At 53.2% G+C, this 115,343-nt stretch carries 104 protein-coding genes, 1 tRNA gene, 1 pseudogene and 1 riboswitch (1 of these 107 running past the window's edge); of the genes and pseudogenes, 52 read left to right on the top strand and 54 right to left on the bottom strand.

The window, feature by feature from the left end; translation table 11 throughout:
* The 4 genes from ACTJI9_RS00530 to ACTJI9_RS00515 form a co-directional block, all read right to left on the bottom strand.
* Window positions 1–380, bottom strand: partial view of an aromatic ring-hydroxylating oxygenase subunit alpha gene (locus tag ACTJI9_RS00530; RefSeq protein WP_115052310.1) — the beginning only. The gene continues 862 nt to the left of window position 1, outside the view; only the first 380 of its 1,242 coding nucleotides appear in the window; its start codon is at window positions 378–380; its stop codon lies off the left edge, out of view.
* 111 nt (window positions 381–491) lie between these two features.
* Window positions 492–690, bottom strand: a riboswitch (cobalamin riboswitch).
* A 181-nt stretch (window positions 691–871) separates the two neighbouring features.
* The gene (locus ACTJI9_RS00525; protein WP_115052309.1) at window positions 872–2,149 is read right to left on the bottom strand and encodes an L-fuconate dehydratase; all 1,278 of its coding nucleotides are present in this window, start codon (window positions 2,147–2,149) and stop codon (window positions 872–874) included.
* 8 nt (window positions 2,150–2,157) lie between these two features.
* Window positions 2,158–2,892 (bottom strand): SDR family oxidoreductase, encoded by a 735-nt coding sequence (locus tag ACTJI9_RS00520; protein ID WP_115052308.1) that lies wholly within the window; start codon window positions 2,890–2,892, stop codon window positions 2,158–2,160.
* Window positions 2,893–2,975: 83 nt separating this feature from the next.
* Entirely contained in the window at window positions 2,976–4,088 is a 1,113-nt protein-coding gene (locus ACTJI9_RS00515) for a mandelate racemase/muconate lactonizing enzyme family protein (protein ID WP_115052307.1), read from the bottom strand.
* 261 nt (window positions 4,089–4,349) lie between these two features.
* Between ACTJI9_RS00515 and ACTJI9_RS00510 the strand changes: the two genes are divergently transcribed.
* The 5 genes from ACTJI9_RS00510 (at window position 4,350) to ACTJI9_RS00490 (ending at window position 10,428) form a co-directional block, all read left to right on the top strand.
* Window positions 4,350–5,135, top strand: coding sequence for an IclR family transcriptional regulator (locus ACTJI9_RS00510; RefSeq protein WP_115052306.1), 786 nt, complete (start codon window positions 4,350–4,352; stop codon window positions 5,133–5,135).
* Between the two features lie 16 nt (window positions 5,136–5,151).
* On the top strand, window positions 5,152–5,997 hold the full coding sequence (locus ACTJI9_RS00505) for an amidohydrolase family protein (protein WP_440805334.1): 846 nt from the start codon (window positions 5,152–5,154) through the stop codon (window positions 5,995–5,997).
* 104 nt (window positions 5,998–6,101) lie between these two features.
* A complete protein-coding gene (locus tag ACTJI9_RS00500) occupies window positions 6,102–7,937 on the top strand; it encodes a monovalent cation:proton antiporter-2 (CPA2) family protein (protein WP_115052304.1) in 1,836 nt (611 codons plus the stop codon).
* Between the two features lie 30 nt (window positions 7,938–7,967).
* Window positions 7,968–8,519, top strand: a complete 552-nt coding sequence (locus ACTJI9_RS00495; protein WP_115052303.1) for a DUF924 family protein — start codon at window positions 7,968–7,970, stop codon at window positions 8,517–8,519.
* Window positions 8,520–8,850: 331 nt separating this feature from the next.
* Window positions 8,851–10,428, top strand: a complete 1,578-nt coding sequence (locus tag ACTJI9_RS00490) for a TerC family protein (RefSeq protein ID WP_115052301.1) — start codon at window positions 8,851–8,853, stop codon at window positions 10,426–10,428.
* Between the two features lie 290 nt (window positions 10,429–10,718).
* Here the strand turns inward: ACTJI9_RS00490 and zigA are convergent, their stop codons facing one another.
* From zigA to aztA, 5 genes are all read right to left on the bottom strand, one after another.
* On the bottom strand, window positions 10,719–11,939 hold the full coding sequence (gene zigA / locus ACTJI9_RS00485; protein WP_115052300.1) for a zinc metallochaperone GTPase ZigA: 1,221 nt from the start codon (window positions 11,937–11,939) through the stop codon (window positions 10,719–10,721).
* Between the two features lie 56 nt (window positions 11,940–11,995).
* The gene (gene aztD / locus ACTJI9_RS00480; protein ID WP_336439645.1) at window positions 11,996–13,201 is read right to left on the bottom strand and encodes a zinc metallochaperone AztD; all 1,206 of its coding nucleotides are present in this window, start codon (window positions 13,199–13,201) and stop codon (window positions 11,996–11,998) included.
* Between the two features lie 80 nt (window positions 13,202–13,281).
* Window positions 13,282–14,268 carry a zinc ABC transporter substrate-binding protein AztC gene (gene aztC, locus ACTJI9_RS00475; RefSeq protein WP_440805331.1) on the bottom strand — a complete coding sequence of 329 codons (987 nt, stop codon included), beginning with the start codon at window positions 14,266–14,268 and terminating at the stop codon, window positions 13,282–13,284.
* Between the two features lie 17 nt (window positions 14,269–14,285).
* Complete coding sequence (aztB, locus tag ACTJI9_RS00470) at window positions 14,286–15,152, bottom strand: zinc ABC transporter permease AztB (RefSeq protein WP_440805329.1); 867 nt, start codon at window positions 15,150–15,152, stop codon at window positions 14,286–14,288.
* Window position 15,153: 1 nt separating this feature from the next.
* Window positions 15,154–15,963: a zinc ABC transporter ATP-binding protein AztA gene (aztA, locus tag ACTJI9_RS00465; RefSeq protein WP_440805326.1), complete on the bottom strand. Its 810-nt coding sequence runs from the start codon at window positions 15,961–15,963 to the stop codon at window positions 15,154–15,156.
* Between the two features lie 187 nt (window positions 15,964–16,150).
* Here aztA and ACTJI9_RS00460 point away from each other — a divergent pair, with 187 nt between their 5' ends.
* Window positions 16,151–16,555, top strand: a complete 405-nt coding sequence (locus ACTJI9_RS00460; protein WP_307279831.1) for a Fur family transcriptional regulator — start codon at window positions 16,151–16,153, stop codon at window positions 16,553–16,555.
* Window positions 16,556–16,559: 4 nt separating this feature from the next.
* Here ACTJI9_RS00460 and ACTJI9_RS00455 read toward each other — a convergent pair whose 3' ends face one another.
* Window positions 16,560–17,258 carry a TetR/AcrR family transcriptional regulator gene (locus ACTJI9_RS00455; RefSeq protein WP_307279834.1) on the bottom strand — a complete coding sequence of 233 codons (699 nt, stop codon included), beginning with the start codon at window positions 17,256–17,258 and terminating at the stop codon, window positions 16,560–16,562.
* Window positions 17,259–17,405: 147 nt separating this feature from the next.
* Here ACTJI9_RS00455 and ACTJI9_RS00450 point away from each other — a divergent pair, with 147 nt between their 5' ends.
* The 6 genes from ACTJI9_RS00450 (at window position 17,406) to ACTJI9_RS00425 (ending at window position 24,651) form a co-directional block, all read left to right on the top strand.
* Window positions 17,406–18,584, top strand: coding sequence for an HlyD family secretion protein (locus tag ACTJI9_RS00450; protein WP_115052293.1), 1,179 nt, complete (start codon window positions 17,406–17,408; stop codon window positions 18,582–18,584).
* Window positions 18,585–18,616: 32 nt separating this feature from the next.
* Entirely contained in the window at window positions 18,617–20,206 is a 1,590-nt protein-coding gene (locus tag ACTJI9_RS00445; protein ID WP_115052292.1) for a DHA2 family efflux MFS transporter permease subunit, read from the top strand.
* A 398-nt stretch (window positions 20,207–20,604) separates the two neighbouring features.
* Window positions 20,605–21,708: an ABC transporter substrate-binding protein gene (locus ACTJI9_RS00440; protein ID WP_115052291.1), complete on the top strand. Its 1,104-nt coding sequence runs from the start codon at window positions 20,605–20,607 to the stop codon at window positions 21,706–21,708.
* Window positions 21,709–21,868: 160 nt separating this feature from the next.
* Complete coding sequence (locus tag ACTJI9_RS00435) at window positions 21,869–22,783, top strand: ABC transporter permease (protein WP_115052290.1); 915 nt, start codon at window positions 21,869–21,871, stop codon at window positions 22,781–22,783.
* A complete protein-coding gene (locus ACTJI9_RS00430) occupies window positions 22,780–23,571 on the top strand; it encodes an ABC transporter permease (RefSeq protein WP_115052289.1) in 792 nt (263 codons plus the stop codon). The genes ACTJI9_RS00435 and ACTJI9_RS00430 overlap by 4 nt, the downstream gene beginning before the upstream one ends.
* Window positions 23,572–23,586: 15 nt before the next feature.
* The gene (locus tag ACTJI9_RS00425; protein ID WP_115052288.1) at window positions 23,587–24,651 is read left to right on the top strand and encodes a polyamine ABC transporter ATP-binding protein; all 1,065 of its coding nucleotides are present in this window, start codon (window positions 23,587–23,589) and stop codon (window positions 24,649–24,651) included.
* Between the two features lie 552 nt (window positions 24,652–25,203).
* Here ACTJI9_RS00425 and ACTJI9_RS00420 read toward each other — a convergent pair.
* The 5 genes from ACTJI9_RS00420 to ACTJI9_RS00400 form a co-directional block, all read right to left on the bottom strand.
* Complete coding sequence (locus tag ACTJI9_RS00420) at window positions 25,204–26,370, bottom strand: iron-containing alcohol dehydrogenase (protein ID WP_336439642.1); 1,167 nt, start codon at window positions 26,368–26,370, stop codon at window positions 25,204–25,206.
* Between the two features lie 162 nt (window positions 26,371–26,532).
* Window positions 26,533–27,918 carry an aldehyde dehydrogenase family protein gene (locus tag ACTJI9_RS00415; RefSeq protein ID WP_440805319.1) on the bottom strand — a complete coding sequence of 462 codons (1,386 nt, stop codon included), beginning with the start codon at window positions 27,916–27,918 and terminating at the stop codon, window positions 26,533–26,535.
* Window positions 27,919–28,009: 91 nt separating this feature from the next.
* Complete coding sequence (locus tag ACTJI9_RS00410; protein ID WP_115052284.1) at window positions 28,010–29,380, bottom strand: glutamine synthetase family protein; 1,371 nt, start codon at window positions 29,378–29,380, stop codon at window positions 28,010–28,012.
* Window positions 29,381–29,454: 74 nt separating this feature from the next.
* A complete protein-coding gene (locus ACTJI9_RS00405) occupies window positions 29,455–31,008 on the bottom strand; it encodes an amino acid permease (protein WP_115052283.1) in 1,554 nt (517 codons plus the stop codon).
* 89 nt (window positions 31,009–31,097) lie between these two features.
* Window positions 31,098–31,847, bottom strand: coding sequence for an N-formylglutamate amidohydrolase (locus tag ACTJI9_RS00400; RefSeq protein ID WP_440806181.1), 750 nt, complete (start codon window positions 31,845–31,847; stop codon window positions 31,098–31,100).
* Between the two features lie 175 nt (window positions 31,848–32,022).
* On the opposite strand from ACTJI9_RS00400, the gene ACTJI9_RS00395 reads away from it, so the two are divergent.
* Together ACTJI9_RS00395 and gndA are read left to right on the top strand one after the other, a co-directional pair.
* On the top strand, window positions 32,023–32,856 hold the full coding sequence (locus ACTJI9_RS00395; protein WP_115052282.1) for a MurR/RpiR family transcriptional regulator: 834 nt from the start codon (window positions 32,023–32,025) through the stop codon (window positions 32,854–32,856).
* A 138-nt stretch (window positions 32,857–32,994) separates the two neighbouring features.
* Window positions 32,995–34,410: an NADP-dependent phosphogluconate dehydrogenase gene (gene gndA / locus ACTJI9_RS00390; RefSeq protein ID WP_440805315.1), complete on the top strand. Its 1,416-nt coding sequence runs from the start codon at window positions 32,995–32,997 to the stop codon at window positions 34,408–34,410.
* 227 nt (window positions 34,411–34,637) lie between these two features.
* Here gndA and ACTJI9_RS00385 read toward each other — a convergent pair whose 3' ends face one another.
* The gene (locus tag ACTJI9_RS00385) at window positions 34,638–35,633 is read right to left on the bottom strand and encodes a GlxA family transcriptional regulator (protein ID WP_440805312.1); all 996 of its coding nucleotides are present in this window, start codon (window positions 35,631–35,633) and stop codon (window positions 34,638–34,640) included.
* A complete protein-coding gene (locus tag ACTJI9_RS00380) occupies window positions 35,630–36,193 on the bottom strand; it encodes an isochorismatase family protein (protein ID WP_115052279.1) in 564 nt (187 codons plus the stop codon). Before ACTJI9_RS00380 ends, ACTJI9_RS00385 begins: the two co-directional genes overlap by 4 nt.
* Before the next feature lie 243 nt (window positions 36,194–36,436).
* On the opposite strand from ACTJI9_RS00380, the gene ACTJI9_RS00375 reads away from it, so the two are divergent.
* Window positions 36,437–37,045, top strand: a complete 609-nt coding sequence (locus tag ACTJI9_RS00375) for an alpha/beta hydrolase (protein WP_440805310.1) — start codon at window positions 36,437–36,439, stop codon at window positions 37,043–37,045.
* 130 nt (window positions 37,046–37,175) lie between these two features.
* On the opposite strand, the gene ACTJI9_RS00370 is transcribed toward ACTJI9_RS00375, so the two are convergent.
* Together ACTJI9_RS00370 and odc2 are read right to left on the bottom strand one after the other, a co-directional pair.
* Complete coding sequence (locus ACTJI9_RS00370) at window positions 37,176–37,787, bottom strand: GNAT family N-acetyltransferase (protein ID WP_307279879.1); 612 nt, start codon at window positions 37,785–37,787, stop codon at window positions 37,176–37,178.
* 83 nt (window positions 37,788–37,870) lie between these two features.
* Complete coding sequence (gene odc2, locus ACTJI9_RS00365) at window positions 37,871–39,004, bottom strand: ornithine/lysine decarboxylase (RefSeq protein WP_115052276.1); 1,134 nt, start codon at window positions 39,002–39,004, stop codon at window positions 37,871–37,873.
* A gap of 539 nt (window positions 39,005–39,543) precedes the next feature.
* On the opposite strand from odc2, the gene ACTJI9_RS00360 reads away from it, so the two are divergent.
* From ACTJI9_RS00360 to ACTJI9_RS00345, 4 genes are all read left to right on the top strand, one after another.
* Window positions 39,544–40,731, top strand: coding sequence for an amidase (locus ACTJI9_RS00360; protein WP_115052275.1), 1,188 nt, complete (start codon window positions 39,544–39,546; stop codon window positions 40,729–40,731).
* Window positions 40,731–41,639 carry a LysR substrate-binding domain-containing protein gene (locus tag ACTJI9_RS00355; RefSeq protein WP_115052274.1) on the top strand — a complete coding sequence of 303 codons (909 nt, stop codon included), beginning with the start codon at window positions 40,731–40,733 and terminating at the stop codon, window positions 41,637–41,639. The genes ACTJI9_RS00360 and ACTJI9_RS00355 overlap by 1 nt, the downstream gene beginning before the upstream one ends.
* 80 nt (window positions 41,640–41,719) lie before the next feature.
* Entirely contained in the window at window positions 41,720–42,379 is a 660-nt protein-coding gene (locus tag ACTJI9_RS00350; RefSeq protein WP_115052273.1) for a DUF1007 family protein, read from the top strand.
* Between the two features lie 11 nt (window positions 42,380–42,390).
* Complete coding sequence (locus ACTJI9_RS00345) at window positions 42,391–43,440, top strand: nickel/cobalt transporter (protein ID WP_337354773.1); 1,050 nt, start codon at window positions 42,391–42,393, stop codon at window positions 43,438–43,440.
* Here ACTJI9_RS00345 and ACTJI9_RS00340 read toward each other — a convergent pair.
* Window positions 43,434–43,643, bottom strand: a complete 210-nt coding sequence (locus tag ACTJI9_RS00340) for a hypothetical protein (RefSeq protein WP_115052271.1) — start codon at window positions 43,641–43,643, stop codon at window positions 43,434–43,436. The genes ACTJI9_RS00345 and ACTJI9_RS00340 overlap by 7 nt on opposite strands.
* A 101-nt stretch (window positions 43,644–43,744) precedes the next feature.
* The gene (locus tag ACTJI9_RS00335) at window positions 43,745–44,425 is read right to left on the bottom strand and encodes a GNAT family N-acetyltransferase (RefSeq protein ID WP_115052270.1); all 681 of its coding nucleotides are present in this window, start codon (window positions 44,423–44,425) and stop codon (window positions 43,745–43,747) included.
* Window positions 44,426–44,517: 92 nt separating this feature from the next.
* On the opposite strand from ACTJI9_RS00335, the gene ACTJI9_RS00330 reads away from it, so the two are divergent.
* On the top strand, window positions 44,518–45,687 hold the full coding sequence (locus tag ACTJI9_RS00330) for a pyridoxal phosphate-dependent aminotransferase (RefSeq protein ID WP_336439635.1): 1,170 nt from the start codon (window positions 44,518–44,520) through the stop codon (window positions 45,685–45,687).
* Window positions 45,688–45,761: 74 nt separating this feature from the next.
* On the opposite strand, the gene ACTJI9_RS00325 is transcribed toward ACTJI9_RS00330, so the two are convergent.
* Together ACTJI9_RS00325 and trhO are read right to left on the bottom strand one after the other, a co-directional pair.
* A complete protein-coding gene (locus ACTJI9_RS00325) occupies window positions 45,762–46,478 on the bottom strand; it encodes a tellurite resistance TerB family protein (RefSeq protein WP_115052268.1) in 717 nt (238 codons plus the stop codon).
* 125 nt (window positions 46,479–46,603) lie between these two features.
* On the bottom strand, window positions 46,604–47,533 hold the full coding sequence (gene trhO, locus ACTJI9_RS00320) for an oxygen-dependent tRNA uridine(34) hydroxylase TrhO (protein ID WP_440805301.1): 930 nt from the start codon (window positions 47,531–47,533) through the stop codon (window positions 46,604–46,606).
* 156 nt (window positions 47,534–47,689) lie between these two features.
* Between trhO and ACTJI9_RS00315 the strand changes: the two genes are divergently transcribed.
* A complete protein-coding gene (locus ACTJI9_RS00315; protein WP_115052267.1) occupies window positions 47,690–48,328 on the top strand; it encodes a 2-dehydro-3-deoxy-phosphogluconate aldolase in 639 nt (212 codons plus the stop codon).
* On the opposite strand, the gene ACTJI9_RS00310 is transcribed toward ACTJI9_RS00315, so the two are convergent.
* Together ACTJI9_RS00310 and ACTJI9_RS00305 are read right to left on the bottom strand one after the other, a co-directional pair.
* Window positions 48,312–48,644 carry an endonuclease domain-containing protein gene (locus ACTJI9_RS00310; RefSeq protein ID WP_435530156.1) on the bottom strand — a complete coding sequence of 111 codons (333 nt, stop codon included), beginning with the start codon at window positions 48,642–48,644 and terminating at the stop codon, window positions 48,312–48,314. The genes ACTJI9_RS00315 and ACTJI9_RS00310 overlap by 17 nt on opposite strands.
* 244 nt (window positions 48,645–48,888) lie before the next feature.
* A complete protein-coding gene (locus ACTJI9_RS00305) occupies window positions 48,889–50,703 on the bottom strand; it encodes a DUF882 domain-containing protein (protein ID WP_440806178.1) in 1,815 nt (604 codons plus the stop codon).
* A 489-nt stretch (window positions 50,704–51,192) separates the two neighbouring features.
* On the opposite strand from ACTJI9_RS00305, the gene ACTJI9_RS00300 reads away from it, so the two are divergent.
* From ACTJI9_RS00300 to ACTJI9_RS00290, 3 genes are all read left to right on the top strand, one after another.
* On the top strand, window positions 51,193–53,055 hold the full coding sequence (locus ACTJI9_RS00300) for a M3 family oligoendopeptidase (protein WP_440805296.1): 1,863 nt from the start codon (window positions 51,193–51,195) through the stop codon (window positions 53,053–53,055).
* Between the two features lie 18 nt (window positions 53,056–53,073).
* Entirely contained in the window at window positions 53,074–53,973 is a 900-nt protein-coding gene (locus tag ACTJI9_RS00295; RefSeq protein WP_440805294.1) for a heme-dependent oxidative N-demethylase family protein, read from the top strand.
* Between the two features lie 153 nt (window positions 53,974–54,126).
* A complete protein-coding gene (locus ACTJI9_RS00290) occupies window positions 54,127–55,572 on the top strand; it encodes a homospermidine synthase (protein ID WP_115053209.1) in 1,446 nt (481 codons plus the stop codon).
* Window positions 55,573–55,611: 39 nt separating this feature from the next.
* Here ACTJI9_RS00290 and ACTJI9_RS00285 read toward each other — a convergent pair whose 3' ends face one another.
* Both ACTJI9_RS00285 and ACTJI9_RS00280 read right to left on the bottom strand, forming a co-directional pair.
* Window positions 55,612–56,076: a GNAT family N-acetyltransferase gene (locus tag ACTJI9_RS00285; RefSeq protein WP_440805292.1), complete on the bottom strand. Its 465-nt coding sequence runs from the start codon at window positions 56,074–56,076 to the stop codon at window positions 55,612–55,614.
* Window positions 56,073–56,480 (bottom strand): VOC family protein, encoded by a 408-nt coding sequence (locus tag ACTJI9_RS00280; protein WP_115052263.1) that lies wholly within the window; start codon window positions 56,478–56,480, stop codon window positions 56,073–56,075. The genes ACTJI9_RS00285 and ACTJI9_RS00280 overlap by 4 nt, the downstream gene beginning before the upstream one ends.
* Before the next feature lie 116 nt (window positions 56,481–56,596).
* Between ACTJI9_RS00280 and ACTJI9_RS00275 the strand changes: the two genes are divergently transcribed.
* The gene (locus tag ACTJI9_RS00275; protein WP_115052262.1) at window positions 56,597–56,977 is read left to right on the top strand and encodes a hypothetical protein; all 381 of its coding nucleotides are present in this window, start codon (window positions 56,597–56,599) and stop codon (window positions 56,975–56,977) included.
* Window positions 56,978–57,055: 78 nt separating this feature from the next.
* Here ACTJI9_RS00275 and ACTJI9_RS00270 read toward each other — a convergent pair whose 3' ends face one another.
* Complete coding sequence (locus ACTJI9_RS00270; protein WP_440805290.1) at window positions 57,056–57,754, bottom strand: alpha/beta hydrolase; 699 nt, start codon at window positions 57,752–57,754, stop codon at window positions 57,056–57,058.
* A gap of 177 nt (window positions 57,755–57,931) precedes the next feature.
* On the opposite strand from ACTJI9_RS00270, the gene ACTJI9_RS00265 reads away from it, so the two are divergent.
* A complete protein-coding gene (locus tag ACTJI9_RS00265) occupies window positions 57,932–59,815 on the top strand; it encodes a 5'-nucleotidase C-terminal domain-containing protein (RefSeq protein ID WP_440805288.1) in 1,884 nt (627 codons plus the stop codon).
* A 176-nt stretch (window positions 59,816–59,991) separates the two neighbouring features.
* Here ACTJI9_RS00265 and ACTJI9_RS00260 read toward each other — a convergent pair whose 3' ends face one another.
* Window positions 59,992–61,470: an NCS1 family nucleobase:cation symporter-1 gene (locus ACTJI9_RS00260; RefSeq protein WP_354344435.1), complete on the bottom strand. Its 1,479-nt coding sequence runs from the start codon at window positions 61,468–61,470 to the stop codon at window positions 59,992–59,994.
* A gap of 265 nt (window positions 61,471–61,735) precedes the next feature.
* Here ACTJI9_RS00260 and hemH point away from each other — a divergent pair, with 265 nt between their 5' ends.
* The 3 genes from hemH (at window position 61,736) to ACTJI9_RS00245 (ending at window position 64,331) form a co-directional block, all read left to right on the top strand.
* Window positions 61,736–62,764, top strand: a complete 1,029-nt coding sequence (gene hemH / locus ACTJI9_RS00255; protein ID WP_307286215.1) for a ferrochelatase — start codon at window positions 61,736–61,738, stop codon at window positions 62,762–62,764.
* Between the two features lie 103 nt (window positions 62,765–62,867).
* The gene (locus ACTJI9_RS00250; RefSeq protein ID WP_440805284.1) at window positions 62,868–63,854 is read left to right on the top strand and encodes an SPFH domain-containing protein; all 987 of its coding nucleotides are present in this window, start codon (window positions 62,868–62,870) and stop codon (window positions 63,852–63,854) included.
* A gap of 18 nt (window positions 63,855–63,872) precedes the next feature.
* A complete protein-coding gene (locus ACTJI9_RS00245) occupies window positions 63,873–64,331 on the top strand; it encodes an NfeD family protein (protein ID WP_115052256.1) in 459 nt (152 codons plus the stop codon).
* A gap of 177 nt (window positions 64,332–64,508) precedes the next feature.
* Here the strand turns inward: ACTJI9_RS00245 and ACTJI9_RS00240 are convergent, their stop codons facing one another.
* Entirely contained in the window at window positions 64,509–65,504 is a 996-nt protein-coding gene (locus ACTJI9_RS00240) for a KpsF/GutQ family sugar-phosphate isomerase (RefSeq protein WP_307279922.1), read from the bottom strand.
* Between the two features lie 156 nt (window positions 65,505–65,660).
* On the opposite strand from ACTJI9_RS00240, the gene ACTJI9_RS00235 reads away from it, so the two are divergent.
* Window positions 65,661–67,421, top strand: a complete 1,761-nt coding sequence (locus ACTJI9_RS00235; RefSeq protein ID WP_440805281.1) for an outer membrane beta-barrel protein — start codon at window positions 65,661–65,663, stop codon at window positions 67,419–67,421.
* A gap of 221 nt (window positions 67,422–67,642) precedes the next feature.
* Here the strand turns inward: ACTJI9_RS00235 and galU are convergent, their stop codons facing one another.
* Complete coding sequence (galU, locus tag ACTJI9_RS00230) at window positions 67,643–68,545, bottom strand: UTP--glucose-1-phosphate uridylyltransferase GalU (protein WP_162802453.1); 903 nt, start codon at window positions 68,543–68,545, stop codon at window positions 67,643–67,645.
* A gap of 296 nt (window positions 68,546–68,841) precedes the next feature.
* Between galU and ACTJI9_RS00225 the strand changes: the two genes are divergently transcribed.
* Window positions 68,842–70,068, top strand: a complete 1,227-nt coding sequence (locus tag ACTJI9_RS00225; RefSeq protein WP_440805278.1) for a lytic murein transglycosylase — start codon at window positions 68,842–68,844, stop codon at window positions 70,066–70,068.
* Window positions 70,069–70,135: 67 nt separating this feature from the next.
* Complete coding sequence (locus ACTJI9_RS00220; protein ID WP_440805275.1) at window positions 70,136–71,440, top strand: SGNH/GDSL hydrolase family protein; 1,305 nt, start codon at window positions 70,136–70,138, stop codon at window positions 71,438–71,440.
* A gap of 207 nt (window positions 71,441–71,647) precedes the next feature.
* Here ACTJI9_RS00220 and ACTJI9_RS00215 read toward each other — a convergent pair whose 3' ends face one another.
* Both ACTJI9_RS00215 and gltB read right to left on the bottom strand, forming a co-directional pair.
* A complete protein-coding gene (locus tag ACTJI9_RS00215) occupies window positions 71,648–73,102 on the bottom strand; it encodes a glutamate synthase subunit beta (RefSeq protein ID WP_115052251.1) in 1,455 nt (484 codons plus the stop codon).
* A gap of 113 nt (window positions 73,103–73,215) precedes the next feature.
* On the bottom strand, window positions 73,216–77,934 hold the full coding sequence (gene gltB, locus ACTJI9_RS00210; RefSeq protein ID WP_440805272.1) for a glutamate synthase large subunit: 4,719 nt from the start codon (window positions 77,932–77,934) through the stop codon (window positions 73,216–73,218).
* A 429-nt stretch (window positions 77,935–78,363) separates the two neighbouring features.
* On the opposite strand from gltB, the gene ACTJI9_RS00205 reads away from it, so the two are divergent.
* Window positions 78,364–79,413, top strand: a complete 1,050-nt coding sequence (locus ACTJI9_RS00205) for a threonine aldolase family protein (RefSeq protein WP_440805269.1) — start codon at window positions 78,364–78,366, stop codon at window positions 79,411–79,413.
* A 46-nt stretch (window positions 79,414–79,459) separates the two neighbouring features.
* On the opposite strand, the gene ACTJI9_RS00200 is transcribed toward ACTJI9_RS00205, so the two are convergent.
* A complete protein-coding gene (locus ACTJI9_RS00200) occupies window positions 79,460–79,927 on the bottom strand; it encodes an Hsp20 family protein (RefSeq protein ID WP_115052249.1) in 468 nt (155 codons plus the stop codon).
* A gap of 268 nt (window positions 79,928–80,195) precedes the next feature.
* Here ACTJI9_RS00200 and ACTJI9_RS00195 point away from each other — a divergent pair, with 268 nt between their 5' ends.
* Window positions 80,196–80,618 (top strand): hypothetical protein, encoded by a 423-nt coding sequence (locus ACTJI9_RS00195; RefSeq protein ID WP_115052248.1) that lies wholly within the window; start codon window positions 80,196–80,198, stop codon window positions 80,616–80,618.
* Window positions 80,619–80,802: 184 nt separating this feature from the next.
* Window positions 80,803–81,786 (top strand): alpha/beta fold hydrolase, encoded by a 984-nt coding sequence (locus ACTJI9_RS00190; protein ID WP_440805264.1) that lies wholly within the window; start codon window positions 80,803–80,805, stop codon window positions 81,784–81,786.
* Here the strand turns inward: ACTJI9_RS00190 and hisN are convergent.
* Complete coding sequence (gene hisN / locus ACTJI9_RS00185) at window positions 81,776–82,549, bottom strand: histidinol-phosphatase (RefSeq protein WP_115052246.1); 774 nt, start codon at window positions 82,547–82,549, stop codon at window positions 81,776–81,778. The two genes, ACTJI9_RS00190 and hisN, sit on opposite strands and share 11 nt — an antisense overlap.
* Window positions 82,550–82,786: 237 nt before the next feature.
* The gene (locus ACTJI9_RS00180; RefSeq protein WP_115052245.1) at window positions 82,787–83,677 is read right to left on the bottom strand and encodes an N-formylglutamate amidohydrolase; all 891 of its coding nucleotides are present in this window, start codon (window positions 83,675–83,677) and stop codon (window positions 82,787–82,789) included.
* 264 nt (window positions 83,678–83,941) lie between these two features.
* Here ACTJI9_RS00180 and cpdR point away from each other — a divergent pair, with 264 nt between their 5' ends.
* From cpdR to gnd, 5 genes are all read left to right on the top strand, one after another.
* Window positions 83,942–84,304 carry a cell cycle two-component system response regulator CpdR gene (gene cpdR / locus ACTJI9_RS00175; protein WP_115052244.1) on the top strand — a complete coding sequence of 121 codons (363 nt, stop codon included), beginning with the start codon at window positions 83,942–83,944 and terminating at the stop codon, window positions 84,302–84,304.
* Window positions 84,305–84,404: 100 nt separating this feature from the next.
* A tRNA-Val gene (locus tag ACTJI9_RS00170) sits at window positions 84,405–84,479 on the top strand.
* A 365-nt stretch (window positions 84,480–84,844) separates the two neighbouring features.
* A complete protein-coding gene (locus ACTJI9_RS00165) occupies window positions 84,845–85,720 on the top strand; it encodes an FkbM family methyltransferase (protein WP_440805260.1) in 876 nt (291 codons plus the stop codon).
* A 114-nt stretch (window positions 85,721–85,834) separates the two neighbouring features.
* Entirely contained in the window at window positions 85,835–86,452 is a 618-nt protein-coding gene (locus ACTJI9_RS00160) for a DsbA family protein (RefSeq protein ID WP_440805257.1), read from the top strand.
* 68 nt (window positions 86,453–86,520) lie between these two features.
* The gene (gene gnd, locus ACTJI9_RS00155; protein ID WP_440805254.1) at window positions 86,521–87,552 is read left to right on the top strand and encodes a phosphogluconate dehydrogenase (NAD(+)-dependent, decarboxylating); all 1,032 of its coding nucleotides are present in this window, start codon (window positions 86,521–86,523) and stop codon (window positions 87,550–87,552) included.
* 43 nt (window positions 87,553–87,595) lie between these two features.
* Here gnd and ACTJI9_RS00150 read toward each other — a convergent pair whose 3' ends face one another.
* On the bottom strand, window positions 87,596–88,600 hold the full coding sequence (locus ACTJI9_RS00150) for an aldo/keto reductase (RefSeq protein ID WP_440805251.1): 1,005 nt from the start codon (window positions 88,598–88,600) through the stop codon (window positions 87,596–87,598).
* Between the two features lie 110 nt (window positions 88,601–88,710).
* On the opposite strand from ACTJI9_RS00150, the gene ACTJI9_RS00145 reads away from it, so the two are divergent.
* The 3 genes from ACTJI9_RS00145 (at window position 88,711) to ACTJI9_RS00135 (ending at window position 91,554) form a co-directional block, all read left to right on the top strand.
* A complete protein-coding gene (locus ACTJI9_RS00145) occupies window positions 88,711–89,619 on the top strand; it encodes a LysR family transcriptional regulator (protein WP_440805249.1) in 909 nt (302 codons plus the stop codon).
* A gap of 92 nt (window positions 89,620–89,711) precedes the next feature.
* Window positions 89,712–91,007, top strand: coding sequence for an Hsp70 family protein (locus ACTJI9_RS00140; RefSeq protein WP_440805246.1), 1,296 nt, complete (start codon window positions 89,712–89,714; stop codon window positions 91,005–91,007).
* Between the two features lie 64 nt (window positions 91,008–91,071).
* Window positions 91,072–91,554: a MaoC family dehydratase gene (locus ACTJI9_RS00135; RefSeq protein ID WP_115052237.1), complete on the top strand. Its 483-nt coding sequence runs from the start codon at window positions 91,072–91,074 to the stop codon at window positions 91,552–91,554.
* A 5-nt stretch (window positions 91,555–91,559) separates the two neighbouring features.
* On the opposite strand, the gene ACTJI9_RS00130 is transcribed toward ACTJI9_RS00135, so the two are convergent.
* From ACTJI9_RS00130 to ACTJI9_RS00105, 6 genes are all read right to left on the bottom strand, one after another.
* On the bottom strand, window positions 91,560–92,735 hold the full coding sequence (locus ACTJI9_RS00130; RefSeq protein WP_440805244.1) for an alpha/beta hydrolase: 1,176 nt from the start codon (window positions 92,733–92,735) through the stop codon (window positions 91,560–91,562).
* Window positions 92,736–92,998: 263 nt separating this feature from the next.
* Complete coding sequence (locus tag ACTJI9_RS00125; protein WP_307279966.1) at window positions 92,999–93,553, bottom strand: sarcosine oxidase subunit gamma; 555 nt, start codon at window positions 93,551–93,553, stop codon at window positions 92,999–93,001.
* On the bottom strand, window positions 93,546–96,524 hold the full coding sequence (locus ACTJI9_RS00120; protein ID WP_307279969.1) for a sarcosine oxidase subunit alpha: 2,979 nt from the start codon (window positions 96,522–96,524) through the stop codon (window positions 93,546–93,548). The genes ACTJI9_RS00125 and ACTJI9_RS00120 overlap by 8 nt, the downstream gene beginning before the upstream one ends.
* Window positions 96,525–96,527: 3 nt before the next feature.
* On the bottom strand, window positions 96,528–96,887 hold the full coding sequence (locus ACTJI9_RS00115; protein WP_115052233.1) for a sarcosine oxidase subunit delta: 360 nt from the start codon (window positions 96,885–96,887) through the stop codon (window positions 96,528–96,530).
* 21 nt (window positions 96,888–96,908) lie between these two features.
* On the bottom strand, window positions 96,909–98,162 hold the full coding sequence (locus ACTJI9_RS00110; RefSeq protein WP_115052232.1) for a sarcosine oxidase subunit beta family protein: 1,254 nt from the start codon (window positions 98,160–98,162) through the stop codon (window positions 96,909–96,911).
* A 79-nt stretch (window positions 98,163–98,241) separates the two neighbouring features.
* A complete protein-coding gene (locus ACTJI9_RS00105) occupies window positions 98,242–98,532 on the bottom strand; it encodes a hypothetical protein (protein WP_162802448.1) in 291 nt (96 codons plus the stop codon).
* A 28-nt stretch (window positions 98,533–98,560) separates the two neighbouring features.
* On the opposite strand from ACTJI9_RS00105, the gene rpsU reads away from it, so the two are divergent.
* Together rpsU and ACTJI9_RS00095 are read left to right on the top strand one after the other, a co-directional pair.
* Complete coding sequence (gene rpsU, locus ACTJI9_RS00100) at window positions 98,561–98,812, top strand: 30S ribosomal protein S21 (protein WP_008124734.1); 252 nt, start codon at window positions 98,561–98,563, stop codon at window positions 98,810–98,812.
* A gap of 127 nt (window positions 98,813–98,939) precedes the next feature.
* Window positions 98,940–99,806, top strand: coding sequence for a tetratricopeptide repeat protein (locus ACTJI9_RS00095; RefSeq protein ID WP_115053206.1), 867 nt, complete (start codon window positions 98,940–98,942; stop codon window positions 99,804–99,806).
* A 77-nt stretch (window positions 99,807–99,883) separates the two neighbouring features.
* On the opposite strand, the gene ACTJI9_RS00090 is transcribed toward ACTJI9_RS00095, so the two are convergent.
* From ACTJI9_RS00090 to ACTJI9_RS00060, 7 genes are all read right to left on the bottom strand, one after another.
* Window positions 99,884–101,284 carry an NAD(P)(+) transhydrogenase (Re/Si-specific) subunit beta gene (locus ACTJI9_RS00090; protein WP_115052231.1) on the bottom strand — a complete coding sequence of 467 codons (1,401 nt, stop codon included), beginning with the start codon at window positions 101,282–101,284 and terminating at the stop codon, window positions 99,884–99,886.
* A 10-nt stretch (window positions 101,285–101,294) separates the two neighbouring features.
* Window positions 101,295–101,705, bottom strand: coding sequence for an NAD(P) transhydrogenase subunit alpha (locus ACTJI9_RS00085; RefSeq protein WP_115052230.1), 411 nt, complete (start codon window positions 101,703–101,705; stop codon window positions 101,295–101,297).
* A complete protein-coding gene (locus ACTJI9_RS00080; RefSeq protein ID WP_440805236.1) occupies window positions 101,705–103,015 on the bottom strand; it encodes a Re/Si-specific NAD(P)(+) transhydrogenase subunit alpha in 1,311 nt (436 codons plus the stop codon). The genes ACTJI9_RS00085 and ACTJI9_RS00080 overlap by 1 nt, the downstream gene beginning before the upstream one ends.
* A gap of 155 nt (window positions 103,016–103,170) precedes the next feature.
* Window positions 103,171–103,392, bottom strand: coding sequence for an aa3-type cytochrome c oxidase subunit IV (locus ACTJI9_RS00075; RefSeq protein WP_115052228.1), 222 nt, complete (start codon window positions 103,390–103,392; stop codon window positions 103,171–103,173).
* 121 nt (window positions 103,393–103,513) lie between these two features.
* Entirely contained in the window at window positions 103,514–103,660 is a 147-nt protein-coding gene (locus ACTJI9_RS00070; protein ID WP_008124743.1) for a DUF3096 domain-containing protein, read from the bottom strand.
* A 112-nt stretch (window positions 103,661–103,772) separates the two neighbouring features.
* The gene (locus ACTJI9_RS00065) at window positions 103,773–104,270 is read right to left on the bottom strand and encodes a hypothetical protein (protein WP_440805233.1); all 498 of its coding nucleotides are present in this window, start codon (window positions 104,268–104,270) and stop codon (window positions 103,773–103,775) included.
* Entirely contained in the window at window positions 104,260–104,856 is a 597-nt protein-coding gene (locus ACTJI9_RS00060; protein ID WP_440805230.1) for a CGNR zinc finger domain-containing protein, read from the bottom strand. Before ACTJI9_RS00060 ends, ACTJI9_RS00065 begins: the two co-directional genes overlap by 11 nt.
* 65 nt (window positions 104,857–104,921) lie before the next feature.
* On the opposite strand from ACTJI9_RS00060, the gene ACTJI9_RS00055 reads away from it, so the two are divergent.
* On the top strand, window positions 104,922–105,821 hold the full coding sequence (locus tag ACTJI9_RS00055) for a branched-chain amino acid ABC transporter permease (protein ID WP_440805229.1): 900 nt from the start codon (window positions 104,922–104,924) through the stop codon (window positions 105,819–105,821).
* A 6-nt stretch (window positions 105,822–105,827) separates the two neighbouring features.
* On the opposite strand, the gene ACTJI9_RS00050 is transcribed toward ACTJI9_RS00055, so the two are convergent.
* Together ACTJI9_RS00050 and ACTJI9_RS00045 are read right to left on the bottom strand one after the other, a co-directional pair.
* Entirely contained in the window at window positions 105,828–106,577 is a 750-nt protein-coding gene (locus ACTJI9_RS00050) for an SDR family NAD(P)-dependent oxidoreductase (RefSeq protein WP_115052224.1), read from the bottom strand.
* A gap of 133 nt (window positions 106,578–106,710) precedes the next feature.
* Window positions 106,711–107,820, bottom strand: coding sequence for a TRAP transporter substrate-binding protein (locus ACTJI9_RS00045; RefSeq protein WP_115052223.1), 1,110 nt, complete (start codon window positions 107,818–107,820; stop codon window positions 106,711–106,713).
* A 244-nt stretch (window positions 107,821–108,064) separates the two neighbouring features.
* Between ACTJI9_RS00045 and ACTJI9_RS00040 the strand changes: the two genes are divergently transcribed.
* Window positions 108,065–108,835 (top strand): gamma-glutamyl-gamma-aminobutyrate hydrolase family protein, encoded by a 771-nt coding sequence (locus ACTJI9_RS00040; RefSeq protein ID WP_354344469.1) that lies wholly within the window; start codon window positions 108,065–108,067, stop codon window positions 108,833–108,835.
* 38 nt (window positions 108,836–108,873) lie between these two features.
* On the opposite strand, the gene ACTJI9_RS00035 is transcribed toward ACTJI9_RS00040, so the two are convergent.
* Both ACTJI9_RS00035 and ACTJI9_RS00030 read right to left on the bottom strand, forming a co-directional pair.
* Window positions 108,874–109,893, bottom strand: coding sequence for a substrate-binding domain-containing protein (locus ACTJI9_RS00035; protein ID WP_115052222.1), 1,020 nt, complete (start codon window positions 109,891–109,893; stop codon window positions 108,874–108,876).
* 247 nt (window positions 109,894–110,140) lie between these two features.
* Entirely contained in the window at window positions 110,141–110,629 is a 489-nt protein-coding gene (locus ACTJI9_RS00030; protein WP_115052221.1) for a MarR family winged helix-turn-helix transcriptional regulator, read from the bottom strand.
* Window positions 110,630–110,926: 297 nt separating this feature from the next.
* On the opposite strand from ACTJI9_RS00030, the gene ACTJI9_RS00025 reads away from it, so the two are divergent.
* The 5 genes and pseudogenes from ACTJI9_RS00025 to ACTJI9_RS00005 all read left to right on the top strand — a co-directional run.
* Window positions 110,927–111,694 carry a creatininase family protein gene (locus ACTJI9_RS00025; RefSeq protein WP_435530172.1) on the top strand — a complete coding sequence of 256 codons (768 nt, stop codon included), beginning with the start codon at window positions 110,927–110,929 and terminating at the stop codon, window positions 111,692–111,694.
* Window positions 111,695–111,798: 104 nt separating this feature from the next.
* Window positions 111,799–112,908: a CobW family GTP-binding protein gene (locus ACTJI9_RS00020; RefSeq protein WP_440805224.1), complete on the top strand. Its 1,110-nt coding sequence runs from the start codon at window positions 111,799–111,801 to the stop codon at window positions 112,906–112,908.
* Window positions 112,908–113,882, top strand: a complete 975-nt coding sequence (locus ACTJI9_RS00015; RefSeq protein WP_440805221.1) for a WD40 repeat domain-containing protein — start codon at window positions 112,908–112,910, stop codon at window positions 113,880–113,882. The genes ACTJI9_RS00020 and ACTJI9_RS00015 overlap by 1 nt, the downstream gene beginning before the upstream one ends.
* A gap of 186 nt (window positions 113,883–114,068) precedes the next feature.
* Window positions 114,069–114,644 (top strand): endonuclease III domain-containing protein, encoded by a 576-nt coding sequence (locus ACTJI9_RS00010; RefSeq protein WP_440805218.1) that lies wholly within the window; start codon window positions 114,069–114,071, stop codon window positions 114,642–114,644.
* Between the two features lie 241 nt (window positions 114,645–114,885).
* A pseudogene (locus ACTJI9_RS00005) lies at window positions 114,886–115,053 on the top strand (gluconokinase); the annotation flags it as partial.
* Window positions 115,054–115,343: the final 290 nt, after the last annotated feature.

Genomic DNA, 115,343 nt, shown 5'->3' with positions numbered 1-115,343 from the left:
TCGTCGCCCATCTGGCGCGCGAATAATAGACGGCCATCCAGTTCATAAGTCCACTGATGATAGGGGCAAACAAGCTTCGCCGAGGTGCCCCGTTCAGAAGCACAAACGCGCGACCCGCGATGGCGGCATGAATTATGAAACGCGCGTATTTTCTTCTCGCGGTCCCGGACGATAACGACCGGATAATCGCCAATCTGCACGGTAAAATAATTGCCCGGTCGCGCCACTTCGCAATCATGACCGATAAACAGCCAGTCGCGGTAGAAGATATTTTCCATATCCAACCGGAAATACTCCGGATCATTGTAGAAAGCCTGCTCAAGGCCATAACCAGGTTTCCGGTGTTTCAGGTTCCGGAGTAGTTCACTATGTGCGTCCATGTCGTGTCCTCGCCATCTCATTTGCGAAAGAACTGACTGGTGGTGACGGAGAAGACCGTCCGTATGGCTGCCCATACAAAACAATGCTCCTTGATCGCCCACCGCGATCAGTCGGTGTTATCGCTTGCGGCTGGTTTCCGGGCTCTGGAGTTGCTCTTGCGAGCCTCACGGCGCCTTCCCGGAACCATGCTCCAGTGGCTATTTTGCCGCGTTTCACTCCACTACCGTTGCGGGGGCAGCGCCGGGATTAAACCGGCTTCCCAATTCTCCACCTTCCCTAGAAAGCGGCACCTCAAGTAGCCTGATAAAAGCATCCGGATGATAAAAAGAATAGGTGCGGAAACGACATCGCATTTACACAAGACGACACGACCGAAAAAACAGAAAATGCCGCCACTCCGGCACGTCAGAATGGCGGCACAATACCCTTTCCATGTCAGCAATGAATATCACCAGAGACGGCGATGGTTCATTTACCGGGCGGAAAGGCTTTAAAGACCGTGATGCAAATACTGCTTGATCGATTCCGGTTTCATCTCAATTGAAAAGCCCGGCAGCGAGGGTGGCATATAGGCCGCATCCTGAATGTTGCAGGGATCAACAAAATGCTCGTGCAGATGATCGACATACTCGATAACCCTGCCCTCTTTCGTCCCTGAAACGGCGATATAATCAATCATTGACAGATGCTGGACATATTCACACAGACCAACACCGCCCGCATGCGGCCAGACTGGTAGCTCATACTTTGCGGCGATAAGCAGCACCGCCAGCACTTCGTTCAGTCCACCCATGCGGCAACTATCGATCTGCACGACATCGATAGCGCCTTCGGCGATGAACTGTTTGAACATGATGCGGTTCTGACACATCTCACCGGTCGCGACTTTCACCGGATGGATAGCCTGCCGAATTTTGCGATGGCCCGCAACGTCGTCGGGGCTCGTTGGCTCTTCAATGAAGAACGGCTTGACGAAGGCAAGCTTGTTCACCCAATCAATGGCTTCATTCACTTCCCAGACCTGATTGGCATCGATCATGAGAATGCGGTCAGGGCCGATCACTTCGCGCGCGATGGTAAGACGTCGGATATCATCTTCGAGATCGCGGCCGACTTTCATCTTAATGTGGTTGAAGCCCGCATCCACGGCCTCCTGACAAAGGCGACGGAGCTTTTCATCGGAATAGCCCAGCCAGCCTGCCGATGTCGTATAGCAGGGATACCCATCTGCTTTTAGCGTTTCAATACGTTCTTTCTTACCGACCTCTGCTCTACGCAGAATTTCCAGCGCCTCTTCAGGCGTCAGCACGTCCGTAAGATAGCGGAAGTCCACGATTTTGACGATCTCTTCCGGCGTCATTTCACCGACCAGTTGCCAGACAGGCTTCTTCGCTTCCTTGGCCAGCAAATCCCAAACGGCGTTCACTACCGCGCCTGTGGCCAGATGCATTGCACCCTTATCAGGGCCGATCCAGCGTAACTGGCTGTCACCGGTGATAAAATGCCAGAACCTGCCCGGGTTTTCCTTTATCCAATCAAGTTCAAGGCCGATAACAAGGTGTTTCATGGCCTCAATGGCAAGGCAGCAGATCTCATTGCCGCGCCCGATGGTAAAGGTAAGGCCGTGGCCGGAAAGCCCTGCATCCGTATCCAGCACCACATAGGCAGCCGAATAGTCCGGGTCAGGATTCATGGCATCCGATCCGTCCAGACTTTGCGAGGTCGGGAAACGGATATCGAAAACGCGAAGATCAGTGATGAGGGTCATGGTCTTTCCTAAACTGTCCAGCCGCCATCAATATTGTAGGCCTGTCCCGTGGTGTAGGTAGCACCAGCAAGATAGACGGCAAGGTCAGCGATTTCTTCCGGGAGGCCCAGACGCCCCATGGGCTGGCGCGCGATAAATGCCGCCCGCGTGGCGTCATAGTCGCCACCAGCGCGCATGCGTTGCTCAAGCGAAGGACTTTCCACCGTGCCGGGGCAGATCGCATTGCAGCGAATACCCTGCGTAATATAATCCGCGGCTACCGATTTGGTTATTCCCAATACGGCAGCCTTGGTCACGCCATAGGCAAAACGGTTCGGGACACCTTTCACGCTGCTGGCGACTGAAGACATATTGACGATAGCACCGTCCTTACGTTCGATCATACCCGGTAGTACCGCCCTGATCGTGCGGATCATGGCGCGGACATTGAGATCAAGTGCAAAATCCAGATCGGCGTCCGGCATATCGAGAATTGAACCGCCATGGACAAAACCAGCGCAATTAAACAGCACATCGATAGCGCCGATTTCGCCAATGATCTGCGTCACTTCTTCTGCCTTGAGCACGTCGAGCTTGCGCGGCTTGATATTGGCTTCCTTCGGCAAAGCATCGAGCAGTTGCTGATTGATATCGGTTGCATGCACGATTGCACCTTCGCGTGCGAAAGCCAGCACCGAAGCCCGACCAATGCCTTGTCCAGCTGCCGTGATAAGAACGCGTTTGCCTTCAAGCTTGCCTGTCATCTCATATCTCCATTGGGCATCTTATGATGCCAGTCATGCACTTCAGCCCTGAACAGGGCAATCATTTCTCGTTAAGTCAGCCATCAAACGCGAATTTCAGTGGTGAACTCTTCCACGCTGCGGGCTTTAACGGCATCCCAGTCCCAGTCGATTCCGATACCTGGTTCCATCGGTGCCAAAGCATAGCCATTCTCGATCCGCATTTGAGTCTTGGTCAGATCATCAAGCTGGGGAATATACTCAACATATTTGCCGTTCTGAACCGCGCATGTCAGACTGACATGGAGTTCCATCAGGAAGTGTGGACATACGGGAATATTGAAGGCTTCTGCTGCGTGAGCCACTTTCAGCCAGGGAGTGATCCCGCCAATACGGCCAACATCGACCTGAACGATGGAGCAGGCTCCCTTTTGCATATATTCGCGGAAATGCCGGATCGAATAGAGCGATTCTCCAACCGCCACGGGCGTTTGTGTAGAAGCTGACAGGCGCACATGCCCATCAATATCATCCGCTGGCAGCGGCTCTTCCAGCCACGCCAGATCAATATCCCGCAACACGTGCGAGCGCCGAATGGCTTCATCAAGTGAAAAACCCTGATTTGCATCCGTCATGATCTCAAATCCGGAACCGACGGCAGCGCGAACGGCCGACAGGCGATCAAGATCTTCCGATCCATGCGGACGGCCGATCTTGACCTTGGCACCTTTAAAACCCTTTGCCTTGGCTTGCAGCGCGTCATCGACCAGAGCCTGCTTTTCAATATGCAGCCAGCCACCTTCAGTTGTATAAAGCGGGCAGCGATCCTTTGCGCCGCCAGCAAGTTTCCATAAAGGCAGATTCTGCTTCTTGGCCCGTAAATCCCACAGAGCGATGTCAATGGCTGCAAGCGCAATCGCAGTAATTGCGCCGATGGTGGTTGCATGTGTAGCAAATTCAAGATCATGCCAGATGGCTTCGATCTGGTCTGCATCCTTGCCAAGCAGTCTGGGTGCCAGATGATCGGAAAGAAGTCGCATTACCGACGATCCGCCCGTTCCGATCGTATAACTATAACCCGTGCCCACAGCGCCATCGCTATCGGTAATTGTAACGATTGGCGTTTCCTGGCTGACAAAACTCTGAATTGCATCCGTCCGCAGCACCTTTGGCGGCAGGTCAACCATCCGCAGTTCCACGCGCTGGATCTTAGCCAAATTATCCTCCCGTCGGGCTTTGTATATTGCCCTTATATATTATATACCCATATATGGGAACTTCATTCATATACAAACATTTGCGCCACATATCGTCAAGCGATGAAACCGCTTCCATCTGCTCATGTTCTTCGTATAAGCCTAGATGAGAGGAATTCCAGGAAAATGGGAACCGGTTTTCTATTCGGAATTGCGCTAAAATAAACAGTCAGGGCGCAGGCGATTCAAAGATTGCAGAAGCGCTCCAGGGGGTATTCGCATATGACTGATGAAGACGACAGTGACCGCTATCGCGCGCCCGCACTCGACAAAGGTCTTGATATATTGGAGCTGCTTGCCGGCATTGATGGCGGCGTAACACAGGCGGAGATAGCCAAGCGCCTTGGCCGCAGCCCCAACGAGTTTTATCGGATGCTGGATCGCTTGGTGCGCCGAGGCTATGTAACCAGGCTCGAAGGTGATCGCTATTCATTGACGCTCAAGCTTTTCGGCCTTGCACAGCTCCACGCCCCTGTTCGGCGGTTGGCGGCTTACGCAACGCCCTTGATGCGCGATCTTGCGGTTCAATCGAAGCAGGCAAATCATTTATGCGTGTTTGATCGCGGGGCGGTCGTGGTCGTTGCCCAGCAGGAAGCGCCTGAATATTGGGGAATCTCAATTCGGGTCGGCTCGCATATGAGTTTGCTCAATACCGGCTCCGGTCATGTATTGATGGCATTCCGTTCGCCTGAAGAGCGTAGCCTGATGATCGCCGAGTATGAACGCCACGTTGATGATAATTCACAACCGGACGACTATCGTGATCGGCTGAATATGATACGCGAACGCGGCTACGAGGTCATGCCCAGTGCCCAGACGGGAGGGGTTTTCAACGTTTCTGCTCCAGTACTCGGGCCGGATGGGCGCGCGATTGCTGCAATCACCTGCCCCTATATTCAGGTCCTTAATGTTCCTGAAGCGCCCGGCGTTGATCAGGTCTGCCAGATGATCGTTGCTACGGCAAAAAAACTGTCAGAACTATCCGGTGCCGACGTAGGTAAGGCCTGATTGGAGAAGTCAAATAATGGCCAGTGAATTGATTGATACGCACCTGCACCTCATTGACCAATCCGTCTTGTCCTATCCTTGGCTATCTAGCGTGGAAGCGCTGAACCGTGATTTCCTCTACGAAGAATATGCCCAGCAAGCACTTCGCGTCGGCATTACCCGCGCATTGCATATGGAAGTTGACGTCGCAGCCTCTGATATTGAGAGCGAAACGACCAACGTCGCCAAATTATCCGCACGCGAAGGAAACTTGATTGCGGGGGCGATCTCTTCCTGCCGCCCGGAAGATGAGGCTTTTTCTGCCTTTCTTGAGCGGCAAATCGCAAATCCACTGGTCAAGGGCTTTCGGCGCGTTCTCCACGTCATGCCCGACGAGCTTTCTGCGCAGCCATTATTTCGCGAGAATTTAAAGAAGCTTGGAGGCACGGGGCTATCTTTTGACCTGTGCGTTCTGCCCAAACAGATCGAAAAAGCGATCACCCTTGCCGACCTTGCCCCCGACGTTCAGTTCATTCTTGATCATTGCGGCGTACCCGATATCAAGGGCGGGGCATTCAAGCCATGGCAGGCAGGCATCACCGAAATCGCAAAGCGCGCCAATGTTACGGCGAAGATATCCGGCGTGGTTGCCTATGCCGATGCGCAGACCTGGAACGTTGAGACTTTGGCCCCTTATGTGAACCACGTCATTGCCAGTTTTGGTTTTGATCGCCTGGTTTGGGGAAGCGACTGGCCAGTATGTACGTTGGGTGGAGGCCTCGCCACATGGGTTGCTGCCACGCATGCGCTTGTTGCCGGCTGTAGCGAGGATGAGAAGGCAAAACTTTTCTCGCAAAACGCCAAGCGGATCTGGAAGCTGTAATCTTCAAATTATTGTAGAGGACATCTCGTCCATTTTAGCTTGCCTGCTGGGCACCACCGCTTTACCTGTGAAAATCAGAGCAATTGCGCATCGCAGGAGAGACAATGGCAGCGGAAGCAAGTGGCCCCGATCTATTAAGTGTTGTCGTCCTGCTGGGTGCAGGCGTGGTCGCTGTCCCCCTGTTCAAGAGGCTCGGGCTAGGATCGGTGCTTGGCTATCTTGCCGCCGGACTGGTCATCGGTCCCTTTGGTCTTGGCTTCTTTTCTGACCCTGAAACCATTTTGCATGTGGCTGAACTTGGCGTTGTCATGTTTCTGTTCATTATTGGACTGGAAATGCAGCCGACGAAACTTTGGGGCATGCGCAATGAGATTTTCGGTCTCGGTGCATTACAGGTCATCGTCTGTGCTCTGCTGCTGACTGGCGTTGGCATCGCAACCGGCTTTCCCGTTGCTGTGTCTTTCGTGTCAGGCGCAGGCTTTGTTCTGACCTCGACGGCCATCGTCATGCAATTGCTGGAAGAGCGCGGCGAAATTGCCTCGGCCAAAGGCCAGCGCATGGTATCGATCCTGCTTTTCGAAGATCTGGCAATCGTACCGCTGCTGGCGCTGGTCGCTTTTCTTGCACCCATCAGCACCACCGAGGCGGGCGGGTTGCGTTGGCTTGATATTGGCATCGGGATTGGCGCTGTCGCGGGCCTTATCATTGCGGGGCGCTACCTGCTCAATCCCCTGTTCAGCCTGCTCGCCATGACGAGAGCCCGGGAGGTTATGACTGCTGCCGCTTTGCTGGTTGTGCTCGGGGCCGCGCTTGTCATGCAGGTCAGCGGCCTTTCCATGGCCATGGGCGCTTTCCTTGCAGGCGTACTCCTGTCTGAATCCACCTTCCGCCATCAGTTGGAGGCGGATGTCGAACCATTCCGCGGCATATTGCTTGGGCTTTTCTTCCTCGCAGTCGGCATGTCCCTTAATCTGGCTGTCGTTGCCGCCAACTGGCAAATGGTGGTCTTCTACGTTGCCGCCTTCATGATCGTCAAAGCAATCGCGATCTACATTGTGGCTCGCATGCTGAAATCATCCCATCGCGAATCGCTGGAACGCGCCATTGTAATGGCTCAGGGCGGCGAATTTGCCTTTGTGCTTTATTCCACGGCGACGGCAGTGGGCATTCTGGATGGCGAATCCAATGCGATCCTGACGGCAATCATCATTATCTCCATGGTTCTTACGCCTCTCGCCATTATCGGCATGCGATATATCTTGCCAGCCGAGACGCAGGCGCTGAAGGATGTTGATATAGCGGAAGGATTGACCGGCAGGGTATTGGTTATCGGTTTTGGCCGTTTCGGCCAGATTTCCAGCCAACCGCTGCTGCTTCGCGATGTCGACGTATCGATCATTGATAATGATATAGAAATGATCCAGGCAGCCGCGCAGTTCGGCTTCAAGGTCTATTATGGCGATGGTACGCGTCTGGATATTCTGCACGCAGCCGGTGCTGGTCGCGCCCAGGCAGTGTTGATCTGCGTCGATAAGGCAGAAACAATTCTTTCAATCGCCCATCTCATCAAGGCCGAATTTCCGCTGGTGCAGATTTATGCGCGGTCATTTGATCGTGGCAATACGATTGAACTGATCAAGATCGGCGTCGAGTACCAACTCCGCGAAACCTTTGAATCCGCGCTCATGTTCGGGCAAACAACCTTGATCGGACTTGGCGTTGATCCCGAAGAAGCAGCCGAGATCATCCGCGACATCCGCCAGCGCGATGACGAGCGTCTCGATCTTCAACTGGCTGGCGGCATACATGCAGGCAATGATCTCATGAAGGGCAATATGCCGGTTCCCGGACCTTTGATCAAACCACGCCAGCCCGGACGCCCCTTGAGCGAAGAAACTGCAAGTGTCTTGCCCATTGCCGCATCTGCGGACGCAAACTGAGTGGGCCGGTCAGACTAAAGAGGATAGAATATGTCAAAGGAACAATCGTCGGTAATCAAGGAAGTCACTGACTTCTGGCGTGAGGCCGGACCGGAAAAATGGTTCAAGAAGGACGAAGCCTTCGACACTGTTTTTCACAAGACATTTCTTGACGAACATTTCGCCGCCGCAAGACGGGAATATGAAGCTTGGGTCGACACGGCTGAGGGTGCGCTGGCACTCATGATCCTGCTCGATCAGTTTCCCCGCAATTGTTTCCGCAATACCGGTCATATGTACGCGACCGATGAACTGGCGCGCTATTACGCAAATCGGGCGCTGGAACAAGGCCATGACATTTCTGTCGCGCCGGAACTGCGCGCATTCTTCTATCTGCCATTCATGCATTCGGAAGATGTGGACGACCAGCGCCGTTGTGTAGAGCTTTGCAGTCACGGTTCTCCAGCAAATGTCGAATATGCCAATGACCACTATGACATTATTCAACGTTTCGGACGTTTTCCCCATCGCAACATAATATTGGGCCGCGATACCACCGAGGAAGAACGCGCATTCCTTGATGCAGGCGGGTTTGCCGGCTGAAATATCTATCGCGGTATCGGCTTTGTTATTGTCCGCCACTTGAACCAAAGCGGCGGGACTGCCATTATATGCGCATCTGGCACCGATACATTTCACAATTTCAGCCAGTGACACAGGGACTGACCGCGCGCATCAATGCCGGACGATCAATCTGAAGAGCCGGACTTGCGAAGCATGCTGACTCTGCACTCGCAGCGTCAGCACCGAAAACCCGCCATTCTCCCTTATCCTGAATTTGCCCGCTATGCTGGTGGATTTGTGCTGTTTTTGACAGCCGGTCCGCCCGCAAAGTCATGCTCTCATTTTATCCGCTAACAGGACCCGACTTCCAATGGATCTGACATTTCAATGGATTGCCGACCCCAATGCCTGGATCGGCCTTGCGACGCTCGTCGTTCTGGAGATCGTGCTTGGTATCGACAATCTTGTTTTCATTGCCATTCTTGCCGACAAACTTCCGCCGCACCAGCGTAACCGGGCACGACTTGTCGGCCTGTCGCTGGCATTGGTCATGCGGCTTGCCTTGCTCGCCTCTATCTCCTGGGTCGTTACCCTCACGGAACCGCTTTTCAGTGTTGCAGGATTTGCTTTCTCCGGCCGCGATCTCATTTTGATCGTGGGCGGCGTTTTCCTTCTGTTCAAGGGGACGATGGAGTTACATGAGCGGCTGGAGGGAAGTCTTGCAGCCAAGGAAAGCAATGCTGTCCACGCCGTATTTTGGCAGGTCATCGCGCAGATTGTCGTTCTGGATGCCGTGTTCTCATTGGATAGCGTGATCACCGCCGTTGGCATGGTCAAGCACCTTGAAGTGATGATGATTGCGGTCATTGTCGCCGTCGGCGTGATGATGCTCGCCGCAAAGCCATTGATGAGCTTCGTTAATCGTCATCCGACAGTGGTTATCCTCTGCCTCGGATTTCTGATGATGATAGGTTTCAGTCTCATTATCGAAGGTTTCGGCTTTCATATCCCGAAGGGCTATCTCTACGCGGCCATTGGCTTTTCGGTTCTCGTGGAAGCTGCAAATCAGTTTGGTCGCCACAATCGCGAAAAACGCATCACCACAATGGACTTGCGCGATCGCACGGCTGGTGCCGTTCTGCGCCTTCTCGGCGGTGGTCGCGGCAGCGATGCGCCTCACTCGGACACGCTGGACGCCATCGCTGAACATTCTGCTGCATCAGATGTTTTCCATCCGGAAGAAAAGGAAATGATCCGCGGCGTCCTTGACCTGGTCGAACGGCCGGTGCGCTCGATCATGTCGCCACGCAACGAAGTGGAGTGGCTTGATCTGGATGAAACCAATGAGGAATTGCTCGCGGAAATCCGCACGCTCGCTCATAGCCGCGTTGTGCTTGCCCGAGGGCGCGTGGATGATTTTGTTGGTGTCGCGCTCACCAAGGATTTGCTGTTCGCAATTTTGGATGGCGGCAAGATCGATTGGGAAAAGGTGACACGCCAACCACTCATCTTGCATGAGAACGCCAATGTTCTGCGCGTGATGGAACAGCTTCGCGGTTCAACTGTTCAGATGGGCGTTATCCTCGACGAGCATGGTTCGTTTGAGGGTGTGGTGACGCCAACCGATATTCTCGAAGCGATTGCCGGTGATTTTCCTGAAGAGGGTGAAGAAAGCCCGATCCTCGAGCGGTCCGAAGATGGCAGCATGGTGGTGGATGCCTATATCGACATCCGCCGTTTGGGCAGCCTCATCGATCGGGATTTGGTCGATGACGGCGACCGTTACACCACGCTCGCCGGTTATATTCTGTGGAATCTTGGGCATATTCCGACCACAGGCGAAAAGCTAACCGTCGATGACTACGAGTATGAAATCGTAGAAATGGATGGCCGAAATATTGGCAAGGTGCGCATCAGTTCAACCTTGGCTTCGGCGCTTTTCATTTAGAGCATTTCCAGCAAAAGTGTGAAGCGGTTTTGCGTTGGATAATGCGTAAAAACAAAGAGATAGAGCATTACGGTGACTCCGTTTTTATTGGAAATGCTCTAGAAGCTTTTTCGCAATCGCAACTCATGACCTCTTCCGGGCACTGATGTCCTTCCCCCAAAAGGGAAGGACTATCGCAATTGAAGCTTTTGGTTTGAACAGGCTTTGCCCGCTCGTCTGAGACATCAAAACCCAGGAGTTTCGATGCCAGATTCTGCATGGTTCCCAAGCGCAATCTCATTTGCCGGCTCTCAGGAAGCCTGTCTCATCCAGCTTGGAAAGGGGTCCAGCAACGCCTCCCATTTATGCGGCGTGAATTCATCCGTATCCAAGAGACAGGCGTCGAGTTGCGCGCGGATTTCAGCTTCATCCATGGGATCGACACCGATGAAGACCAGTTCCTGGCGCCGATCACCCCAAATCGGATGAAGATATGGCTTCATGGCATTCAACCACTCCGGACTATCCGGCCAACGGCTTTTCGAAACCGATGACCACCAAAGACCGCGCTTTTCTGATCTGACCAATGCACCCGCCTGGCTAAGCTCGCCGACATGGTCCGGCCGTGTCGCAAGCCAGAAAAAGCCTTTGGCACGGATGACCCCGGTCCAGTTTGAGTTGATGAAATCCTGGAACTTTTGCGGATCGAACGGGCGCCGTTCACGATAGACAAATGAGCGAACACCATATTCTTCCGTTTCAGGTATGTGATCGGCAAAATTGTTCAGTTCCTTGTACCAAAGCGGGTTTTCTTGCGCCTTGTCGAAATCGAAAAGGCCCGTGTCCAGAACGTCGGCAAGATTGACCTTGGCAAAATCCGTTTCGATTACCTTGGCATCTGGATTCAGGGCACGAATGATTTTTCGTGCAATATCGCGGTCATACATGGAGGCCGACGATATCTTGTTCAGGATGATGACATCGGCAAATTCGATTTGATCGACGAGAAGATCGACCAATGTGCGGTTATCCCCATCACCCAGTGACTCGCCACGATCCTTGAGAAAGTCGCTGGAGGCATAATCCTTCAAAAGATTTGCCGCATCAACGACAGTCACCATTGTGTCGAGGCATGAGATATCCGACAGGCTCATGCCGTTTTCATCACGAAAATCAAAGGTGGATGCCACCGGCAGCGGCTCTGATATGCCTGTCGACTCTATCAACAGATGGTCAAACCGGCCTTGACTTGCCAATTGCCGCACTTCTGCGAGAAGATCGTCGCGCAAGGTGCAGCAGATGCAACCATTGGTCATCTCAACCAATTGCTCTTCCGTCCGCGACAAGTTCGCACCGCCGTCGCGGATAAGCGCGGCATCAATATTAACCTCGCTCATATCGTTGACGATAACCGCGACACGGCGGCCCTCACGATTGTTGAGAATATGATTGAGGAGTGTGGTTTTGCCCGCTCCGAGAAAACCCGAAAGCACTGTCACGGGCAAGCGCTTGGCTGTTGCTGTGTTTTGCATGGCTTTAGCCTTTCCAAAAAGAAGCCCACGCGCTGTTCAGGCGCGCGGGCATAAGATTACTCGTGAACTTCGCCCGACCCGCCTATGGCCACAACATTGTAAGGAGTGCCTTCAACTGGAATATCGCGGGACTTTTCGAAACGGGCTGCGTCAATGACCTGCAACCGGCTTTTCAGAGGGTCGGTAAGTATGATGTCATCGCCTGCGACGGCAATTCGAGGCCGCGGCAGGTTCCAATGGCCGTCCATGCTGTAAGGCTCTGTAAGCTGTAGCGATTTTTCAATCTTGCCGGTGATGACGTCCAGCTGGTGCAGTTGACCATCCTCGGTAAAGATATAGGCAAAGCGCGGGCGCACAGAATCGACAGCAAAATGAACGCGGCGTGCGGGAAGCTCGATCAGACGGAATGCATCTTCAGCGGTTGGATCAATCAGAACCACCGCCTGCGGCCCGTAATTGCCCAGAAAATACTGTAGCCCCTTGCCACCAACCAAAGTTGAGGACTTGCCCTCTGGAAGCGATTTTGAATAATCAAGATGATTGATCTCCAGCTCGTCATTCGCCGATTTCACCAGAAGCAGACCCGATTTACAGGCTATGGCGACGATACTGCCTGAGGCCGCTTCGCCGTGGAGATCCGGGCAATCATACAATTCTCCTGAAACTTTATTATTCGCTCCGGCAATACGCACGCCGATGGGCAGCTCCTTGACTGGCTCTGTCGGGTGCGGTTCGGACACGAGAACCTTCTCACCGAAAGCGACCGCAACGCCATGATGCGGCGAGGCAACTTTCACTTCCCTTGCATCGGCCCTCTCGCCCAGAACGTCAGACTCTTTAACAATTTTGACCGCCCCGTCCCCATCAAAGAACAAGGCAATTTGCCCATGGTGGTCGACAAAGTGCGACGGTTTCTTTCCCGCAAAATTCAAATTGAGCAGCGTAGGCTTTTCAACTTTCAGATCCCCGTGATCTCCATGATCATCAACAGAAATGCCACTTGAAATGACTGAGAATTGGCCAGCATCACGCTCGTTGGCGAATACCAGGCGACCACTTTCGCTCCTCGAAAGGCTGGCTGGTGCTTTCATCTTGAACGTGTCCAGCACCTCGCCGGTCTTGGCATCCAGAGCGCGTATTACGGGATCGGCCTGATCGGCGACGAATAGCCGCCATGCCGTTTTTCCCTCTGCCAAGGCGGGGGTCATCAGCAAACCAGCTGTGATGGCGAGAGACGAGAACACAAGTAGGTGCCGTGTCATGGTTTTCTCCTAATGTAATAACATAACATTTCTGGGTAAAAGAAAAGCGGAGTCCTGCTCCGCTTTTCCGGCGTGCCGTATTAACTGCCGAGAATGGCTTTCTTGAATGTAGTGATATTGTGCTGCATCATTTCGACATAGGTCCCGGCACCATCCTCAGGCTTGGATAGAGCATCCGAGAACAGCGTGCCGCCGACGTTCAGTTTCGTTTCGCTGGCAATCTGTTCGATCAAACGCGGGTTGGTGATATTCTCGACAAAGATTGCTGAGGCCTTGTCTTCCTTGATCTGCTTGATCAGGGCAACAATATCGGCAGCAGAGGCTTCCGAATCCGTCGAAATGCCTTCTGGCGCCAGGAATTTCAGGCCATATTCATGTTCAAAATAGCCAAATGCATCGTGCGACGTGATGACGAGGCGCTTGCTTTCCGGAATTGACGCAATTGCGGCCTTCACATCTGCTTCCGTCGCATCGAGCTTCTTGGTGTAGTCGGCAGCGTTGGTCTTGTAGGTATCGCAATTTGCAGCATCAGCTGTGCAGAAGGCGTCGGCGATATTCTTCACATAGATCTTTGCGTTGCTGATGGACTGAAAAGCATGCGGATCATAGGCACCGTGATCGTGTCCTTCATGGGCATGCGCTTCACCCTCATGCTTGTGCTCTTCGCCTTCATGCTTGTGCTCTTCTCCACTCGCATGATCATGCTCTTCTTCGCCGCTTTTCAACGGCTCAATGCCCTTGGTCAATTCAACGATTGGTGCCTTTGTGGCGCTTGCTTCTACAAGCCGCGGCAGAAATCCCTCGAAGTTCAGACCATTGACCAACACAACATCAGCTTTGGCAACAGCTGCGGCATCAGATGGCTTTGGCTCATAAACATGCGCGTCGCCATCCGGGCCAACCAGCGTCGTCAGATCGATCTTGTCGCCACCGACATTCTTGGCGAAGTCAGAGATGATCGAAAAACTCGAAACAACTTTCAGGTTTTCGGCAGAAGCAGAACTATAGGCTGCACTCAGTAATAGTATAACATTTAAAGCACTGGCAAGTTTGAGGGTTTTGATCATGGTCTCTTTCCTTGATTTTATGCGGTTCTGTGACGATGAGGGCGAAGGCGGCTTTGTAGAATTCCGCTCGTGCCCATTATGATGGAGCCAAGATAAACTGCACCGGCAGAGAGAATAATAGCCGGTCCTGATGGCACCGAAAAATGATAGGAGATCAACAGTCCCCCGACACATGAGGCAAAGCCGATTGCTATGGCCACGGCGCACATCGGCCCGACACGAGCAGTCCAGAAACGCGCAGCAGCAGCCGGAAGCATCATCAGCCCGACAGCAAGCAATGTGCCAAGCGCCTGAAAACCGCCGACGAGATTTATCACCACCAGGCCGAGAAATATGAAATGGACCGGCGTACCGATGCGGCTGACAGAGCGCAGAAATAACGGATCAAGACACTCCGCCACCAATCCCCGCCAGAAGATTGCCAGTGTCACGACACTGATTGCCGAGATAAGACCAATCAGGCCAAGCGCATCATTATTGAGCGCGAGTACCGTGCCGAACAGGACATGCATGAGATCAACATTAGATCCGCGCAGCGAAACAATCAAAACACCCAGCGCCAGCGATATGAGATAGAAAGCGGCCATTGAAGCGTCCTCCTTCTGGATGGTAAAGCGGGAAACCGCCCCCGCCCCCAAGGCAACGATGACACCGGCAACCAGCCCGCCAATTGTCATCGGCACGATCTGCAAACCATAGAGAAGGAAACCGACCGCAGCGCCGGGCAGGATCGCATGCGCCATCGCATCACCGGTCAGGCTCATGCGACGCAGCATCAAAAATACACCGACCGGACATGAGCCAAGTGCCAGAGCCAGCGAACCCAGCAATGCACGCTGCATGAAGCTATAATCGACGAAGGGAGCAATCAGAAAATCATACATGCTATGCCGCCCCCTTTTCCATATGGCCATGGGGTCCGCTGTGATTGTGGGCGTGCGTGTGATCGTGACCATGCAACTGGTCATCCTCGCACCATGCAGCGCCTTCTTCCCATGCTTCGTGGAACTGGCGGGCGTGGAGAAGATTTTCCGGCCGCAACGTATCGCGGGATGAACCCCAGGCAATTGGCTTGCGGGCCAGAAGCAGGGTTTCCGGAAAATGTTCCTTCACCAGTTCCAGATCATGCACGACAACCATGACGGTCCGGCTTTCGCCATGCCAGCGCTTGATGAGGCCGACGAGATCAGCAACGGTCTTGGCATCGATCGCATTGAAGGGTTCGTCCAGCAGAATTATGTCAGCGTCCTGCACGAGAACGCGCGCAAACAATGCCCGCTGCAATTGTCCGCCGGACAGGGTATCAATGCCGCGCTTTTCAAAGCCGCCAAGTCCCACAGCCATCAATGCCTGTGAAACGCTTGCCCGGTCTTCTTTGCTGAAACGGCCCAGTAATCCCCGCCTTGGCCACAGACCAAGTGATACGAGATCGACCACGCGTGCCGGGAAAGACCGGTCAAGCTCTGATTGCTGCGGCAGATAGGCGATCCGCATGCCCTTCTCGACTGTGCATGAGCCGGACATGGGCTTCAACACACCGACAATACCCTTCATCAGCGTGGACTTGCCTGAACCATTCGATCCGACAACGGCTGTCAAAGATCCCCGCGCGACAACGCCGCTAAGGTGATGCACAGCTGGATGGCTGTGGTAACCCAACGTAAGATCACGAAATGTCAGACTTGGTTCAGTCATAAAGGTAAAACTCGCGGAAAAGCCGGATTTACTGAAAGCCTTCTCGGCAAATTCTTGACGTCTTCGTATGTGATGTTATTACATTAGTCAACAATGGCAAATTTGAGATCAGTGGAAAAGAGATGACGCACTGGCGGTTCGTGAAAAAATTTCTTATCTAGTAAGCAGATAAAAGGAACAAGCGAATATGGCGGCCACTCAGGAACTCACCAAGAACCAGTCACTGGTTTTCGACGCTTTGACACGCGCCGACGGGCCGTTGAGCGCCTACACTATTTTGGACCAATTGCGTGAAAATGGTTTCCGCGCCCCCTTACAGGTCTATCGTGCGCTGGATAAACTTCTCGATTACGGGATGATCCACCGGCTTGAAAGCATAAATGCGTTTGTTGCCTGCTCCCATCCTCATGATCATAGCCATAACCATGGCATGATCGCCTTCGCGATCTGCGAGAAATGCGGCCAGGTTACCGAGTTTTCAGATGACGTTATCACTGCCCGTGTCCGTGAATGGACAAAGGGTAATGGGTTTAAACCTTCCAAAACGACAATCGAAATTCGCGGCATCTGCGCCAGCTGTGGCACAGCCTGAATATTCAGCGCTTGCCATAGGCTCTCAGAAACACATCGACACCCGCAGTAACCGTCTTGTTGATTTGTTCTTCCGTCGGTGCCTCATCCATGCAGCCAAACAGCCGGCGCTTGAAGAGGCCCGTCATCACAAGATCTGACAGTTGATAGGTGGCAAGTTCGGTATCTTCAATTTCCAGATCGCCCGCGGCGACATGCTTGTCCAGAAATGCCTTCATCATCGCCTGCCCCTTTTTCGGGCCCTGCTCGTAAAAGCTCCGGCTCATTGAGGGCATGCGTTCGGCCACACCGATAACAACACGCTGCGCACGAATGACCACATCGGACGTCACCTTGATCGAAAGCGCCTTACCGAATGCGATAAGTGCATCACGCAAATCATAGTCGCCCTCAAAGGCGGAATAAATACCGCTGAAAAGCCTTTCGCGATAACTGATGCAAAGTTCGAGAAAAAGCTCCTCCTTGCTATCGAAATAGACATAGATCGTGCCTTTGGAGACACCAGCCTCGCGCGTAATGTCATTCATGCTGGCTGCGTCAAAGCCCATCGTGGAAAATACCCGGTCCGCACCCTCCAATATTTGCTGACGCTTTGCCGGATCTTGCCCGGCAGCTAAACGGCCCTGCCGCTCATCGCCCGATAGCGCTGCTTCCAGCGCGTTAGCGGTGGACAATGATGTCGAATAGGCCTTTTTAGATGACATTCTCGTTCTGTTTCCTCGTTTGTTGTTCTTTTTTCGAACCAAGCGGTTCGATCCCCTTGATATGCGCTCTCAATTGCGCTATGTCAACGATCGAACCGAATGGTTCAATCAGTTTTATGGCTGAACATCCGTAGAAAGAAACCCCAAATGCCTGCGTCCAAAGCAAAGAATGAGGCTGACATCCGTCAGTTCCCGGCTCCAGTTTCAAAATCCGAGATGCCCGCAACTACGGAAGCGCCGCAACATGATGTTGCCGCTGACGTAAAGAAAGCCGAGCCTCCCAAGCGCTCCCGCAAACGGCTGATCCTGACGACTATTTTGGTGGCGGCGCTCGCCGGTGGTGCATATTTCGGTTACGGATATTGGACGACGGGCCGTTTTATGGTTTCCACCGATGACGCCTATATCCAGGGCGATATTACTGCCATCGCTCCCAAGGTGACCGGCTATATCGATACGATCAATGTTGTTGCCAACCAGCGCGTCAAGGCGGGTGATCCATTGATCACGCTTGATAATGGCGATTACACGCTCGCTGAGGAACAGGCCGAAGCACAGATTGCCACGCAGAAGCTTTCGCTTGACCGTATCAAGGCGCAGACCGAGGCCGCAAGGGCTTCGCTGACCGAGGCGCAGGCTGGAAAATTGAGCGCACAGGCAGTGCTGACCAATGCGCAAGCCGGTTCGGTACGGGCCAATCAGTTGCATGCAACGCGGTTTGCTTCGCAGTCAACGCTTGATGATGCAACCGCTGCATTGGATCAGGCAAAGGCCAATCTTGCATCCGCTGATGCAAAGATCGCCAGCGCAGCCGCCAATGTCGGCGTTCTTGAGGCACAGTACAAGGAAGCTGAAGGCACCATTGCCTCGCTCGAATTGTCGAAAGACAAGGCAGCGCGCGATCTGAGCTTTACCGTCATCCGTGCACCAGTGGATGGCGTCATTGGCAATCTTGCCGCCAAGAAGGGCGACCTTGTCAGTCCCGGCCAGCGTTTGGCTGCACTCGTTCCTGTTAATGCGCTCTATATCGATGCAAATTACAAGGAAACGCAGCTTCGTGACATAAATGTGGGCCAGAAAGTCCACATTCGGGTCGATGCGCTGGATGGCGATACGTTTGAAGGCACGGTTGCTTCGATTGCACCGGCCTCCGGCGCCGTCTTCTCCCTTCTTCCTCCGGAAAATGCCACGGGTAACTTCACCAAGGTTGTGCAACGTGTTCCTGTTCGCATTGCCTTGCCGGGTGACGCCTTGGCCAGCGGCAAGTTGCAGGCGGGCCTCAGCGTCGTTGTCGATGTCGACACGCGGACGACTCCAGCCAAGTAAATCCGGTTCCGGAATCGGAAAGGGCGACGATTATGGCAAATGCAACAACGGCAGCCGGCGGTCCGGGCGCTCCAGCCATTCCGGAAGATAAAATCGATCCCAAAAAAGCCATCGCCTTTCTGGCGATGGTCTTTGGAATGTTCATGGCGATTCTGGACATTCAGATCGTCTCGGCATCCCTGGCCGAAATTCAGGCAGGCCTCAGCGCCAGCGCTGATGAGATTTCATGGGTCCAGACCTCTTACCTGATCGCCGAAGTTATCATGATCCCGCTGTCAGGTTTTCTGGGACGGCTGGTTTCAACGCGGATTCTTTTCTCGGTATCTGCCGCAGGTTTCACCGCCGCCAGCGTGCTTTGCGCCACTGCGACGAATATTGACCAGATGATCGTCTACCGCGCCATCCAGGGCTTTATCGGCGGTGGTATGATCCCAAGTGTGTTTGCGGCTGCCTTTACAATTTTCCCGCCCTCCAAACGCTCCATTGTTTCCCCCATGATCGGCCTCGTGGCGACATTGGCCCCAACGATCGGGCCGACGGTCGGTGGTTATCTGAGCCATGCTTTTTCGTGGCATTGGCTCTTTCTTGTCAACGTCATCCCCGGTATCGCCGTTGCGATCGCTGCGTGGAACCTGATCGACTTCGACAAGGGCGACCGGTCCCTGTTGAGCAAATTCGACTGGTGGGGTCTCGCCGGTATGGCAGCATTCCTCGGTTCGCTCGAATATGTGCTTGAGGAAGGTCCACGCAATGATTGGTTGCAGGATCACGCCGTCTACTATTGCAGCATCGTCATGGTCATTGGTGGCATCATCTTCTTCTATCGGGCCTTTACCGCCGAACAGCCCATCGTCGATCTTTTCGCCTTCAAAAATCTGAACTTTGCCTTTGGATCAGCCTTCTCGTTCGTCCTCGGTATTGGCCTCTATGGCCTTACCTATATCTACCCGGTCTATTTGGGGCAGATTCGCGGCTATGACGCGTTGATGATCGGGGAAGCGCTGTTTGTCAGCGGGCTTGCCATGTTCATGACCGCGCCAATAGCCGGTTTCCTGTCCGGCAGGATGGACCCGCGTATTATGATCATGATCGGCTTTATCGGTTTTGGCGCGGGCACCTGGACCATGACGCATCTTACTGCGGACTGGGATTTCTACGAATTGCTTGTGCCGCAGATCCTGCGAGGCTGTTCGCTCATGCTGTGCATGGTGCCGATCAATAATCTTGCGCTTGGCACTTTGCCGCTGGCTCGCCTGAAAAACGCTTCCGGCTTGTTTAATCTGATGCGTAATCTTGGCGGCGCGGTCGGGCTGGCAGTGATTAACCAGATACTCACTGATCGCGGTGCGCTGCACTATGCCCAGCTTTCGGAAAATGTTCGCTGGGGCAATCCGGAAGCAGAAGATTTGATGAATTCCATGTCGAAGAATTTTGCTTCACATGGACTGGATGGAACCACGACCGCTCTGAGCAGAATCTCCGGCATGGTTCATCAGCAGGCCTCGCTGCTGTCTTTCATGGATGTCTTCTATATCCTGACAATGCTCTTTGTATCGCTGGCGGTTTTCGCAATCCTGATGCGCAAGCCAGGGGCACCGGCATCCGGAGGCGGCGGACATTAGAGTCGCCCCTTCCATCCGCCCGGCATCCCCCTGCTCCGGCAAATGGGAAAATTAACTTAGTCTCCTAAGTTGTTTTGCCGGCTCTGGCGTCCATTCCAGACGCTGCAGCAGTCATATTGTGGCCGGTTCACCCCTTTCCCCTGCCCGAATTGGCGTCTCCAACAATGTTTTTGTCGTTATTGAAGTAATTTTGAAACGATTGGGAATACCCCATAAATTTAGGCTTTCGCCGAATTGCTAAGCCGCCGAAAAAGTGGTTCACTTATTCTTACTGCTCAGGGAAAGTCTGTTCACCGGCACGTCACGGGTCTGTCATCCAACTGACATGAGAGACCTGTATCGGGTGCCGGACGTCGGATAAAGAGCCAATGACGTATCGCTCAAACAGGGGTCTAAAAATGGTAGGTTATACAAAACGCGCGGTAGCGCTGTCGACTGCTGTGCTATTTGCCAGCACGGCAGTTTCCTTTGCCGACGCACCGGCAGATTTGGTTGCGGCTGCAAAAAAGGAAGGCACGCTGACCACAATCGCCTTGCCGCATGACTGGTGCGCCTATGGCGATGTGATCGCTGGTTTCAAGGCCAAATATGGCATTGAAGTCAACGAACTGAATCCGGATGCAGGCTCGGGCGACGAAATCGAAGCCATCAAGGCCAACAAGGACAATAAGGGCCCGCAGGCTCCTGACGTCATCGATGTCGGCTTTGCTTTTGGTCCATCGGCAAAGAAAGACGGCCTAACCCAGCCTTATAAAGTCTCCACCTGGGACTCCATTCCTGACAATGTAAAAGATGCTGAAGGTCACTGGTATGGCGACTATTACGGCGTTCTTTCCTTCCAGGTAAACACCGACATCGTCAAGGAAGTCCCGAAAGATTGGGCTGACCTTTTGAAGCCTGAATATGCAAATGCCGTTGCTCTTGCTGGCGATCCGCGCGCTTCCAACCAGGCTATCCTTGCTGTAGGCGCCGCTGGCGTTTCCACAGGCGGCACTTATGGCGCTGCGGCAGGTGAAGCAGGTCTTAAGTATTTTGCTGACCTCAACAAGGCTGGCAACTTCGTTCCAGTTATCGGCAAGTCCGGTACATTGGCTCAGGGCGCAACACCGATCATCATCAACTGGGATTATAACGCGCTTTCCGGCCGCGACACTCTCAAGGGCAATCCGCCTGTAGAAGTTGTTGTTCCGGCTTCCGGCGTTGTTGCTGGTGTGTATGTTCAGGCCATCAGCGCTTACGCACCTCATCCAAATGCTGCCAAGCTCTGGATGGAATATCTCTATTCCGATGAAGGTCAGCTGACATGGCTCAAGGGCTATTGCCATCCGATCCGTTTCAACGATCTTGCCAAGAACAACAAGATCCCCAAGGACCTGCTCGACAAGCTGCCTCCTGCTGCCGCCTATGAAAAGGCAATTTTCCCGACTCTCGATGAACAGGCTGCCGCCAAGGAAGTCATCACCAAGGGATGGGACAAGATCGTAGGCGCCAACGTCAAGTAATACAGGATAAAAATCCCCGCGGGTCCGCCGCGGGGATTTTTCCATCATGTGAGGGCCAGCGTCGGCCCTGAATATCCGATGGGTCGGTATCCTGGCTGCCTTGCCTTTGCATTACTCTGGCGCGGCTGAATATTACTTTATCAAGTGGTCCCAAACACTCATGAGTGCAGTTTCAGAACAAGACGTTTCATCACCAGCTCCACCGGCGGCGCCAATAGCGAATGAGCGCAAACGCCTGTCGCTCGACTGGCTTGGGGTCATGCCCTTCATCATCTTTGCCGTGCTGTTTTTGATATGGCCGACAATCTATCTGATTGCCGGAGCCTTTCAGGACAGTCAGGGTAATCTGACACTCACAAACATTGTGAATCTGTTCCAGCCATCCATCATGGATGCCTACTGGATATCCATAAAAATTTCCCTTGCTTCGGCCATTCTCGGTGCAGCCATAGGGTTTTGCGTCGCTGCCGCTGTCACACTTGGCGGTTTGCCGGCCTGGATACGCTCGCCGCTAATGACCTTTTCGGGCGTCGCTTCCAACTTTGCCGGCGTGCCGCTCGCCTTTGCTTTTTTGGCGACGCTGGGGCGAACCGGGCTTGTCACGACGTTCCTTTATAATGTTTTCGGCTTCAATCTTTATGGCCACGGCTTCAATCTGCTCAGTTTCTGGGGCCTGACGATCACCTATCTCTACTTTCAAATTCCGCTGATGATCCTCATCATTACGCCAGCTTTGGACGGGCTGAAGAAGGAATGGAAGGAAGCAGCGCTCATTCTTGGCGCAACCGGCCCGCAATATTGGCGCATGGTCGCATTTCCCATTCTCTGGCCTGCACTGCTGGGCACGATTCTCCTATTGTTTGCTAACTCGTTCGGCGCAATTGCGACCGCTTATGCACTCACCGGTTCATCGCTCAGCATTGTTCCTATCGTGCTCTTCGCGCAGATTCGCGGCGACGTCTTGCAAGACCCTCACCTCGGTTATGCGCTGGCATTCGGCATGATTGTTATCACTGGCGTTTCCAACGGTATTTATATCTGGATGCGCGCCCGCAGCGAACGGTGGCTTAAATGAAAACCAATCGTTTCTGGTCTTGGATCGCACTTGCTTTTGGCATCATATATTTTGTGGTGCCGCTTATCGGCACTCTGGAATTTTCGCTACGCATGCGCCGCGGCGTATATTCCTTCGATGCCTATTGGGTCATCCTCAGCGATCCGCGCTTTCAGGCAACATTCGGCTACTCCATCGTTATGGCGCTGGTGACAATTATTGTCGGTATCGTGCTGGTTGTTCCCACTGCCTATTGGGTGCGCTTGCGGCTTCCCGGTTGGCGTCCATTCCTTGAATTCATCACGCTGCTACCGCTGGTCATTCCGGCAATTGTTGTCGTGTTCGGCTATATCCGCCTCTACAATACATCGTCATTTCTGCCCTTGACCGGCTCCGCCATGGGTACCAACCTGCTGCTGGTCTTTGGCTATACGATGCTGGCATTGCCCTATATGTATCGCGCTGTGGATACGGGCCTTGGCGCTATCGATATCCGCACCATGACCGAAGCCGCGGAAAGTCTTGGTGCAAGCCGGTTAAAGATCATGTGGAGCGTCATTCTCCCCAATGTTCTGGTTGCCGTGCTGTCCGGCGCCTTCCTGACCTTCGCCATCGTCATCGGCGAATTTACCATGGCGGCACTGCTCAACCGGCCCGCATTTGGACCATTCCTGCAGCTTATCGGTGCAAACCGCGCCTATGAGCCTGCGGCTCTGGCAGTCATTTCCTTTGCAATCACCTGGGTTTGCATGGGTCTTATTCAGGTTGTCACCCGTCTCAATAAATCCCTCGCTGCCACCAAGCGCTAAGACCGGATAAAAACAATGTCATTTCTCACAATCAGCCATTTGAAAAAGAGTTTCGGAGCGACTACTGTCGTTCATGACTTCAATCTGAATATCGAGAAGGGTGAGTTCGTTTCTTTTCTCGGACCCAGCGGCTGCGGCAAGACCACAGTGCTGCGTATGGTAGCCGGCTTTGAAACGCCCACATCCGGCAAGATCAGCATTGGCGGTCAGGACGTGGTGAACCTGAAACCGAACCAGCGCAATATCGGCATGGTGTTTCAGGCCTATGCGCTATTCCCCAACATGACCGTCGCTCAGAATGTCGCTTTCGGATTGAAGGTCGCAAAGAAACCGCAAGCGGAAATTAACGCAACCGTTCATGAAATGCTCTCATTGATCAAACTGGATCACTTGGCGGATCGTTATCCTTATCAGCTTTCAGGCGGCCAACAGCAGCGCGTGGCTTTAGCCCGCGCGCTGGCTACCAAACCGCAAGTGCTTCTGCTGGACGAGCCTCTTTCTGCGCTTGACGCCAAGATCCGCGTTTCCCTGCGGGAGGAAATCCGCGCCATTCAGCGCAAGCTTGGCATCACCACCATCTTCGTGACACATGACCAGGAAGAAGCGCTGTCTATCTCAGATCGCATTGTCGTCATGTATGAAGGCAAGGCCGAACAGGTCGGCGCGCCATTCGAGATTTACAATCAACCATCATCGCGTTTCGTTGCGTCCTTCGTTGGTACATTGAACACGCTTGACGCGACCGTTCGTGACGCTGCGGCGGGCATTATTGCAATTGATGGCAAGGATGTGATGATCGGTCAAAAGATTACCAATCATAAGGTTGGCGACAAGATTTCTCTCGCCGTTCGCCCGGAGGCTGTCAGTCTAGGTGAAGCAACCGACAAGCGCGAGACAACGCTGGATGGCAAGATCAACAGCGTGCACTTCCTTGGCTCGGTCATCCGCATTCGCGCTTCGCTCGGCGAAAATACCGTTTCCTTCGACACATTCAACAATCCAAGCGCACCTCCGCCCTCACCGGGAGAAAACGTGAAGGTCAGCCTGGCGGCAAAGGACATGTTGCTCTTGGGGCAATAGACAATATTGCATTGATCGGGATTGCAGACGATCCGGATCGTTATTAGCTGTTGCGACACAGCCTACCGGAGAAAGGCCGCTACTGTGGCAATTTCATCGCCAATAGGGTTGAGACGCAGATTAATCTGATAATTCAGCGCAATTCTCTTGGTCAGCCGTTTTCTGCCGAAAATAATTGAATAGAGTCATCATGCCAAAAAAGATCGTAAGTTGGACACCGAACGTCCATAGCGATGCTTGAATAGGCTTATCAGGTTGCCACAAAATAATTGTGAGCCAAGCCGACATGACGAGGCTCTCGACAAACCAAAATGTCAAAATCTCAGAAAATGACGATCCGACAAATTTCGAAGTCGGCATATTTCCTCTGCCTAAGCCAGTTACCCAAACAGCCCAAATTATGGAAGCAAAGGTCCTGAGCAGAACAAGATTACCGGAATCACCGCTCTTAGAAAACCAACTGCCATGGCCGCAGGCAAAACCAGACAAAATGCAAAAAGGGCGCTGTCTCCAGCGCCCTTTTAAATTTGACTTTCAAAGCTCGCCTTTCGGCTATCCTTTGATCGCCTCGTTCAGCAGCTTGAGTGCTGCTTGTTTGGTCAGTTCGACGGGGTTGCCTCCCGCCGTTGGGTCGACGATTGCCATCTCGGCAATCAACTCCTTGCGCGCATCATCCATGTCCAGATCCTTGATCAAACCTGGCAAGGCATGCGGTACTTTCAGCTCGGTTCGCAAATCAAGAATTGCCTTGGCAAATCCATCAAATCCGCCCTTGATGCCGATATAATTGGCAAGCCTTACGATGCGCTCTTCAATAGCGCCGCGATTAAAGGCAAGCACATAGGGCATGAATACGGCGTTGGTCATGCCGTGATGCGTGTCATAAAGCGCACCAATTGGATGAGATAGTGAATGGATCGCGCCGAGCCCCTTCTGGAAGGCGGTCGCCCCCATGGCCGCCGCGCTCATCATATGCGCGCGCGCTGTCAGATCATTGCCATTGGCATAGGCTTTGGGCAGGTTCTCGAAGACGAGCCGGATGCCTTCAACAGCAATACCATCAGCCATTGGGTGATAGCCCGGAGCGCAATAGGCCTCAAGACAATGGGCCAATGCATCCATGCCTGTGCCCGCAGTAATAAAAGCTGGCATGCCCACAGATAGCTCAGGATCAGCGATAACGATTGCCGGCAGGAGCTTCGGGTGAAAAATCACCTTTTTAGTGTGGGTTGCTTCATTGGTGATAACGCCCGCGCGGCCAACTTCCGAGCCGGTTCCAGCAGTGGTTGGCACGGCAATAATCGGCGCGATCACCTCGCTATTGGCACGGGTCCACCAGTCACCAATATCTTCGAAATCCCAGATTGGCCGGGTCTGCCCTGCCTGAAACGCAATAAGCTTGCCAAGGTCCAGCGCCGAGCCGCCACCAAAGGCGATGACGCCATCATGCTTGCCTTGTTTGAACACTGCAATGCCTGCGGTCAGATTTGAATCCACCGGGTTGGGCTTCACATCTGAAAATACGCCGTAGGGAATCTTGGCATCGTCCAGAATTTTCAATGTGCTCGCAACCACTGGCAGTTTCGCCAAGCCAGGATCAGTAACGAAAAGCGGATTTTTGATTCCGGTCGCTTCCAGAACTTCCGGCAATTCCTTGATGCGTCCTGCGCCAAAACGCACCGTGGTTGGATAGTTCCATTTGGAAATAAGCTGGCTCATATCATGTCTCTACGTTTGGCATATCTGTTGTGCGTGGTTCGACAAGCTCACCATGAGGATGATGGATTGCTTGCAAAGATAGGCAACTCTGCCTTGTTCTATTGTAGCCCACTCACGACCCTCATGGTGAGCTTGTCGAACCACGCACAATTCCAATGCTTGTTAAATCTCTTCGCGCAGGTGGTAAGATTTTGGTCTTGTCAAATTGCCATATCCGATGGCTGACATGGCCGCACCCTTGCCCGTGTCTTTGACACCCGTCCAGACCAGCGCGGGATCGATATAATCGCAGCGGTTCATGAACACAGTGCCGGTTTCAATTTGGTCCCCGATCAAAGCCGCGTGATCGGTATCAGTGGTCCATAGCGAGGCAGTCAGGCCGTATGGGCTGTCATTCATCAAGGCCACGGCCTCCTCGTCATTGCGCACTTTCATGATGCCGACGATTGGCCCAAAGCTTTCTTCGCGCATGACGCTCATTTGATGATCGACATTGGTCAGCACTTCGGGAGCAAGATAGGGAGAACCAGCCTTGTCATTGGCAACATTCATGTTCACGTGAGCTTTCGCGCCCTTGCGCAGTGCTTCGGCCTTTTGTTCACGGATCAGTTCGGCAAAGCGGGTCTGCGCCATCGGGCCCATCGTGGTCACCTCTTCCAGCGGGTTACCGACAACATATTGCTTGGTCAGGTCAACGAAGCCGTCGACAAAACGGTCATAAACCTTCTCATGCACATAAATGCGCTCAATACCGCAGCAACATTGACCGGAATTGAAAAATGCCCCGTCAACAAGATTGGCAACCGCATGATCGAGATTAACATCCGGCAACACATAGGCCGGGTCCTTGCCGCCAAGTTCCAGCCCCAAGGTCATGAATGTGCCTGCCGCCGCCTTTTCAATGGCGCGTCCGCCACCCACTGACCCCGTGAAATTCACGTGATCAATGCGGCCGGAGCCAAGCAGCTTTTCTGTCTGGGCATGACCAAGCACGATGTTCTGAAATACGCCCTTAGGCAGACCTGCCTTTTCGAAAGCCTGCGCAAATCGTTCTCCGACCAGCAAGGTCTGGGCCGCATGTTTCAGAATGACGCTGTTGCCCGCCATCAGGGCAGGAATGATGGTATTGACCGCCGTAAGATAGGGATAATTCCATGGCGCAATGACCATGACGACGCCGAGCGGCACATGCTTGATGTAACGACGGAAACCCGGCCTGTCATTCTCCAAAATGGGCGCTAGCGCCTGTTCGGCAATTTTGACCATATAGCGCGTACGTTCTTCAACGCCGCCTTTTTCACCACCGTAACGTACTGGCCGGCCCATCTGCCATGCAATTTCCGGCACGATTTCATCGTTCATGGCCAGTAATGCGTCAAGCGCGGCAAGACATAGACGACCGCGCTCTGCAATGCTGGTCTGTGCCCAATCCGCTTGCGCCTGTTTCGCGGATTCGACCGCTGTATCAATCGCCTTGTCGCTGGCAATCGGGCGTTCGGCATAAACAGTGCCATCAATGGGCGTAATCAGTTTGACCGTTTCGGCCATGTCAAAACCTCGTGCTTTCGTTTTTATAGCCCCTCCCCACAAAGGCAGGCTGCATCGCAGCAGGGAGGGGTATTTCTCTATTTTCAGTTCTTCAATACCGTTCGAAGCCGCGATGCAACTCCCAATCGGTCACACGGCGATCATATTCAAACTGTTCCCATTTGGCCGTGTGAACATAATGTTCAACGACGTCCTCACCCAGTGCCTCTTTGAGCATTTTTGAACGTGCCAGCGTGTCTGTCGCCTCACGCAGGGTTTTCGGGATTTCGCGTAGTTTTGCCCCGCCATAGGCATCGCCCTGGAATGGCTTGCCGAGTTCCAGCTTCTCATCAATGCCGGCAAGACCGGAAGCAATCAACCCTGCAAAAGCGAGATATGGGTTGAGGTCAGCCCCGCCAATGCGGCACTCTATACGGATAGCCTTGGAACCTTCGCCGCAAAGGCGAAAACCTGCCGTGCGGTTGTCAAGGCTCCAGACATTTTTCGTCGGCGCGAATGTACCGGCCTGAAACCGCTTATAGGAATTGATATAGGGCGCGAGGAAATAGGTGAAATCATCGGCATATTTAAGCTGCCCCGCCACCCACTGGCGCATTAAAGGCGACATCGTATATTCCGCGTTCTTATCATAGAAGAGCGGGGTCTTGCCGTCTGCGCTCCACAATGAATTGTGGACGTGGCTTGAACTGCCTGCGAGCGAATAATCATACTTCGCCATGAAGGTGATCGCCTTGCCCATCTGGGTGGCGATTTCCTTGCAGCCATTTTTCATGACCACATGGCGGTCGGCCATTTCCAGCGCTTCGGCATAGCGCACATTGATTTCTTCCTGACCCGGCCCCCATTCGCCCTTGGAATTTTCAACCGGAATACCCGCATCAAACAGGCCATTGCGGATGGCGCGCATCACCGCATCTTCTTTGGTGGTCATCTGGATCACATAGTCCTGAATATAGGGCGATGCGGTTGTCATGCCCTTCCAGTGCTTGGCTCTCGCGCTCTCATAAGTCTCATCGAAAAGATAGAACTCAAGTTCCGAGGCGAAATAGGCCAGATAGCCGCGATCCTTCAGCCGGGCTAGCTGCCGTTTGAGAATAGCGCGCGGCGAATGCGAAAGGTCTTCGTGATGATGGTGATCGAGAATATCGCACAATACCAGCGCGCATTTTTCCAGCCAGGGAATATGGCGAATGGTCGTAAGGTCAGGCTTGATGACGAAATCGCCATAGCCCTGTTTCCAGCTCGCCGCCTTATAGCCCGGAACCGGCTCCATATCGATATCATTGGCAAGCAGGTAGTTGCAGCCATGCGTCTCGTCATGTGCGGATTCAACAAAGAAGCTCGCGTGGAATCGCTTGCCTATCAATCGGCCCTGCATATCGACGAAACAGGCCAGAATTGTATCGATTTCACCGCTGCTTACGCGGCTTTTCAGTTCGTCGAAACTCCAATGTCCGGGCATAGTCCATCCTCAAAAACGTCAACTGGGTCAAAGAAGAGGCGACCGGCTTGGTGCCGGTCGCCTCTTTGTTGAAATCAGGCTTTTTCACCGACTGCGCGTTCAGCAGCTGCAATTTCCGCCGAGCGGCGCGCTACTTCGTCGCCAATTGGAGGGCCACGGAAGCGGCGGCGTTCAAAGCCAAACCACACGATTGCCGTAACCACCAAAAAGCCGACAGTGATGTAAAGCGCCCATTCATTTGGCGGTTGAATGCCGAGCACGAAGATCAAAGCCATTGCCAATATCGACAGCACAGCAAAGAACTTGAACTTGCCTTCGCCCATATCCCAAGGCCCCATCTTGTTCCATTTTGGCGTGCCCCAGGCCAACAGACCCAGCGCAATTGGAATAGCGAATGAGAAGAAGAGGAAGATGACCGTGCAGGATACCACGATCGTATAAACCGGCGTTTCACCGATCGACACCAGTGAGGATCCCCAGACGAAGAGAACGGCAAGGGTTGAACCCGTCCAGATCGCGGAAACCGGCGTACGATATTTGGGGCTGACTTTGGAAAGTGCCTTTGATGCCGGAAGCCCCCGATCACGGGCAAAAGCGAAGATCATGCGCGAAACTGAGGTCACTGTCGCAAGTCCGCAAAGGAATTGGCAGATGAAGATCAGGAAGTAGAGGATGTCCTTTACCAGCGGATTGACTTGCTCGTTCATCGCCCAGAAGAAAACATTCCAGCCCTGCGCCGCAGCTGCATCCATGTTTGGAATCATCAATACGAATGAGCAGAGCATGATATAGCCGAAAACTGCCGACCAGAGCACGGATGAGATCATGCCCCGCGGCACAGAATGCGCCGCACGAACGGTTTCCTCCGATGTATGTGCCGAGGCATCATAGCCTGTGATCGTGTAAATAGGCAGCAACAGGCCGAGCAGAAAGACCCAAGCGCTTGACGTCGTTGGCCACACATTTCCACCAGCTTCGCCGGAATAGTTGGAGAATGTAAACAGACGGGCAAAATCATAGCCATCAGCGACGGCCAGACAAACGACTGAAAGAGCAATGGCCGTCACAAAGATCAGATAACCGGAAAAGTCCGTCAGTTTGGCAGTAAGACCAATACCCATATGGTTGATCAGCGCCTGCGCGCCGGTCAAAATCACCAGAAATACCACGCGGACAGTCGTCGAATCGGCAATACCAAGATATTCGCCGAATGCCCCGATAAAGAAATAATAAGTGCCGACATTGATGGCGCCGAGCACCGTGATGAGACCCAGCAGATTGAACCAGGCGGTGAGCCAGCCCGTGCCGCGATTACCGAGGATTGAGCCCCAGTGATAAAGCCCGCCAGCCGTCGGATATGCGGAGCTGATCTGCGCCATGGCAATGGCAAACACTGCTGAGACAAGGCAGCCGAGGGGCCAGCCAATGCCGATTGCAGCGCCACCCGCACCGGAGGTTGCCTGCGCCAGCGAATTGATACCGCCGGATAGAATACAGATAATCGAGAAAGAAATTGCAAAGTTCGAGAAACGGCTCATTCGCCGTTCCAGCTCCTGGGCATAGCCCATTCCGTGAAGAACTTTTACGTCCTCCAGCTTGTCTGTGTCTGTGTAGTCCTGGTGTGTCATCACGTTCCCCTGTTATTATTGAAAGAGTTGCAACGTCGATAGCAGCGTCAGTTTCTAGAATTCCTTGTTTGTCGTCCCCGCAATGCCCATCAAAGGCCTTTTGTTATATTATTCAAAAGAGCTGAAAGCAGTTCCCCCCAGCCCTCCTCCTCTTGAGCTGTCGTCACAAGATCGTTGCGAATCTCGATCATTACAGCCGGCATTCCATGGGCAGAAGCGTGTCGCTCCAGCGTATAATAAACGCGATCTGCCGGTGAATAAGGTTCGTTGATCCCAACGTTGTAACGCCCCAGCGCCTGCAAGCCTGCAATAAGCGGCGCAGCAACGCGCTCGTCCGCGTCATGAATAATGCCGATATGCCAAGGCCGCTCGACACCGCGATAGACCGGCGTATAGGAATGGATTGCGACAAATACCGGCTCAGGCTTGCCCGCCGCCTTTCGCTTCTCGACGAGCGCTTCAATGGCGGCATGATATGGCCTGTGCGAAAGTTTGATACGTTCCTGTCGCGCTGCCTCGCTCAAATTCTCATTGGCCGGAATGACCGTTACCTCGCTTACCGAGGGCACGAGGTCCGGCGCACTCAGCGGGCGATTGCAGTCAATCATCAGGCGGGACACACAGGATTCGATAAGCGGTGCATCAAGCAATCTGCTCATGACAGCACTGACACCAAGCGCACCCGGATCCCAGGCGATATGTTTTTGAAGGTCGCTATCCTTCAGGCCGAGCGTGCCAAAACCGTCCGGCACAAAATTGGAGGCGTGATCACAAAGAATGATGCATGGTCCCGCGCCATCCGGATTTGTTATCCGAACGGGAGTCCATTCTTTTGTCATTACCTGCGGCGCACCGCTCGCTATGGTCCGGCCCATTTTTGCCCTTTTCGGCAAACTGTACTTTACGTTACATTTTATGTTTTTATTTCCACTCTCGTATGATTTGATACATAACAATCAAAATTGTCAAATCCGAAATTTACGTTTCAAAATTCGGACCGGGGGAGACAGCCAAATGAGCACAAGCATTTCCGAGCTGATCGCAGAAAAGATAGACGCGATGCCTGCCTCGGAACGCAGGGCGGCTCAAACGCTTATCGCAAATTACCCGCTGATCGGCCTGAGAACGGTTGCTGAATTTTCCGGTCAGGCAGGTGTATCCTCGCCGACAATCTTGCGCTTCGTCTCCCGTCTCGGCTTCCAAAGCTATCCGGAGTTCCAAAGCGCCCTGCAGGAGGAACTCGCCGCACAGGTACAGTCGCCATGGAATCGTGCTGCAACCATCCAGCGGCCAAAGGACGGGGCCACCTTCCCGCTTATGGAAGCCGCCATTGAGAATATCCGCGAAACATTCCAGCACCTTTCAGCGCAGCAGCTTGGAGACGTAACGGATGCGCTGAGCCGCAATCGTGCCCGTCTCTATCTCCTCGGCGGACGCTTCACCGATCCCATAGCAACCTATATGGCCGCGCATCTCAAGATTGTACGCTCCGGCGTCACCCATCTGGCAGGGCAGGAAAGCCATTGGCGTGACCAGCTGATCGATATGGGCAAAAAGGATGTGCTGCTGGTTTTCGATATACGCCGCTATCAGGATAGCCTGTTGCGGTTTGCAGAAAAGGCGCAGGCCCGCGGCGTTGAAATCGTGCTTGTCACCGACCAATGGCTCTCTCCCATCGCGCGTTTCGCCCGCCATGTCATCGCTGGCCGAACCGCCGTTCCCTCCCCTTGGGATTCGTCTGCCGCACTCTTTCTCATTGCGGAAACACTGATTGCCGAAGTCACGCGCAAGCTTGAACAAAGCAGTGCTGATCGCATTCGCGATCTGGAGCAATTGCGGGATAATTAGATTTTCTCCCGGCCATGCCATTGCCGCCAACGCTCATTAATATACTAATGCTGTCCCGGACTCGAAAAAGGCTCGGTGCCATTCATCCGGATGAAATTATCGCATTATGCCCCTATTGAATGTGTAAGGACCAAAATCATGCAGCAAGCTGACATCGGATTGATCGGCCTCGGCGTCATGGGTGCCAATCTGGCGCTGAACATCGCTGAGAACGGTTATCGCGTTGCGGTTTTCAACAGAACCGTTGCCAAGACAAATGAATTTTACGCCGAAGCAGGTGCGCTGCAGGACAAGATCATCGCGTGCGAGACGCTTGAGGATCTGGCCAAAAACATCCGCGCGCCGCGACCTATCATTCTCATGGTCAAGGCTGGCGAGGCCGTCGACGAGCAGATTGCCGCTCTCAAACCATTCCTTGCCAAGGACGACATCATCATCGACGCTGGTAATGCGAATTTTCACGATACGGTGCGCCGCCTAGCAGAACTGGGGGCGAATGATCCGACATTTGTCGGCATGGGCGTTTCCGGTGGTGAAGAAGGCGCGCGCCATGGCCCTTCGATCATGGTTGGCGGCACGCCCGAATCCTATGCCCGTATCGAGCCTGTCCTGACAGCAATTTCCGCCAAGTACGAAGGCGAATCCTGTTCAGCCCTGCTTGGGCCTGACGGAGCAGGTCATTTCGTCAAGACGATCCATAATGGCATCGAATATGCCGATATGCAGATGATTGCCGAAGTTTACGGCGTGTTGCGTGATGGTCTTGGCCTCACCTCCGAAGCCATTGGCAGGATTTTCCAAAAATGGAATGAAGGCCCGCTGAATTCCTATCTCATAGAAATCACCGCCAAGGTTCTGCTTGCCAGTGACAAGAAGACTGGCAAGCCTGCCGTCGATGTCATTCTCGACAGCGCAGGCCAGAAAGGCACTGGCCGCTGGGCCGCTATCGAAGCGCAGATGCTCGGCATTCCTGCGACCGGCATCGAGGCTGCTGTTGCTGCCCGTTCGATCTCGTCCATGGTCAAGCAGCGCAGCGAAGCGGCAAAGGCCTATGGCGATCTTGGCACCGCCAAACTCTCCGATGGCAGCCAGGCATTTATCGACGCGCTCGAACAGGGTCTGCTTGCGGGTAAGATTGCGGCCTATGCGCAAGGCTTTGACGTCATGGCAGGCGCATCGAAGGAGCGCGGCTGGAACATCCCCCTTGCAACGACCGCCCGTATCTGGCGCGCCGGCTGCATCATTCGCTCGCAGTTCCTCGATCAGATTGCAGCGGCATTTGAAGGTAGCGAAGGCACAAATCTCCTTCTTGTACCGGCCTTTGTCGAGCGTATGCAGTCAGGCTCGAAATCCTTGCGCAGGATCGTTGCCGAAGCCTCGCTAGCAGGTCTGCCAGTTCCGGCACTCTCTGCCGCTCTCAACTATTTTGATGGATTCCGCCAGGCTCGCGGCACAGCAAATCTCATTCAGGCGCAGCGTGATTTCTTTGGCGCTCATGGCTTTAAACGCCTTGGCGAAGAGGGTGATTTCCACGGGCCTTGGTCTGTTGCTTAATCAAGCTCGATACAACGACGTGTGCTAACTTGATTGTATTGGCGTTGTGCGTGGTTCGACGAAGCTCACCATGAGGAAGAATTGTGTATTGCAGGGAGCTATTTCTGCAAGGTCAGAAGATAATCTTGCAAGCCACTACCTTCCTCATGGTGAGCTTCGTCGAACCACGCACAGCACCAATGCAGCAGAATCGATAGCCTCAATCGAAATGGAGATTGCCGTTCATATCACGGCAATCTCGCGCTGCTGGGTGGAGCGGCATGAATCCGCCCCCAAGCCCGGCGCAATTGCCTTGCCGATGCAAATCCGGTGCGGTCTGCCACCCCTTCCATATCCAACCGCGTATTGCTCAATATCTCCCGCGCCAATGCAATCCGCAGGCGGTTGAGATAGTCGGGAATGCTCATTCCCGTATGTTCGTTAAAAAGGCGTGAGAGGTGGCGTGGACTTGTGGCTGCAATGTCAGACAGCGACTGCAAGGTCCAATTCTGCGCCGGATCAGAGGCAAGCCTATCCTGAACACGGTGGATTGCCGGATGGATGTGATTGCGCCCGTCAAGCCAGGGCGACCATTGCGGATCAGTGCCGCTGCGCCGCAGATAAACCACCAGATATCGTGCAACAGCCACAGCACATGCCGGCCCTGCAATCTGGCTGACAAGATGGAGCATCAGATCAATGCCCGCCGTAATCCCAGCACTTGAGTAACGATTGCCATCTTCGACATAAAGCCGGTTGTCAAAAATCCGTGCCGTCGGCACATTTTCACGCAATTCTTCGATCGAACCGAAATGGGTGGTGCAGGCATATCCATCAAGCAGGCCCGCGCGTCCCGCCAGCAAGGAACCTGAGCAGATCGACACCAGTTTCTGTGTCTCGCCGACATGGGTCCGAAGCCAGTCGATAATCGCCGTGTCACCATGGCCCTGCGCTTCCGCATGGGCTGAAGCCGGTGTATCCAGCAGCTCTGTCGCGTCTCCCGAAATTATAATCATGGCATCCGCCGGGACATTGCCGGGCAATGGCTCTATGCCGCTGATCGTCAATCCGATGGATGTAGTTACATTTGCCAGCGGGCCGACATAGCGCACATTAAAGCGCACCACGTCCTGCTCGAAATTTGCCTTGCGCAACACTTCCACCGGCCCGGCAATGTCCAGCAGCAGTGCCCTTGCGGGCACCACCACCAGAACATCGATATTTCTCGGTTCCATTACACTCATGCGGCCATCGCGCGTTCGACTCCGCTCAATGCTTCGTCAACCGTCACAATTCGCGCAAAGCGCCCGGCGAGCACCAGTTCGGTACGGGCCTTGATCTCATCGGCGCTGAATGTACGGCCATCAGCATGTGTCATGGCAAAGGTCAGCGTTGCTTCGGAGACAAACTCCACCTCGTAACCCAAATCTGACGCATGGCGCGTTGTCGTTTCACAGCATTGCTCGGTACGGATTCCAGATACCAACACTTTGCGGATGCCGTTTTCGGTCAACCAAACGTCAAGCCCGCTACCGACTAGCGCGCTGTGCCGGGATTTGTTGAAAACGGCATCGGCGCTGAACGAAACTGGAGCGAGAGGCTTGATAAAGCCCGACTCCATGGCAAATGGACCATCCCCATCCACATGGAAAATCCGTACCACGGGCAGGCCCTTGGCTTTAGCACCATCAATCAATCGCTGGATGTTTGCGATAAAGGGTTGTGCTTCTGCTTCATTCCAATAGCCACGCTGGCGAAATGATTCTTGTACGTCAATAACGATGAGCGCTGTGTCTGCGGACATTTTTGAACTCTCCTATGTGTTAATATTAGGAGATTATCGCTAGATATAACAGCGCGATACGCATGTGCCGGACGAAAAGCGGACAATAAAAGCCAATACCTGACAAATGCGGCGCACTGTCTTCAAATAGTAGACAATCCATCCAATAGCCGGGCCTTCTTTTCCTTGGCCAAGCACCCATATTGGGGCAATAAAAGTCATCAAACGATCCGGACAGCAGAAGGGCCGGACGGAAAGGCCACAATGTCAGCCGACATCTATCAAAATCGCACGCATCTTGCCGCAATGCAGGGCCAGCCGCTGCTGTTTGTTTTTCATGGCACCGGCGGCGACGAAAATCAGTTTTTCGATTTCGGTCGGCAATTGCTGCCCGATGCCGGCATTATTTCACCACGCGGCAATGTATCGGAACATGGCGCATTGCGGTTTTTCCGCCGAACCGGCGAAGGCGTTTATGACATGGAAGATCTTGCCGTGCGCACGGATGCCATGGCGGACTTCATCCGTGCCCGCAAAATCGAAGCACGGCCGTCCAGGACCATTGGTCTTGGCTATTCCAACGGCGCGAATATTCTTGCCTCCGTCATGCTGAAACATCCGGGCCTGTTCAACGAAGCTGTGCTGATGCACCCGCTTATCCCTTGGCAACCAGACGCTCAACCCGGCCTTGCCGGCAAGCGTGTACTGATCACCGCAGGCCAGCGTGACCCTATCTGCCCGCCCTCATTGACGCAGGATTTTGCCGATTATCTGATTGGGCAAGGTGTAGAAACTGATCTTGCCTGGCACACGGGCGGTCATGAAATCCAGCAGAGCGAGATCGCCGCGATTCAGCGGTTTTTTGGATCGTAAATCCCGCTGGCATTGTCATTTGTGCGTGGTTCGCCCTTCGGCTAGCTCAGAAGGGCGAACCACGCAGGGTTTTGCTGCAAATGTAAAAACCCCGCTTATTCCACCAAGTGAAGATAAGCGGGATTGGTGTTTACCTTGAAAACCGCATAGCCACCGGCAATATCCTGATAGCCGATGAGCGCTTGCCCTTTGGCGTCAACAGGCCATGCGCACCGTCCAGATGTCCGGCCTTTAGCTCCAGCGCCAAAAAGCGATGGCGCTCAACGGGGCCCGGCATTGCAAGACCGGCTGTCTTCGTGCCGTCAAATCCGAAACGTGCATAATATTCCGGATCGCCGACCAGAAGAATCGCGCCATGGCCAAGGCGTGCGGCTTCTGCTGTCGCGTGACGCATCAATGCAGCACCAATACCGTGTCCCTTCAGCGTCGGCTCGACAGCCAATGGCCCCAGCAACAAGGCGCGCACGGACTTTCCTGATGCATCATGTCCGGCCTGAATGTCCCAAAGCCGCACTGTTCCCAGCAAGGCGCCATCATTGCTGCGTGCAACAAAGGCCAGCCCTTGCGCAGGCAAGCGCCCGCGCCGCAGTTTTTCAGAAGACTTGCGGCGGCGTCCCTCACCCATGGCACGGTCGAGCAGGGCCTCACGGGCTTGTTCATCCTGTGCGGTTTCATTGCGGATAGTGAAAGCCTGCAATCCATCCGGATGCAAATTTTGTTCGATATATTCTACTGCGTTCATTGTCTTGACCAATCGATCATAAGGGTGCGTCAGCGCCGTCCGGCCGTGAAGCCGGACAGCAGTCCATCACCGGGCAACAGCCCTTAAATTACGTATGATCGGAGCGGTTCAAAGCCATTGAAAGCAACTGCCGAGTAGGTCGTGGTATAAGCGCCAGTTCCCTCGATCAGCACTTCGTCGCCAATAGTCAGCGAGATTGGTAGCGGATAGGGGTTCTTTTCATACATCACATCGGCACTGTCGCAGGTTGGGCCAGCAAGAACGCATGGTTCGGAAACATCGCCATCGCGCGGCGTTGTAATCTGATAGCGGATTGCCTCGTCCATCGTCTCGGCCAGACCGCCGAACTTGCCGATATCGAGGTAAACCCAGCGTACATTGTCGTTGGCGGCCTTCTTTGACACGAGCACGACCTCGGCCTTGATGACGCCTGCATTGCCAACCATGCCACGACCGGGCTCAATGATTGTCTCAGGCAGACGATTGCCGAAATGCTTGCTCAGCGCCTGGAAAATAGCCTGACCATAGGCCTGTGCAGTTGGCACATCCTTGAGGTAACGGGTTGGGAAACCACCGCCCATATTGACCATTTTCAGTGTAATGCCTTCCTTGGCAAGCGCGTCAAATACCTGCTTTGCATCGCCGAGCGCACGATCCCATGCAGCAAGATCTGTCTGCTGGGAACCCACATGGAAAGACACGCCATAGCTGTCGAGGCCAAGCTGCTGGGCGGAGCGAAGCACGTCAACCGCCATGGCAGGAACACAGCCAAACTTGCGCGACAGGGGCCATTCGGCGCCAGCACCGTCAGTGAGGACACGGCAGAACACGCGTGCGCCAGGCGCAGCACGGGCGACTTTCTCAACTTCTTCGACGCAATCAACGGCAAAGAGGCGAATACCGAGTTCGAAGGCGCGGGCAATATCGCGCTCTTTCTTGATCGTGTTGCCAAAGGAAATACGATCCGCAGTTGCCCCCGCATCAAGCGCCATCTCGACTTCGGCAACCGATGCCGTATCGAAGCTGGAACCGAGCGAAGCGAGCAGGCGCAGAATTTCCGGCGCAGGATTTGCCTTCACCGCATAGAAAATCTTCGACTCTGGCAAGGCCATTTCGAAATTGTGGAAATTTTCACGCACGACATCAAGATCGAGCACCATGCAAGGGCCGTTCGGGCGTCGGGTATTGATGAAGTCGATAATGCGCTGCGTAGCCATGTTATGCTCCAATTCCATAGCGGCTGGTATGGCCGCTCAAGCAGTGCAATTTCTCGGGCCGCGCCCATCGAAACTGCTGAGGACAAAGTGCATGAATCCATCCCCCGCGAAGCCAGCCTTTGGAGATGCTGAAAACACGGACAAGTTCATGCGGCGGTGGACCTGCGCCAACTGGCGTCGATCCGCTTTGTCTGCCTTGGTTTGGATGTTCCCATCCGCACTACCGGCAATGAAGGTGTGCCTCTTCAGTAATTCTCGGCTTTTGGACAGCCGAAAGAGACCGACTAGGCCCGCACCGTCGTTGCTTCAGATGTCCTCAACTTTGGCAGTTGGCTGCTAAGCTGACTGGAGGGGTTAGTTCCAGGTACCATACCGTTTCCTCACCATAATGAAGATCGGCGGACACCCACGGGCACGTGCGACTTTGGGCAAGGGCGATATAAGGCGGAATATGTGTCCAATCAATGACAAATATCGATTGTGACAAAGTTTTTTATTCATTGAACAAACAGAGCAAAATCACGTAGAATCTTTGAACGATGACCATATCAAAGCCCCTTAACGCTCTTTTGGATTTACCGTCTGTTAACCTTGTCTCGGGCGATGGTCCCTTGAGTGGTGAAACTTTGGCGGTCAAGGACATATTTGACGTGGCCGGCCTGCCCACTGGTTGCGGAAATAGGCAAAAACAGGCCGAATCACCCAATGCCATAACCACCGCGCCAGCTGTGCAGAAATTGCTCGATGCAGGAGCGACATTTATCGGCAAGACCCAGACCGATGAACTGGCCTTTTCGCTCATGGGCCAGAATGCCCATTATCCTCACCCGATAAACCCGAATGCGCCCGATCGCGTCACAGGCGGCTCATCATCAGGATCAGCGTCAGCTGTTGCAGGCGGATTGGCCAGCATCGCAACCGGAACGGATACGGGCGGCTCCATCCGTGCCCCTGCCAGTTTTTGCGGTCTGGTAGGCTTGCGCATCAGCCATGGGCGCATCTCTCTGGAGGGCACGATGCCATTGGCGCCCTCCCTCGATACGTTTGGCTGGTTTGCCCGTGATATCGAGCTTTACGAGAAAGTCGGCAATGTCCTGCTTGGTCAGGACATAAGCGACTTCAAGCTGAAGCGCCCGCTGTTCATTCCGCTGCTGGAACATCTTCTGGTCGGCGAAGCGGAGGATGCCGCCTACCGGCAAATGTATAAATTGGTCGCAGGCCATCTCGGTCATGCCCGTTCCGCCCGCCAATCAACAGCATCCATGGATGATCTTTATCTCTGCTTCCGCCAGATTCAGGGCTTTGAGGCTTGGGCGGCGCACGGAGCATGGCTTTCCGAGAAGAATCGCGGACTCGGCCCCGGCGTTAAAGAGCGGTTCGAATATGCCGCCGCCATTGATCTGGACACCTATCAGGCTCAGGTAAAGCGCAGGGCGCTTTTCACCCGCGAGCTTGCAGATTTACTTCAGGATGATGGTGTTTTGGTTATGCCGACCGTACCCGGTGCAGCCCCACTGGCTGCAACGCCTTTTGGGGATATTCAGGCATATCGCGAACAGGCGCTCCGCCTGTTGATGATATCTGGCCTTTCGGGCTTTCCGCAGATCACCTTGCCGCTTGGTCAGGTTCACGGCGCGCCATTTGGCTTTTCGCTGCTTGGACCGAAAGGCAGTGACATGGCGCTCATCCGCCTTGGCCGCACCATTTTACAATCAAAGGCACACTGATGGACACACTCACCCGCATGCGCGCCTATATTGATGTCGTGGAAGCGGAGGGGTTCTCGGCGGCGGCCCGCAAGATCGGGCGTTCCAAGGCACTCTTGTCCAAATATGTACGCGAACTTGAAGACGAGCTTGGTGCTTTGCTTCTCAATCGCACCACGCGGCAATTTTCCCTGACGGAAGCCGGCCACACCTATTACCAGCGCGCTAGCGAAATTCTGCGCGATGTCGAAAACCTGAAGGAAACGGTTCGCGACACCAGCAGCGATATCAAGGGGCGGATCAAGATTTCGGCACCGCGCACCTTTGCCGACGCCGATATTGGCCAATGTCTCATCGATTTTTGCGCCGATCAGCCTGAAATCACTCTCGATGTTCGGCTTGACGATCGCTTTGTTGATCTGGTTGAGGAAGGATTCGACCTGGCCATCCGTATTACCCGCATGCAGGACTCATCGCTGATCGCCAAGCGCATTGCTCCTTTCCGTGTCGTCGCCTGTGCCTCGCCTGCATTGATCGAACAGACGGGCGTTCCGCAGCGCCCCGAACAGCTGAGTGCCCTGCCCTGCATCGTCGATACCAATAATCGCTCGCGCAATAGCTGGCAGTTTCATAATCAAAGCGGACCGATCATTTCCGTTCAGGTGTCCGGCCCCCTGGAGATCAATAGCCCGCTTGCCGCGCGCCGCGCCGCTCTTTCAGGGCTGGGCTTTGCCATGCTTCCGGATTTTATCGCAGCGCCGGATGTTGCAAGCGGCAGGCTGGTGCCTGTACTTGACGAGTTCGTCATGCGGGATGCCGGTATTTATGCAGTCTATCCGCATCGGCGCTATCTGCCCGCCAAGGTGCGCGTGCTTGTCGATTACCTGACTAAATGGTTCAAGGACCAAAAGGACAATCGCAAAGCCTAAAATGATGGGCTGTTAATGTTATATCGTCCCAATTTTGCCAAGTTCGGGATGTCCTGTACCACAACTATAAAGGGCAATTCATGCAGCAGAAACTCGCGGTCTTCATGGCAACTCTGGCTTTGGGCATGACCCTCGCCACCCCCGCCTATGTCCATCCGCACGTCTTTGCCGAAGCGCGCCTCGATATCACGATCAATCCTGATGGAACTGTTCAAAAGCTTGGCCATGTCTGGCGTTTTGACGATATCTTTTCCAGCACCGTTCTGGTGGAGTTCGACAAGAATGGTGATCTGAAGCTGGATGAAGCGGAATTGGCTGCTCTGGCTGAAACGATCAATGCCTCGATTTCCGAGTTCGACTATTTTCAATCTGTCCAGCTCAATGACAAGAAGATCGTCATGGCAGCGCCAAAGCATTTGATTGCCGATTTCCAGAACAATCAGTTGATGATCATCTTTGAGAGCACCCCTAAACATCCGCTGAAGCTTGGCACAAAGACCAGTTTCGGCGTCTATGATCCAACCTTCTACACGGCCATCGATTACGTCAACGACGCGGATGTGCATGTGACGGGACTGCCGCCAGCCTGTAAGCAGAAGGTGGTGCGCCCCAACCCCGATGAGGCCATTGCGCAAAATCAGGGAACGCTGACCGATGCTTTTTTCAATGATCCCACTGGCACTGACATGACTAAAATCTTTGCCACCAGGCTCGAAATAGAATGCCCCTCCCAAGGGTAGAAGGATAAATGATGCGGAAATCGATCTGGCTTTGCGCACTGCTCGCGCTCGCGCTCCTTGGCGGACATGCTCTAGCGCAAACCTCTTCGCTTGGCATCGGCATGAATGAAGTTGCGATGAAGCCATCCGGTCCGTTTGCCGAATTCATCTTATGGATCAATATGCAACAGCGCGCCTTTTATCTGGCCATGACGAAAGCCCTCAAGGCCATGCGCGAGGATCCGTGGCAAGCTTCGATCCTCGTTGGCCTGTCCTTTCTCTACGGCATATTGCACGCTGTTGGTCCCGGCCATGGCAAGGCTGTCATTTCATCCTATATGGTTGCCAATGAAACGACCCTGAAGCGCGGCGTCTTCCTGTCCTTCGCCTCGTCCATGTTGCAGGCTCTCACAGCCGTTTTCATCATTGGCCTGACTTTTCTTGTGCTTCGCGGCACCACTGTGTCCATGGACGATGCGACGCATATCATGGAAGTGGCAAGTTTCGCGCTGATCGTGGCCTTCGGCCTGTCATTGCTCTGGCGCAAGGTGCCACGGCTTTTCACGGCAAATGCCGCTCATGCCCATGCGGGCCACATACATCATGATCATGATCATGACCATGCTCACCACAGTCACGAGCATCACGACCACACGCACCATGATCACCATGCGCATAGTCATGGTCATTCCCATGCTGCAGGTCATGTCTGCGAGACATGCGGCCATAGCCATGCCCCGGATCCGGCCATGATTTCCGGCGATTTCAACTGGAAAACCGCTTGGGCGGCCATCATTGCTGTTGGTTTGCGCCCCTGTTCCGGCGCACTGATCGTTCTGACGTTCTCGCTATTGAACGGCTTGGTGCTTGGGGGAATTTTGTCCGTTTTCGCCATGGCCTTGGGCACATTCATAACGGTCGCAATACTCGCAACCTTGGCCGTCACCGCCAAGAATGTGGCCTTGCGCATATCCGGCGAAACGGCGCTTTCGGGCCGGGTTCAGAATTTTATCGAGATCGGCGGGGCGCTGTTCATCGTTTTGACCGGCGGCCTGCTTCTGACGGCTTCACTGTCCTATTGATTATTATTGCGGCGCTGGCTTCTGGCCCGAAGCCAGAACACGACGAAAAAGCCCAGAACAAAGATAACACCGAAAATACCAGCGGCTAGCGGCGACTTGTCGCCAATTGCCAGCATCAGGCTTGGCATCAGATAGGCGACAATGCCAAAGCCGAGCATGATACAACCGGCCGCTATGGCCGCATTCCGGGTTTTGGGGTCCATCAACTTCACCACTCAGTTCGATATAAGTGGCGTTGTAGCCCTATCCGGTCGCAAAGCAAGTATTCCGGCAAATCTTTATATGCGTGGTTCGACGGGGCTCACTATCTTGCAGCAAGCCGAAGCTCTTCCAGCCGCTTGATCTGCTGCCCCTCAGCATCAAAATTATCCGGTGAAAGCCAAGCCTGATAGGCTGCTTTGAGCGCTGGCCATTCCTGATCGGTCACTGAATACCAGGCCGTATCCCGGTTCTGGCCCTTCTGCACCATATGCTGGCGAAAAATTCCTTCGAATGTGAAACCAAACCGTTCTGCGGCACGCTTTGACGGCTCATTGCTATTGTTGCATTTCCATTCGTAGCGCCGGTAGCCCAGCACATCGAAAGCATATGCCATGAAAAGATATTGCGCTTCCGTGGCTGCTGGCTTGCGCGCGATCAGCGGCCCCCAGTAAATATTGCCGATTTCGATGGAGCCATGGGCAGCGTCTATGCGCATCAACGCCTGACGTCCCGCAACCTTGCCGCTGGCTTTGTCGATGACCGCGTAAAACAGCGGGTCTTTGCTCGCTTCGACTTTTTCCAGCCATGGCGTCATGGCGTTGCGACTCTCAGGCACGTCCTCGAAAAGATAGCGGAACCGGCCATCTGCATCAGCAACCGTCGAGGCCTCATAGAGTCCATCGCCATGCTTTGCCGCATTGATCGGCTCAAGACGGACATAGCGTCCCTCAAGCGGCTCAGGGGCAGGAAATGGTCGTGGTGTCCAGTCTTTCAAATCGGTCATGTAATTCGGCCCATTTTTATCAAAGCACGTTTGACTTGTTACGCTAGTCCCCGCACAAAGCAGAAGTTGAAAATTGTATGTGAGACAAGAAAATGCTGCGTACCATTTCGGGCTTCGACCGTATCGGCGAAGAAAATGCCTTTGCTGTTCTGGCTCGCGCGACAGCCCTCAGCGCCCAAGGCAAGGACATCATCAATCTTGGCATCGGCCAACCGGACTTTAAAACACCGGCGCATATTGTTGAAGCGGCCATCAAGGCGCTTAAAGACGGTCATCATGGCTACACGCCAGCCAATGGGTTACTGGCGACACGCGAGGCCGTTGCACGACGCACGCTGACCACGACGGGCGTCGAAGTCTCGCCGGAGAACATTATCATCGTGCCGGGCGGCAAGGTGACAATGTTTGCCGCGATCATGATTTTCGGCGAACCCGGCGCGGAAATCCTCTATCCCGATCCCGGCTTTCCCATTTATCGCTCAATGATCGAGTTTACGGGTGCCAAACCCGTTCCGGTGCCAATTCGTGAGGAGAATGGCTTCGCTTTTTCTGCAGAGGAAACGCTATCGCTGATTACGCCGAATACGCGGCTTCTTATTCTCAATTCACCTGCCAACCCGACTGGTGGCGTCACGCCAAAGTCAGAAATCGAAAAACTGGTAAAAGGTCTGGAAGACCATCCCCATGTCGCCATCATGTCAGATGAGATTTACGATGTGATGACCTATGATGGCGAAGAACATTGCTCGCTTCTTACCTTCCCGCAAATCCGTGACCGCCTGATCGTGCTGAATGGCTGGTCGAAGACCTGGGCAATGACAGGTTGGCGCATGGGCTGGTCCATCTGGCCCGATCAGCTCTATGACAAGGTGCGCAAACTCGCGGTCAATTGCTGGTCCTGCGTCAACGCGCCAAGCCAATATGCCGGTATAGCTGCCATTGACGGTCCGCAGGATGATGTGGAGAAAATGTGCAAGGCATTCGACAATCGCCGTAAAATTGTTGTCGATGGACTGAACAGCCTGCCGGGCATTAGCTGCGCCACGCCCAAAGGAGCCTTCTATGCCTTCCCAAACGTCAAGGAAACCGGCTGGCCCGCCAAAAAACTTGCTTCTGCCCTGCTCGATGATGCTGGCGTGGCTTTGATCGGCGGTCCGGATTTCGGCATTCTCGGCGAAGGTTATATCCGCCTCTCCTATGCCAATTCCGAAGAAAATATCATCCGCGCCATCGAACGCATCGAGAAATTTCTGGCAAAATAAGCGGGCGTTGCCGCCCGCCTCCATGTAGCGCGTAGTTTGCGAAGGGCGAACCACGCACCAGATATGCCATCAGCTTAGGCGGGCGAAGCGACCTTCGCCTGACTTACCGTTGCCTCAATATGATCGATGAGGCTATCCGGCAGCTTGAGACGGCCGGCGAGCAGATCGAGATAACCGCGTTCGCCGCGTGTCTTGGGATCAATGGCGAGACGGGAAGCTGTATAAAGCTCAACCTTCTGCTCGTCGGTAACGGCGGCTGCAACCAGCGCATCCACATCAACGGGAGCGCTGAGTTCTGCATTCAAGAATTCCTGTGTGTCGCTGTTCATGCCGGAGAGCGATAGCTTTTCCAAAATACGCGCGCGCTCTGCATCATCGACCATGCCGTCGGAGCGGGCAGCAGCAATCATCGCACGCACCAGCACAAGGGCAAATTCGTGCTCACCTTGCGGCGCCGTCTGCGGATCGAAACCTGAATCGCTCGGCGGTGGCAGCAATTCGCCATTTGCCGGAGCCTGCGCGGTTTCTGCGGGAGCCTTGCCCGATTGATAATTTTGATAGGCCTTGTAGGCCAATCCTGCCACTGCGGCGAGACCGCCAAGCTTCAAAGCGCCGCCGGCAACTTCACGGCCTGTACCCGTGCCAAGCAAAATCGCTGCCAGCGCACCTGCCGCCAGGGGGTTGTCCTTGGCCATTTGCGTCGCCTTTCCGGCTGTGTCGCGTACCGAGGTTCCCACGCCGGGGATATTGCTTCCCAGGAAATCGTTCAAAATCTTCTTCGGATCGAGCATGCATTTCTCCCTCTTGGTCGCATGAATTCGCTGGTCTTAGTTAGGAACAGCTTCATGGCATTGCAATGACAGGGAAGGATTTGTGGCTCGCAATCACGACATACGTGGTTCATCCCTCGGCAAGCTCAAGACCCGATATGCTCTTTCAACCCACGCTCACGCGCCAGCCGCACCTGTTTTTGCCGTTCCGCGAAGCGGGTGCGGTCTTCATCAGTGCGCTCATGATAGCAATTGGGACAGGAAATCCCCTCTGCAAACAAAGGCGACAGCTTGTCTTCGGGCGCGATAGGATTACGGCAGGCGTGGCAAAGTTCTGCCTCCCCTTCAATCAACCCATGGCCGACGGAAACGCGCTCATCAAATACAAAGCACTCGCCTTCCCAGCGGCTTTCCTCAGCGGGTACATCTTCCAGATATTTAAGAATTCCACCCTTGAGATGAAACACATCATCAAAGCCGAGACCTTTGACAAAGGCCGTAGCCTTTTCGCAACGAATACCGCCAGTGCAGAACATGGCAATCTTCTTGCCTTCAAGTTCCTCGCGATGGTTTTCCACCCATTGCGGAAACTCACGAAATGTTTTCGTCTGCGGGTCAAGCGCGCCCGTAAATGTGCCGATGGCGGTCTCATAATCATTGCGCGTATCAATGATTACCGTATCGGGGTCCGAAATCAGCGCGTTCCAGTCTTGCGCAGCGACATAGGTCCCGACACTTTGCAGCGGGTCGATATCCTCAACGCCCATGGTGACGATTTCCTTTTTCAAGCGCACTTTCATACGCTTGAACGGCATTTCGCTGGCATGGGAATATTTCAGTTCCATTCCTGCAATTGCAGGTTCTGCTTCAAGAAAATCGACAAGGGTCTTGATCGCGGCAGCGGAGCCCGCAACCGTGCCGTTAATGCCTTCGGCCGCCAGCAGCAGCGTGCCCTTTATGCCTTGCGCGCAACACAGTTTCGCCAGCGGCTCCTGCAATGACTGGTAGTGATCCAGCCGGGCAAACCGATATAGTGCAGCCACTGTAAAGGGCAGATTGGAAGAATGATCTGTCATGATGGCATTCAACTACTGTGCCACAACGTCAATTTCAAGATATTTGCGACAAGCGGTGCTTTGACCGCATTTCTTGCATGATGCTGGACTTGAATCATTGGACAAAAAGGTTCAGCAACACTAAATCGATTAGAGTTCAAAAAGACGGAGATTGTCATGACCCAGAAGACCGATTTATTGCTACCTGTCCTCAAGGGCCAGCCGGTCATTCCGGTCCTCCTCATTCAAAATGTTGCCGATGCGGTGCCCTTGGCGCGCGCGCTTGCTGCTGGTGGCCTGCCCGCCATCGAAATTACATTGCGCACCGCCGCCGCGCTCGACGCCATCCGCGCGGTTGCCAATGAGGTTCCTGAAGCAATCGTAGGCGCCGGCACCATTCTCAACGCGCGCCAGTATGAAGAGGCGGCCAATGCCGGCTCGCGCTTCATCGTCAGCCCCGGCGTAACACCGCAATTGCTTGAGGCTGCCCGCTCCAGCAAGGTGCCATTGCTTCCCGGTGCGATCACCCCCGGCGAGATCATGGCGCTGCGGGAAGAAGGCTATACAATGCTGAAATTCTTCCCGGCCGAACAGGCTGGCGGCGCAGCTTTCCTCAAATCGCTTTCCTCGCCGCTGGCCGGAACGATGTTCTGCCCAACCGGCGGTATCGGCATTGCCAATGCAAAAAACTATCTTTCCCTGCCAAATGTTGTCTGCGTCGGCGGCTCGTGGGTCGCGCCGGAAAATCTGGTCAAGGAAGGCAAGTGGGACGAAATCACCAAGCTGGCAGCCGAAGCCGTCAAGTTGGCCGCTTGACACGATTTGATAAATTATGAGGTGGATGTTGCGATAATCTCGATTGCAGCGCCGCCTCAATTTCCTGATATACGGCCTCTTCCGAAGAAATCACGTCATTATTGTCAAATCGTAGTATCTGAAAACCTTGCCCGCGCAAGAATATATCGCGGGCTTCGTCATGTTTGACGCCAGAGTCCGTCTCATGCGTGTCCCCATCTACTTCAATGAGAATTTTTGCTGATAGCCAAGCAAAATCAGCGATGTATGGACCAATGGGGGTTTCGCGGCGGAACCGTGCACCTCGATTACGAAAGCTTCGCAACATATCCCACATTCGCCATTCCGCCTTGGTCAGTTCCCGGCGAAGAGTTTGAGCACGTTGCCTTGCTTTTGGCGGGATATTGCTGTGTGGCATTAAACGCTCGCCCCTCCCTGACGCTACGCGTCCTCCCTCCCCACAAGGGGGAGGGTAACGGCGCCAATTTCTGAAATTTCTACAACGGTAGCCTATTACGCCGCAGCCTTACCCTCCCCCTTGTGGGGAGGGAAGCTGCGAAGCAGCAAGGAGGGGTCTTGTTTTACGAGCCGTGGCTGGGATTGAACTTTGCGATCTGCATGAAGGTCACAGCCTTGCCGGTAAACTTGTTGGCGTCGGCAACCGGCAACTTCTGCTGGAATCCGGCGACATAGACTGTCGTCGGGGCCATGCGCATTGTTTCATTGCGCAGTACTGCAGGGGTAACTGCCGGTGCTGTGTCGGCGACCTGCTCATTCGAAAGTGCCCGCTCCGGCACATCGGACGCGACCTGCATCGCCTTCGGTGCCTCCTGCACTGCCTGACGGCGTGGCTTGGATGCCTTGGCCGTGGTCACCACACCGCTGTCGAGCATGGCAACCGGATCACCGCCCTTGGCTTCAAGCATGGTCTTGCGCAATGAAGGCTGGGGAGCGGCAGATGCAACTTGAGCAGCATCATTGCCGGTAACCTTCTTCACCCGTCCACCTGTCTTGCCGACAGTGGTTGGCAGTTCCGGCGAAGGATCGGACGCCGCCACAACAGTGCTGTGTTCGGGATCAGACTGCTTGATGATCGCTTCAAGATCATCGTCTGGAACCGGAATGACGTCGTTATCCGCTGTCTGAACGGAAGCTGGTATATTCGCCGGACGTTGCGTTGGAACAATGGAGGCGACCATCATGTCGTTTTGCTTTGGCGCTGTGCGCGGCTTTTCGAATGGTACAGGCACAAGCGCATTCACCATTTGCGGCTGCGCCACATTTGCTGGCGCGGGTTCCGGCGCCGGATTGGCTGCGATCATCTGAGCAATCGCTGCAGCACTATCCTGCGTTGAATTATCCGCTGCAAGCGCATTAAGCGTTGAGGGCTCCAGCGTTGCTACAGCTGGCGCATAATCCGGACGGCGCAGCGGCACAGGCACAGCAAAAGCAAGAGCCTGATTGTCTTCCGGCGTCAGCTCAACCGGCGTTTCAGGACGCGGTGCAGCCACAGGCGCAGGCGCATTACGGTTTGGCAATGCAGGTTCCATCACGCCCGGAAGATTACCGGCTGTGGTTGCTGGCGCAGCTCCTGAATCCTCGTCGGATTCAGCGGCAGCTGCGGGTGCTTGCCGTGTGGTGCCCCGGGCCGGTGTTGGCGCCGAAGCAACCGCTACTGAGCTTTCGCCTGAATCCTCTTCTTCATCCGCGCCACCGCCAAACAATACGCCAAACAGAGTCTTGCCACCGCGACGCGAAGAGCTTGAACTTGCAACCTGGATCGAACCGCCACTGCGCTTACGGGATTCGTAAGCTGCGACCGCCTGCTCATAACCGGGTAATGGCTTACCATCGGTCGGAATGTGCATGGTCTTGCCGTCTGGGAACACCGCCAGCAATTCCTTGCGGCTCATGCGCGGCCAATGGCGGACATTACCAACGTCAGTATGAATGAAGGGCGATCCGGAACGCGGATAATAGCCAACGCCACCAGCTTCAAATTTAAGCGCTGCATTGCGCAAGGTTGCAAGTTTTACACCTGGCAAATACCAGTCCATTGCTTTGCCAAGCATATGCTGGCTTGTCTTTGCCACACCGCGCGAACGGGAGCGAAGCATCGAATTGGTAGTAGGGGAACGATAGGCCGAAACCACATTGATATAGTCTCGCCCGCCAACCTTCTGATAGGTCGACCAGACCAGATCGAAAAGGCGTGGGTCCATCTTGGTCGGTTCATTGCGGCGCCAATCGCGCAAAAACTTGTTCAGCTTGTTCAGGCCATCCTGCTGATAGCGTCCATTCTTCTTGAACGTGATTTCAGCGCGCTCTTTCGTATGAATGAAATAAAGCTTGAGAGTTCTCGTCTCGGCTTGAGCCTGAGCGGATACAAAAAGCATCGACGCGAAGACCATGAGGAACGCAAACCAACCGGCACGCATGTTAAAACCTGCCGTCAATTTACCGCTCTGTGCATGCACCATGTTTGACAATGTCGTCCCAACCTTGATCGTTTTCTCAAGTCCCCGAATAGCTGGATTATCCAATTTAATGGTTAATGGTCACTTATTGAACATCAAATACGTTGAGAGCATGGCAAAAACCTGAATGAAATCCACTGTTATGTGACATGGTCAACAGTTGGTTAACGACAGGAATAAGGCGTTTTGACGAAAGAATCCACCCCGTCCGCGCCTAAATATCGCCTCTAAGCGGTCAAAATCTCATTTGCCTATGCAACTTGGCTTTGTCAGCATGTTTGCGCCATTGGCGTCAAATCGTTGCACAGCCGTCTCTTTGCACTAAGTTTAGTGTTCCGATTTCCACTGGTCTGATTCGACCGGACCTCCTACGCCCAGCCATTTTATGGCGCAATAATGAGTTTTGAGATGAACAGACACAACATATTGCAGGCCACTGTTTTTTCCCCAAAATCCGGCGCCGCCGCCGTAAAGGAGGAACAGGCTGCACTTGGCATATTGCCGGAATGGAACCTGGCTGATCTGTATCCTTCCCCCGAAAGCAGTGAACTTACGGCTGATCTGCAAAAGGCCGGTGAACTTTCCATCGCCTTTGAAGAACGATGGAAAGGCACCCTCGCCGCCGAAATAGCAAAACCGCAGGGCGGCGATTTTGCTCAGTCCATTGCAGAGTATGAAGCGCTCGATGATCTGATGGGCAAAATCGGCTCCTACGCCGGACTGGTCTATGCCAGCGATACTTCCAATCCGAAAAATGCCAAGCTCTATGGCGATATCCAGCAAAAGCTCACCGATGCCAGCACCCATCTGATCTTTTACGGCCTCGAACTGAACCGTATTGAAGATGCACTGATCGAAAAGGCCATGGATGACAATTCAGCCATCGGCCATTACCGCCCATGGCTGGTCGATTTGCGCAAAGACAAGCCATACCAGCTCGATGACAAGCTGGAACAACTCTTTCACGAGAAGTCTATTACAGGCCGTGGCGCCTGGAACCGGCTTTTTGATGAAACAATGACATCATTGCGTTTTGAGGTAAATGGCGAGGAATTGCCGATTGAACCAACCCTCAACCTTCTGCAGGATTCGAATGCGGAAGTGCGCAAGACCGCTTCCGATGCGCTAGCCAAGACTTTCAAGGAAAACCTGCGCATCTTCACGCTCATCACCAATACTTTGGCGAAAGACAAGGAAATTTCCGACCGCTGGCGCGGCTTCGAGGATATCGCCGATAGCCGTCATCTGGCCAATCGTGTTGAGCGTGAAGTTGTCGACGCGTTGGCGGAAGCGGTGCAGGCCGCCTATCCGCGTCTCTCTCATCGTTATTACAAGTTGAAAGCCAAGTGGCTCGGCCTCGATTATCTTAATAGCTGGGACCGCAACGCGCCTCTTCCGGAAACACCGCAAGCGGTCATTCCATGGGCCGAAGCGCGCGAAACCGTGCTTTCAGCCTATAATGGCTTTGCCCCCGAAATGGCCGAGATTGCCAAGCGCTTTTTTGACCGGAATTGGATTGATGCGCCGACGCGTCCGGGCAAGTCGCCCGGCGCATTTGCCCATCCGACTGTTCCTTCTGCCCATCCTTATGTTCTGCTCAATTACATGGGCAAGCCACGCGACGTGATGACCCTGGCGCATGAGCTTGGTCATGGCGTGCATCAGGTACTGGCCGGGGATCAGGGCGCGCTCATGGCGTCAACACCCCTGACCCTTGCCGAAACCGCCTCGGTTTTCGGTGAAATGCTGACATTCCGTTCATTGCTGGAAAAGACCAGGGATAAGCGCGAACGCAAGGCGATGCTGGCGCAAAAGGCGGAGGACATGATCAATACGGTCGTGCGGCAGATTGCGTTCTATCAGTTCGAACGTCGCGTTCACACCGAGCGGTCCAATGGTGAGCTGACGTCAGATCGGATCGGCGAGATTTGGCTGGACATTCAGAAGGAAAGCCTGGGCGATGCGGTGCATTTCGGCCCGGGCTACGAGAATTTCTGGACCTATATTCCGCATTTTATCCACTCGCCTTTCTATGTTTACGCCTATGCTTTCGGCGATTGTCTGGTGAATTCGCTTTACGCCGTTTATCAGAATGCGGAATCGGGCTTTCAGCAGAAATACTTTGACATGTTAAAGGCTGGTGGCACCAAGCATCATTCCGAACTGCTTGCTCCTTTCGGCCTTGATGCAACAGATCCAGCCTTCTGGCAAAAAGGCCTGTCGGTTATTGAAGGCATTATCGACGAGCTGGAGGCCATGGATCAGGACTAGGGTCAGGACACCATCAGCATGAATAAAGCGCCTGTCCATACGCCCTATGATGGATCGAGCCAGCCTTTCACGATCGGGCTGCAACAGCTGGATTTGAAAGACTGGATAGAGGTAGACGAGAATCTTCTCGCCTATCTTGCAGAAAAGAGGCGGCTTTTTGGTCTGCATGCTGAGCGGATTTTCGTCGAGGAACCGGGGACGCAAGCAGCACAAGCAGAAGTTCTTGAGCTGCTCGCTGCTCATCTGATTGGCAGATATCCGCAACTTTACGCCCGCAATGGTGACGAGATTACCGTTTCCGGTTGGCCCGATAAAATTGAGCTGGGCTCGGCACAAACGCCTTTCCTGCTCCGTGCTGCAAATCTTGTTCAGGAAGATCTGGTTCTCATGCGCAAAGATGAGAAACGCGGCTGGCATCTTGCCGCCGCGTCATTGTCTTTTCCCTCATCATGGACATTGCTGGAAAAGTTTGGCCGCTCCATGGATGATATCCATGCGCCCGTTCCTGACTTTAATGCGGGCACCCGCAATGCCGATTTGATAACCCGCATGTTTGACAATCTGCGCCCTGATCGATCCGTCTATCGCATGAATTGGTCTTTGCAGCCAGGTGATGAGATGTATCACCCGCTCGCCAGCCATCAGAAAGGGGCGCTTTACACTGATGATGATCTGGCAACCCATTGCCATATCCGGGTCGAGCGGCAGACCTTGCGTAAATTACCCATGTCCGGGGATATTCTTTTCACGATCCGTATTTATCTCGACCCCGTAAATGCATTGAAGAAACATCCGCAATGCCGCGCTGTCGCAGAAGCTTTTTGCCGCCAATTGGAGGCGCTTAATCCTGCCCAATCCAATTATAAAGGTATTATGACAATCCGCGAGCGGCTGATTGACACTCTAAATCGTCTGTAATCCTGTTTTAATTAACATTAGGGCAAAAATTCACCTCAAAGCAGCCAGCGGTTGTTTGCTCTTGAGCATGACTATGCTCTATGGTTGCTTTTGAAGCGGTATATCAACCCGCTGCCCTCAATGATGGAGATCAAAATTAGGAGCAACGAAAAAATGGCGAAGGCTAAATGGCCTATACATGGAGAAATTACTGGTCCGATCGTGATGATCGGTTTCGGGTCCATCGGACGGGGTACCCTGCCCCTCATCGAACGCCACTTCAAATTTGACAAGTCCCGCTTGGTCGTTATTGACCCGAGCGATGCAAACAAGAAATTGCTGGATGAACGCGGTATTCGCTACATTCAGGAAGCAGTCACCCAGGAAAATTACAAGACACTGCTCAAGCCACTTCTTACCGAAGGCGGCGGACAGGGGTTTTGCGTCAATCTTTCGGTAGATACCTCATCCGTCGATATCATGCATCTTTGCCGCAAGCTCGGTGCGCTTTATATCGATACGGTCATCGAGCCATGGGCTGGCTTCTACTATGCAAGCGGCATCGACAATGCCGAGCGCACCAATTATGCGCTGCGCCAGACGCTGCTTGCCGAGAAGAAGAAAAACCCGGGCGGTCCGACCGCGGTTTCATGCTGCGGGGCAAATCCCGGCATGGTTTCATGGTTCGTCAAACGTGCTTTGCTTGATCTGGCCAAAGACCTCAATATTGAACATACCGAGCCTGAACGCTCTGATCGCCATGGCTGGGCCAAGTTGATGAAACAGGTTGGCGTCAAAGGCATCCACATTGCCGAGCGCGATACGCAGCGTGCCGTTGATCCAAAGCCTTTCGGCGTCTTCTGGAACACTTGGTCCGTTGAAGGTTTCATCTCAGAAGGCTTGCAGCCTGCTGAGCTTGGTTGGGGCACCCATGAAAAATGGATGCCAAAAAATGCCCGTAAGCAGAAGAAGGGCAACAAGGCCGCCATTTTCCTCGAGCAGCCTGGCGCTGACACCCGCATTCGCACCTGGTGCCCGACAGAGGGCGCGCAGTTCGGCCTTTTGGTCACACATAATGAGTCGATCTCGATTGCCGATTTCTTCACTGTTTTCGACAAGAAGGGCAAGGCAACCTACCGGCCGACATGCCACTACGCCTATCATCCATCCAATGTGGCAACCCTGTCGCTTGATGAAATGTTTGGTGCTGCTGGCCAGCCGCAAACCAAGCTGCATGTGCTGGACGAGTCCGAGATTGTGGACGGCGCCGACGAGTTGGGCGTTTTGCTCTATGGCCACGACAAGAACGCCTATTGGTATGGTTCGCAGCTGACAATTGAGGAAGCCCGCAAGCTTGCTCCCTATCAGAACGCGACCGGCCTTCAGGTCTCTTCCGCTGTTCTAGCTGGCATGGTTTGGGCTCTCGAAAACCCGCAAGCGGGTATCGTGGAAACGGACGAGATTGATTTCCGTCGCTGCCTCGAAGTTCAGACGCCATATCTCGGCCCGCTAAAAGGTCACTACACCGATTGGACGCCGCTGGAAAACCGGCCAGGCTTGTTCAAGGAAGACATTGATAAAAGCGATCCTTGGCAGTTCCGCAATATTCTCGTCCATTGATATTTGCTCTGGACCATACTGAAATGGCAAACGGCACCCTCACAGGTGCCGTTTCTTTTGCGGGCTTCTTTCGTAATAGACGTCCCACTCATCCGCACCGGTATTGGTGAATCCGTTGCGCCCGTAAAAACGACCAGCATCGCTCTTCTGTAATACGCTCAAGCGCACAGCCAAGCCGCGTTCATCCGATTCCATCAAAAGCGTCTGAAGGACCGCCGTTCCCAAGCCGGTATTCTGCAATGCCGGGGAAATGTAGAAGTGCTCTAGCAGCAATCTATCATCAGACGGGCCAAGCGCCACGCAACCGCCGAGCGAACCATCCGAAAGCACAATCAGTCGCGTATATTCAGCTCGAAATGACTTGCGGAACCGCTCAAATGCCCGCCTCTCATCGAAACGCCCGATCCGCTCAAGGCTTTCACGCATGGTGAGAAGCCGTAACTCGAACAATCTTTGAAAATCCTGTTCAGATGCCTGCTCCAGCCGGAAAGAATGATCCTTCATTTTTCCTGATCGTCAATCTTCGCATCATAGCAAACGAAGGCGAGCTTATTGCCATCCGGATCGCGGACATAGGCCGCATAAAATCCCGGCCCATATTGCGGGCGCAAACCTGGCTCGCCCTCGCTGCTACCGCCATTCTTAAGAGCCAATGCGTAGAGCCTGTCGACAAGACCAGCTTGTTCGCTCCGAAACGCGGTCATGTTGCCATTGCCGACACTTGCCACCTCTCCGTCAAAAGGCAGGCCCACCATGAAGCGGGGAACATCGTCATCGGTTTTTCTGCCCCACGAAAACATAACCTCATCGCTAAAGCAGCGCTCCAGGCCAAGCTCGACCATGAGCGGGTCATAGAATGCTTCCGCCTTGCGCAGATCATTCGTGCCGACCATCGTATATCCTATCATACCCACCCTCTTTGCTGTACGAATCTGAGCTTGCCGCAGATTATCAATAAACTTAAGTCTTGTTATTGCTTAATTTTAGCGTCATTTATGGGCCACACCCATGGGAGATTGTTTGGATGAAACGTTTATCACTTGGCCTCGGTTCAGCCGCATTGACCATTGTCCTCGCCGGCTGCATGAGCGGGCCGCAATCAGATGGCGGGCCTGTACAGACCGCACGCCCCACTGACGCCGTTCAGGGCCAATGGTTCGATACATCCGGTGTTGCATTCTCGAACTTCAATGGCGGTGTTTTCGAAACCCGTGCCAATGATACCAAGGAAAAACTTGCCGAGGGCAATTACCGCTTCGTATCTGCAAATCTTGTCGAGATCGATCTTCGCTCGCTTGCTCGCGGTACGCAGTCCAAGGTCAATTGTGCGCTCGTGAGTGGCGGCCAGTTGAACTGCACGTCCTCCTCGGGCCAGCAGTTTTCTTTGACGCGCCGCTCCGCTTAAGATCGCGGTTCGACTTCGGCCGCCACTTTGCAGATGTCCACGGAGGTTCCCATGGACATCTTTCGGCAAGGCGATCCTCTAGTTCTTCGCCAGTTCCGTTGCTGCTTCATCAATCAACGATGCAACTTCCACCTGCTGTGACGCCAGCGAGGCATGGCTGGCGTCAAGAGATATGATTTTCCGCGCACCAAGACGTGACGACATGCGTTTCTGGTTTTCCGGCGCGATCATCCGGTCGTCAGTGGAAATCTGATACCAGGACGGTTTTGTCTTCCAGGCGGGCGCAGTGATTGTATCGCCAAAAGTGCTTGCCAAAGGTGCCTTCTGGGTGATCCCCATGACAAGCCCTTCCTCCTCGGTCAAATCCTGACAGAAGCTTTCATGCAAGAGTTCCGGCTTGACCCAAAGATAGCCATCGCTGTCCAGTGTGAGATTTGCCGCTGCAAGTGGCACGTGCTCCTGCGTGATAGCACCAGGGCTTTCCCCTGCATCCGGAGCAAAAGCTGCAATATAGACCAGACCGGCCACATTGGGCGCATTGCCCGCCTCGGTAATGACGGCACCACCATAGGAGTGTCCCACCAAAAGAACCGGGCCGCTTTGTTGCGCCACCATTTTGCGCGTGCGTTCGGCGTCATCGCCGAGTGAGGTCAAGGGCAGTTCGACGGCATGAATATTGGTATGCCCCATGCGCGTGAGTTCAATAATTACTTTGTTCCAATGGGCCGCACCGCCCCAGAATCCGTGCACCAAAATAACCGTGGGCTTGTCACTCATGTTTTAAACTCCTTGTTGTAATGAACAGGTAATTTTCCGAACTAAATATTGCCTTGGCGTGTTTACACAGGCTTGTTTTCCTCTCTTGCATCGTGTGCAAAGTGATGAAACCATGGCTTTGTCACAAGCACATCAAGGTGCTGATGTATTACCACATCGAATTGAACGGAGCAGGTCATGTCCAGAATTCTCGGCAAGCTTTTTCTAGCTGCCTCCGCCCTCGGCATCAGCGCGGGAAGCGCCATGGCCGACTATACGCTCAATATTCTGCACATTAACGACCTGCATTCCCGCATCGAAGCCATCAACAAATATGATTCCACCTGTTCGCCCGAAGAGACGACCAAGAATGAGTGTTTCGGCGGCATTGCGCGCGTAAAAGCCAAGATCGATGAACGCCGCGCGGCACTTTCCAAGGACGGCGGCAATGTAATCGTGCTCAACGCTGGCGATGAATTCCAGGGCTCCTTGTTTTACACAACCTATAAGGGCGATGACACCGCCGAGTTTCTGAATGCAATTGGCTACGATGCCATGGCGCTGGGCAATCATGAATTTGACGGTGGCCCGTCAGTGCTGGGTAAATTCCTCGATAAGGTCAAAATCCCGATCATTTCCAGCAATACCCAGGCTGATTCAGAACCGCTGATCGCGGGTAAGTTCAAACCCTATCTGATCAAGGAAATCGGCGGCCAGAAAATCGGAATCATATCCGCCCTGACGACCGATACGGCTGAAATCTCTACACCCGGACCCACTGTCAAATTCGCGGATGAGATCGAGACCCTGACAAAGCTCGTTAGCACATTAAAAGCTGAGGGCGTCAACAAGATCATCGCGCTCAACCATACCGGCTATTTTGAGGATGAAGAGATTGCGGCCAAGGTCGACGGTATTGATGTGATCGTCGGCGGTCATAGCCATACTCTGCTTTCCAGTACTGATCCTGACTCTGGCGGCCCCTACCCCACCCTCGTCAAAAATCCCGCAGGACGTGAGGTTCCAATCGTTCAGGCCAAGGCCTATTCCAAATATCTGGGCGAGCTCAAAGTCACCTTTGATGATGACGGCAATGTCACGGCAAGCTCCGGCGCGCCGATCCTGCTCGACTCTTCAGTCACGCCGGATGCAGCCCTTGTTGCCCGCGTGGCCGAACTTGCCAAGCCGATAGAAGAACTGAAGGCCCGCAAAGTCGCCGATACTGCAGGCGAGATCGACGGCTCTCGTGAAGTCTGCCGCATCGGCGAATGCAGCATGGGCAATCTTGTCGCCGACGCAATGCTTGATCGCGTCAAGGCGCAAGGTGTGACTATTGCCATCATCAATGGCGGCGGCTTGCGCGCCTCAATTGATGCCGGTGAAGTGACCATGGGCGAGGTTCTGACTGTTCTACCCTTCCAGAACACCCTTGCGACATTCCAGTTGCGCGGCTCGGATGTCGTTGCGGCGCTGGAGAATGGAGCGAGCCAGATCGAAAAAATCGCGGGCCGCTTTTCGCAGGTCGCTGGTTTGAAATATACATTCGATATTTCCAAGCCTGTCGGCAGCCGTATTTCCGATGTTCAGGTTATGCAGGGCGAAAGCTGGAAGCCAATCGATCCTGCTGCAACCTATGGCGTGGTGTCCAACAATTACATGCGCGCCGGCGGCGATGGCTACAAGGTCTTCGCCACCAATGGTATCAATGCCTATGATTATGGTCCCGGCCTTGAAGAAGTCCTTGCCGACTATCTCGTTAAAAACAACCCATACAAGCCTGTGATGGACGGCCGCATTACATCCGCAAGTCCGATTGCAGTGCCCGTTCCCTCCGAAACAACGACGCCCGCAGCACCGGCAGCAGAGGCTGCCAAACCTGCCGATGCCGCCAAACCTGCTGATGCCGTAGCTCCTGCTACAACCCCGACTTCCTACGTGATCAAGGCTGGCGATAATTTCTGGGATATTGCCGAACAGCTCTACGGCGATGGTTTTTCCTGGAAGAAGCTATCTGAAGCAAATCCCGATATGAAAGTTATGAAACTGCCTGTTGGTGCCGAGATGAAAGTGCCTGCCAAGTAATATATACAAGCTGCAATGGCGTGGTGCGTGGTTGGCCCTTCGACAGGCTCAAGGAGGGCGAACCACGCACAGCCTAGATGCAAGCAGCCTATCCCTTACGGTGAGCCATATACACACCTCACCGTCCCATTATCCCCCCTTGGAGGGGGAGATAATGGGCATGCACCGCTTCAACTTCACGCTTTCGCTCCCAGAGCCGCAGCAGCAACCCGCTCATTGCGCATCAGCAGATAGTGCACACCACCACCTATGACTGCTCCGAGCAGCCAGCCCCAATCGCCACCATTGCGGATATATTGCGTGGCCCCAAGCACCGACAATCCGATAGACATAACACTGGCTATCGCCAATGCCAGCAACGCCCGGCTATTCCAGCCACGCTCGAAGTAAAGCGATCCTTCCGGTGACATTGTGTAGAGGTCTTCAAGCACAACATTCTGCTTTTTCACCAGATAGTAGTCGGCAATCATAATGCCAAAAATCGGACCAAGAACGGCACCGAATATGCTGACGAAAATGGTGATCGCCTGAGGACTTGAGACAAAAAGCCAAGGGCAGACGAGGACCGAAAGAATGGAGGTGATCAATCCGCCCATACGGAAATTGATCTTCTCAGGAAAGAGATTGGCAATATCATAGGCCGGAGAGACAAAGTTTGCGACGATGTTGATACCCATGGTTGCGACGATGAAGGTAATCGAACCAAGAACGACGATCCAAGGATTATTGATACGCTCGACAATGGCAACCGGGTCAAGAATGGCCTCGCCAAAGACCTGAACCGTACCGGCAGTCACGATCACAACGATGATGGCAAACACGATGAAATTGACCGGCAGCCCCAGAAAGTTGCCGATCTTCATGGCTTTCTCGTCTCGCGAGAAACGCGAGAAATCACCAAAATTAAGCAGCAATGCTGCAAAATAGGCAACGATCAGCATGGAGGCATTCGCCATATGCGACAGGGAAGAACCCTCCGCAGGTGGCGCAAGCTGCAGCGACAGGCTGGAAAAGCCGGTTTGCGATAATATCCAGATGGCAAGCGCGAACATCACCACATAGACCACAGGCCCGCAAAAATCGATAAACTTGCGGATGGATTCCATGCCGCGCAAGAAAATCAGCAATTGGAAAACCCACATGAAAAGAAAGCTGAGCCAGCCGAGCGTCGACAGCCCGAATATGTCGTTTCGAGTCAGTTCAACAGTGCTCGGCACAAGGGTAATTGCCAGCGCCTGAACTGCCTTGGAGGCGAAATAGGTTTGCACGCCGTACCAGACAATACCGACAATGCCGCGCAGAACGGCAGCAAGATTGGCACCCATGACACCAAAAGACATGCGGGCCACAACGGGAAACGGCACACCATATTTCAGCGATGGCTTGCCGATCAGGTTCATCAGGAAATAGACAGCCGTTATGCCAACGATCATGGCGATCAAAACTTCCCATCCTGTCAGGCCCAGAAAGAACAGGCTCGCGGCAAATGTATAGCCGCCAACAGAATGGACATCGGACATCCACATGGCAAAAAGGCTGAATGCGCCCCAGGTTCGTCCCTCAGGAGCGGTGGGGGCTAGATCGGCGCTGTAGAGCTGAGGATGTGCGCCGGTAACAAGAAGAACGGGAGGCGTTGCATGCTGGTGGCTGGACATGACAGTCATTTCCTTTGAGTGACGAACGCAGACAACCGATTAAACGCAAGTTCCATGCCAAATGGAAGCCTGCGACGAAAAACTTAGGGGGCTAATGTCCAAGCATACTGCGTGGTTCGGCCACAAATCCCGAAACTTACTGAATCGGCTTAATCCTGATCTGTGCACTCAACATGCGGCCTTTGGTGCCCTTGCAATAATACCGGCGGACACTAGTTTCTGGCGGCAGAAGCGGAGTACGACAATGAAAATTTCTGACGAGCCGATGGCGACGGTTAAAAAACCCCAGGACCATCCGCATATTGAGACGTCGAAAATCGGCGTTCTGCTCGTCAATCTGGGCACTCCGGATGGCACTGATAAAACCTCGATGCGCCGTTATCTCAAGGAGTTTCTTTCTGACAAGCGCGTCATTGAATGGCCCCGCGCTATCTGGCTTCCCGTGCTTTACGGCATTGTGCTGAACACACGTCCGAAAAAATCCGGCGCGCTCTATGACAAGATCTGGAACCGCGAGCGCAACGAATCGCCGCTACGCACCTATACTCGCGCTCAAGGCGAAAAACTTGGGGTAGCTCTGGCCGAGCACCCGGAAATCGTTGTCGATTGGGGTATGCGTTATGGCCAGCCCTCAATCGAGCAGGCGCTGGAGCGATTGGATAAAGCAGGCTGCAAGCGCATTCTCATGTTCCCGCTCTATCCGCAATATTCGGCAACGACGACCGCAACGGTCAACGACAAATTTTTCGAAGCGCTGATCAAGATGCGCTTCATGCCGGCGACGCGCATCGTCCCCTCCTACCAGGACGAGGCCGTCTATATTGATGCATTGGCGACATCGATCGAGAAGCATTATGCCACGCTTGATTTTGAACCTGAGCTTTTGATCGCTTCCTATCACGGCATACCGCAGAGCTATTTCAAGCGCGGCGATCCCTATCCCTGCCATTGCTGGAAAACCACCCGGCTCCTGCGTGAAAGACTGGGCTGGGCCGAAGACAAACTGATAACATGCTTCCAGTCACGTTTTGGCCCCGAAGAATGGATGCAACCCTACACGGACAAGACCCTGGAAAAACTTGCCAAAGAGGGTGTGAAATCCGTTGCTGTCTTCAACCCCGGCTTTGTATCCGATTGCCTTGAAACGCTTGAGGAAATCGCCGGTGAAGGCGAGGAAATCTTCCACGAGCATGGCGGCGTGAACTTCACTCACGTGCCTTGCCTCAATGATAGCGATGAAGGCATGCGGGTCATCGAACAGCTCGTCCGCCGCGAACTACAGGGTTGGGTGTAGAATCGCTGCTTTTTGATGTTGCCACTATGGTCTATCGTGTGCTGACCCGCTAAACGGGATAGTGTGAGTTTCGGGCCTCAGGGCCGACCAAGGGGGCGATACAATGAGCGGTTTTGATTTCACGATACCAGTGCTTGCCATTCTCGTACTGGCAATTCTGTTTGCGGGCGTAAAAACCGTGCCTCAAGGTTATAATTACACCATTGAACGTTTCGGCAAATATACCCGCACGCTATCGCCGGGCTTGAGCCTCATTGTCCCATTCTTCGATCGCATCGGCGCCAAGCTTAACATGATGGAACAGGTGCTTGCCGTTCCTACGCAAGAAGTCATCACCAAGGACAATGCCAATATTGCCGTGGATGGCATCGCCTTCTACCAGATCCTCAATGCACCACAGGCGGCGTATCAGGTCAGCGGATTGGAAAACGCCATTTTGAACCTGACCATGACCAATATCCGTACCGTCATGGGCTCCATGGTTCTCGACGAGCTGCTTTCCAACCGTGACACGATCAATGATCGGTTGCTGCGCGTTGTCGACGAGGCCGCGCATTCATGGGGTATTAAAATGACCCGCGTGGAGATCAAAGACATTAATCCACCGAAGGATTTGCTCGATTCCATGGGCCGTCAGATGAAGGCCGAACGTGACAAGCGCGCCATTATTCTGGAAGCTGAAGGCACCCGTCAGGCGCAGATTTTGCGCGCTGAGGGTTTGAAGCAATCGCAAATTCTCGAAGCGGAAGGCAAGCGCGAAGCCTCTTATCGCGAAGCTGAAGGCCGCGAGCGTCTTGCGGAAGCTGAAGCAAAGGCAACCGAAATGGTGTCAGCCGCCATCACCAGCGGCAATGTTCAGGCGCTTAATTATTTCGTCGCGCAAAAATACACCGAAGCCTTCGGCAAGTTTGCTTCCAGCCCCAACCAGAAAATCATCATGATGCCAATGGAAGCCTCCGCCCTTGTCGGTTCGCTTGGCGGTATCAGCGCCCTTGCGCGCGAAGTCTTCGCCGACAATGCCCCTACAACTCCGCCCGCTGCACCAGCCCGCGGACGCACCGTTCCAGGTACCAGCGGAACGAATTCATAATTCGGGTGAGGCTTTGAAATGCTGGAACGTCTCTTTGCGGAACTTGGCCCCTGGAACTGGATCGTACTTGGCCTTTTGCTGATGATCCTGGAAGTGACCGCGCCGGGAATATTCTTCCTCTGGTTCGGCATCGCCGCGCTCATTGTCGGCGGCTTTGTCATCCTGCTTGGCGAAGCTTTCCCATTCGGCTGGCAGGTGCAGGTCATCCTGTTTCTGGTGCTTTCGCTGATCGCCGTTTTCATCGGGCGCAAACTCGTCGGCGCAACCGATGCGGAGTCAGACGAACCCTTGCTCAACCGGCGCGGTGAACAGCTCATTGGCCAGATTGTTACTCTTGAAGAAGCGACCGTAAATGGCCGGGGCCGCGCGCGTGTCGGCGATAGTCTCTGGCGTGTCACAGGTCCGGACCTTGCCGCCGGAACGCCAGTAAAAATCGTCGGGATCGATCAGGGAACATTGCGGGTCGAAGCGCTCTAGCAAAAAACGCTTCAGCTCATTGCACAACAAAATGCGTGGTTCGACAAGCTCACCATGAGGAAGGGCAGTAGGCTGCGGGTTAATTCGCCAGCGCTGCAGGAGTGTTTCCCTGCAATCAACCCACCTTTCCTCATGGTGAGCCCCCGTCGAACCACGCACAATCGAATTACAACGCTCTTATGCAGCGCCGATGCGCAACAGATCATGGAAATGCACGATCCCGACCGGGTAATTGTCTTCAGTCACGATCAGCGCACCAATATTGTGATCATTGAGTAAAGCCAGTGCGGCGCTTGCCAGCATGGTCGGCGGTACAGTCTTCGGGTTCCGCGTCATGACCTCTTCGACGGTCATTGTCACCAGACTGCGGTGCAGATTACGCGAAAGATCGCCGTCAGTGATAATGCCAGCCAGCGTGCCATCGGCATTCTCGACCGCAATACAACCGAAACGTTTTTCGGACAGAACCTTCATCGCGTCAGGAATCAGCGTCCCAAGCGGCACAAGGGGGATCTGGTCGTCGCGATGCATGATCTCGCGCACATGAGTGAGGCTGGCACCGAGTGAACCGCCCGGATGGAATGTCTTGAAGTCACCGGGGGTAAAGCCGCGTGCCTCAAGCAGCGCCACGGCAATCGCATCGCCCATCGCCAGTTGCATCAGCGTAGATGTCGTCGGCGCAAGGCCATGCGGACAGGCTTCCGCCACGCGCGGCATCAGGATCACCACATCGGCAGCCATTGCCAGTGCTGATTTTTCACCCGCCGTCACCGCAATCAACGGAATGCGGAACCGCCGCGAATAGCTGACTATTCCTTTCAGTTCCGCCGTATCGCCAGACCATGACAGCGCAAGAATGGCGTCATCGGCGGCGATCATGCCAAGGTCGCCATGATTGGCTTCCGAAGGATGTACGAAAAAGGCCGGTGTGCCTGTCGAGGCAAATGTCGCAGCGATCTTGGCGCCGACATGGCCGCTCTTGCCAACGCCGGTAACAATGATGCGCCCTTTGATTGCAGCGATTTTCTCAATCGCGCGGCAGAACGCATCGGCCATCGAACCTTCCAGCGCTGCGCCTAGCGCAACTAGCCCGTCTTGTTCGGTTGCAATTGTCCGTTTTGCGGAGTCAACCGCTGCGGACCTGTCCAGTTTGGTGTCATTTATAGCCTGCATGGGCAAACCGTTAGCGCTTCCGCTGGCTCATGTCCAATTTTTGTTCATTGCCGCTTCGCAAATCCGTATGAGCACCGCGCAAAACCGGCGGTCTTATCAAGTCATTAACCATGCTTCTTTACCATCGCTGAAGGTTCGAACCCTTTGGCAAATCTATTGACTCATTCGTCCAAACCACGCGCAAAAGCGAGTTATCGCTTCAAAGCTTCAAGCAATCTTTGCGTCATCGCAATCTTGCTTGGCAGCACTGTGTCTGTGGTTTGCGGCCCTGCTCTGGCCCAGCAAACTGTTCTGCCAGACAACTCTCAGTTGCGCGGGTCTATTCAGGGAAACACCCCGCAGACGCAAACTACACGTCCCGCTGATTCGCGCGCAGCTACAACCGATTCCGGCATTCCCTCCCGCGCCTATGAGCCTGTCAGCCCCGGCGCCCTGCCCGCCGAGGATGATAGTTCCAATCTGGGATTGTTGGGTGTACCTCAAAACGACGGCAGCCCTCCGAGCGGTCCAGCCGATGATAGCGGTGGACTGAACCCGCCGCCCTCGCCGGAGGATCAGATGACGCCAGTTCCGACGGCATCAGTGCCAACACCGGAACCACGGCCAGGAGCGCCACGCCCCACAGCCGCGGCCGGAGACGAAAATAACACTGATCGGGGTCCGGAAAATCCTTATGACACCGGCGCAATCGAACAGAGTCAGGAAGCCAATCCGGCGGAAAATCGCGCTGAAAAGGACAATATGCCTGTTTCGGCGATTGAGCGCCGTATACCGCGGCCCGATCCTGAACCCTTCGCGCCGCTCGGCATACGGGCCGGAACAGTAACTTTGCGCCCCTCCCTCAGTCAGGGCCTGCGGGCAACAACCAATGCCGATAATAGTTCGGATGGCAAATCCGCCATCCTGTCGGAAACCCGGCTGCGTGCCCGTGCCACGACAGATTGGTCACGCCATTCCGCATGGCTGGATTTTGATGGGACCTATGACAAGACCCTTTCCGGTGAGGAATATTCAGCGCCCAATATTGGGCTGCGTGCTGGCTTTCAACTGGATCTCGGCGCACGCACAACTGTAAAAGGTGAAGCGGGCTATCGCTATCGGCAGGAAGATCCAAGCGCGCCAACAACGCTTCAAGGCACATCAAACCGTCCTGGCGTGCAAGAGCTTGATGGAATGCTTGGCCTTCGCCACGAGTTCGGCAAATTTTTCGGCGATGTCAAAGGCAAGGTCAACCGAACCACCTACGGCAATGCCGAATTCGGCAATATCGCTGTCAGCCAGAAAGATCGCGACAACACCTTCGCCAGCATCGCCTTGCGTGGCGGCTTTGAAATGTCGCCTGCCATCAAGCCCTTTGTCGAGGTCGAGTTTGGTAAACTCATTTATGATGAGAAAGTCGATTTTAGCGGCTATCGCCGTTCCGGTGTGCGTTCAGGGCTTCGCGGCGGCGTCGAGATTGATTTCGGGGAAAAAATGTCAGGCGAGTTCGCACTTGGCTATTTACGTCAAGGTATTGACGATGACCGTTTGCAAGCTGTCGAAGGCCTCAGTGCGGATGCGGCGATCAAATGGTCTCCGCAGCGCGGAACCGATGTCGATATCGGTCTTTTGACCCGCGTCGAAGGCGCAACCGCCCCCGGAGAAAGCGGTTCGGTCTATTATGAAGGAACGGTTGGCATCAAACGTCAGGTCCGGGCCAACCTGGACTTTAACGCCAAACTGATCGCTTCTTTGCGAGACAATAAAGATGATACGGGACTGGATAAGGGGTTCGGCGCCGAGATCGGTGCAACCTACTGGTTTAATCGTTTTGTCGGGCTGGATGTCAGCGCCCGCCACCAGCTTGTCCGCAGCGACGTTGAATCACGCAATACCGATGAGACGAGTGTGTATGTCGGCGTGACATTGCAGCGGTAATACTAAGCTATTGCATTGAACTAATGCGTGGTTCGACGGGCTTACCATGAGGAAGGTCGGTTGATTGCATGGTCCTGCCTCACAACTCTGAGGGGCTGCATGATGATTTTCAACTTTGCAGGATTTCGATTCCCTGCAATCAACTCGCTTTCCTCATGGTGAGCCTCGTCGAACCACGCAAAACATTGGGAGCAGCCAAGGCCGCTCCCAACTAAAATAGATCACTGCCCCTTTGGCTTGATCGTCTTCAGCATATTGCCAATATTGTCGAACACACCATTGCGGATGTCCTCGCGCCACAGTGCGAAGGCCACATTAGCCTCAACGAAGCCCTCTTTGGAGCCGGTATCATAGGTACGGCCCTTGAAATGATAACCGAAGAAATCCTGTTCTTTGGTCAGTTTGAGCATGGCATCCGTCAGCTGGATTTCATTGCCCGCACCGCGTTCCTGATTTTCCAGAATGTTGAAAATCTCCGGCTGGAGAATATAGCGGCCATTAATGTAAAGATTTGAAGGCGCAGTGCCTTTGGCGGGCTTTTCTACCATTTCCGTCAGCTCAAACCCATTGCCGACCGGCTTGCCTTGCCCGACAATACCATATTTGTGTGTTTCAGCCGGGTCGCATTCCTGCACCGCAACGATATTGCCACCCGATTGATTGTATAGCTCCACCATATCGGCCAGACAGCCATTCTTTTCCGGCTGCATGATCATGTCAGGCAAAAGCAGCGCAAATGGCTCATTGCCGACGATATCGCGTGCGCACCAGACGGCGTGGCCAAGCCCCATCGGCACCTGCTGACGGGTAAAGCTGGTTGTGCCCGGCCTTGGCTGAATGCTCTGCAATTCTTCCAGCAAGGCTGTTTTACCGCGCTCCGTCAGCGATGAATATAACTCGTACTGCGCGTCGAAATAATCTTCGATAACAGCCTTGTTGCGGCCCGTAACGAAAATAAAATGTTCAATACCAGCTTCGCGCGCTTCATCGACCACATACTGAATGACTGGCTTGTCGACGACTGTCAGCATTTCTTTCGGAATGGATTTTGTTGCTGGAAGAACGCGGGTTCCAAAACCCGCAACGGGAAAGACGGCCTTGCGAATTTTCTTCAGTGTCGTCATCGGTACCTCGTTGGTGTTGCATGCGATTTCTTCGTTAAAGCATCTATTGTCGTCGTGAACTCACAAAAGCCGCAGTAACAATTCAAATTTTGATATAATTCCCAAATACCGATTCTGGTTTTTGGTTAGATCCTGGACAATCTGGCCTCAAAGAACGAAAATGCACAGGCCTGTAAAATAAATATTCTTTGCCGATGTTAATGTGGGCACTGAGGAAGGCATGGTAAACTAATTCCTAACTTTGACATGCTAATATTATCGTCTGAACCTGTGGGAACACATTTCGAGGGCATAACATGATTGAAGCTTCGTCGGCATTGTCTAAACGTTTTTGCATGATTGCAGCTGCGGCGGGTCTTATCCTGTCACTCAACGTCAACAATGCCTCCGCCGATGCAAAGTTCCAGGCTTGGATCGCCGATTTCAGGGCAACGGCGATGGCCAGCGGCATTTCTGCGGCAACCTATAAGCGCGCCTTTGCCGGCGTCACGGAGATCGATCCGGAAGTCTTGGAGAAGGCGAAATTCCAGCCGGAATTCACTGCGCCTGTCTGGGATTATATTGATAACCGCGTCAATGAAAACTCGGTGGCAACAGGCCGCGAAATGGCCAAGAAGTACAGCCGTTGGCTGGGTGCCATTGAGAAATCATTCGGCGTTGATCGCAATATTCTTCTCGCAATCTGGTCGATGGAAACCAACTACGGCGAGATCATGAAACGCGATGATGTGATGCGCGATGCTGTGCGCTCGCTCGCCACTCTTGCCTATGCTGACCCGCGCCGGGGCAAATTCGGCCGCACGCAATTGATTGCCGCCATGAAAATTCTTCAGTCCGGCGATATTGACCGCAGTCACCTTACCGGTTCATGGGCAGGCGCGCTCGGCCATACGCAATTCATTCCGACAAGTTATATCGCCTATGCCGTGGATATGGATGGCAATGGCAAACGCGACATCTGGAACTCCGTGCCTGATGCCTTGGCGACAGCCGCCAATCTTCTTCGCAAGAATGGATGGCAGAGCGGCCAGACATGGGGTTATGAGGTTGTGCTGCCTGCCGGGCGCAAATTCCCCGCCGGTTCAAAGTCCATCGCAGAGTGGCAACAACTCGGAGTCGTCCGTGCCAATGGCAAGGCTTTCCCCAATGGCAGCGTAAAAGCGACGTTGAAAGTGCCGGATGGACGCCAAGGTCCGTCATTCCTCATGACCAAGAATTTTTTCGTGCTGAAAAACTACAATAATGCCGATAAGTATGCATTGGGCGTTGGCCTTTTGGCCGATCAGATTGCCGGTTCAACGGGCCTGCGTCAGGACTGGAACCGGCCGTTTACGCCCATCACAATGAAAGAACGCGAAGAACTTCAACATCATTTGACCGAACTCGGCTATTATGACGGCAAGGTAGATGGCAAGATCGGCAGTAGTTCGCGCAATGCCATTCAGGCATTCCAGACCCGCATGGGCCTGGACCCTGATGGTCACCCCAGCAAGGAAGTGCTGACGATCCTGCGCAAGAAGTAGGGGGAGAGTCTGTCGCACCGCGCGAACGTGTAGCGTGGTTCGACAAGCTCACCGTGAGGAATGTGGTTTGACGGCAGAAACTAAAGAAACTCAGAGGTTGCCACTTTCTTTGCAACCCACGAAGCTTCCTCGTGGTGAGCTTCCTGAGCGCTTGTCGAAAGACGAACCACGCACTGCGCCCGAGCAAAGAATTATACGGCTGGCAGGTTTTGCTATGGCGCTCGGACTTTCTGGGATACTCGTTTTCACCGAAACCGCAGCTGCCCGAACCCTGCTCGATATGCTGATGGGACGTCGTGAAATTTATCGCGAAGATACCGACCGCCTGATCGATGATGGCCGGAGGGTCCGCCCTCGGCCTAAAAATCGCGCAACCAAACCCGCGCGCCCGAAAGCAGCTCCGGCAGGACCGCAATCGGGACCCGCGCCATCGGTAGCGGTTGAACCAGCCATTCCTGACAAATTGCCTGATGCCAAGACAGTTCTTGTCGTTGGCGACTTCATGGCCAGCGGTCTGGCAGAGGGTCTTGAGGCAGCTTTTATCGATAGCCCCGGCGTGCGCATCATTGATAAGGCCGATGGCTCATCCGGGTTCGTGCGCGACGACCATCGCAATTGGCCTATGACCATAGGTGGATTGATTGAAACGGAAAAACCTTCAGTCGTCGTGGTGATGGCGGGAGCCAATGACCGGCAGCAATTTACCGGTGTTCAGTCTGAGGCCAAGGGAAAACCATTCCTGAGTGAAGAATGGTCGAAGGAGTATCAGGCTCGGCTCGGTGCATTTCTAGATGCTGTCGAGAAAACCGGCAAACCGGTCGTCTGGGTCGGGCAACCGGCTTTCAAAACCAAGAGCATGACCAATGACGTGCTGGCCTTTAACGAACTCTATCGCAATGCCGCTGAAAAAGCCAAAGGCACGTTCGTCGATGTGTGGGATGGCTTTGTTGATCAAAGTGGCTCGTTTACGCTTACCGGCTTCGATATGTCGGGGCAAACGGCGCGCCTGCGTAACAATGACGGAATCGGCCTGACCCCTGCCGGCAAGCGTAAACTCGCTTTCTATGTCGAAAAGCCATTGCGCCAAATGCTGGGTACAGCCACCGCGCCCGATATTGCCGCCATCAAACCGGGTGCTCCCGTGCAGGCATTGCCGGAAACGCCATCCGGTCCTGTCAGAGTTGACAGGCTTGCGCCAATCAGCCTGAATGATCCCGAACTGGACGGCGGCACCGATCTACTTGGCGCCTCCACGCGCTCCGTCCCCGCTGCCGAAAAATCGGACCGCGATCTGCTCATCAAACAGGGTGTGACACCAGCAAGCCAGCCCGGACGCACAAATGATTTTTCTTGGCCAAAACCGGCCAAATAGGGCCGACACTGGTACTCGCGCGCCACGTGCATGAGATTGTCATCGGGATTTCCGCAAAAATAATCCGACAAGTTGCGAACTCAAATCAGAATTTCCGAAACTGATACAAAAACAACGAAAACTCTCTGGGAATTGCCAAAGAATCGTCGATTTTTGCCGAAAAATTGTAACTACCGCGTGCAATTTGGTTGCGCGCGGTAGAAATACCTATCGAGGGAGCACCGAACTTCCCATTAAAGCCTCATCTATTGAAGCTGCCGCCTGACGACCTTCCCGGATCGCCCAGACCACCAGTGACTGTCCCCGCCTGACATCGCCAGCGGTGAAAAGCTTGTCGACACTGGTACGATAATCGACATCATCCGCTACAACCGAGCGGTTGCCACGACGGTCGGCTTTCATTTCCAGCGAACCGGAAAGTTCTTTGACAATCCCGTCTTCGAACGGGCCGGAAAAGCCGATTGCGATGAAGGCAAGATCGGCCTTGATGAAGAATTCCGTTCCGGCAATAGGCTTGCGTGCCTCATCCACTTCACAGCATTTCACATGGGTCAGCTCGCCATTTTCTCCAATGAATTCAAGCGTTGCCACCTGAAATTCACGGGCAGCACCCTCGGCTTGCGATGAAGAAGTACGCATTTTCGTTGCCCAGTAAGGCCATACGCTCAACTTGTCTTCTTTTTCTGGAGGCTGCGGGCGGATGTCGAGCTGGGTCACTTTTACCGCGCCTTGACGGAATGCCGTGCCCACGCAGTCAGACGCCGTATCACCACCGCCAACAACCACAACGTGCTTTCCGGACGCGACAATCGAGTCGCTTTTCCAGGCAACGGATTCAATGTTTTCACGGCCTACACGACGATTTTGCTGAACCAGATAGTGCATCGCATCGTGGACACCTTCAAATTCAGCGCCGGGAATGCCTGCAGGGCGCGGCGTTTCGGCGCCGCCGCAATATAAAACGGCATCGTAGCTATCGATAAGCTCCTGAATTGGCTTATCAATTCCCACATTGACGCCGCAGAAGAAAGTGACGCCCTCACCTTCCATCTGACTCACCCGCCGGTCGATGAAATGCTTTTCCATTTTGAAATCCGGAATGCCATATCGCAGCAATCCACCTGGCTTGCTCTCGCGTTCGTAAACATGAACTTCATGTCCTGCGCGACCAAGTTGTTGCGCCGCCGCCATCCCTGCCGGACCCGAACCGATGATCGCAACATTCTTGCCGGTCTTGGAAGCGGCTGGTTGAGGAATGATAAAACCGGTTTCGTAGGCCTTGTCAGCGATGGCCTGCTCGACCGTCTTGATCGATACCGGCACATCTTCAAGGTTCAGCGTACAGGCTTCTTCGCAAGGCGCAGGGCAAATTCTGCCTGTAAATTCAGGGAAATTATTGGTGGAATGCAGGTTCCGGATCGCCTCATCCCAATTGTCATTGTAGACAAGGTCATTCCAGTCAGGGATCTGGTTGTGAACCGGGCAACCCGTAGGGCCATGACAAAACGGAATGCCGCAATCCATGCAGCGTGCCGCCTGCTTTTTGACCTCGCCATCTGTCATGGGAATGGTGAATTCCCTGAAGTGGCGGATGCGGTCCGATGCCGGTTGATACTTGCCAACCTGCCTGTCTATCTCAAGAAAACCTGTAACCTTACCCATAAAACTGCTCCCCTCGCCTCTCGGAGGACCACCCATATCGATTTAAATCAACGGGCAGCATTGGACCTTTGCCGAGCATCGCAACAGCGACGCTCGAAGCTAAGGCATTGAAACTATTCGGCTGCGACACCCATCCGCATACGCTCCATATCCTCGAGCGCGCGTCGGTATTCCACCGGCATAACTTTCACGAATTTCGGCCTGAAACTCTCCCAATTATCGAGAATTTCTTTCGCGCGGCCAGAACCCGTATAGTGCATATGGTTCGAAATCAGTTGAACCAGACGTTCTTCATCATGCCTTGTCATATTGGCCGAAACATCAACACGCCCCTTATGTGCCAGATCACCGCCATGATGATGAAGCTTCTCAAGGATGTCATCTTCTTCCGGAACCGGCTCCAGCTCAACCATGGCCATGTTGCAACGCTGGGCAAAATCGCCAGCTTCATCAAGGACATAGGCGACACCGCCGGACATGCCGGCTGCGAAGTTCCGGCCCGTTTGGCCAATGACGACGACAACGCCGCCGGTCATATATTCGCAACCATGATCGCCGGTGCCTTCGACAACGGCAATTGCTCCGGAATTACGAACAGCAAACCGTTCGCCCGCGACCCCACGGAAATAAGCCTCGCCTTCAATTGCTCCGTACAGCACGGTATTGCCAACGATGATTGAATCTTCCGGCACGATTTTCGTATTTTCAGGCGGGCGAATGACAATGCGGCCACCGCAAAGTCCCTTGCCTACATAATCATTGCCGTCGCCAATCAACTCGAAGGAGATGCCTCTGGCCAAAAATGCAGCAAAAGATTGCCCGGCCGTACCTGTGAATCTCACCGAGATTGTATCTTCTTTTAGTCCCTTGTGCCTATAACGCTTGGCAACTTCACCAGAAAGCATTGCACCTACAGAGCGATCCACATTCTTGATGCCCATTTCGATCTTGACCGGTTGCTTGCTTTCGAGGGCGGGCAGCGCCTGCTCAATAAGCTTGCGGTCGAGAATATCGAAGATTGGATGGTTTTGTCGTTCTGTCCAACGTGTCTTTTCCTCGGGCGCTTCCGGCTTGTGGAATATGCGAGAGAAATCGAGCCCTTTGGCTTTCCAATGATCAATCGCCTCGCGCTTTTCGAGAAGTTCGGCTTTGCCGACGATCTCTTCGAACCGCGTGTAACCCATCTCAGCCAGGAACTGACGAACTTCTTCCGCCATATAGAAGAAGAAGTTGATCACATGCTCAGGCGTGCCCTTGAAGCGCTTGCGCAAGACCGGATCCTGCGTTGCAACGCCAACGGGACAGGTGTTCAAGTGGCACTTGCGCATCATGATGCACCCTGCCGCTATCAATGGAGCGGTAGAGAAGCCAAACTCGTCCGCTCCCAAAAGTGCGCCGACAATGACGTCACGACCGGTTCGCAGGCCACCATCGACCTGCAAGGCTATGCGCGAGCGAAGCCCGTTAAGCACCAGCGTTTGCTGGGTTTCAGCAAGGCCCATTTCCCATGGGCTACCGGCATGCTTGAGCGACGTCAGCGGCGATGCACCTGTGCCGCCATCATAACCGGAAATGGTAATATGATCAGCGCGCGCCTTGGCCACACCGGCAGCAACTGTGCCCACCCCAACTTCCGAAACAAGCTTAACCGACACATCCGCTTCGGGATTGACGTTCTTCAAATCGTAGATCAGCTGGGCCAGATCTTCGATGGAATAGATGTCATGATGCGGCGGCGGCGAAATCAGGCCAACACCGGGCGTCGAGTGACGGGTCTTGGCAACTGTCGCATCGACCTTATGTCCGGGAAGCTGACCACCCTCACCGGGCTTTGCGCCCTGGGCAACCTTGATCTGCATCATGTCAGAATTGACGAGATATTCGGTTGTGACACCAAAGCGACCTGACGCCACCTGCTTGATCGCCGAACGTTCCGGGTTTGGCTTGCCATCGGGCAGCGGGTAGAAGCGATCGGGCTCCTCGCCGCCTTCACCGGTATTCGACTTACCACCAATACGGTTCATCGCTACAGCCAATGTTGTATGGGCTTCGCGGCTGATCGAGCCGAACGACATGGCACCCGTGGAAAACCGCTTTACGATTTCCTTGGCAGGCTCGACATCATCAATCAAAACTGGCTTGCGGCCGGTATCGGCAGCCATTTTGATATTGAACAGGCCCCGAATGGTCTTGGCCCTCGCCGATTGGCTGTTCACCATATCGGAATATTCTTTAAACGTGCTGGCCGAGTCCGTACGCACGGCATGCTGCAGCTTTGCTACCGCGTCCGGCGACCACAAATGTGCTTCACCGCGCATGCGATAGGCATACTCGCCGCCAACATCGAGTGTAGTGGACAAAACAGGATCATTGCCAAAGGCGTCACGATGGCGGCGCACTGTTTCTTCCGCTATTTCCTCAAGTCCTACGCCTTCGATCATCGTCGCCGTACCGAAGAAGAAGCGATCAACAAATTCCGACTTCAACCCGACAGCGTCAAAAATCTGAGCACCGCAATAGGACTGATAGGTCGAAATGCCCATCTTCGACATGACCTTGAGGATGCCCTTGCCGATGGACTTGATGTAGCGCGATACAACTTCCCTCGAATCCACTTCCGGCGGAAATTCACCCCGCTTGTGCATATCGAGCAATGTATCAAAAGCCAGATACGGATTAATTGCTTCCGCACCATAACCTGCAAGGCAGCAGAAATGATGCACTTCACGCGGCTCGCCCGACTCAACCACGAGACCAACTGACGTACGCAGCCCTTTGCGGATCAGATGATGGTGAACGGCCGCGGTTGCGAGAAGCGCCGGGATTGGAATCCGGTCCGGACCAACTTGGCGATCGGAAAGAATGATGATGTTGTAGCCGCCGTGAACCGCCGCTTCAGCGCGATCACAAAGCCGCTCCACGGCACCGGCCATTCCAGCAGCGCCTTCTTCAACATTATAGGCCGTATCGAGCGTCTTGGTGTCAAAACGATCTTCCGTATGGCCGATGGAGCGAATTTTCTCCAGATCTCCATTGGTCAGGATGGGCTGGCGTACTTCCAGCCGCTTGCGGCGCGATGTTCCAACCAGATCGAAAAGATTTGGGCGTGGACCGATGAATGAAACAAGACTCATCACCAGCTCTTCACGGATCGGATCAATCGGCGGATTGGTGACCTGTGCGAAGTTCTGCTTGAAATAGGTATAAAGCATCTTCGACTTGTCAGACATTGCCGAGATCGGCGTGTCAGTACCCATCGAACCAATGGCTTCCTGGCCCGTCGTCGCCATGGGCGACATCAGGATTCTTGTGTCTTCCTGCGTGTAGCCGAATGCCTGCTGGCGATCGAGAAGGCTGACATCCTTGCGCAAGGCGCGCGGCTCAACCGGGCTCAATTCTTCCAGGATCAACTGGGTGTTCTTGAGCCACTGCTTGTATGGATGGCGATTGGCTATTTCGGATTTGATCGTGTCATCAGAAACAATCTCACCCTTTTCCATATCGATCAGCAGCATGCGACCGGGCTGCAACCGCCACTTCTTGACGATCTTTTCTTCCGGCACGGGAAGTACGCCCGCCTCCGAGGCCATGACCACGAAATCATCATCAGTCACGAGATAGCGCGCTGGACGTAGACCATTGCGGTCCAAGGTCGCGCCAATTTGACGGCCATCCGTGAACGCGACAGCAGCTGGTCCATCCCACGGCTCCATCAGCGCAGCATGATATTCGTAAAATGCTTTTCGATCATCCGCGATCAGCTTGTTACCGGACCATGCCTCGGGGATCAGCATCATCATTGCATGGGCAAGCGAATACCCGCCCTGAAACAGGAACTCCAAAGCATTATCAAAGCACGCCGTATCCGACTGGCCTTCATAAGAAATTGGCCAGAGCTTTGAGATGTCGTTGCCAAAAAACTCGGAATCAACCGAAGCCTGTCTCGCAGCCATCCAGTTGACGTTGCCGCGCAACGTGTTGATTTCGCCGTTATGCGCAACCATACGGTAGGGATGCGCCAGCTTCCAGGAAGGGAACGTGTTTGTCGAAAACCGCTGATGCACAAGCGCGACAGCGCTGACAAAGCGTGGGTCCTTCAGATCCTTATAATAGGCACCCACCTGATAGGCGAGAAACATGCCCTTATAGACAATCGTACGGGCAGACATTGAGACAACGTAAAAGTCGCTCTCCTTGCCACCGTTCTCTTGATAGATACGGTTTGAAATCACCTTGCGCAGGACAAACAGGCGACCTTCGAAGTCTTCATTGGATTCAATATTCGGGTTGCGTCCAATGAAGACCTGACGATGAAACGGCTCGGTGGCAGCAATATGCGGAGCCTTTGACAAAGACGAATTATCAACGGGCACGTCACGGAAACCGATAAGTGTCTGGCCTTCCGAAGCAATAACTTCCGCTACGACTTGCTCGATATGTGCACGCTCTTCCGGGTCCTGCGGCATGAAGAAATAGCCAACGGCATATTGATTGACCGGAGGAAGCTCGACACCCTTTTCTGCCCATTCCGCGCGAAAAAACGCGTCCGGAATCTGGACAAGCATGCCAGCACCGTCGCCCATCAATGGATCGGCACCAACAGCGCCGCGATGGGTCAGGTTTTCGAGCATGAAAAGCCCGTCTTCGATGATCTTACGGGACTTCACACCCTTCATATGGGCAACGAAGCCCACACCACATGCGTCATGTTCATTACGGGGATCGTAAAGGCCTTGGGCTTTCGGGAAACCTGACAATTTATTGGTTTTGACCGCACGATTCTGTACGGCCTGAGCGAGTTCAGTCGTTACAGATGGCGTCAAATCCGACATCGTCAATTCCTCCATTGAAGCCCTCACAGGGCGGTCTTAGTCATATGGGACGGAATAGCATAATTCCTGCCCCGCTTCATGCGGCATATCTTCCGATTGTAGATTGCGGGCACCTTAAGAAGGACGAAAGCACTTGACTGCCGTCCTCAATTACCAGTCTCCGCAAATAGGACAGCAATGCTGTCGTATCAGCGTATGCCAGAATTATTCCAAACAAACAAGATGGAAAAGCAAAAAATAACATCATTCCACGAAAGAAGATTGCGTCAAATTGTCAATTTGCTCGCATTAGTTACGAGAGCAGGTGTTTCCGCTAAAAATAGAATGCTGAATAGTTACTTCCTCCAATATTAACAGTTACGGCTGCTTTCCACTATGCTTCTAAAGGCGTAAGCCTCTGCTCATCCATCCTGAAGAGAGGTTTGCTTCATGCACTTTGCGTCCGATAACTGGGCTGGCGCCCACCCCAAAATTGCCGCGAATTTAAACCGGCATTCCGATGGCTTTGCCTCGGCTTACGGCACCAGCACGCTCGACCGCGCAATAGATGAAACATTCAACACAATCTTTGAACGGGAAGTCGCCGTTTTCTTCGTCGGAACTGGCACTGCCGCCAACTCGCTTGCCCAAGCTGCCATCGGCAGGCCAGGCGGCGTAACCTTCGCTCATCGTGAGGCCCATCTGATTGATGACGAGGGCGGAGCACCAGGCTTTCTCTCAGCTGGAGGCCGTTTTCAGCCGGTAGACGGTCCGACCGGGCGTATTGATACTAATAATCTTAAAACAGCTATTCGGGGATTCGTCCCCGGGAATGTGCACGCCGGACAGCCAATGGGTGTCTCAATTACCCAATCCACAGAAATCGGCACCATCTATGAGCTCGGCGAAATTTCAGCGATTTCAGCACTGTGCAAGGATAATAGCCTGCCACTCCATATGGATGGCGCTCGCTTTGCCAATGCGCTCATTACCCTTGGCTGCAGTCCTGCGGATATGACGTGGAAACAGGGTGTCGACATTTTGTCGTTCGGAGGAACCAAGAACGGCTGCTGGTGTGCAGAAGCATTGATATTCATGAACCCCGATCAGGCAAAGGACGTGCCCTTTATCCGAAAGAGATCCGCGCAGCTCTTTTCAAAGTCGCGTTTCGTTGCAGCGCAATTCGAAGCCTATTTTGCTGGCGGATTATGGCTGGAGCTCGCGACCCACGCCAATACGATGGCGCGCTTTCTTGCAGAACAAATTGCTGGTTCGAAGAAGATGAGACTTGCCTGGCAACCCCAGGCAAACGAAGTCTTTGCGATTGCCCCCAAGGGTGTTGTGGCGAGCCTACAGGCAAGCGGAGCCATTTTTTATGAGTGGAAGCCGCCCCACAACGAAGAAAACCTGCTTGCAAATGACGAAACAATGATCCGCCTCGTAACCAGCTTTGCTACGACGCAAGAAGAAGTCCGCCAATTTGGCGATCTGATCGCATAAAAAGCGGCGCATTGCTGCGCCGCTCTCCACTCATCGCAGTAGCCGCTTAGTTAGTGGCTTTTGCTTCTATCTGCTTGGCTTCGTTATCGGACAAAGCCGTAACCGCAATCTTGCGCGGCTTCATCTCTTCCGGAATTTCGCGCTTGAGATCAATGTGCAGCAAGCCGTTTTTCAGGCTGGCCCCATTTACCTCGACGAAATCGGCAAGATGGAAACGGCGCTCAAATGCGCGAGACGCAATACCGCGATACAAAGTTTCGGAATCTTCCGACTTTTCAGCAGTCTTTTCGCCCGTCACCTTGAGCTGGTTGCGGTGGGCTTCAATCTGGATTTCATCCTCAGAGAACCCGGCAACGGCCATTGTGATGCGATAGGTGTTCTCGCCTGTCCGCTCAATATTATAGGGCGGATAAGTTTGGGCACCTTCCGGCTGAGCCAAACTGTCGAGAATCGTGAAAAGCCGGTCGAAACCGACGGTTGAACGGTAGAGTGGTGAAAAATCAACGTGACGCATGGGTAAGCCCTCCTTTAGAGCGACAATGTTTGCGTTTTTTGATTCACGTCAGAATCCCCGATGTGGCAAATTCTGTTGAACCAGCAACCCCGATATGGCGGCTGCAAACCATATTTGGTAAGCGCAATTCCGGGTTTCAAGTCTATTTGTATGAAACTGCGACGTTCAATGAACGCAAAATGAACATCATCTTCGGAATACGTTCAGCTCGATGATTTTATAACTACACCCAAGGTCGGATACGGTCCGGCATATAAAGGATAGGACAATGAAAAGACCCCTTATCGCTCTTACTGCAGCCGCCGTTTTGATCACAGGCTTCGCCTCCTCGGCATTTGCTCAGGAACGTTATTATCGCGATAACTCACCTGCCATCTATCTGGAGCAGGACGAATCGGATGGCTATCTCATTCAGGATCGTGGCCGTTACGATCGCGACCGTTCGGACTGGCGCGATGACCGCCGTGAACGCTTTGGGCCACGCGATGTTGCCCGCATGCTGGAGCGTCGCGGTTACCGGGTTCGCGATATCGATTTCGAACGTGGCCGTTATTTTGTAAGAGCTTCTCGCCGCGGCAATCCGGTGATTGTCGTCGTATCCCGCAGAGGCGAAATTCTTGAAACCCGCCGCGTCGGACGTGACCGTGATCGCCGCTCCGGCTTCAGCATCGAGATCAATCCGGCCTACTGATAAAAAAGCCGAAATCATTGCAGATGTAACGTCCCTTCCATCTGCAATGTACTGACCGGAAGCTCTCAGGCAGAGTTTCCGGTCGATCTTTATTTTTAGCTCTGCCGTTTCAGGCATTGTTTGACGTTCTGTCGGAGCGGCTTTATCACGGAGGCAACTTGCTCTTTGAGGCACCCGACCGCACATGATCCGATCACTCGTCGAAATTGCGTCCAATCCTATTCCCGCGGGTACCCGTGTCGATAGCTTTGATCTGCCGGATCGCAAGCAACTGCGTTATGCAATCATCCCCGCCAGCACATCCCAGATCCGCGGAACTGTCATTATTTTGCACGGTCGTAGCGAATGTATCGAAAAATATTTCGAAACAGCCAGGGATATTGCGGCGCGGGGTTTTACAGTGGCCACATTTGACTGGCGTGGCCAAGGGGCCTCAAGCCGTATTTTACGTGATGCGGCGCGAGGCCATATAAAAAGCTTTGAACATTATGTTGCCGACTTCGAAAGGTTTTTCGAAACCGTGCTTCTGCCCGATTGCAAGGGCCCGTTCTATGTTCTGGCTCACTCCACCGGTGCCCTCATAGCACTGCTTGCAGCGCCCTCCATGTCCAACCGAATCCATCGCATGGTCCTGACATCACCCCTGCTTGATATTCCCATGACGCGCTTACAAAGAATGACGGCAAGGATCGTCGCAAACTCGCTGCGCTCCATTGGGCTTGGCAGAACCTACATGCTCAGCGGCCCATACAAGGCCAGGCCTTTTGAAAACAACCCGGTGACATCGGATGCCAGCCGTTACAAGCGCCAATGCGATGTACTCGAACAAGCGCCGGAACTCGCTCTTGGTGGCCCGACAGCAAGCTGGATTGTCGCTGCCGCAAAAGCGATTAACAGGGTCAATCGCCCTGAATTTATCGAGAAAATACGCATTCCATTACTGATTATCGCAGCTGGCGCGGACACCATTGTCTCAACCCCGGCGATAGAGCGTTATGCTGTGCAACTGCGCAACACCACTCTTCTCACAATTGATGGTGCAAAGCATGAGATTCTGCAGGAGGCTGATTTCTATCGCGAACAGTTTTTTGCAGCATTTGATGCCTTCATTCCGGGAACAGGCAACGAACCAACGCAATTATCGGACGAGACAGAGCTTACTGATTGAGCAAGGCGAGCGCTTTGGCGTGCAGTTCCGGTGTAGCCGCCGCAACAATGTCGCCTGCTTTTTCCGCCGCGCCACCATCCCAGGTTGTGATAACACCACCGGCCTTTTCGATGATAGGAATCAACGCCACGATATCATATGGGTGAAGTCCGGTTTCGATCACCAAGTCGACAAATCCTGATGCCAACATTGCGTAAGCGTAGCAATCTGTCCCGTAACGCGCGAGGCGCGCCGTCGACTCGATCCTGTCATAGGCTTCCCGCTGCGCACCCTTGAAGAGCGCTGGCGTAGTCGTAAACAATGTTGCCTCGGCCAGTTCGGTGGTCTTGCGCGTTTGCAAACGCCGAACCCCGTCAGGTCCTTCGTACCAAGAGGCATCGCCATCGCACATGAAAAGCTCGCGCGTGAATGGCTGAGACATTACCCCCGCCACCGCATCGCCATTGATTGTTAGTCCAGCCAGCGTTCCCCATACCGGCAGGCCGGAGATGAAGGCCCGCGTCCCATCAATAGGATCAATGACCCAAATGTTTGGCTGCGCTAAATTCTCTCCACCAAATTCCTCGCCTAAAATTCCATGTTCGGGGAAAGTTGCATTTATCAAGCTACGTATGGCTCGCTCGGCTTCCCTGTCAGCTTCGGTAACCGGATCAAACCCTGTCTGATATTTATTATCGACCAGCGCTACTGTGCGAAAACGCGGCAGTGTCTGCTGGGCTGCAACCTCGGCGATTTGCTTCAAAAAGGTAAGATCGATGACCAAAATAGCTCCTGATGACTTTATTATTCTCTTTTGTGATCAAACCGCGCAATTTATGCGCGTTTTTTAGGCATGATATAAGAATGCTAAAAAATCACTCAAATACCTTGACATTTGTGCGACGCAGCATAAACTAGAAAATGGACGGGGTGACCTGTCTATGCCCTCCTTGGGCGTTTCCTCCCTAGACTTAGGCCGCGCTCACGCGCGGTCTTTTTTATTGAGATATGGTGTGGATCCCTATTCTGCCGCCAAGGGCGTATCGAGAAAATAAAAATCCGGCAGGGAAACCAGGTCCGCAAGGAACAGTCCGATATCCCGTTGAAGCTGCTCAAATCCGGGTTTTTTTTCGTAGGTATTCTCATTCAGATAAAGGCCGCGATTAACCTCGATCTGCAATGCATGCATATGCTTCAGGGGACGGCCATAATGTTCAGTGATGTAGCCGCCGGCATAAGGCTTGTTGTGTGCAACCACATAACCCATTTCGCGCAACAATTGTATGGCGGCGCTGGCTAATTCGGGCGCGCAACTCGTGCCAAATCGGTCGCCTATGATGAAATCCGGGCGCATTCCGCTTTCTGGAAAGCGGATACTGGCAGGCATTGAATGGCAATCGACCAGTACGCCATAGCCAAAACGGGCACATGTCGTCGCAAGCACATTTCCGAGCATTAAATGATAGGGCTTGTAGATACTATCGATACGTCCGAGCGCTTCCGAAATATGAAATTTTTGCGCGTAGATTTCCTGCCCTTCCCCAACAAGCCGCGGAATCGTGCCGAGGCCGCCTGCCACCCTGGCAGAATGTCCATTCGCAAACGAAGGCAGTGGCTCCAAAAACATTTTAGGGTCGAGTTCATAGGGCTCGCGATTGACGTCAAGATAAGCACGCGGGAAATGCGCCAGCATTAACGGTGCCCCCAGCATTACGGCTGATGCGAAGAGTTGATCCACAAAGCAATCTTCCGAGCGGCGGATGGTATGCGCATCAAGCTGTGATTGCAGGATGAATGTCGGTGGATAGAAACGGCCGCTATGGGGTGAGTTAAAAACAAATGGAATGCGCTGATCGGATGGCTGCCGCAATTCAAATGGAGAGCTATCGGGGAAATCGCGGTTGACGGTCATCATTCACTTCAAATGTTATTGCTGAACCTGCGGGCAATGCCTGAATACTCTAGATCAAGTTTGCCTGTAATGGAATTGATCGTGCAAGCAACATTCGCTGATCTTTCTTAAGATGATCTATCCGCGCCGGACCACCTCGACATTTCGCGCGTTCAGCCTTATTTCTAGCAAATCATTCACGTGATCTTTACCAAAAAAGCGCTTTGTAGATTTTACAGAACGCTGGTCTGGGGATGATCGGCGCTAGATAATTCGGACGGACCGATGAAAAGAATACTTCTTGCAGAAGACGACAATGATATGCGGCGCTTCCTGGTGAAGGCGCTGGAGAAAGCTGGCTATCACGTCACGCATTTCGACAATGGAGCCAGCGCCTATGATCGTCTCCGTGAAGAGCCATTTTCCTTGTTGCTGACGGATATTGTCATGCCGGAAATGGACGGGATCGAATTGGCCCGCCGGGCATCTGAAATCGATCCGGACCTGAAGATCATGTTTATCACTGGTTTTGCTGCCGTGGCTCTAAATGCCGATTCGCAGGCACCAAAAGATGCCAAGGTTCTATCCAAGCCATTTCACTTGCGCGATCTCGTCAATGAAATCGAAAAAATGCTCGTCGCAGCCTAATTGCGCCGAGCTAATCCGATATTCCTGCAAGAAAGCCCGATAAGTTCCTTTAACAGCTATTGACGGACACAATTCAATATGGTGTATGCGCCCGGCAGATGGGCGTGTAGCTCAGCGGGAGAGCACTACGTTGACATCGTAGGGGTCACAGGTTCAATCCCTGTCACGCCCACCATCTGACCTTCCTCTCTATTATTGATACTTAAGGCGAATGCCGTAATGCGCGTGTTTGCCCTGCACTGCGCCTTTCCTTGTAGCATCAGCAAGGAAGACTCTGAATAGTCAGCGTTTGGTCAGCTACACTCCCTCGCATGTCCCTCGAACTACTTTTATCTATCAGTAGGAATGAAAGAATTTCCGCGTTTACCTTGAGTTCTGAAATATACAAACGCCCTTGCGTTTGATTATCACAGCGTTGAATATTGCCCCCGCGCACTCCTCTCAAGAGATATAAGCGCTTTATAATCGGGTGCCAGAACAATGATGATCACGACTACCGCTGACATAGATTATGCGTTCCGTTTGATTTTGGGTCGAACAATGAACGAAGTTGAAAAATCTCACTACACTTATGTAGGTCAGCCGCTTGAAAGCATTGTTCGCATGTATCTCAACTCACTTGAGTTTCAGAGCCGCCGCTTACTTGACCCAGCATCTGATCGGCAGATCGAAAAGGTCTTTCTCAATGACGCATGGATTTATGCGGATCGAAATGATCCGGATGTCGGGATCAATGTCATCGGTGGTGCCTATGAACCAAATGTGACGAGGGTATTCGAACAATACGTCAAGCCGGGAATGCACGTCATAGATATCGGGGCGAATATTGGTTACTTCACCATGCTCTGTGCGAAACTGGTCGGAAGCCAGGGACGCGTTCTGGCGGTAGAGCCGAATGTCGAAAACGGTCGTTTGCTTGTGGCAAGTCGCGACGCGAATTCCTTCAGCCACGTTAATGTTCTTTTGAGCGCGGTCGGTGATAAAACCGATGTACTCGCCCTGAATGGATCCGGTTCCAACGGCGTCAGCGCTACGCTTCAATCGGGACAGTCACTCGAAATCAAACGCTTAATCCCTTGCGTACGGCTCGATGATGTCTTGCATGACTGGAATCGGGTTGATTTCGTCAAGATCGACATTGAGGGTGCAGAATACCGCGCCTTTACCGGCATGATAAATACATTGAGAAAATTTCGCCCCATTATTGTCAGCGAATTCAGCCCAAATCTAATCGGCTGGATATCCAGCGTCACGCCCGAGACCTATTTGAAATTCCTTATAGACCTTGGCTATCAAATTTCCATTATCACTGCAGAGGGCACATTACTTGACCGGGGACAGGATGTTCCGGCGATAATGAACGATGTGTACACAGCGGACAGCGATCACATCGATATTGTTGCGATGCCGATCTGATAAAAGCGGACGAATCCAAGCCACGGGCTTTTACTCGTTTTTCTCAATCCGGCGCCCCAAATATGCCGTTCCTTTCGCCATGATGGCGAGCAGATAATGCTGGCCGGGGAACTGATGACCAATCCATTTTTGAATCGCCGTGATCTTCTGACTGTGGCTTTAAGCAGCGTATTTTTACCTAAGATAACTGAGGCGAAAGAACAGCTACGGGAAGATCATCCTATGTGGGCTGTATTTGGCAACACGAAAGGTAGCGTGACAATCGTCGAATTCTTCGAATATCAATGCCCCAATTGCAAAAAGCTTCATCCTCAACTGGAAGAACTGCTGAAAGACAATAAATCGATACGATTGATTATGAGAGATTGGCCCATATTCGGAGATACTTCAGTTTACGCTTCAAGAATGGCTTTGGCCGCTGGGTATAGCGGCCAACACGAACAAGCATTCGGCGCTCTCATGAAGGTGCCGGGCAGGCTCACGTTGAAACGGGTAGATGAAACCTTACGAGCAGCTGGCATCCACACTGACCGGGTCAGGGATGCCTTGGAACAAAATTTCGATACCATACAAGGGCGGTTGGATCATAACGCTGCGCAGGCAAAATCACTAGGGCTAGCCGGCACACCCGCCTTCATCGTGGGCCGGGAGCTCTATCCGCGAGTGACTGACATTGACACGCTTCGCGCCGCCGTTGATAAATCAGGAAGCAGATTGCCTGCCGTCCGGTAACATAGCGACCTGGCCCGTAATGCCATCCCTTCAAGGATATTTTTCAACCTTCCCCCGGAGATTTAGAAATGCAACTCGGTATGATTGGATTGGGCCGTATGGGTAACAATATGACCCAACGGCTGATGCAGCACGGACACGAATGCGTTGTTTATGACGCGCGCGCTGAAAGCATGGCTGCATTGGAAGCGCTGGGGGCTACGGCAAGTGCGTCTCTGCAGGATTTCGTTTCCAAACTGTCCAAACCACGGGTTGTTTGGCTTATGCTTCCCGCTGCTGTTGTCGACAAAGTTCTGGATCAACTCGTACCATTGCTGGATAAGGACGATATCCTGATCGACGGTGGCAATTCCTATTATCATGATGACATCAGGCGCAGCGGAGCCTTGCGGTCAAAAGGTCTTCACTATGTTGATGTGGGAACCAGCGGCGGCGTATTCGGCCTGGAGCGCGGCTATTGTCTCATGATCGGCGGCGAAAAACCCACCGTTGAGCATCTCTCTCCCATTTTTGCCGCTCTCGCACCTGGCAAAGGTGACTTGCCGATCACTGAAAGCCGCCCCAAAGACCTTGCCAGTACAGCCGATCAGGGGTTTCTGCATTGTGGACCGCACGGTGCCGGACACTTCGTCAAAATGGTCCATAATGGCATCGAGTATGGGTTGATGGCCGCTTACGCCGAAGGTCTGAATATTCTGCGAAATGCGGACATCGGCATGCGTGAGCATGTAGTTGACGCGGAAACCACGCCATTGCAAAATCCAGAACACTATCAATACAAGCTTGATTTGCCAGAGATCGCCGAAGTGTGGCGTCGTGGCAGTGTTATCAGTTCATGGTTGCTCGATTTGACTGCCGATGCCCTTTATGGTGATCCCGGCCTGGAGAGCTATGAAGGCCATGTTTCCGATTCCGGTGAAGGACGCTGGACCGTCATCGCTGCCATTGATGAAGCTGTGCCAACGCCCGTCCTCAGCGCTGCTTTGCAGGAACGGTTCTCATCGCGCGGCAATGCTGACTTTGCCAACAAGATTCTCTCCGCCATGCGCAGCGAGTTCGGCGGGCATAAAGAAAAGCCCGCGAACAAAACCGCAGGCTAATCTGTGTCTATTTAGATAGGGCTGACAGACCGGCCCTATCTATCTAACCATGTGCGCTGACTTCACTATCGAGATGCGCCATCTGTGCAGCGGTATAACGGGCGCCCGCTGCCGAGCCTTTTGGCACAGCTTTTTCGATCGCTTCCAAGTCCTCACCGGTGAGTGCAACGTCAAGGGAACCCAAGGATTCAGTCAACCTGTCACGACGCCTAGCGCCCACAATCGGAATGATATCCTTACCCTGCGCAGCAACCCATGCGATGGCGATCTGTGCGACAGAAGCGCCCTTCTTGTCAGCAATCGCTTTGAGCGCCTCGACAAGCGCCAAATTCTTGTCGACATTTTCGCCCTGGAACCGGGGACTATACGCACGGAAATCGGTAGGTGCCGCTGCATCCTTCTGCCAATGCCCACTGATCAGTCCGCGTGAAAGCACGCCATAGGCAGTGATGCTGATGCCAAGCTCGCGGCAAGTTTGCAAAATGCCGTCCTCAATGCCGCGTGAGATCAATGAGTACTCAATCTGGAGATCAACAATCGGGTGAACGGCAGCCGCACGCCGTATCGTTGCCGAACCAACCTCGGACAGGCCAATATGTTTGACGTAACCTGCCTTTACCATATCGGCGATTGCACCGATTGTGTCTTCAATTGGCACATCAGGATCAAGCCGGGCTGGCCGGTAAACATCGATATAATCAACATTCAGCCGTTGAAGCGTATAGGCGAGCGAAGACTTGACCGCCGCGGGTCTTCCATCAAATCCGATCCATCCGGCACTCGGATCGCGAAGCGCTCCGAATTTAACGCTTATCAGTGCATCTTCACGCTTTCTGCCCTTCAATGCCTCAGCTATCAGCATTTCATTGTGGCCCATACCGTAAAAATCGCCCGTATCCAGCAAGTTGACACCGGCATCCAAAGCGGCATGAACTGTAGCAATGCTCTCGGCACGATCGGAGGGTCCGTACATGCCTGACATGCCCATGCAACCGAGTCCAATTTCAGAAACCTTCGGGCCAGTTGCACCAAGTTGATGATATTGCATTCTAAAACTCCGTATTTTCCTGTTTATGAGCTCTCGAATGCAACTATAAAAGATTTCAATTTGTGCGATAATCCGCTTTATCATGCACGGGTTGTTCGGAAAAGCGTACAATGAATGAACCAGACCTTTCTGATTTGAGCGCGTTGGTCGCGATCACGGAAACCCGCAGCTTTCGGGCTGCAGCAAAAGTTCGCGGCGTTTCCGCATCATCACTCAGCGATGCAATACGCCGCCTTGAAGAGCGGCTTAATGTCCGCCTTTTGAACAGGACCACACGAAGCGTCACACCAACGGACGCCTGTACGCAATTGCTGGAGCGTTTAAAGCCCGCAATGGGCGAGATCGCTGGCGCGCTGGATGCCTTAAACAGCTTCCGCGACAGCCCCACTGGAACACTCAAGTTAAATGTGCCGATTATCGTCGCCCGTAGTATCCTGCCACCTATCGTCAACAGGTTCCTTCTTAGTCATCCAGGGATCAGTCTCGACATCCTCGCAAGCGATACATTCATTGATATCCTCGCCGCGGGCTTTGATGCCGGTATTCGCTATGATGAGAGTATTGAACGCGACATGATCGCAATTCCAATCGGGCCGCGCACGCAGCGGTTTGTTCTGGCCGCAGCACCTGATTACCTTGACACTCACGGCACGCCAGAGCACCCGCGCGATCTCATCAACCATGCCTGCATTCGCCATCGCTTTGCGAGCGGCGTCTCCTTTGCATGGGAGTTTGAAAAGAATGGGAAAACTGTGAAAGTTACTCCCAAGGGTCCTTTGCTCGCATCTTCTATCGAAGTTGAGCTCGGAGCGGCGATTGCTGGCCTTGGCTTGATATACACTTTCGAAGAAACGATTATGCCTGCATTCCAAAGCGGTGAACTTGTGCCTGTAATGCAATCCTGGTGGCTCAGTTTTACCGGCCCTCGGCTCTATTATCCCAGCCGCAATCATATGCCTGCGCCGTTACGCGCTTTCGTTGATTTCATAAAGAGCGATCACAAGCTGTCCCTTGCATAGCGCGCAATGGTGTGCGATGACGCGCCTCCCAAATCGAAAGCGCATTGAGCGCGCAAAAAATAGCAAAATATAACAGCACAAGGAGCGCGGCCATGGCTCAGGCGCTGGGTTTTGACTTTGGCACAACCAATTCCGTCATGGCATTGGCAGATGGAGCCACCACACGGTCAATGACATTCACTAGTCGGGCTGGCGAAGCCGATAGCATGCGGACGGCACTGTCTTTCATGAAGGATCCCCTGGCGGGTGCTGCCTCTTTGAAGGTTGAGGCCGGGCACGCGGCGATACGGCAATTCATTGATCATCCTGGCGAATGCCGTTTTCTCCAATCCATAAAGACATTTGCGGCAAGTGCCCTCTTTCAAGGCACATTGATCTTTGCGAAACGGCAAACTTTTGAAGACCTCATGGAGGTTTTCATAAAGCGGTTGCGGGTATATGCGGACGATAATTGGCCGTCCGAGGTCAGCCGGATCGTAACCGGTCGCCCCGTCCATTTCGCGGGAGCCAATCCCAAACCGGAACTGGCAATGCAGCGCTATAGCGAGGCGCTCACGCGTTTTGGTTTTCCTGAAATGCACTTCGTTTATGAGCCCGTCGCTGCTGCCTTTTATTTCGCTCAACATTTAAAATCAGATGCGACAGTCTTGGTAGCTGACTTCGGCGGCGGCACGACTGACTATTCGATCATTCGGTTTGAAAGCTTCGCAGGCAAATTGAAGGCAACACCTGTCGGTCATTCTGGCGTCGGCGTTGCGGGCGACCATTTCGACTATCGCATGATAGACCAGATCGTTGCGCCACAGATTGGCAAGGGAACATATTTCAAGAGTTTTGACAAAAGGCTGGAAGTTCCTTCGTCTTGGTATGCAAATTTTGGACGCTGGAACCAGCTTTCTATCTTCAAAACCTCACGTGAATTCGTCGAGTTAAAGAAGCTTGTCCGCAGTAGTTTTGATCCGGAAAAACTTGAGACTTTTGTTGATCTCGTCGAACATGACGAAGGATACCCGCTCTATCAGGCAGTGTCCGCAACGAAGATGGCACTATCATCGGCGGAAGAAGCCGAGTTCAATTTTGCCCCTCTCGGGTCCGGCGGCAAAAAGACGATCAAACGTTCAGATTTTGAAAGCTGGATAACAGAAGATCTGGATAGGATTGAAGGCGCGCTGGATGAAGTCATGACAAAAACAAACACGTCTCCGGCCTCAATCGATAAAGTGTTCTTGACGGGTGGAACATCCTTTGTCCCTGCTGTTCGAAGCATTTTCACCAAACGCTTTGACGAGGGCCGGATCGAGAGCGGGGGTGAACTCCTCTCTATTGCGCACGGACTGGCACTGATCGGTGAACGCGACGATATTGCTCAATGGACAGTTCAGGGATGACAATCGGGGCGGAACCGACTATCGAAACAAACCACATTCTGCATATGTTTGGAAAGTCGATATTATGAAAGAAGCGATAACGCTCAAACAATTGAAAGCAGCGGTCGGGACTGAAATCGGTTGCTCCGAATGGCGTACCGTCACGCAGGAAATGATCAATCTGTTTGCCGACGCTACCGACGATCATCAATTCATTCACGTCGACCCGGAGCGTGCTGCAAAAGAAACTCCGTTTGGCGGCACCATCGCCCATGGCTTCCTGACGATTTCATTGCTTTCCACCCTGGCCTATGAAGCACTGCCGATGATTGAAGGTGCCACAATGGGTATCAATTACGGTTTTGACAAAGTGCGCTTCATGTCTCCAGTCAATACTGGCAGGCGTGTGCGTGCACGCTTCAAGCTTGTGGATGCAGATATCCGCCCCTCAGGCCGTGTCCTCAACAACTACGAAGTCACTTTGGACGTCGAAAACCTTATCAAGCCTGCATTAGTGGCAAATTGGCTGACAATTGCAGTGCTCGAGCATCCACCAGAAATGGATTGAGGTTTTCAGCCTATCCGACCCTTTTCATCAAGTGGCGCCGCTTCTCCGTCATACTTGGTCATCAATTCGGCAAACATAAAGGGCCCCTGCACAAACATGCCCATGTCGTAGGTGTTGCGTATCTGTGCTCCTTTGAGAAACAACAGGTGCATCTTGAAGAAATTCTTCTTTGCCCGCGCATACCGCGCTGGCTTGTGAACATTCTTGAATCTTATTCGACGGATGATGGGCGCTACCTTCGGTTCAATCCCCAGCGCCCCTGCCGGATCTGACTTATAAAAATGTATAATGTCGGAAATGGCCTGGAATTCCACCCAAAGCACTGGCGTTTCCTGCATGACAACCCGGATATCTTCCTTCAAGCTTATTGCTCGGGGGTGCAATGCGATCATCAGGAGGCACGACCCCGCTGCAACCAGCGATACCGGTCTGTTTTTCAATAGTTCCGGTTGCGCGCGCCAGACATCAGCGATTGCTTCTACGGCTGGCACAGTTCCCAGGCTATGGGAAATTATAATGACCTCATCCGCGTCACTTGCCTCCAGCTTCCTGATCAGGTGATCGGCGAAACCGCGACGACGCAGGAGCAACTCACTGTTGCGACCATGAATTCGATCAGACGCCGCAGCCCAATCATCAAGCAGATAGGAAAAGAATATTTTATCTCCCGGCCAGCGAATAAGGATACGGCAAGCTACAAGCGCGAGGGGAACACTCCATAACAAATGCCAAGGATTGAAGTCTGCCCAGATGGGCGACAAACCGACGCCAAGCAGTACCATCGTTATTATGCAGGCAAGAGCAAAGGGCCACATGAAGAAGAGGCAAAATCGCCAGCTGGTGCGCAGGTATCGATAGAAGGTGCCCGATAAAAGAATATCAAGAAAGGCCATCAGGCCTGTCGCAAAACGGGTGATGACGCCTCGTGCAGAATAGATATCGAAAATATCGGCAGTGCCATACTGGCAGAATTCGGTTTCGGTGCTCCAATTCGCTCCCGTAGTCTCAATGGGCATGGCAGCAACACCAGACCCCTCGCCCACCATTGGTCCGGCAATCGTTTTTGTGTTCCACAACCTATTGAAGTCACCTGAACTATTCAGATAACGCCCACGAACTGCATCAGGATGCAAACCTTCATAACCAGTGAAATTGATAACCAGACGTTTCTTGACCGCCATATGCTTCTCTATGCAAGATGACCACCGAATCGGTGGTCATCCGCATCCCATCATAAAAAACGACGGCGTAATTGTGTTTGTCGACGCAGTCAGCGCCTGTTTACATCATATCCGGAAAATTGCACATCATTGCAAATGTCGCGAGCGCAGTCCTTGTTTTGTATGCGCTCAGATTGCCGGCACCTTGCTTAGTGCACAGGCTCTACCATTATCCATCTGAAAACCGAATTTTACTGTCGGCCCGAAAGGAACCTATCTCTTAGTTACACGGCAACGTCTCGAGCAGATTCCTGAAGAAACGCATAGGCATAGTTTGAGAATGACCGCCAGCATTCCACGCGGAACTCATTTTCAGCCAAGCGCCAAAGGACAATCTCGATCTTGCCGAGGACTGTCCTCGAAGCAGCTCCTACCGGAAATACTGCCAGTGAAAGATCTTGCGGACACCCACCGTTGACCACAGCATCGGCCCCCTTGCCGGAAACCAAAATTCCTATATTGCGATGCGAAATATCTACCGCAGAATGTAGAACTTTAGCTTTGGCAATATCTGCGACGACACTGCTATCTGCGGTATCAATGATGAGCCATTCATCAGGACCCAACCATAGTGCTGATCTCGTGCCCTCGGATGTGGACGTCTTGGGCTTCGTTGGCAATGACAGGCCAAGAGCCTTCGAAATCGCAGGAATTGCATCTTCCCGGGCACGAAGCGATAAGCGAGTGGCATTTTCAGCCAGCGTTACCGAAACGGATAAAGCGCTGGAATGACCGGCCTGCAACGGATGCAGTCGTGTTGCGCCGATAACCTCAACCATTGAGCCGTTCTCCTTTTTCATCGAAGAAGACCATTCCGGTTACTTCAACCTCGATCACACCATTTGGCATTGGCACGTAAAGTCTCTCGCCTAATCGCTTTGTTCCGTCGATCACCAGCGCCAGTGCAATGGAACGACCGCAATTTTCTGACCAGTAGGAAGATGTAACATGGCCGATCATTGTCATCGGAACAGGCTGGTTAGGATTGGCCACGATTTGCGCACCCTCCTCCAACACAATCTTCGGATCGACTGTCTTCAATCCGACAAGCTGTTTGCGCCCATCAGAAACAAGATCACGGCGCAGAAGACCACGAATACCAACATAGTCCGTTTTATTCTTGCCGATGGCCCAAGTCAGACCGGCATCCTGCGGGGTAACAGTTCCGTCAGTATCCTGGCCGACAATGATGTAACCCTTTTCCGCACGCAGGACGTGCATTGTTTCAGTACCGTAAGGCGTAAGGCCAAACGGCTTACCCTGTTCATAGACCGCTTCCCAAACGGCTTTGCCGTAGTCCGCTGGTACGTTGATTTCGTAACCAGCTTCACCAGTAAACGACATGCGGAACAAGCGGGTGGGAACACCACAAATTTTACCCTCCCGCACACTCATATGCGGCATGGCTTCGTTCGAGAGATCAATTCCTTCCACGAGCGGCGAAATGATTTCACGGGCCTTCGGACCTTGCACGGCGATTACAGCCCATTGCTCTGTTGTCGAGGTCAACCATACGTTCAGATGTGGGAATTCAGTCTGAAGGTAATCCTCCATATGGTGCATCACGCGTGGAGCACCACCCGTTGTCGTTGTCACATGGAACCGGTCTTCTGCGAGACGACCGACAACACCGTCATCGTAGATAAAACCATCTTCCCGCAGCATGATGCCATAACGGCAGCGGCCCACTCCGAGCTTTTCCCAAGGATTTGTATATAGGAGTTCGAGAAATTTGGCCGAGTCAGGCCCAACAACTTCGATCTTGCCCAATGTTGAAGCATCAAAAATGCCCGCTTGATTGCGTACAGCAACACATTCCCGATTGACTGCCGCGTGCATGTCCTCGCCAGCTTGAGGATAATACCATGCACGTTTCCACTGTCCGACATCCTCAAACGGAGCGCCTTGAGCCTCGTGCCAGGCATGCATGGGTGTGCGGCGCGTCGGATCAAACAAATCATGGCGGGCATGATTGACGATCGCGCCAAAAGTGACAGGCGTGAATGGCGCCCGGAACGTTGTGAGACCCACCGATGGAATCGGCTTGTCCAAAGCTTCCGCAGCAATAGCCAGACCATGCAGATTGGATGTCTTGCCTTGGTCCGTCGCCATACCATTGGTAGTAAAACGCTTGATATGCTCTATGGAGTGCATGCCTTCGCGAACCGCCAGCCTGACGTCTTTGGCGGTCACGTCATTCTGGAAATCCACAAAAGCTTTAACGGTCGTATCGGCCCCTGCTCCCGGAGCAGATCCGATCATCCCGGCGATCCAATTGGTGCCACCAGTTGCAACTATTGTACCAGCTTGCCCGCCGCCAGCCGCAATGGCCTCATCGAGGGCAGACTGCAAATTGTCGGTACCGTTGCATGCACCGACGGACACGCAATTTTGCGCGTAAGTTCCCGGCAGGAAGCGCTCATTGTCGGCGTCCCAAGCCACCTTGCCACGCGACTGCGAAAAGAGGTGAACCGAAGGCGTCCAGCCCGCCGACATGATCAACGCGTCAACTGTGATCTTTCGCTCGATTCCACCCTCGTTTGGCTTGATGGATATGGAGGAAATGCGACGCTTGCCGCCAGCGCTGTAGACAGCATGGCCGGTCAGCACCTCTATGCCGAGTGAGCGCGCCTCATCAATAATGGCGGATGATGGGTTATTGCGTGTATCCACAATGACCGGCACGTCAATGCCGGCACGCTTTAAGTCGATCGCTGCTGCGTAGGCCGAGTCGTTGGCGGTATAGACTCCCACCTTTCGGCCAACTGCAACGCCATACTGGTTGAGAAACAGGCGGGCGGCAGATGCGAGCATAATGCCCGGGCGGTCATTATTGGCAAAAACCATATGTCGTTCAATGGCACCTGTTGCCAGAACCACCTTGCTTGCTCGAACCTGCCAGAGACGCTCACGGGGCATTTCAGCAGCAGGGCGGCTTAAATGGTCGCTAAGTCGTTCAACCAGCCCAACAAAGTTTTGCGCATAGTAACCGAACGCCGTCGTGCGGGTAAGGACCCGAACATTTTTCATTTCGCGCAGTTTGGCATAGGCTGCAACAGCCCATTCGTAACCACTGATGCCATCAATCTGAACGTCATTTTCATAGCGTAATGCGCCACCAACCTCGGGCTGCTCGTCGCAAAGAATAACTTGCAAGCCAGTGGACGCCGCACTTAAAGCTGCCGCAAGGCCTGCGGCTCCAGCGCCAATTACCAGTACGTCACAATGCGCAAAGCGATTGGAGTAACGATCCGTATCGGGCTCGCCCGGTACGACACCGAGTCCAGCGGCTGCGCGGATTTTCGGTTCATATATCGTTTTCCACGCGAATTTCGGCCACATGAAAGTTTTGTAGTAAAAACCAGCTGGCAGCATTGGCGAAAAAACATCATTGATCGCGCCAATGTCGAATGTCAGCGACGGCCAGCGGTTTTGCGATTTTGCCTTCAGGCCATCGTAGATTTCTTGGACTGTCGCACGAACGTTTGGTTGTTTGCGTGACTTGTCCCGCTCGATATCAACAAGAGCATTCGGCTCTTCGCTGCCTGCGGAAAGAATGCCACGTGGCCGGTGATATTTGAACGAACGACCAACCAGATGGATGCCGTTAGCAAGCAGAGCCGAGGCGAGTGTGTCACCTTCCAGTCCTGTCAAATTTTGACCGTCAAAGGTAAATCGCACTGTTTTTGCAGGAACGAGGCGGCCAATGCCTGCAATGCGATTGCTGCCGGAATGAGTGGATTGAGCCATAAATCAAAGCTCCGCTTTCTTTGTGCGGGGCGCACGTTTTTTTACCGATGCCACTTCTTGTGAAGCATTTGCGGACAGAAGTGCGTCCAATTCAGGCTTTGGCTCACCAGCCTTGTAAACGGTCAGGAATTTGTCCGACACTGAATCGCGAACAGCATTGAAGAATCGTCCGCAGCCATGAATGTGGCGCCAGCGTTCAAATTGCAAACCTTTGGGGTTCTGCCTGAAATAGAGATAAGACGCGAAATCCTCGTCGGACTGTTCAATGATCGAAGAATTGCGCACAAGATGCGCTTCGCCTGCATTGCGGAACTCCAGTTCCGGACGCTCTTCTTCGCAATAGGGGCATTTGATGAGAAGCATAATATCTATCTCTCTTGAAAATCAGTGTGCAACAGCCGCAGCAGCGGCTTCATCGATCAAACGCCCGGTCGTGAACCGCTCAAGCGTGAACGGCGCATTGATCCTGTGCGGCTCGTCGCGCGCAATCGTATGGGCGAAAACATTGCCCGAACCGGGAGTGGCTTTAAAACCGCCTGTTCCCCAACCACAATTAACGTAAAGCCCTGGCACAGGTGTCTTTGCGAGAATGGGAGAACGATCGGGTGTCACATCAACAATGCCACCCCAAGACCGCAGCATTTTCAGGCGCGTGAGAACCGGGAACATCTCGCAGATCGCATCGAGCGTATGGTTGATAATGTGCAGTCCGCCTGTCTGCGAATAGGATGTGTACTGATCTGTACCAGCGCCAATGACCATCTCGCCCTTATCCGACTGCGAGATATAGGCATGGACCGTATTCGACATGATCACGCAGGGAATAAGCGGCTTGACCGGCTCTGAAACCAGGGCCTGCAGCGGATAGCTCTCGAGCGGCATACGAACACCCGCCATGTTCATCAAAACAGAGGTGTGACCGGCGGCGACAACACCAACTTTCTTGGCATTGATCGGGCCACGATTGGTATCTACGCCAAGCACAGCGCCATTTGGAGCGCGACGAATACCCGTAACCTCGCAATTTTGGATGATGTGAACGCCTCGGTCCGCGGCAGCGCGGGCATAGCCCCACGCAACCGCATCATGCCGCGCCGTACCACCACGCCGCTGCAAGGCAGCGCCGATGATGGGATAACGCGCATCTGATGAAAGGTTGATCGGTGGGCAAAATTCCTTGACCTGCTCCGGTGTCAGCCACTCATTATCGATGCCGTTCAGCCGGTTTGCGTGGATGTGCCGTTTGAAGACCTGAACATCATGGATATTGTGCGCAAGCATCATTACGCCCCGCGCCGAATACATCACATTGTAATTCAAATCCTGACTCAACCCCTCCCAGAGCTTCACAGCATGTTCGTAAATACCTGCCGATTCGTCATATAGATAATTCGAGCGGATAATGGTCGTGTTGCGGCCGGTATTGCCACCGCCCAGCCAACCCTTTTCCAAAACGGCCACGTTGGTGATGCCATGTTCTTTTGCCAGGTAGTACGCAGTTGCCAGTCCGTGACCGCCCGCTCCGACGATAATAACGTCATATTCTGACTTGGGTTCAGGCGAAGACCATTGCTGATCCCAGCCCTTATGGGCACGCAACGCCTCCCTCGCCAAAGCAAATACCGAATATTTCCGCATCATCCATTCCTAGCAATTGGGCCTTGGCAAAATAGCCACTGCAAAGCGATTATTAATGAGTGGCGTCGCTTGATCCTGTTCAAATATCGACATCGACTTTAAAAGCCAGAACCATGCTTTTATGCATCAGTATCGCATCCAGCCAAAGCTCTTTTGCCATTTTGCGACGGAGATTGGCGCTTCGCGTTAGATAATCCCAAATTACATAATTGCTGGCGCTTTGAGACAAATACTCACCGGTGTTTACAACTCTGTCATGGACATCGATAAAAGTTTCTGCTAATGGCCACCCCAGTTTGCGATAGATGACTGTCGCGAAGTTTGGTTTTTGTTCCCTGCTCAATGGACAGGCGTCAAAAATCAGGCTCAACGAAATTCTAAGAGATACAGGAAAAACCGTGCAGGTACTCGTACGCGAAAATAATGTTGATCAGGCCCTCCGCGTCCTCAAGAAGAAGATGCAGCGCGAAGGCATGTTCCGCGAAATGAAGATGCATGATCATTACGAAAAGCCATCGATCAAGCGTGCTCGCCAGAAGGCAGAAGCAATCAGCCGTGCTCGCAAGCTGGCTCGTAAGCAGGCTCAGCGTGAAGGCCTCTTGCCGATGCCTGTTAAGAAAGTTCCGGCCCGCGCTTCCGCGGCTCGTTAATAGACAACTATCGACGCCTTGACGCGACAAGGGGTGGAGTGGCTTGTGTCACACCGCCCTTTTTTCGTTTGTCGGAATAGGAACATTTTCGCTTGCAAAGGCTTTGGTTGAACAGGACAATTGGAATATGACACATTCAATGGAAATGGCTTCATACCGCAAACCTGAATCGATCAAGGGATCGACAAGAATCGCTGGCCTCTTATTGGCATCCGTAATGGCTTTAGCGCTTGCAGGCTGCAACACCACTGCGACAGATATGACCGGGATCGACAAAGCTCAAGGTTCTGCCGAAAACATCAGTTCGCTTAATGATGTCATCCGCAATAATCCAAAAGATCCCGAAGCCTATAATGTGCGCGGATCGGCCTTTGGGCGCGCGGGCCGTAGCAATGATGCCATCAAAGATTTCAACACAGCCCTTCAGTTGAACCCAAACTTCTATCAAGCCTATGCAAACCGGGCGCTGGTCTATCGCAATATGGGCAACACAGCCCAAGCTGCAGCGGATTACAGCAGAGCCATCCAGATCAACCCGCAATATGATACGGCATATATTGGCCGCGGTAATCTATACCGGCAGGCGGGCAAACTCGATCAGGCTCTGAATGATTTCCAGCAAGCTATTCAGCTCAACACAACTGACGCTCGCGCCTATCATAATCGCGGACTGATTTATCAGGCTCGCAACCAGCACAAACAAGCTATCGAAGACTTTTCGACAGCGATCTCGCTACAGCCTGATGCCGCAGAACCTTATAATGGTCGTGGCATCTCCTATGTCGCACTCGGCGATGACGACAATGCCTTTGACGATTTCAATACGGCCATCAAGCTCGATGGTGACATCGCAGAAGGCTGGGCAAATCAGGCTCTCATCTATGAGCATCGCGGCGAGAAGGCCCGTGCAGCCAAATCCTATGCAAAGGCCGTACAACTTGATCCGAATTACAAGCCGGCCAAAGACGGCCTTGCCCGTACACGCGGCGCTTGATGCGGTAGAAAAAATCACAAAACCAATAAAAAACCCGCCGAGATAGCGGGTTTTTTATTATTTAATTGCGCTTCAGATTAGTGGTCGAGCGCTTTCACAATGTTTTCGACCATCTTCTTCGCATCGGCAAACAGCATCATCGTATTGTCGCGGAAGAAAAGTTCATTCTCCACCCCGGCGTAACCGGAACCCATGCCCCGCTTGATAAAGAGAACTGTTCCAGCCTTGTCCACGTCAAGGATTGGCATACCAAAGATTGGTGACTTTGGATCAGTCTTTGCTGCAGGATTGGTCACGTCATTCGCACCGATAACAAAGGCGACATCAGCTTGAGCGAACTCGGAATTGATATCCTCAAGTTCGAACACCTCATCGTAAGGCACATTTGCTTCGGCCAATAGAACGTTCATGTGACCTGGCATACGGCCTGCAACTGGGTGAATGGCGTATTTGACCTCGACGCCCTCGGCCTTGAGCTTGTCCGCCATTTCACGCAAAGCATGCTGCGCCTGCGCCACGGCCATGCCATAGCCCGGCACGATAATGACCTTGGAAGCATTTTTCATGATAAAGGCGGCATCGTCGGCAGAGCCTTGCTTGACAGGACGCTGCTCAACTTCGCCAGTAGCAGCACCGCCAGTCTCACCGCCAAAGCCACCAAGAATGACCGAGATGAATGACCGGTTCATGCCCTTACACATGATGTAAGACAGGATCGCACCGGATGAGCCAACCAGCGCACCGGTGATGATCAATGCCAGATTGCCCAGCGTAAAGCCGATACCTGCTGCTGCCCATCCTGAATAGGAGTTCAACATTGATACCACAACCGGCATATCAGCGCCGCCGATTGGCACAATGATCAATCCACCCAAAATGAGCGACAAAATCACGATAAGCCAGAAGACCACATGGCTTTCCGTCAAGACCAAGGCGATGACAAGAACAACAATTGCGATCAACAGGCTGGCATTGATGAAATGGCGGCCGGGCAACATGATCGGCTTACCCGACATGCGGCCATCCAATTTAAGAAACGCTATGATCGAACCCGTGAAGGTGATCGCGCCAATAGCAACACCAATGGACATTTCGACAAGCGCCTGCGCGTGTATCGATCCGATTTCACCAATCCCGAATGATTCAGGAGAGTAGACTGCCGCTGCTGCCACCATCACGGCGGCAAAACCAACGAGAGAGTGGAACGCTGCAACAAGCTGCGGCATGGCCGTCATGGCAATACGCTTGGCGATATAGGCGCCAACGCCGCCACCAATGGCAAGACCAAGAACGATCAAGCCAAGACCGCCAAAACTAGGCTCGGCCAGTGTCAGCGTCGTGATGATCGATATGCCCATACCGATCATGCCGTAGAAATTACCCTGTCGGCTTGTGGTTGGATGTGACAGGCCGCGCAGCGCCAAGATGAACAGGACGCCGGAGACGAGATAAAGAAAAGCTGCGAAATTAACGCTCATTGCTCAAATCTCACTTTTCTTTTTTCTTGTACATGGCAAGCATGCGATGAGTGACGAGGAAGCCGCCAAATATATTGACGCTTGCAAGAACGAGCGCGATGAACCCAAATCCGGTGGCCACCCCACTTGCGGACAGGCCCACAGCAAGCAGCGCACCGACAACGATGACCGACGAAATAGCGTTGGTCACGGCCATGAGCGGCGTATGCAGCGCGGGCGTTACCGACCAGACCACATAATAACCAACGAAAATTGACAGAACAAAAATCGCGAGGCGGAAAACGAATGGGTCAACTGCACCACCGGTAATCGCATGTGCAGCAGCACCAGCCGCGTCGGGCATGGTTTCGGCAGCCTGCCGCACCATTTCCGTGGCCTGATTAAGCGTTTCGAGCGCTTTGTCTAGCGTTGCGTCAGCCATCATGCCTCTCCTTCAGATGTTTTGGGGGCAACAGTTTTCGTCACAGCTTTCTTTGGCGTAGCCGCTTTTGTTGATGCTGCTTTCTTGACCGGAGCTTTCGCCGGTGCCTCCTTGGCAGTAGTGGCTTTGACGGTCGTGACCTTTTTCGCGGCAGCAGTTTGCACCGAGGATGTGGCAGCGCCACCTGCGAAGGCCGGATGCACAACCTTGCCGTCATGCGTCAATACAGTCGCCTTAACCAACTCATCGTCGAAATTGATCTTGATTACCTTGGCTTCTTTATCGACCAGCGTTTCAACGAAGGCGACCAGATTTTTGGCATAAAGCTGTGACGCTGTGGCGGCGATCCGTCCAGCGACATTCAGATGCCCGACGATCTTCACGCCGTCGACCTCAACGATCTTTCCGGCAACAGCACCCTCTACGTTTCCGCCACGTTCCACCGCCAGATCAATGATGACGGAACCCGGTCGCATACGCGAATACATCTCGCGCGTTACGAGCCGTGGTGCTGGTCTGCCGGGAATGAGGGCCGTTGTGATAATAATATCTTGTTTGGCGATATGCTCTGCAACCAGCGCAGCCTGCTTTGCCTGATATTCTTTCGACATTTCCTTGGCATAGCCACCGGCTGTTTCGGCGGCCTTGAACTCTTCATCTTCAACAGCCAGAAACTTCGCACCAAGCGAAGCAACCTGTTCCTTGACCGCGGGTCGAACGTCCGTTGCCGTGACAACGGCTCCAAGACGGCGCGCTGTCGCGATCGCCTGAAGGCCGGCAACACCGACACCCATGATGAAAACCTTTGCAGCAGGAACGGTACCCGCAGCCGTCATCATCATTGGCAAAGCGCGATCATACTCTTCCGCCGCGTCAACCACTGCTTGATAGCCGGCAAGGTTTGCCTGGCTGGAAAGAACGTCCATGACCTGAGCACGCGTGATACGCGGCATGAATTCCATGGTAAAAGCAGTAACGCCCGCATCGGCAAGTTCTTTGATTGCGGTTTCATTGCCATAGGGATCGAGCATAGCAATGACGACCGCGCCCTTTTTGTAGGATTTGAGCTCGGTCGAGCTTGGTCGGCGCACCTTTAAAACAATATCGGCGCTTTTCGCATCTGCTGCCTTGCCAATTGAGGCTCCGGCTGACTCAAACTCGCGATCGGGAATACGGGACAAAACGCCCGCGCCGCTTTCAACGATAACTGAAAAACCAAGATTTATAAGTTTTTTGACCGTTTCCGCCGAGCCGCCAACCCGCGGCTCACTGGCATCAGTCTCTTTCGGTATGAATAGTGTCTGAGCCAAGCTCTCACCCCCTAAGCAAGTTAACTCTCTACAGGCTCAGCAAGATCGCCTACGCCTGTCCGACTTTACCGGGCAATACCCTTAAGGTGAAAACAGTCAGCTAACTGGTTTGCAAAGGGCATCCACCCGAATGATGCAACGAAAAGACAAGCAGGCTAAACCAAAAACCAGGCAGCCACACATATAACAATGAATAAAATGGTAGCGGAGAAGAACCCGCCAGCGAAAAAACCGAAAGCCATTGCAGCTAACAGCGCAACACAGAAAATCACACCCCATTTTGAAAGCGTAAGAAACAGATTGTAGGTGTTCTCATGTTCTTTGTAGTCCATGGGAGCGCCCAGTTCCGCAGGGGCGGTATCGTGATGTTCAGCCATCTTCAAACCTCTTCGTATCGACGTCTTAATGGCAATAGCGAAAACGACGCATCAGCGCAATGCGCAGATAGTCGCTCGCTGCTGTTCAATTGAGATAATATTATCGGCGATTGAAGATTATCTAATTGAGAAGGTTAGGAAACAGGCCGAGAACACCAATGATAATCAGATAAAGCGCGACAACGTAGTTCAAGAGGCGTGGGGCGATCAATATGAGGATGCCCGCTATAAGTGCAACCAACGGGGCGATGGCGATCTGTGTAATCATGCTTGCAACGTCCTTTGAATGATGTGCCTGATGCCCAGAGCAAACCAAATCACGTAAGAATGCAATCCATTTCGATCTTTTTCTCGCAGATTCAGTGGATATAGCGGCTTCATCAGGTGCCGGGGCACACCACCGCGGCAGGACTTTTATCGGGATTGGCATCATAAAACGGACCAACAACAAGCGGTTTGTCAGGCATGACAGATTGATCAACGTCAGAGATCATCTTCCGCTCTATAGTCTGCAATAGCTGACCACTCGCATCTATGACGCGCATGCTGACCCTATACTCGCGATTGGCCTTCACACATTTCACCGGAGGGCTTTCCACGGTCACTTTTGTCATGGTCGGCCAGATTTTTTGCCGTACTATGAAAGGATCTCCGCCTGCCGGATTTTCAAAAGTTGCCTCCAGCACGGAATCATTTGGAAGGGGCCTGACTTTTGAGAGCGTTAAAACGTAAGTCGCCTGCGCGATACGATAATTAAACACGAAGATTTTTCCCGACACGTTAAGATAATCACCCTGTCCGGGATCGCGGCATGCCCCAAGAGCCAAGACAATAATTATGCTGAGCAGCAAACCGGCACTTCGGACTCTATAAGCCATGACCTCTTCCCTTACGATCATAGTGCCGTTTTGCTTTTGCGCGATTGCCGCACACGGTCATGTCACACCAGCGCCGGCTGCGATTACGGCTCTCATCCAGATAAAGCCAATGGCAATTCGGACATATTTTGATTCGTGATAGCCGCGCAGGGTCGAGTAGATTTAGACCAGACAGCGCGGCTCCAGCGGATAATAAAAGCTCTCTGTGCTGGGCAAATGGCGGCAAGGTAAAATCCTGCTCATTCTGGCTATCGCCGATGACAGCCGAGGCCAGTCGCAAAAAATTCGACAAATATTGGGCTTTAAAGCCTCCCTCCAGTACCGCTGTTCGGAACAGGTTATTTATCGCCTCGCGCAATTCTATCAAATTTAAGTGCCCAGACGGCGACTGCGGTGGGATAAAATTAACACTGCCCCATTCCCCGGCGCGGAAAATGCCAGCAGCGCATGCAAACCTTGCAACCTCCAGACTGTTTGAAAAACGGTCTTGGGCGCGGTCAGGGGCTTGGCGAAAGATAATCGTATTCGCCAAATCAAGCGCCAACACACCTCCGCTAAACCTATGAGCATTCCAATCAATCCACATATCGAAATTCTAACTGGTAAAATCGATTTTGCAAGTTAGACTAGTTGGTGATGGGATGGTGCTGAATGTCGTACTTTCTGCAACTATTGTTGAACGGAATTCACAATGCGGCGCTCTATGCACTGCTCGCCTATGGCTATGTCCTCATTCATGGATTGACGCACCGAACAGATCTCTCGCTTGGCGCAATTTTCGCGTTTTCGGGACAGACATTCATTCTTGCAGCAGCTTTTGGCTTTTCCGTCCTTTGGATGACAATGCCAGCCGCTTTGGGGTTTGGCTTCATAATTGCGGCCCTTTATGTAACCGCGGCCGGCTATTTGGTCGCTAGGCTTATTTATACTCCGTTGGATGCTGGTACTCGCAATACGGTGCTCGTCGCCACATTGGGGCTAACCATCTTTCTGATGGAATTGTCGCGCATTGCTGCCGATACAAGAGATTATTGGCTGCCGCCCATGCTGGCCTCGCCTGTCTTTATTCTGGGGCCGGCAGCCGACATAAGCCTTACCCAATTACAGCTTGTGAACATTGGTATCGCACTGGCTGTTGTTCTTCTGGCAGAACTGACCATGAACCGCACGCTGGCCGGTCGCATCTGGCGCGCGGTCAGCGACGAGCCTACCGCCTCGGCGCTATGCGGAATTGATCCCGTCTCTGTACGAACAAACGCAATCCTAGTCGCTTATGGAATCTGTGCGCTCGCCGGATTTCTCGCAGCACTCTACTACGGCAATGTGAGCTTCAATACGGGCATAATCTTTGGGCTCAAGATCCTGTTTATAACTGCCGCCGGGAGCTTTTCGCGTCCGCTCCATGCTGCGTTCGGAGCGGCCATCATCGGCATGGTGGAATCCATCTGGGGCGGATATTTTTCAGTGCTCTGGCGCGATGCTGCAATATTTTCATTGCTTGTACTGGTATTGGCGATACGCACCAATGTCGATGAACAAGAGCGCGTCTAGAGGACTCTAGCCTTGAAGGCTATGGCCGCCATCAATCGTGATAACAGTGCCCGTGATGTAGCTGCTTGCATCGGAAGCAAGCAAGAGCACTGCACCATCAATATCTTCAGGCTCTCCCAAGCGGCGCATTGGGTTTTTGCCTTTGAGAAAACCTTTTGCCGGACCATCCATGATGGTTTCGTTGAGTTTGGTTGGAAACCAGCCAGGTGCAATGGCATTGACGCGGATGCCATGCGGCGCCCATTCAAGCGCGAGCGATCGCGTCATTTGTGCTACCGCCGCTTTCGACATCGCATAGCCGGCAGATCCCTTAATCGGAGCGTCGGCAAGAATACTCGACAGATTGATTATTGAACCCCCGATTTTGTTGGCAATCATGCGCTTGGCGGCTTCCTGAGCAATAAAGAATGCCCCTTCCACGTTGACCTCGAAGATATGGCGCAATTGCTCGCGGGTGGTCGTCAATGCCCGTTCGATGGCAGCGACGCCAGCATTGTTGAACACAACTGAAACTGGGCCGAACAGCCGTTCCGTTTCGTCGAATGCCCGCTCTATGTCGGCCGCAATCGTTATATCAGCGATAATGTTGACGACGTTTGAGTGAACCATGCTCTCGGATGTTGGCGTCCGTGAGATCGAAACCACATTGGCTCCGTTGGCTGCGAGAACCTGGATCATCCGTAAACCAAGCCCGGACGACCCACCTGTCACCGCAATGGTTTTTCCTGCAACCGAAATAGATCTATCAATATTCATTGATTAAGTACCGCTGGGCATCCCAATTGTGGTCTCACTGATAGACGGCCCAGCATGGCATGACAACCAAAAGAAGCTGAATGAAACGAGACCCCGGCTCCGAGAACCGGGGTCTGGCGTCGAGATCGTGGTTTTATAGTTTTCCGTTGCGCTGTTGCACCATCATGAAAGTATCAAATGTGTACTCGGCAACTTGGGAATAGAGGAAATGCTCATTGCGGAACGCTTTGATCGAATCCCATATCTTCTTGAACGAAGCGTTGCTGGCTTCCAGTTCTGCGTAAACAGTGTTGGCCGCCGTGAAACATGCGTTCAAAATTTCTGGGCTGAATGGCCTTAACTGCGCACCACCTGCAACAAGCCGCTTGATCGCACCCGGGTTAAGATAGTCATACTTCTGCAACATGTTTGCATCCGTGGCCTGCGCAGCGGTACGGAACAATGACTGGTACGCGGGCGGAAGCGCATCCCATTTTGACTTGTTGACCATGAAGCTGACCGTTGGGCCACCTTCCCACCAACCTGGATAATAATAATAAGGAGCAACTTTCTGGAAGCCGAGCTTCTCATCGTCGAAAGGTCCAACCCATTCCGCCGCATCAATTGTGCCCTTTTCCAGAGCCGGATAAATGTCGCCGCCGGGCAATTGCTGGGGTACAACGCCAAGGGTTTCTAGGACCTTGCCGGCAAAGCCGCCAACGCGCATTTTCAGACCTTTGAGATCTTCGATGGTCTTGATTTCCTTCCGGAACCAGCCACCCATCTGCACGCCCGTGTTGCCGCCGGGATAGACCTGCAGTCCTTGGGTGTTGAAGAATTCGTTCATCAAATCAATGCCGCCGCCATGATACTGCCAAGCATTCATGCCGCGGGCATTGAGCGCGAAAGGTACAGCTGCTCCAAGCGCCCAAGTGGGATTTTTGCCCCAATAATAATAAGCGACCGTATGGCAGAGTTCGACTGTACCCGCAGCTGTCGCGTCAGCCGCCTGAAGGCCCGGAACAATTTCGCCCGCCGCAAATGGCTGGATAGTGAAATTGCCATCCGTTGCCTCTCGCAGATATTTTGACAAGTCGACTGCTCCACCGTAAATCGTCTCCAACGATTTCGGGAATGATGATGCACAGCGCCATGTAATTTTGGGCAATGTTTGCGCAATTGCCGGTGCTGCCAATGTGGTTGCCGCTGTCGCTGCGCCAACACCTGCAAAACCCGCCTTCGTCATGAATGAACGACGATCCATTAATTCTCCTCCAAAACTTTGAACCCCAGAACTATTCCCGGTCCAGATCAACAGACATTCAGTCTTGTTCTCCCGATCCTGCGCTAAACATACACACTCGTTTGTTCTAGTCCAGCCGACGGTTACGGCGGTTCTACCTTTTGCCTATCTTCGCGGTAGTCCGCGCCGCATATGGTTGGTCATGACCATTGGAAATGGCTTCGAACTCAACTACATTCTATTTAGAACCCTTTGGAGTGAAATCATGCGGCAACCTCTCGTCGCCATATCGTCAGACGTGCGAAATTTCGAAAATTACACCTGGCATGCGGCGCCCGATCAATATCTGATGGCTGCCTATCAAGCGGCCGACGTTATTCCGCTTATTGTACCCTCAATTGGCGAGGGCCTGGATATTGACGCGATTCTCGACGGCGTAGATGGCGTACTCATTACGGGATCGAAGTCCAACGTGCATCCAGCGCTCTATGGCGCCCAACCCACTGAAGCGCACGAGCCATATGACCCCGCGCGCGATGCCACCTCGCTTCCGCTGATCCGCCGCGCTATCGACCGGGGCATCCCGCTTCTGGCAATCTGTCGCGGCATTCAAGAACTGAACGTGGCATTGGGCGGCACTCTTGCCACAGAAATCCAGCAGTTGGATGGGCGCATGGACCACAGGGCTCCTGCTTCCGAAATTCAGGCGGAACGGTTTGCAATTCGCCATCCGGTGCACATCAAGGCGGGTTCATGTCTGGCGGCAGTCATGAACAGTGATGCAATCCAAGTAAATTCCGTACACCGGCAGGCAATAGATAGACCGGCACCTCAACTGGAAATTGAGGCTGTGGCCGATGATGGGACGATCGAGGCTGTCTCTGTCAAAAGCGCTCGCGCTTTTGCAGTCGGTGTACAATGGCACCCCGAATACTGGGTAAAAACCGATAATTCTTCCCAGAGAATTTTTGCTGCATTTGGCGATGCAGTGCGTGCGCACAAAGCAAGCCGCGAGCGATTGCAAGCTGCCGAATAGCAGTAATCGCTGCTCTTGGCCATTCTAGCTTAAGCAGATCAGCGTTCCTTTGGTTTTGACGTTGACTGCCGTATCCGCAACTCAGGCTTGATAAGTTCCTGACGGGCATGGGTGTCTGCACCGTTTAACTGGTCAAGCAGAGCGCGCGCCGCACGTTGCCCCACCTCCCGCTGGCCATTCCAAACCGTAGTCAAGGCAGGAGTCGCAATCGCGGCTTCTTCCAGATCGTCATAACCTGTAACTGAAATATCCACGCCAGCGACGAGTCCGGCGCGAGCAATGCCGTTCATCATGCCGATTGCGCAAAGATCGTTCCAGCAGACCGCTGCCGTGGGATGGTCCTTTAGCGCGAGAAATTGCGGCGCGGCATCGAAACCGGCCTGTTTAGTCCGAGGCCCGGGAATCCGCCATTCTGGTTTCGCATCGAGCCCTGCTTTTTGCATTGCATGCAGATAACCTTCATACCTGTCACGGCCAGTTGAGGTTTGATCAGTACCGCCGACCATTGCGATGCGCGTATGCCCGAGCGATATAAGATGATTGGTCGCTAGCCCGATACCATATGCATCGTCTCCACGGAAAACCGGAACATTCGCGTCCTGCACCGTACGTGCGATCAGTACGACTGGAAGACCGTTGTCTTCAGCCATGCGAATGTCTGCTGCAGGCGTGCCTATGGCGGGAGACATGATTACACCATCACCGCCCAGCTGCAGGACAGTTTCGATGAATGTCCGTTGCTTCTCCACTTGATCGTAATGATTCGACAAAATGAACGTTTGGCCAGAACGATCCAGCTCGCCCTCGATAGCCCGCAAAATTTCGGCAAAAAACGGGTTCATGATGTCATGAACAACTACGCCAACAATTCCCGACCGCGAAGTGCGCAAGCTGGCGGCCCGCCGGTTATAGATGTAGCCGATTGCTCTCGCATGCTCTTTGATCTTGTCCCGGGTCTGGTCGGCAACAAGCGGGCTGTCTCTCAAGGCAAGCGACACCGTCGCGGTAGACACTTTCAACGCGTCGGCAATTGTCGATAGCTTAATTTTCTGCGCCAAAAGTACTTTCTCCCCGCGATTCCATTCATTGAACAGAATATCATTCTTGGGGTTATGCCATCGCGGATCAATAAATCAAAGTTCTTTCCGCTCCAAAACTGACGCGGAAAATTGCGTGCCCATCGCTCAAGGCTAAAACTATCTTGCAAAGATCGGAGCACGCAGCCCAACCTTGCGGTCTTCAGCCTGGGAACAGGCGGCAAGAACCGCAGGCAAGCTATATGTCTGACAAAATAGAGCCCGTTAATTATTCATCGTCATTGTCGTCATCATCGTGCTCATCTGAACCCGTCTGACGCAAGAGATCCGCAGCCGATAGATTCATTTCAAGTCTTGTGAGCATTTTGACAAAAGCTTTACGCTCCTTTTTGTCAAAACCTTTCATTGCGTCTTTTTCGGTCTTGCGAATGGATTTTTCAATCGACTTGATGGCTTCATTTCCTGTGTCTGTCAGGAAAATATGGGCTTGGCGCTGATCCGTCGATGATCCCTCTTTTTTCACAAATCCCTGGGTCTGCAGGCGGGAGATCGTCTTTGTGATCGTCGGAGGACGCACACCAAGTCTCTTGGCAAGAACGCTGGGCGATAGCCCATCTTCGTGCGCCAGTTGGAGCATTACAGCGTCTTGTCCAGCATAAAAACCGTGGCCCAGCAGCCTTATCGCCAAAGCGGTACGCGTTAATCTTGCAGTTGACTGCAAGCGATGAAGAATAAGAGGCTTACGATCCTTGACCATTCCAATTCCTCTTTTGCTTATAAACCGTTCGCGATAGTGAGACGGCTAGCACAATTGCGTCAAAACTCATTAACAGACAAATCGACGTCAGGAAAATGTCTGGCCCCTGTGGGGTTTTCGACCCGTTTCCGGACAATGGTTACATTTAAACTACTGCCTGAGTGCCGCGTTACAATTCTTATGTGACAAACTGATGAAATTTGCCGACGAATTGCTCGCGACGCAGAAATTAAGGCTGTGAATGCTCGGCGCATAAGCATAGTTTCAGTGGCTACAGGATTGCTTTTTATAACGATGATGCAAAGTGACCAGGACATGTCCAACTCTTCAAACAATACAATCGCATTATTGCCGCTGGGAGCGCATGAGCAGCATGGACCCCACCTTCCATTCGAGACGGACACGTTGATTGTTAAGGGATTGGTCGATCGCCTCAAACCCTTGCTACCGCCCGAATTGGATATAACGTTCCTCACCGCCGAACCAGTTGGCTATTCAATCGAACACATGGATGTGAAAGGCACAACATCGCTACGTTTTGACGAGGCTGTACATCGTTGGATTGCGATCGGTGAAAATTTAGCTGAACGCGGAATATCCAAGCTTGTCATGCTTAACGCACACGGGGGCAATTCCCCGCTTACGACAATCGTCGCTACAGAACTGCGCGTTCGCTTTGATATGCTTGCCGTCGCGACCAGTTGGACGCGCTTTGGTCTACCGGACGGTTTGATATCGCCTGAAGAAAAAGCCATCGATATCCATGGTGGTTTTATCGAAACCTCGGTGATGCTGGCCCTGCATCCTGAACTTGTTCAGATGAACGAGGCGCAAAACTTCACCTCAAACCAGAGCCAGTTTGCCGCAGATTACAAGCACCTGCGAGCCTATGGGCCACACGCATTTGGCTGGAAAATGTCTGATCTGAACATGCAAGGCGTTGCGGGTAACGCTTTATTGGCCACTGCGCAGGCCGGCGAGGCAATAATCAGCCATAGCTTGAAGGGCATCATTGAGTTGATTGAAGATGTCGCGAAGTTTGATGTTTCTGTATTCAAGACCTGATACGGCGCTCAATCGCATTGCCTCATCCTTTTGCTCGCTACAGATATGGCAAACGGTGACCCAATCACCTATATCGAGGGTCTATACTCAACAAGAGGCACGCTATGAGTGAATCTCAGACCATTTCCGCGCCAGTCGACGCTGCCAAGACCGCCCAAATACCGGTCACAGTTTTGACCGGATATCTTGGCGCAGGCAAGACAACGTTGCTCAACCGCATTTTGAGCGAAAACCATGGCAAGCGCTATGCAGTCATCGTCAATGAGTTTGGTGAAATCGGAATTGATAACGATCTGATCGTTGAGTCCGATGAAGAAATTTACGAGATGAACAATGGCTGTATCTGCTGTACCGTTCGTGGAGATCTGATCCGCGTTGTTGAAGGCCTTATGCGCCGTCCGGGCAGATTTGATGCGATCATTGTTGAAACGACGGGTTTGGCCGATCCGGTCCCTGTCGCACAAACCTTTTTCATGGATGAGGATGTGCGGAAAAAGACCACACTTGACGCGGTGGTAGCACTGGTTGACGCCAAGCATCTGCCGCTACGCCTGAAAGACAGCCGAGAAGCAGAAGACCAGATCGCATTTGCCGATGTCGTTCTGCTGAACAAGACGGATCTGGTAACACCGGAGGAGTTGGCGGTTGTTGAAGCCACGATACGCGCGATCAATCCCCACGCAGTGGTTCACCGCACTGAACGCGCCAATATCGATCTTGTGAAAGTTTTGGATCGCGGGGCATTTGACTTGACGCGTGCACTGGAGAACGACCCGCATTTTCTCGACCATGATCACCCCGATCATGCCTGCGGCCCGGATTGTGACCATGATCACGGTCATGCGCATCATCATCACCATCATCACGATCACGACCATACGCATGATCACGATCACAGTCATGCATCGCCAATCCACGATGTCACTGTGCAGTCAGTTTCTCTGCGCACAGGGGAATTGGTTGCCGACAAATTCTTCCCCTGGATCCAAAAGATAACGCAGGACCAAGGTCCAAATATTTTACGCCTTAAAGGTATCCTTGCATTCAAGGATGATCATGAACGCTACGTTATCCAAGGCGTGCACATGATTATCGAGGGAGACCATCAGCGAGCCTGGAAAGATGGCGAAAAGCATGACAGCCGTCTTGTTTTCATTGGACGCGAACTTGACCATGCCGCGCTGAAAGCTGGCCTTGAAAGCTGTCTTGCCTGATGCCAACCATAGCTCCACTGGATTTGGTCGGCCACTGTATCGACGCGCGTTTCATTCAAGATATCCCTTTCTTCGCTTTGGCAGATGGAACTATCCATCGTCTCGATAATGGCCACAAAGCAGCGGAGGCCCATGATGGGCTTCTTTGTGCGATTCCATCGGGCGATGGTAAGGATTTGCTTACGGGTGGCGAAGATGGCAGAGTCTGCTTAACCGGCTCAAACGGGCTGTCAACAGAAGTAAGCAATCTGCCGCGCAAGTGGATAACAGCTCTTGCTGCGGCACCGGGTGGTGCAATAGCATTCGCATCGGGCCGCTCCGCATGGTTTCGATCTGTTGATGGTCGCCTCAAGGAGCTGGCCCATGAGCGCAGTGTTGAGGGTCTGGCCTTTGCCCCAAAGGGTCTCCGCTTGGCAATCGCACGCTATAATGGTGTGACCTTGCATTGGCCAGCTACCAATAGCACGCCGACGGAGCTCGAGTGGAAGGGCGCGCATGTCATGGTGATGTTCTCGCCAGATAACCGCTTTCTTGTTACCTCGATGCAAGAGAACGCACTGCATGGATGGCGGCTTGATGATAGTCGTCACATGCGCATGACCGGCTATCCCAACAAAGTGAAAAGCTGGTCATGGAGCCCGAAGGGCAAATGGTTGGCAACGTCCGGTGCTCCAGCAGCAATCGTCTGGCCTTTTGCAGGCAAAGACGGTCCGATGGGCAAGGGGCCATTAGAACTCGGTACGCGCGGCGACAGTCTTGTGACTTCCGTTGCCTGCCATCCCGTCGAGGATATTGTCGCGATCGGTTATTCCGATGGCATGATACTTGTGGGCCGTTTTGGCGACCAGAAAGAAGTGCTATTGCGACGGCAGGGTAGTGGCGCCATTTCCACCATGAATTGGGACACTACCGGGCATCGGCTGGTCTTTGGAAGCGAGGCTGGCGACTGTGGCGTGATCGACATCACAGCATAGTTTGATGCTTTTGCCAAGAACACAAACAGGAATTGACATGTTCTTGTTTTGTTCTAATATTGGCCTATGCAATATGTTCTTGATTTTGGAACTCCGAGTCCGCTCGTGGGTGTCCATGATCGCTTAACAGCGCATTATGGCATTCCCGCTCCGGGACTTCGGTTCACGCCTGTCAGTATGCTGGTTATGGCAATGCTGGGCTGCCGCACCCGTGACGAAGTGTCATTGGAAGCGTTTCAGAATCTTCGACAGAAATTCAAAAACTGGGAAGCTGTCGCCTCTGCTTCGTCAGACGAAGTCAATGATTGCATTCATAGGATCACTTTTCCCAAGACATACTGCATATACATCCCCGAAGCGTTGCGTGGAATTATTCGGCAACAGGGTAAACTCAGTCTCGATACACTTGCCTATATGACAGTCGGACAGGCTCTACACTCATTGCAGCAGCATCGGGGCGTCGGTCCCAAAATCAGTGCCTGCGTTCTCAATTTCAGCACTTTGCAGATGCGCGCCTTGGTAGTTGATACACACTACCTTCGTTTTGCCGCGCGATTTCAACTCATCAAAGACGATTGGAACTACAATCTCAAAATGAAAGTCATACAGCGGCTTATTCCGAACTGCTGGTTGGCTAAAGACACAGAAGAACATCACGTGCTTGTAAAAAAATTGGCGCAGGAATTCTGCGTAACTGGAACACCGCGCTGCTGTGGATGCCCTCTGCAAATGATGTGTCCACATGGTCAATGTTCGACATAGAAAATTCTGTGCGCCATGGGCATGGCGACACGAGCTATTATTGTGGATTGGCTTTGCCTTGTTCGTGTGATTTTTGCATTACCCGACTTGGCTGCCAGCAAGCATTTGTGTGATCGCCAAGCCACCAGCAATTAATGATCGTATAGGGTCTGGGAAATTTTTCGGGAAGCCGACGCATTATGAAATGCTGCGCCGGAATGTTCACTGGCATTATGCCGCTTGATTTGAATAGATATGATTCATGGGTAAGCGCACGGGTCATTTTATGCCGGTTTCGATGTTGGACAGTCAGCTTTCCACGTTGGAATCGCCTGTTGGGGAAGATCTGGTTTTTCGCCAGGATGTGTCACGGAGCATTGACGCAATTGTTGGTGCGAGCGTTGGCTGGCTACGGCGGCTTAGAGTTTAGATAAGTGACTGGGGTCAAGCTGTTCTGGCCAGGGACGCAATTCGGATCGCGACCGTCTGAACTGTTTGTGTCCGGTTGTGCTTGACCGTCGGCCGTTGATTGGCCGGTTTGGGGTTTGCGCCGACATTTGGCACTGTGGCTTGCGGGTTGCAGCCACATTGGTGCATTGCTGCGGCTTGGTGCTGTGTTTGTGTGTTGGATTGTAGCGGTGTATTTTGGGGGGATGTTGAGTTATTGGTTGCGGGGACAGGATTTGAACCTGTGACCTTCAGGTTATGAGCCTGACGAGC

The organism is Phyllobacterium sp. 22552, from assembly GCF_052044585.1.
GTDB lineage: Bacteria > Pseudomonadota > Alphaproteobacteria > Rhizobiales > Rhizobiaceae > Phyllobacterium > Phyllobacterium ifriqiyense.
The sequence above is the reverse complement of the archived record's forward strand: the minus strand, read 5'-3'. Positions and strand labels throughout refer to the sequence as shown.

Excerpts from the sequence above, each read along its gene's own strand:
- ACTJI9_RS00335 (WP_115052270.1), bottom strand. The coding sequence starts at position 44,425 with ATGACCGATTTGAAAGACTGGACACCACGACCATTTCCTGCCCCTGAG.
- ACTJI9_RS00360 (WP_115052275.1), top strand. The coding sequence starts at position 39,544 with ATGACCATATCAAAGCCCCTTAACGCTCTTTTGGATTTACCGTCTGTT.
- ACTJI9_RS00525 (WP_115052309.1), bottom strand. The coding sequence starts at position 2,149 with ATGACCCTCATCACTGATCTTCGCGTTTTCGATATCCGTTTCCCGACC.
- aztD (WP_336439645.1), bottom strand. The coding sequence starts at position 13,201 with ATGACACGGCACCTACTTGTGTTCTCGTCTCTCGCCATCACAGCTGGT.
- ACTJI9_RS00315 (WP_115052267.1), top strand. The coding sequence starts at position 47,690 with ATGACCCAGAAGACCGATTTATTGCTACCTGTCCTCAAGGGCCAGCCG.
- odc2 (WP_115052276.1), bottom strand. The coding sequence starts at position 39,004 with ATGGCTACGCAGCGCATTATCGACTTCATCAATACCCGACGCCCGAAC.
- ACTJI9_RS00500 (WP_115052304.1), top strand. The coding sequence starts at position 6,102 with ATGGCAGCGGAAGCAAGTGGCCCCGATCTATTAAGTGTTGTCGTCCTG.
- aztC (WP_440805331.1), bottom strand. The coding sequence starts at position 14,268 with ATGATCAAAACCCTCAAACTTGCCAGTGCTTTAAATGTTATACTATTA.
- ACTJI9_RS00120 (WP_307279969.1), bottom strand. The coding sequence starts at position 96,524 with ATGGCTCAATCCACTCATTCCGGCAGCAATCGCATTGCAGGCATTGGC.
- ACTJI9_RS00440 (WP_115052291.1), top strand. The coding sequence starts at position 20,605 with ATGGTAGGTTATACAAAACGCGCGGTAGCGCTGTCGACTGCTGTGCTA.
- ACTJI9_RS00135 (WP_115052237.1), top strand. The coding sequence starts at position 91,072 with ATGAAAGAAGCGATAACGCTCAAACAATTGAAAGCAGCGGTCGGGACT.
- ACTJI9_RS00130 (WP_440805244.1), bottom strand. The coding sequence starts at position 92,735 with ATGGCGGTCAAGAAACGTCTGGTTATCAATTTCACTGGTTATGAAGGT.
- ACTJI9_RS00025 (WP_435530172.1), top strand. The coding sequence starts at position 110,927 with ATGCAAAGTGACCAGGACATGTCCAACTCTTCAAACAATACAATCGCA.
- ACTJI9_RS00490 (WP_115052301.1), top strand. The coding sequence starts at position 8,851 with ATGGATCTGACATTTCAATGGATTGCCGACCCCAATGCCTGGATCGGC.
- ACTJI9_RS00240 (WP_307279922.1), bottom strand. The coding sequence starts at position 65,504 with ATGCAGGCTATAAATGACACCAAACTGGACAGGTCCGCAGCGGTTGAC.
- ACTJI9_RS00225 (WP_440805278.1), top strand. The coding sequence starts at position 68,842 with ATGATTGAAGCTTCGTCGGCATTGTCTAAACGTTTTTGCATGATTGCA.
- ACTJI9_RS00260 (WP_354344435.1), bottom strand. The coding sequence starts at position 61,470 with ATGTCCAGCCACCAGCATGCAACGCCTCCCGTTCTTCTTGTTACCGGC.
- ACTJI9_RS00375 (WP_440805310.1), top strand. The coding sequence starts at position 36,437 with ATGTCAGCCGACATCTATCAAAATCGCACGCATCTTGCCGCAATGCAG.
- ACTJI9_RS00245 (WP_115052256.1), top strand. The coding sequence starts at position 63,873 with ATGCTGGAACGTCTCTTTGCGGAACTTGGCCCCTGGAACTGGATCGTA.
- ACTJI9_RS00040 (WP_354344469.1), top strand. The coding sequence starts at position 108,065 with ATGCGGCAACCTCTCGTCGCCATATCGTCAGACGTGCGAAATTTCGAA.
- ACTJI9_RS00385 (WP_440805312.1), bottom strand. The coding sequence starts at position 35,633 with ATGAGTGTAATGGAACCGAGAAATATCGATGTTCTGGTGGTGGTGCCC.
- trhO (WP_440805301.1), bottom strand. The coding sequence starts at position 47,533 with ATGACAGATCATTCTTCCAATCTGCCCTTTACAGTGGCTGCACTATAT.
- ACTJI9_RS00455 (WP_307279834.1), bottom strand. The coding sequence starts at position 17,258 with ATGTCATCTAAAAAGGCCTATTCGACATCATTGTCCACCGCTAACGCG.
- ACTJI9_RS00395 (WP_115052282.1), top strand. The coding sequence starts at position 32,023 with ATGAGCACAAGCATTTCCGAGCTGATCGCAGAAAAGATAGACGCGATG.
- ACTJI9_RS00075 (WP_115052228.1), bottom strand. The coding sequence starts at position 103,392 with ATGGCTGAACATCACGATACCGCCCCTGCGGAACTGGGCGCTCCCATG.
- ACTJI9_RS00055 (WP_440805229.1), top strand. The coding sequence starts at position 104,922 with ATGTCGTACTTTCTGCAACTATTGTTGAACGGAATTCACAATGCGGCG.
- ACTJI9_RS00070 (WP_008124743.1), bottom strand. The coding sequence starts at position 103,660 with ATGATTACACAGATCGCCATCGCCCCGTTGGTTGCACTTATAGCGGGC.
- ACTJI9_RS00330 (WP_336439635.1), top strand. The coding sequence starts at position 44,518 with ATGCTGCGTACCATTTCGGGCTTCGACCGTATCGGCGAAGAAAATGCC.
- ACTJI9_RS00325 (WP_115052268.1), bottom strand. The coding sequence starts at position 46,478 with ATGCTCGATCCGAAGAAGATTTTGAACGATTTCCTGGGAAGCAATATC.
- ACTJI9_RS00345 (WP_337354773.1), top strand. The coding sequence starts at position 42,391 with ATGCGGAAATCGATCTGGCTTTGCGCACTGCTCGCGCTCGCGCTCCTT.
- gnd (WP_440805254.1), top strand. The coding sequence starts at position 86,521 with ATGCAACTCGGTATGATTGGATTGGGCCGTATGGGTAACAATATGACC.
- ACTJI9_RS00250 (WP_440805284.1), top strand. The coding sequence starts at position 62,868 with ATGAGCGGTTTTGATTTCACGATACCAGTGCTTGCCATTCTCGTACTG.
- ACTJI9_RS00370 (WP_307279879.1), bottom strand. The coding sequence starts at position 37,787 with ATGAACGCAGTAGAATATATCGAACAAAATTTGCATCCGGATGGATTG.
- ACTJI9_RS00295 (WP_440805294.1), top strand. The coding sequence starts at position 53,074 with ATGAATAAAGCGCCTGTCCATACGCCCTATGATGGATCGAGCCAGCCT.
- ACTJI9_RS00050 (WP_115052224.1), bottom strand. The coding sequence starts at position 106,577 with ATGAATATTGATAGATCTATTTCGGTTGCAGGAAAAACCATTGCGGTG.
- ACTJI9_RS00290 (WP_115053209.1), top strand. The coding sequence starts at position 54,127 with ATGGCGAAGGCTAAATGGCCTATACATGGAGAAATTACTGGTCCGATC.
- ACTJI9_RS00200 (WP_115052249.1), bottom strand. The coding sequence starts at position 79,927 with ATGCGTCACGTTGATTTTTCACCACTCTACCGTTCAACCGTCGGTTTC.
- ACTJI9_RS00285 (WP_440805292.1), bottom strand. The coding sequence starts at position 56,076 with ATGAAGGATCATTCTTTCCGGCTGGAGCAGGCATCTGAACAGGATTTT.
- ACTJI9_RS00190 (WP_440805264.1), top strand. The coding sequence starts at position 80,803 with ATGATCCGATCACTCGTCGAAATTGCGTCCAATCCTATTCCCGCGGGT.
- ACTJI9_RS00410 (WP_115052284.1), bottom strand. The coding sequence starts at position 29,380 with ATGCCCGGACATTGGAGTTTCGACGAACTGAAAAGCCGCGTAAGCAGC.
- ACTJI9_RS00350 (WP_115052273.1), top strand. The coding sequence starts at position 41,720 with ATGCAGCAGAAACTCGCGGTCTTCATGGCAACTCTGGCTTTGGGCATG.
- gndA (WP_440805315.1), top strand. The coding sequence starts at position 32,995 with ATGCAGCAAGCTGACATCGGATTGATCGGCCTCGGCGTCATGGGTGCC.
- ACTJI9_RS00010 (WP_440805218.1), top strand. The coding sequence starts at position 114,069 with ATGGCAATGCTGGGCTGCCGCACCCGTGACGAAGTGTCATTGGAAGCG.
- ACTJI9_RS00015 (WP_440805221.1), top strand. The coding sequence starts at position 112,908 with ATGCCAACCATAGCTCCACTGGATTTGGTCGGCCACTGTATCGACGCG.
- ACTJI9_RS00205 (WP_440805269.1), top strand. The coding sequence starts at position 78,364 with ATGCACTTTGCGTCCGATAACTGGGCTGGCGCCCACCCCAAAATTGCC.
- ACTJI9_RS00415 (WP_440805319.1), bottom strand. The coding sequence starts at position 27,918 with ATGGCCGAAACGGTCAAACTGATTACGCCCATTGATGGCACTGTTTAT.
- ACTJI9_RS00445 (WP_115052292.1), top strand. The coding sequence starts at position 18,617 with ATGGCAAATGCAACAACGGCAGCCGGCGGTCCGGGCGCTCCAGCCATT.
- ACTJI9_RS00115 (WP_115052233.1), bottom strand. The coding sequence starts at position 96,887 with ATGCTTCTCATCAAATGCCCCTATTGCGAAGAAGAGCGTCCGGAACTG.
- hemH (WP_307286215.1), top strand. The coding sequence starts at position 61,736 with ATGGCGACGGTTAAAAAACCCCAGGACCATCCGCATATTGAGACGTCG.
- ACTJI9_RS00430 (WP_115052289.1), top strand. The coding sequence starts at position 22,780 with ATGAAAACCAATCGTTTCTGGTCTTGGATCGCACTTGCTTTTGGCATC.
- ACTJI9_RS00110 (WP_115052232.1), bottom strand. The coding sequence starts at position 98,162 with ATGCGGAAATATTCGGTATTTGCTTTGGCGAGGGAGGCGTTGCGTGCC.
- ACTJI9_RS00450 (WP_115052293.1), top strand. The coding sequence starts at position 17,406 with ATGCCTGCGTCCAAAGCAAAGAATGAGGCTGACATCCGTCAGTTCCCG.
- ACTJI9_RS00265 (WP_440805288.1), top strand. The coding sequence starts at position 57,932 with ATGTCCAGAATTCTCGGCAAGCTTTTTCTAGCTGCCTCCGCCCTCGGC.
- galU (WP_162802453.1), bottom strand. The coding sequence starts at position 68,545 with ATGACGACACTGAAGAAAATTCGCAAGGCCGTCTTTCCCGTTGCGGGT.
- ACTJI9_RS00305 (WP_440806178.1), bottom strand. The coding sequence starts at position 50,703 with ATGCTTTTTGTATCCGCTCAGGCTCAAGCCGAGACGAGAACTCTCAAG.
- ACTJI9_RS00150 (WP_440805251.1), bottom strand. The coding sequence starts at position 88,600 with ATGCAATATCATCAACTTGGTGCAACTGGCCCGAAGGTTTCTGAAATT.
- ACTJI9_RS00510 (WP_115052306.1), top strand. The coding sequence starts at position 4,350 with ATGACTGATGAAGACGACAGTGACCGCTATCGCGCGCCCGCACTCGAC.
- ACTJI9_RS00460 (WP_307279831.1), top strand. The coding sequence starts at position 16,151 with ATGGCGGCCACTCAGGAACTCACCAAGAACCAGTCACTGGTTTTCGAC.
- ACTJI9_RS00160 (WP_440805257.1), top strand. The coding sequence starts at position 85,835 with ATGACCAATCCATTTTTGAATCGCCGTGATCTTCTGACTGTGGCTTTA.
- aztB (WP_440805329.1), bottom strand. The coding sequence starts at position 15,152 with ATGTATGATTTTCTGATTGCTCCCTTCGTCGATTATAGCTTCATGCAG.
- ACTJI9_RS00060 (WP_440805230.1), bottom strand. The coding sequence starts at position 104,856 with ATGTGGATTGATTGGAATGCTCATAGGTTTAGCGGAGGTGTGTTGGCG.
- ACTJI9_RS00180 (WP_115052245.1), bottom strand. The coding sequence starts at position 83,677 with ATGACCGTCAACCGCGATTTCCCCGATAGCTCTCCATTTGAATTGCGG.
- ACTJI9_RS00045 (WP_115052223.1), bottom strand. The coding sequence starts at position 107,820 with ATGGATCGTCGTTCATTCATGACGAAGGCGGGTTTTGCAGGTGTTGGC.
- ACTJI9_RS00310 (WP_435530156.1), bottom strand. The coding sequence starts at position 48,644 with ATGTGGGATATGTTGCGAAGCTTTCGTAATCGAGGTGCACGGTTCCGC.
- ACTJI9_RS00520 (WP_115052308.1), bottom strand. The coding sequence starts at position 2,892 with ATGACAGGCAAGCTTGAAGGCAAACGCGTTCTTATCACGGCAGCTGGA.
- ACTJI9_RS00435 (WP_115052290.1), top strand. The coding sequence starts at position 21,869 with ATGAGTGCAGTTTCAGAACAAGACGTTTCATCACCAGCTCCACCGGCG.
- ACTJI9_RS00165 (WP_440805260.1), top strand. The coding sequence starts at position 84,845 with ATGAACGAAGTTGAAAAATCTCACTACACTTATGTAGGTCAGCCGCTT.
- ACTJI9_RS00275 (WP_115052262.1), top strand. The coding sequence starts at position 56,597 with ATGAAACGTTTATCACTTGGCCTCGGTTCAGCCGCATTGACCATTGTC.
- ACTJI9_RS00495 (WP_115052303.1), top strand. The coding sequence starts at position 7,968 with ATGTCAAAGGAACAATCGTCGGTAATCAAGGAAGTCACTGACTTCTGG.
- zigA (WP_115052300.1), bottom strand. The coding sequence starts at position 11,939 with ATGCAAAACACAGCAACAGCCAAGCGCTTGCCCGTGACAGTGCTTTCG.
- ACTJI9_RS00125 (WP_307279966.1), bottom strand. The coding sequence starts at position 93,553 with ATGGTTGAGGTTATCGGCGCAACACGACTGCATCCGTTGCAGGCCGGT.
- ACTJI9_RS00030 (WP_115052221.1), bottom strand. The coding sequence starts at position 110,629 with ATGGTCAAGGATCGTAAGCCTCTTATTCTTCATCGCTTGCAGTCAACT.
- ACTJI9_RS00095 (WP_115053206.1), top strand. The coding sequence starts at position 98,940 with ATGACACATTCAATGGAAATGGCTTCATACCGCAAACCTGAATCGATC.
- ACTJI9_RS00085 (WP_115052230.1), bottom strand. The coding sequence starts at position 101,705 with ATGGCTGACGCAACGCTAGACAAAGCGCTCGAAACGCTTAATCAGGCC.
- ACTJI9_RS00020 (WP_440805224.1), top strand. The coding sequence starts at position 111,799 with ATGAGTGAATCTCAGACCATTTCCGCGCCAGTCGACGCTGCCAAGACC.
- ACTJI9_RS00340 (WP_115052271.1), bottom strand. The coding sequence starts at position 43,643 with ATGGACCCCAAAACCCGGAATGCGGCCATAGCGGCCGGTTGTATCATG.
- ACTJI9_RS00400 (WP_440806181.1), bottom strand. The coding sequence starts at position 31,847 with ATGACAAAAGAATGGACTCCCGTTCGGATAACAAATCCGGATGGCGCG.
- ACTJI9_RS00145 (WP_440805249.1), top strand. The coding sequence starts at position 88,711 with ATGAATGAACCAGACCTTTCTGATTTGAGCGCGTTGGTCGCGATCACG.
- cpdR (WP_115052244.1), top strand. The coding sequence starts at position 83,942 with ATGAAAAGAATACTTCTTGCAGAAGACGACAATGATATGCGGCGCTTC.
- gltB (WP_440805272.1), bottom strand. The coding sequence starts at position 77,934 with ATGTCGGATTTGACGCCATCTGTAACGACTGAACTCGCTCAGGCCGTA.
- ACTJI9_RS00420 (WP_336439642.1), bottom strand. The coding sequence starts at position 26,370 with ATGAGCCAGCTTATTTCCAAATGGAACTATCCAACCACGGTGCGTTTT.
- ACTJI9_RS00280 (WP_115052263.1), bottom strand. The coding sequence starts at position 56,480 with ATGATAGGATATACGATGGTCGGCACGAATGATCTGCGCAAGGCGGAA.
- ACTJI9_RS00065 (WP_440805233.1), bottom strand. The coding sequence starts at position 104,270 with ATGGCTTATAGAGTCCGAAGTGCCGGTTTGCTGCTCAGCATAATTATT.
- ACTJI9_RS00380 (WP_115052279.1), bottom strand. The coding sequence starts at position 36,193 with ATGTCCGCAGACACAGCGCTCATCGTTATTGACGTACAAGAATCATTT.
- ACTJI9_RS00215 (WP_115052251.1), bottom strand. The coding sequence starts at position 73,102 with ATGGGTAAGGTTACAGGTTTTCTTGAGATAGACAGGCAGGTTGGCAAG.
- ACTJI9_RS00300 (WP_440805296.1), top strand. The coding sequence starts at position 51,193 with ATGAACAGACACAACATATTGCAGGCCACTGTTTTTTCCCCAAAATCC.
- ACTJI9_RS00405 (WP_115052283.1), bottom strand. The coding sequence starts at position 31,008 with ATGACACACCAGGACTACACAGACACAGACAAGCTGGAGGACGTAAAA.
- ACTJI9_RS00425 (WP_115052288.1), top strand. The coding sequence starts at position 23,587 with ATGTCATTTCTCACAATCAGCCATTTGAAAAAGAGTTTCGGAGCGACT.
- aztA (WP_440805326.1), bottom strand. The coding sequence starts at position 15,963 with ATGACTGAACCAAGTCTGACATTTCGTGATCTTACGTTGGGTTACCAC.
- ACTJI9_RS00505 (WP_440805334.1), top strand. The coding sequence starts at position 5,152 with ATGGCCAGTGAATTGATTGATACGCACCTGCACCTCATTGACCAATCC.
- ACTJI9_RS00195 (WP_115052248.1), top strand. The coding sequence starts at position 80,196 with ATGAAAAGACCCCTTATCGCTCTTACTGCAGCCGCCGTTTTGATCACA.
- ACTJI9_RS00270 (WP_440805290.1), bottom strand. The coding sequence starts at position 57,754 with ATGAGTGACAAGCCCACGGTTATTTTGGTGCACGGATTCTGGGGCGGT.
- ACTJI9_RS00140 (WP_440805246.1), top strand. The coding sequence starts at position 89,712 with ATGGCTCAGGCGCTGGGTTTTGACTTTGGCACAACCAATTCCGTCATG.
- ACTJI9_RS00090 (WP_115052231.1), bottom strand. The coding sequence starts at position 101,284 with ATGAGCGTTAATTTCGCAGCTTTTCTTTATCTCGTCTCCGGCGTCCTG.
- ACTJI9_RS00355 (WP_115052274.1), top strand. The coding sequence starts at position 40,731 with ATGGACACACTCACCCGCATGCGCGCCTATATTGATGTCGTGGAAGCG.